This is a genomic window from Rhodococcus sp. IC4_135, from assembly GCF_011602025.1.
GTDB lineage: Bacteria > Actinomycetota > Actinomycetes > Mycobacteriales > Mycobacteriaceae > Rhodococcus_F > Rhodococcus_F baikonurensis.
This window is the reverse complement of record NZ_JAAOLG010000019.1, coordinates 1-115,343: the sequence shown is the minus strand read 5'-3', so window position 1 is coordinate 115,343 and position 115,343 is coordinate 1. Positions and strand designations below refer to the sequence as shown.

103 protein-coding genes and 2 riboswitches (1 of these 105 running past the window's edge) are annotated in these 115,343 nt (G+C 61.7%); of the genes, 58 read left to right on the top strand and 45 right to left on the bottom strand.

Features of this window, described 5'->3' with window-relative positions:
* Positions 1–1,133: the 5' portion of a flotillin family protein gene (locus G8767_RS26040; protein ID WP_166812654.1), read on the bottom strand. Its footprint begins 439 nt before the window's first position; the window shows 1,133 of its 1,572 coding nt (coding positions 1–1,133); it begins with the start codon at positions 1,131–1,133; the stop codon falls past the left edge of the window.
* Positions 1,134–1,144: 11 nt separating this feature from the next.
* Positions 1,145–1,660 carry a DUF1449 family protein gene (locus tag G8767_RS26035; protein ID WP_095973435.1) on the bottom strand — a complete coding sequence of 172 codons (516 nt, stop codon included), beginning with the start codon at positions 1,658–1,660 and terminating at the stop codon, positions 1,145–1,147.
* A gap of 123 nt (positions 1,661–1,783) precedes the next feature.
* Here G8767_RS26035 and G8767_RS26030 point away from each other — a divergent pair, with 123 nt between their 5' ends.
* Entirely contained in the window at positions 1,784–2,104 is a 321-nt protein-coding gene (locus G8767_RS26030; protein WP_166812652.1) for a hypothetical protein, read from the top strand.
* Here G8767_RS26030 and G8767_RS26025 read toward each other — a convergent pair.
* The 5 genes from G8767_RS26025 to G8767_RS26005 all read right to left on the bottom strand — a co-directional run bounded on the left by G8767_RS26025 (position 2,080) and on the right by G8767_RS26005 (position 10,095).
* Positions 2,080–3,381, bottom strand: coding sequence for a M1 family metallopeptidase (locus G8767_RS26025; RefSeq protein WP_206029807.1), 1,302 nt, complete (start codon positions 3,379–3,381; stop codon positions 2,080–2,082). The two genes, G8767_RS26030 and G8767_RS26025, sit on opposite strands and share 25 nt — an antisense overlap.
* Positions 3,382–3,392: 11 nt before the next feature.
* Positions 3,393–7,286 carry a Pls/PosA family non-ribosomal peptide synthetase gene (locus tag G8767_RS26020; RefSeq protein ID WP_095973432.1) on the bottom strand — a complete coding sequence of 1,298 codons (3,894 nt, stop codon included), beginning with the start codon at positions 7,284–7,286 and terminating at the stop codon, positions 3,393–3,395.
* Positions 7,287–7,408: 122 nt separating this feature from the next.
* Positions 7,409–9,262: a BCCT family transporter gene (locus tag G8767_RS26015; RefSeq protein ID WP_166812648.1), complete on the bottom strand. Its 1,854-nt coding sequence runs from the start codon at positions 9,260–9,262 to the stop codon at positions 7,409–7,411.
* A gap of 75 nt (positions 9,263–9,337) precedes the next feature.
* The gene (locus tag G8767_RS26010; RefSeq protein ID WP_166812646.1) at positions 9,338–9,565 is read right to left on the bottom strand and encodes a hypothetical protein; all 228 of its coding nucleotides are present in this window, start codon (positions 9,563–9,565) and stop codon (positions 9,338–9,340) included.
* A gap of 125 nt (positions 9,566–9,690) precedes the next feature.
* Positions 9,691–10,095: a ribosomal protein L7/L12 gene (locus G8767_RS26005; protein WP_166812644.1), complete on the bottom strand. Its 405-nt coding sequence runs from the start codon at positions 10,093–10,095 to the stop codon at positions 9,691–9,693.
* A gap of 39 nt (positions 10,096–10,134) precedes the next feature.
* Between G8767_RS26005 and G8767_RS26000 the strand changes: the two genes are divergently transcribed.
* Positions 10,135–10,461, top strand: a complete 327-nt coding sequence (locus G8767_RS26000; RefSeq protein ID WP_095973429.1) for a hypothetical protein — start codon at positions 10,135–10,137, stop codon at positions 10,459–10,461.
* Here the strand turns inward: G8767_RS26000 and G8767_RS25995 are convergent.
* Entirely contained in the window at positions 10,449–10,589 is a 141-nt protein-coding gene (locus G8767_RS25995) for a hypothetical protein (RefSeq protein WP_003941170.1), read from the bottom strand. The genes G8767_RS26000 and G8767_RS25995 overlap by 13 nt on opposite strands.
* Positions 10,590–10,886: 297 nt before the next feature.
* Between G8767_RS25995 and G8767_RS25990 the strand changes: the two genes are divergently transcribed.
* The 9 genes from G8767_RS25990 (at position 10,887) to G8767_RS25955 (ending at position 20,842) form a co-directional block, all read left to right on the top strand.
* On the top strand, positions 10,887–11,618 hold the full coding sequence (locus tag G8767_RS25990; protein WP_095973428.1) for an SDR family oxidoreductase: 732 nt from the start codon (positions 10,887–10,889) through the stop codon (positions 11,616–11,618).
* 165 nt (positions 11,619–11,783) lie between these two features.
* Positions 11,784–13,151 (top strand): cytosine permease, encoded by a 1,368-nt coding sequence (locus tag G8767_RS25985; protein ID WP_166812642.1) that lies wholly within the window; start codon positions 11,784–11,786, stop codon positions 13,149–13,151.
* Positions 13,152–13,178: 27 nt separating this feature from the next.
* The gene (locus G8767_RS25980) at positions 13,179–14,759 is read left to right on the top strand and encodes a hydantoinase/oxoprolinase family protein (RefSeq protein WP_166812640.1); all 1,581 of its coding nucleotides are present in this window, start codon (positions 13,179–13,181) and stop codon (positions 14,757–14,759) included.
* The gene (locus G8767_RS35950) at positions 14,756–15,424 is read left to right on the top strand and encodes a DUF917 domain-containing protein (protein ID WP_240952800.1); all 669 of its coding nucleotides are present in this window, start codon (positions 14,756–14,758) and stop codon (positions 15,422–15,424) included. Before G8767_RS25980 ends, G8767_RS35950 begins: the two co-directional genes overlap by 4 nt.
* Positions 15,351–15,866 carry a DUF917 domain-containing protein gene (locus G8767_RS35945; protein WP_346843041.1) on the top strand — a complete coding sequence of 172 codons (516 nt, stop codon included), beginning with the start codon at positions 15,351–15,353 and terminating at the stop codon, positions 15,864–15,866. Before G8767_RS35950 ends, G8767_RS35945 begins: the two co-directional genes overlap by 74 nt.
* A gap of 6 nt (positions 15,867–15,872) precedes the next feature.
* On the top strand, positions 15,873–16,931 hold the full coding sequence (locus G8767_RS25970) for a DUF917 domain-containing protein (RefSeq protein ID WP_166812639.1): 1,059 nt from the start codon (positions 15,873–15,875) through the stop codon (positions 16,929–16,931).
* Positions 16,928–18,463: a helix-turn-helix domain-containing protein gene (locus G8767_RS25965; RefSeq protein WP_124569018.1), complete on the top strand. Its 1,536-nt coding sequence runs from the start codon at positions 16,928–16,930 to the stop codon at positions 18,461–18,463. The genes G8767_RS25970 and G8767_RS25965 overlap by 4 nt, the downstream gene beginning before the upstream one ends.
* Before the next feature lie 60 nt (positions 18,464–18,523).
* Positions 18,524–18,638, top strand: a riboswitch (SAM riboswitch).
* Between the two features lie 53 nt (positions 18,639–18,691).
* Positions 18,692–20,017, top strand: a complete 1,326-nt coding sequence (locus G8767_RS25960) for an aminotransferase class V-fold PLP-dependent enzyme (RefSeq protein ID WP_095973422.1) — start codon at positions 18,692–18,694, stop codon at positions 20,015–20,017.
* A gap of 210 nt (positions 20,018–20,227) precedes the next feature.
* Positions 20,228–20,842 carry a hypothetical protein gene (locus G8767_RS25955; protein ID WP_124569017.1) on the top strand — a complete coding sequence of 205 codons (615 nt, stop codon included), beginning with the start codon at positions 20,228–20,230 and terminating at the stop codon, positions 20,840–20,842.
* Here the strand turns inward: G8767_RS25955 and G8767_RS25950 are convergent.
* Positions 20,821–21,729: a PaaX family transcriptional regulator C-terminal domain-containing protein gene (locus G8767_RS25950; RefSeq protein ID WP_166812638.1), complete on the bottom strand. Its 909-nt coding sequence runs from the start codon at positions 21,727–21,729 to the stop codon at positions 20,821–20,823. The genes G8767_RS25955 and G8767_RS25950 overlap by 22 nt on opposite strands.
* Positions 21,730–21,838: 109 nt before the next feature.
* On the opposite strand from G8767_RS25950, the gene G8767_RS25945 reads away from it, so the two are divergent.
* Positions 21,839–22,837 (top strand): alpha/beta hydrolase, encoded by a 999-nt coding sequence (locus G8767_RS25945; protein WP_206029793.1) that lies wholly within the window; start codon positions 21,839–21,841, stop codon positions 22,835–22,837.
* The gene (locus G8767_RS25940) at positions 22,830–24,041 is read left to right on the top strand and encodes a saccharopine dehydrogenase NADP-binding domain-containing protein (protein WP_166812634.1); all 1,212 of its coding nucleotides are present in this window, start codon (positions 22,830–22,832) and stop codon (positions 24,039–24,041) included. The genes G8767_RS25945 and G8767_RS25940 overlap by 8 nt, the downstream gene beginning before the upstream one ends.
* Here G8767_RS25940 and G8767_RS25935 read toward each other — a convergent pair whose 3' ends face one another.
* Together G8767_RS25935 and G8767_RS25930 are read right to left on the bottom strand one after the other, a co-directional pair.
* Positions 24,042–24,386, bottom strand: a complete 345-nt coding sequence (locus G8767_RS25935) for a hypothetical protein (protein WP_124569013.1) — start codon at positions 24,384–24,386, stop codon at positions 24,042–24,044.
* 94 nt (positions 24,387–24,480) lie between these two features.
* The gene (locus tag G8767_RS25930) at positions 24,481–24,858 is read right to left on the bottom strand and encodes a hypothetical protein (protein ID WP_166812632.1); all 378 of its coding nucleotides are present in this window, start codon (positions 24,856–24,858) and stop codon (positions 24,481–24,483) included.
* Between the two features lie 63 nt (positions 24,859–24,921).
* Between G8767_RS25930 and G8767_RS25925 the strand changes: the two genes are divergently transcribed.
* Positions 24,922–25,500, top strand: a complete 579-nt coding sequence (locus G8767_RS25925) for a CGNR zinc finger domain-containing protein (RefSeq protein ID WP_166812630.1) — start codon at positions 24,922–24,924, stop codon at positions 25,498–25,500.
* A gap of 184 nt (positions 25,501–25,684) precedes the next feature.
* Positions 25,685–27,292, top strand: coding sequence for an ABC transporter substrate-binding protein (locus G8767_RS25920; RefSeq protein WP_166812628.1), 1,608 nt, complete (start codon positions 25,685–25,687; stop codon positions 27,290–27,292).
* Between the two features lie 339 nt (positions 27,293–27,631).
* Here the strand turns inward: G8767_RS25920 and G8767_RS25915 are convergent, their stop codons facing one another.
* Positions 27,632–29,134 (bottom strand): MFS transporter, encoded by a 1,503-nt coding sequence (locus G8767_RS25915; RefSeq protein ID WP_095973415.1) that lies wholly within the window; start codon positions 29,132–29,134, stop codon positions 27,632–27,634.
* Positions 29,135–29,292: 158 nt separating this feature from the next.
* On the opposite strand from G8767_RS25915, the gene G8767_RS25910 reads away from it, so the two are divergent.
* Positions 29,293–29,967 carry a TetR/AcrR family transcriptional regulator gene (locus G8767_RS25910; RefSeq protein WP_166812626.1) on the top strand — a complete coding sequence of 225 codons (675 nt, stop codon included), beginning with the start codon at positions 29,293–29,295 and terminating at the stop codon, positions 29,965–29,967.
* Here the strand turns inward: G8767_RS25910 and G8767_RS25905 are convergent.
* Positions 29,957–30,916 carry a DMT family transporter gene (locus tag G8767_RS25905; protein WP_166812624.1) on the bottom strand — a complete coding sequence of 320 codons (960 nt, stop codon included), beginning with the start codon at positions 30,914–30,916 and terminating at the stop codon, positions 29,957–29,959. The genes G8767_RS25910 and G8767_RS25905 overlap by 11 nt on opposite strands.
* Positions 30,917–31,193: 277 nt before the next feature.
* Between G8767_RS25905 and G8767_RS25900 the strand changes: the two genes are divergently transcribed.
* The 7 genes from G8767_RS25900 to G8767_RS25870 all read left to right on the top strand — a co-directional run bounded on the left by G8767_RS25900 (position 31,194) and on the right by G8767_RS25870 (position 40,884).
* Positions 31,194–31,472, top strand: coding sequence for a YHS domain-containing protein (locus tag G8767_RS25900; RefSeq protein ID WP_124569008.1), 279 nt, complete (start codon positions 31,194–31,196; stop codon positions 31,470–31,472).
* A 1,134-nt stretch (positions 31,473–32,606) separates the two neighbouring features.
* Positions 32,607–33,602 carry an ABC transporter permease gene (locus G8767_RS25895; protein WP_095973412.1) on the top strand — a complete coding sequence of 332 codons (996 nt, stop codon included), beginning with the start codon at positions 32,607–32,609 and terminating at the stop codon, positions 33,600–33,602.
* Between the two features lie 122 nt (positions 33,603–33,724).
* Complete coding sequence (locus tag G8767_RS25890; RefSeq protein WP_206029791.1) at positions 33,725–34,456, top strand: ABC transporter permease; 732 nt, start codon at positions 33,725–33,727, stop codon at positions 34,454–34,456.
* On the top strand, positions 34,456–36,201 hold the full coding sequence (locus G8767_RS36600) for an ABC transporter ATP-binding protein (RefSeq protein WP_166812622.1): 1,746 nt from the start codon (positions 34,456–34,458) through the stop codon (positions 36,199–36,201). Before G8767_RS25890 ends, G8767_RS36600 begins: the two co-directional genes overlap by 1 nt.
* 27 nt (positions 36,202–36,228) lie before the next feature.
* Entirely contained in the window at positions 36,229–37,908 is a 1,680-nt protein-coding gene (locus G8767_RS25880; RefSeq protein WP_095973409.1) for an ABC transporter substrate-binding protein, read from the top strand.
* 36 nt (positions 37,909–37,944) lie between these two features.
* Positions 37,945–39,699, top strand: a complete 1,755-nt coding sequence (locus tag G8767_RS25875; protein WP_346843040.1) for a DUF885 domain-containing protein — start codon at positions 37,945–37,947, stop codon at positions 39,697–39,699.
* A 24-nt stretch (positions 39,700–39,723) separates the two neighbouring features.
* Positions 39,724–40,884, top strand: a complete 1,161-nt coding sequence (locus tag G8767_RS25870) for a GNAT family N-acetyltransferase (RefSeq protein WP_166812620.1) — start codon at positions 39,724–39,726, stop codon at positions 40,882–40,884.
* A gap of 1,010 nt (positions 40,885–41,894) precedes the next feature.
* Here G8767_RS25870 and pdxS read toward each other — a convergent pair.
* The 7 genes from pdxS to G8767_RS25835 all read right to left on the bottom strand — a co-directional run bounded on the left by pdxS (position 41,895) and on the right by G8767_RS25835 (position 49,920).
* Complete coding sequence (gene pdxS, locus G8767_RS25865) at positions 41,895–42,812, bottom strand: pyridoxal 5'-phosphate synthase lyase subunit PdxS (protein WP_166812618.1); 918 nt, start codon at positions 42,810–42,812, stop codon at positions 41,895–41,897.
* 13 nt (positions 42,813–42,825) lie between these two features.
* Positions 42,826–44,418, bottom strand: coding sequence for a N,N-dimethylformamidase beta subunit family domain-containing protein (locus tag G8767_RS25860; protein WP_095970764.1), 1,593 nt, complete (start codon positions 44,416–44,418; stop codon positions 42,826–42,828).
* 1 nt (position 44,419) lies between these two features.
* Positions 44,420–45,358: a carbon-nitrogen hydrolase family protein gene (locus tag G8767_RS25855; protein WP_166812616.1), complete on the bottom strand. Its 939-nt coding sequence runs from the start codon at positions 45,356–45,358 to the stop codon at positions 44,420–44,422.
* 35 nt (positions 45,359–45,393) lie between these two features.
* Positions 45,394–46,557: an acyl-CoA dehydrogenase family protein gene (locus tag G8767_RS25850; RefSeq protein ID WP_095970766.1), complete on the bottom strand. Its 1,164-nt coding sequence runs from the start codon at positions 46,555–46,557 to the stop codon at positions 45,394–45,396.
* The gene (locus G8767_RS25845; protein WP_095970767.1) at positions 46,554–47,063 is read right to left on the bottom strand and encodes a MaoC family dehydratase; all 510 of its coding nucleotides are present in this window, start codon (positions 47,061–47,063) and stop codon (positions 46,554–46,556) included. The genes G8767_RS25850 and G8767_RS25845 overlap by 4 nt, the downstream gene beginning before the upstream one ends.
* A gap of 73 nt (positions 47,064–47,136) precedes the next feature.
* Positions 47,137–48,618 (bottom strand): aldehyde dehydrogenase, encoded by a 1,482-nt coding sequence (locus tag G8767_RS25840; RefSeq protein WP_095970768.1) that lies wholly within the window; start codon positions 48,616–48,618, stop codon positions 47,137–47,139.
* A 30-nt stretch (positions 48,619–48,648) separates the two neighbouring features.
* The gene (locus G8767_RS25835; protein WP_166812614.1) at positions 48,649–49,920 is read right to left on the bottom strand and encodes an aminotransferase class V-fold PLP-dependent enzyme; all 1,272 of its coding nucleotides are present in this window, start codon (positions 49,918–49,920) and stop codon (positions 48,649–48,651) included.
* Positions 49,921–50,203: 283 nt separating this feature from the next.
* Between G8767_RS25835 and G8767_RS25830 the strand changes: the two genes are divergently transcribed.
* From G8767_RS25830 to G8767_RS25820, 3 genes are read left to right on the top strand one after another with little or no spacing between them, the layout of a single operon-like run.
* The gene (locus tag G8767_RS25830; RefSeq protein ID WP_095970770.1) at positions 50,204–50,728 is read left to right on the top strand and encodes an Lrp/AsnC family transcriptional regulator; all 525 of its coding nucleotides are present in this window, start codon (positions 50,204–50,206) and stop codon (positions 50,726–50,728) included.
* Between the two features lie 29 nt (positions 50,729–50,757).
* Positions 50,758–51,624: a CoA ester lyase gene (locus tag G8767_RS25825; protein ID WP_166812612.1), complete on the top strand. Its 867-nt coding sequence runs from the start codon at positions 50,758–50,760 to the stop codon at positions 51,622–51,624.
* Positions 51,621–52,847 (top strand): CaiB/BaiF CoA-transferase family protein, encoded by a 1,227-nt coding sequence (locus G8767_RS25820; protein ID WP_143538645.1) that lies wholly within the window; start codon positions 51,621–51,623, stop codon positions 52,845–52,847. Before G8767_RS25825 ends, G8767_RS25820 begins: the two co-directional genes overlap by 4 nt.
* 312 nt (positions 52,848–53,159) lie before the next feature.
* Here G8767_RS25820 and G8767_RS25815 read toward each other — a convergent pair whose 3' ends face one another.
* The 3 genes from G8767_RS25815 to G8767_RS25805 all read right to left on the bottom strand — a co-directional run bounded on the left by G8767_RS25815 (position 53,160) and on the right by G8767_RS25805 (position 56,509).
* The gene (locus G8767_RS25815; protein WP_206029790.1) at positions 53,160–54,494 is read right to left on the bottom strand and encodes an MFS transporter; all 1,335 of its coding nucleotides are present in this window, start codon (positions 54,492–54,494) and stop codon (positions 53,160–53,162) included.
* Positions 54,478–55,005 carry a carboxymuconolactone decarboxylase family protein gene (locus G8767_RS25810; protein WP_166812608.1) on the bottom strand — a complete coding sequence of 176 codons (528 nt, stop codon included), beginning with the start codon at positions 55,003–55,005 and terminating at the stop codon, positions 54,478–54,480. The genes G8767_RS25815 and G8767_RS25810 overlap by 17 nt, the downstream gene beginning before the upstream one ends.
* Positions 55,006–55,078: 73 nt before the next feature.
* A complete protein-coding gene (locus tag G8767_RS25805) occupies positions 55,079–56,509 on the bottom strand; it encodes an MFS transporter (RefSeq protein WP_166812606.1) in 1,431 nt (476 codons plus the stop codon).
* 310 nt (positions 56,510–56,819) lie between these two features.
* Here G8767_RS25805 and G8767_RS25800 point away from each other — a divergent pair, with 310 nt between their 5' ends.
* The 3 genes from G8767_RS25800 (at position 56,820) to G8767_RS25790 (ending at position 58,546) form a co-directional block, all read left to right on the top strand.
* Positions 56,820–57,566 carry a hypothetical protein gene (locus G8767_RS25800; RefSeq protein WP_166812604.1) on the top strand — a complete coding sequence of 249 codons (747 nt, stop codon included), beginning with the start codon at positions 56,820–56,822 and terminating at the stop codon, positions 57,564–57,566.
* Between the two features lie 198 nt (positions 57,567–57,764).
* Positions 57,765–58,130 carry a metal-sensitive transcriptional regulator gene (locus G8767_RS25795; protein ID WP_206029789.1) on the top strand — a complete coding sequence of 122 codons (366 nt, stop codon included), beginning with the start codon at positions 57,765–57,767 and terminating at the stop codon, positions 58,128–58,130.
* 11 nt (positions 58,131–58,141) lie between these two features.
* Positions 58,142–58,546 carry a 6-carboxytetrahydropterin synthase gene (locus G8767_RS25790; protein WP_166812602.1) on the top strand — a complete coding sequence of 135 codons (405 nt, stop codon included), beginning with the start codon at positions 58,142–58,144 and terminating at the stop codon, positions 58,544–58,546.
* Positions 58,547–58,587: 41 nt separating this feature from the next.
* Here the strand turns inward: G8767_RS25790 and G8767_RS25785 are convergent, their stop codons facing one another.
* Together G8767_RS25785 and G8767_RS25780 are read right to left on the bottom strand one after the other, a co-directional pair.
* Complete coding sequence (locus tag G8767_RS25785; protein WP_166812600.1) at positions 58,588–60,189, bottom strand: ABC transporter substrate-binding protein; 1,602 nt, start codon at positions 60,187–60,189, stop codon at positions 58,588–58,590.
* Between the two features lie 163 nt (positions 60,190–60,352).
* Positions 60,353–60,808: a hypothetical protein gene (locus tag G8767_RS25780; RefSeq protein WP_260395723.1), complete on the bottom strand. Its 456-nt coding sequence runs from the start codon at positions 60,806–60,808 to the stop codon at positions 60,353–60,355.
* 92 nt (positions 60,809–60,900) lie between these two features.
* Here G8767_RS25780 and G8767_RS25775 point away from each other — a divergent pair, with 92 nt between their 5' ends.
* Entirely contained in the window at positions 60,901–61,575 is a 675-nt protein-coding gene (locus G8767_RS25775) for a class I SAM-dependent methyltransferase (RefSeq protein WP_124568999.1), read from the top strand.
* Here G8767_RS25775 and speB read toward each other — a convergent pair.
* Positions 61,539–62,495, bottom strand: coding sequence for an agmatinase (gene speB / locus G8767_RS25770; RefSeq protein ID WP_166812598.1), 957 nt, complete (start codon positions 62,493–62,495; stop codon positions 61,539–61,541). The genes G8767_RS25775 and speB overlap by 37 nt on opposite strands.
* 146 nt (positions 62,496–62,641) lie before the next feature.
* On the opposite strand from speB, the gene G8767_RS25765 reads away from it, so the two are divergent.
* The 4 genes from G8767_RS25765 to G8767_RS25750 all read left to right on the top strand — a co-directional run bounded on the left by G8767_RS25765 (position 62,642) and on the right by G8767_RS25750 (position 69,260).
* Positions 62,642–63,277: a helix-turn-helix domain-containing protein gene (locus G8767_RS25765; protein ID WP_020968310.1), complete on the top strand. Its 636-nt coding sequence runs from the start codon at positions 62,642–62,644 to the stop codon at positions 63,275–63,277.
* A 133-nt stretch (positions 63,278–63,410) separates the two neighbouring features.
* Positions 63,411–64,256 (top strand): carbon-nitrogen hydrolase family protein, encoded by an 846-nt coding sequence (locus G8767_RS25760; RefSeq protein ID WP_166812596.1) that lies wholly within the window; start codon positions 63,411–63,413, stop codon positions 64,254–64,256.
* Positions 64,253–65,941, top strand: a complete 1,689-nt coding sequence (locus G8767_RS25755) for an NAD(P)/FAD-dependent oxidoreductase (RefSeq protein WP_166812594.1) — start codon at positions 64,253–64,255, stop codon at positions 65,939–65,941. Before G8767_RS25760 ends, G8767_RS25755 begins: the two co-directional genes overlap by 4 nt.
* 127 nt (positions 65,942–66,068) lie before the next feature.
* The gene (locus G8767_RS25750; RefSeq protein ID WP_124568995.1) at positions 66,069–69,260 is read left to right on the top strand and encodes an NAD-glutamate dehydrogenase domain-containing protein; all 3,192 of its coding nucleotides are present in this window, start codon (positions 66,069–66,071) and stop codon (positions 69,258–69,260) included.
* On the opposite strand, the gene G8767_RS25745 is transcribed toward G8767_RS25750, so the two are convergent.
* On the bottom strand, positions 69,237–70,754 hold the full coding sequence (locus G8767_RS25745) for a PucR family transcriptional regulator (RefSeq protein WP_124568994.1): 1,518 nt from the start codon (positions 70,752–70,754) through the stop codon (positions 69,237–69,239). The two genes, G8767_RS25750 and G8767_RS25745, sit on opposite strands and share 24 nt — an antisense overlap.
* Positions 70,755–70,882: 128 nt before the next feature.
* Here G8767_RS25745 and gabT point away from each other — a divergent pair, with 128 nt between their 5' ends.
* The gene (gene gabT, locus G8767_RS25740) at positions 70,883–72,247 is read left to right on the top strand and encodes a 4-aminobutyrate--2-oxoglutarate transaminase (protein WP_007727077.1); all 1,365 of its coding nucleotides are present in this window, start codon (positions 70,883–70,885) and stop codon (positions 72,245–72,247) included.
* 1 nt (position 72,248) lies between these two features.
* Positions 72,249–73,694 (top strand): NAD-dependent succinate-semialdehyde dehydrogenase, encoded by a 1,446-nt coding sequence (locus tag G8767_RS25735; protein WP_095970785.1) that lies wholly within the window; start codon positions 72,249–72,251, stop codon positions 73,692–73,694.
* A 52-nt stretch (positions 73,695–73,746) separates the two neighbouring features.
* Here the strand turns inward: G8767_RS25735 and dszD are convergent, their stop codons facing one another.
* The 3 genes from dszD to G8767_RS25720 form a co-directional block, all read right to left on the bottom strand.
* On the bottom strand, positions 73,747–74,325 hold the full coding sequence (gene dszD / locus G8767_RS25730; protein ID WP_003941189.1) for an NADH:FMN oxidoreductase DszD: 579 nt from the start codon (positions 74,323–74,325) through the stop codon (positions 73,747–73,749).
* 208 nt (positions 74,326–74,533) lie between these two features.
* Positions 74,534–75,007, bottom strand: a complete 474-nt coding sequence (locus tag G8767_RS25725) for a YbaK/EbsC family protein (RefSeq protein WP_019746727.1) — start codon at positions 75,005–75,007, stop codon at positions 74,534–74,536.
* A gap of 15 nt (positions 75,008–75,022) precedes the next feature.
* Complete coding sequence (locus tag G8767_RS25720; RefSeq protein WP_166812592.1) at positions 75,023–76,126, bottom strand: hypothetical protein; 1,104 nt, start codon at positions 76,124–76,126, stop codon at positions 75,023–75,025.
* Positions 76,127–76,252: 126 nt separating this feature from the next.
* Between G8767_RS25720 and G8767_RS25715 the strand changes: the two genes are divergently transcribed.
* The 3 genes from G8767_RS25715 to G8767_RS25705 all read left to right on the top strand — a co-directional run bounded on the left by G8767_RS25715 (position 76,253) and on the right by G8767_RS25705 (position 80,807).
* A complete protein-coding gene (locus G8767_RS25715) occupies positions 76,253–76,837 on the top strand; it encodes a TetR/AcrR family transcriptional regulator (RefSeq protein WP_029254386.1) in 585 nt (194 codons plus the stop codon).
* A gap of 45 nt (positions 76,838–76,882) precedes the next feature.
* A riboswitch (M-box (ykoK) riboswitch) is annotated at positions 76,883–77,056 on the top strand.
* 343 nt (positions 77,057–77,399) lie between these two features.
* Positions 77,400–80,093 (top strand): magnesium-translocating P-type ATPase, encoded by a 2,694-nt coding sequence (gene mgtA / locus G8767_RS25710; protein WP_166812590.1) that lies wholly within the window; start codon positions 77,400–77,402, stop codon positions 80,091–80,093.
* Between the two features lie 9 nt (positions 80,094–80,102).
* On the top strand, positions 80,103–80,807 hold the full coding sequence (locus G8767_RS25705; protein WP_095970789.1) for an MgtC/SapB family protein: 705 nt from the start codon (positions 80,103–80,105) through the stop codon (positions 80,805–80,807).
* Between the two features lie 18 nt (positions 80,808–80,825).
* Here the strand turns inward: G8767_RS25705 and G8767_RS25700 are convergent, their stop codons facing one another.
* The 5 genes from G8767_RS25700 to G8767_RS25680 form a co-directional block, all read right to left on the bottom strand.
* Positions 80,826–82,187 carry a lipase family protein gene (locus G8767_RS25700; protein WP_124568992.1) on the bottom strand — a complete coding sequence of 454 codons (1,362 nt, stop codon included), beginning with the start codon at positions 82,185–82,187 and terminating at the stop codon, positions 80,826–80,828.
* A gap of 64 nt (positions 82,188–82,251) precedes the next feature.
* Positions 82,252–82,707, bottom strand: coding sequence for a GNAT family N-acetyltransferase (locus G8767_RS25695; RefSeq protein WP_206029788.1), 456 nt, complete (start codon positions 82,705–82,707; stop codon positions 82,252–82,254).
* A gap of 12 nt (positions 82,708–82,719) precedes the next feature.
* Positions 82,720–83,196 (bottom strand): GNAT family N-acetyltransferase, encoded by a 477-nt coding sequence (locus G8767_RS25690; RefSeq protein WP_166812586.1) that lies wholly within the window; start codon positions 83,194–83,196, stop codon positions 82,720–82,722.
* Between the two features lie 175 nt (positions 83,197–83,371).
* Positions 83,372–84,493, bottom strand: a complete 1,122-nt coding sequence (locus G8767_RS25685) for a DUF475 domain-containing protein (protein WP_095970793.1) — start codon at positions 84,491–84,493, stop codon at positions 83,372–83,374.
* Between the two features lie 137 nt (positions 84,494–84,630).
* On the bottom strand, positions 84,631–85,206 hold the full coding sequence (locus G8767_RS25680) for a TerD family protein (protein ID WP_003941199.1): 576 nt from the start codon (positions 85,204–85,206) through the stop codon (positions 84,631–84,633).
* A gap of 243 nt (positions 85,207–85,449) precedes the next feature.
* On the opposite strand from G8767_RS25680, the gene G8767_RS25675 reads away from it, so the two are divergent.
* The 9 genes from G8767_RS25675 to G8767_RS25635 all read left to right on the top strand — a co-directional run bounded on the left by G8767_RS25675 (position 85,450) and on the right by G8767_RS25635 (position 95,721).
* Complete coding sequence (locus G8767_RS25675; protein ID WP_166812584.1) at positions 85,450–86,595, top strand: hypothetical protein; 1,146 nt, start codon at positions 85,450–85,452, stop codon at positions 86,593–86,595.
* Positions 86,596–86,688: 93 nt separating this feature from the next.
* Positions 86,689–87,846, top strand: coding sequence for an HpcH/HpaI aldolase/citrate lyase family protein (locus tag G8767_RS25670; protein WP_021342746.1), 1,158 nt, complete (start codon positions 86,689–86,691; stop codon positions 87,844–87,846).
* Complete coding sequence (locus G8767_RS25665; protein ID WP_166812582.1) at positions 87,843–89,132, top strand: phosphoribosyltransferase family protein; 1,290 nt, start codon at positions 87,843–87,845, stop codon at positions 89,130–89,132. The genes G8767_RS25670 and G8767_RS25665 overlap by 4 nt, the downstream gene beginning before the upstream one ends.
* On the top strand, positions 89,129–90,238 hold the full coding sequence (locus G8767_RS25660) for a cysteine protease StiP family protein (protein ID WP_166812580.1): 1,110 nt from the start codon (positions 89,129–89,131) through the stop codon (positions 90,236–90,238). The genes G8767_RS25665 and G8767_RS25660 overlap by 4 nt, the downstream gene beginning before the upstream one ends.
* Complete coding sequence (locus G8767_RS25655; protein ID WP_166812578.1) at positions 90,235–91,092, top strand: HAD family hydrolase; 858 nt, start codon at positions 90,235–90,237, stop codon at positions 91,090–91,092. The genes G8767_RS25660 and G8767_RS25655 overlap by 4 nt, the downstream gene beginning before the upstream one ends.
* 27 nt (positions 91,093–91,119) lie before the next feature.
* Positions 91,120–92,532: a TerD family protein gene (locus G8767_RS25650; protein ID WP_124568984.1), complete on the top strand. Its 1,413-nt coding sequence runs from the start codon at positions 91,120–91,122 to the stop codon at positions 92,530–92,532.
* A 158-nt stretch (positions 92,533–92,690) separates the two neighbouring features.
* The gene (locus G8767_RS25645) at positions 92,691–93,584 is read left to right on the top strand and encodes an SGNH/GDSL hydrolase family protein (protein ID WP_124568983.1); all 894 of its coding nucleotides are present in this window, start codon (positions 92,691–92,693) and stop codon (positions 93,582–93,584) included.
* Between the two features lie 40 nt (positions 93,585–93,624).
* Complete coding sequence (locus tag G8767_RS25640; RefSeq protein ID WP_124568982.1) at positions 93,625–95,181, top strand: TerD family protein; 1,557 nt, start codon at positions 93,625–93,627, stop codon at positions 95,179–95,181.
* An 84-nt stretch (positions 95,182–95,265) separates the two neighbouring features.
* Positions 95,266–95,721 carry a TerB family tellurite resistance protein gene (locus G8767_RS25635; protein ID WP_003941110.1) on the top strand — a complete coding sequence of 152 codons (456 nt, stop codon included), beginning with the start codon at positions 95,266–95,268 and terminating at the stop codon, positions 95,719–95,721.
* A 54-nt stretch (positions 95,722–95,775) separates the two neighbouring features.
* On the opposite strand, the gene G8767_RS25630 is transcribed toward G8767_RS25635, so the two are convergent.
* From G8767_RS25630 to G8767_RS25615, 5 genes are all read right to left on the bottom strand, one after another.
* On the bottom strand, positions 95,776–96,297 hold the full coding sequence (locus G8767_RS25630) for a 2-oxo-4-hydroxy-4-carboxy-5-ureidoimidazoline decarboxylase (protein ID WP_095970800.1): 522 nt from the start codon (positions 96,295–96,297) through the stop codon (positions 95,776–95,778).
* Positions 96,298–96,730: 433 nt separating this feature from the next.
* A complete protein-coding gene (locus tag G8767_RS36390) occupies positions 96,731–96,856 on the bottom strand; it encodes a hypothetical protein (protein WP_260395720.1) in 126 nt (41 codons plus the stop codon).
* A gap of 87 nt (positions 96,857–96,943) precedes the next feature.
* On the bottom strand, positions 96,944–98,374 hold the full coding sequence (locus tag G8767_RS25625) for an amidase (RefSeq protein WP_124568981.1): 1,431 nt from the start codon (positions 98,372–98,374) through the stop codon (positions 96,944–96,946).
* Positions 98,375–98,403: 29 nt separating this feature from the next.
* A complete protein-coding gene (locus G8767_RS25620) occupies positions 98,404–99,618 on the bottom strand; it encodes a CoA transferase (RefSeq protein WP_124568980.1) in 1,215 nt (404 codons plus the stop codon).
* A 35-nt stretch (positions 99,619–99,653) separates the two neighbouring features.
* Positions 99,654–101,075 (bottom strand): MFS transporter, encoded by a 1,422-nt coding sequence (locus G8767_RS25615; RefSeq protein WP_166812576.1) that lies wholly within the window; start codon positions 101,073–101,075, stop codon positions 99,654–99,656.
* A gap of 255 nt (positions 101,076–101,330) precedes the next feature.
* Here G8767_RS25615 and G8767_RS25610 point away from each other — a divergent pair, with 255 nt between their 5' ends.
* From G8767_RS25610 to G8767_RS25600, 3 genes are all read left to right on the top strand, one after another.
* Positions 101,331–101,996, top strand: a complete 666-nt coding sequence (locus tag G8767_RS25610) for a TetR/AcrR family transcriptional regulator (protein ID WP_166812574.1) — start codon at positions 101,331–101,333, stop codon at positions 101,994–101,996.
* Positions 101,993–102,133, top strand: coding sequence for a hypothetical protein (locus tag G8767_RS25605; protein WP_166812572.1), 141 nt, complete (start codon positions 101,993–101,995; stop codon positions 102,131–102,133). The genes G8767_RS25610 and G8767_RS25605 overlap by 4 nt, the downstream gene beginning before the upstream one ends.
* 426 nt (positions 102,134–102,559) lie before the next feature.
* Complete coding sequence (locus G8767_RS25600; protein ID WP_260395719.1) at positions 102,560–103,402, top strand: CPBP family intramembrane glutamic endopeptidase; 843 nt, start codon at positions 102,560–102,562, stop codon at positions 103,400–103,402.
* Here the strand turns inward: G8767_RS25600 and G8767_RS25595 are convergent.
* From G8767_RS25595 to G8767_RS25580, 4 genes are all read right to left on the bottom strand, one after another.
* The gene (locus G8767_RS25595) at positions 103,364–103,576 is read right to left on the bottom strand and encodes a hypothetical protein (protein WP_166812570.1); all 213 of its coding nucleotides are present in this window, start codon (positions 103,574–103,576) and stop codon (positions 103,364–103,366) included. The two genes, G8767_RS25600 and G8767_RS25595, sit on opposite strands and share 39 nt — an antisense overlap.
* Positions 103,577–104,378: 802 nt before the next feature.
* Positions 104,379–104,558: a hypothetical protein gene (locus G8767_RS35575; RefSeq protein ID WP_206029787.1), complete on the bottom strand. Its 180-nt coding sequence runs from the start codon at positions 104,556–104,558 to the stop codon at positions 104,379–104,381.
* A 271-nt stretch (positions 104,559–104,829) separates the two neighbouring features.
* On the bottom strand, positions 104,830–106,809 hold the full coding sequence (locus G8767_RS25585; RefSeq protein ID WP_346843039.1) for an amino acid permease: 1,980 nt from the start codon (positions 106,807–106,809) through the stop codon (positions 104,830–104,832).
* Between the two features lie 4 nt (positions 106,810–106,813).
* Complete coding sequence (locus tag G8767_RS25580; RefSeq protein ID WP_166812566.1) at positions 106,814–107,632, bottom strand: polysaccharide deacetylase family protein; 819 nt, start codon at positions 107,630–107,632, stop codon at positions 106,814–106,816.
* 122 nt (positions 107,633–107,754) lie between these two features.
* Between G8767_RS25580 and G8767_RS25575 the strand changes: the two genes are divergently transcribed.
* From G8767_RS25575 to G8767_RS25565, 3 genes are all read left to right on the top strand, one after another.
* Positions 107,755–109,284: an LCP family protein gene (locus G8767_RS25575; RefSeq protein WP_346843038.1), complete on the top strand. Its 1,530-nt coding sequence runs from the start codon at positions 107,755–107,757 to the stop codon at positions 109,282–109,284.
* Between the two features lie 133 nt (positions 109,285–109,417).
* On the top strand, positions 109,418–109,624 hold the full coding sequence (locus G8767_RS25570) for a hypothetical protein (RefSeq protein ID WP_124568973.1): 207 nt from the start codon (positions 109,418–109,420) through the stop codon (positions 109,622–109,624).
* A 46-nt stretch (positions 109,625–109,670) separates the two neighbouring features.
* On the top strand, positions 109,671–110,501 hold the full coding sequence (locus G8767_RS25565; RefSeq protein ID WP_007727023.1) for a crotonase/enoyl-CoA hydratase family protein: 831 nt from the start codon (positions 109,671–109,673) through the stop codon (positions 110,499–110,501).
* A gap of 126 nt (positions 110,502–110,627) precedes the next feature.
* Here G8767_RS25565 and G8767_RS25560 read toward each other — a convergent pair whose 3' ends face one another.
* Positions 110,628–111,119: an inorganic diphosphatase gene (locus G8767_RS25560; RefSeq protein WP_003941181.1), complete on the bottom strand. Its 492-nt coding sequence runs from the start codon at positions 111,117–111,119 to the stop codon at positions 110,628–110,630.
* A gap of 103 nt (positions 111,120–111,222) precedes the next feature.
* Here G8767_RS25560 and dacB point away from each other — a divergent pair, with 103 nt between their 5' ends.
* The 4 genes from dacB to hpt are packed head-to-tail and all read left to right on the top strand — an operon-like array spanning position 111,223 to position 115,241.
* The gene (dacB, locus tag G8767_RS25555) at positions 111,223–112,632 is read left to right on the top strand and encodes a D-alanyl-D-alanine carboxypeptidase/D-alanyl-D-alanine-endopeptidase (RefSeq protein ID WP_166812564.1); all 1,410 of its coding nucleotides are present in this window, start codon (positions 111,223–111,225) and stop codon (positions 112,630–112,632) included.
* Complete coding sequence (locus G8767_RS25550; protein ID WP_095970821.1) at positions 112,632–113,705, top strand: zinc-dependent metalloprotease; 1,074 nt, start codon at positions 112,632–112,634, stop codon at positions 113,703–113,705. The genes dacB and G8767_RS25550 overlap by 1 nt, the downstream gene beginning before the upstream one ends.
* Positions 113,706–114,683 carry a tRNA lysidine(34) synthetase TilS gene (gene tilS, locus G8767_RS25545; RefSeq protein ID WP_166812562.1) on the top strand — a complete coding sequence of 326 codons (978 nt, stop codon included), beginning with the start codon at positions 113,706–113,708 and terminating at the stop codon, positions 114,681–114,683.
* A gap of 3 nt (positions 114,684–114,686) precedes the next feature.
* Positions 114,687–115,241 carry a hypoxanthine phosphoribosyltransferase gene (hpt, locus tag G8767_RS25540; protein WP_020906068.1) on the top strand — a complete coding sequence of 185 codons (555 nt, stop codon included), beginning with the start codon at positions 114,687–114,689 and terminating at the stop codon, positions 115,239–115,241.
* Positions 115,242–115,343 lie beyond the last annotated feature (102 nt).

The window sequence follows — 115,343 nt, the reverse complement described above, 5'->3', positions numbered from 1 at the left end:
CGGCCGTCAGCTTCGGCTTCCAGACGTGCTCGCAGACCGTCTGCGTCAGCCTGCTGCTCGGAGCGAACGGCGTCGGCGACGAGCTTTCGTGCATCGGCCTGAGCGCCACCGGCCTGCCTCGCGGACTCGGCCTGTGCCTGTGCGCGGAGGATCGCAGCCTGTCGCTCGCCCTCTGCGCGTGCGATGGAAGCTTGCCGTTCGGCCTCGGCCGGTGCGATGACGTCTGCCTGCAATGCGGCTTCCGATTGCTGGGCGCGTCGACGCTCGACCTCGGTGCGAGCTTCGACGCGGGCCGCCTCGGCCTGCTCACGTGCGATGCCGACGGCCTTCTCCGCCGTTGCCTGCGCGAGAGGTCCGGCCTGGTCGGCTTCGGCGTTCTCGGCTTCGGTCTGTGCTCGCAGACGAGCGAGTTCGACGTCGCGCTTCTGATTCGCGCTCGCGATCGCGGTGTCGGCTTCGGCCTGGGCGACGGACCCTGCCTGGCGCGCCTTTGCCGACTGGATCTGCGAATCACGTTCGGCTTCAGCGGTTCCGATCGCGGCGTCACGCTTGACCTCGGCGATTCGACGCTGACCGAGCGATTCGAGATACCCGTTGAAGTCGGAGATTCCCGCGATCTTGATGACATCGACTTCCATGCCGATGCGGGCGAGGTCGCCGCCGGCCTCCTCGACCACACTGCGGGCGAGGGAGTCGCGGTTGGAGTTCAGGTCCTCGACGGTCATGGTTGCGGTGATTCCGCGCAGGCTACCGGCGAGGATTTCGTTGATCTGCTGCTGGAGTTCGTCGAGGTCGGAGGTCAGGAATCGTTGCACGGCAGTCTGAACCGCTTCGTCAGCGGAGCCGATCCGTACCAATCCGACTGCTTCGACGTTGACCGGAACACCGTCGTTGGAGAGCGCGTTCTTGAGGTTGATGCTGACGTTGAACGGCTCGAGCGACATGATGTCGACGCGTTCGATGCCGGGAATCTTGAACCGGGCACCGCCGCGTACCACTTTCGGCTTGCCTCGACCGGTGAAGACCGCCACTTCGTTCGGCGGGACCTTGACGTAGTTCTTCACGTAGATCGCGGGGAGAACGATGAAGATGATTACCGCGACTACAACCGCAATGATGATGATTGGCAGCATGTATCGAGTCCTTAGATCGCGTCGTCAACCGTGACGACGTGAAGGTATTGATCGTCTACATCGGCGATGTAGACGGTGGTGCCGGTGGTGAGCGCGATCGGCTGTGCACTGACGGCCTTGGCCTGCACGCGATTGCCTTCGGCGTCGACGAACGAGACTTCTCCCCAACCTTCGGCTGCGATGGTGAGGGTGACCGTGCCCAACAGCCCGGAGTATGAAGCTCGCCCGATGTGCGAATTATCTTGTTGTTCAAGTAGATAGGGAAGGAGAAGGCCGCGCGTGACGACAACGAGAACGGCGGCGAGTGCGAGTGCTGCAGTCACTGTTGCCAACGTCGGAGCATCCGCGAGAGTGGCAGCAACGCCGCCGGCACCGAAACCGAAAAGTGCTGTGGCCAACGTTGTCAGGCTCAGAAATGGCAGCCCGTCTGCGTGGCCGCCGCCCAGATCCGCAACCTCGCCGACGGCAAAGGCTCCGATCAGAGCGACAACTCCGATCACGAAACATATTGTGAATACAACGAACATCGATCCCCCGATCTACCTGTCGAGGAAGCGTGCCCTGAAGTTTTTGTTGTCGGGGTCGTCCCTCGGCCCATCTATATAGTAAAGGTAAGACAAAGCTAATCGGCGCATTCGGAATGTTTCGGCGTGGTGTGCAGCGACTCGTTGCGGAACGGAAATCAGGTCACCCCGGTCGACTGTTGCCCGGCGATGCTCGACATTGCGTCAGGTCGTGCCGATGCCGCGGGGGTGAGTGCATCGATGGACTTCGTGAACAGCGAAGTGCTGGATCTTCTGAAAGGGATCGGCGCACTGCCTGCCGTGATGGCGCCGGTAGTCGACGGCGCACTGGCCGTAGATGCACACCGCCCGACTGTTTCAGATCATCGGGCGGCGTGCGTCGAGGTCCGTTCGTCGAAGCCTGTTCGTCAAAATCCAGTACGTCACATCCGCGGTAACAGGCGTTGATTCAGCCAAGCGTCCCACAGAGGCCGCAGTGGAGTATCGGTGAAACGTGAAGCGAGATCGGTGAATTGCTCGGTACTGACCGTGCTGTGTCGATGCTTCGTGGTCCACTGGCGGATCAGTTCGAAGAACTTCTCGTCTCCGAGAACGCCGCGCAGGGCGTGCAGAGTCAACGCGCCCCGCTTGTAGATTCGATCATCGAACATGTGGGCGGGCCCGGGATTGCCGATGATCAAGAACTGGGGTTTCCGCCGGAGTCCCTGATAGGCGTTGGCGGCCAGTTGGTCAGAGGACGGGCCACCGGAATTCTCGGACCAGATCCACTCCGCGTAACAGGCAAAGCCTTCGTGTAGCCAGATGTCGCACCATTGTCCGAGAGTGAGACTGTTACCGAACCACTGGTGGGCAAGCTCGTGCGCGACAAGACGTTCGGAGCCGCGCCTACCTGTGCAATGGTTGGCTCCGAAGATCGAGAGCCCCTGCGCTTCGATGGGGATTTCGAGCTCGTCGTCGGTGACGACAGCCGTGTAGTCGGCAAAAGGATACGGGCCGAACAGTTTTCCGAAGACTTCCAACATTTGTGGCTGACGTCCGAAATCGATGTCGAACGCTGCGCGTAGCCGCGGCGGGTGAACGGCGAAGACCGGCACCGGGCCGGCGCTCACCTGCCGATGCTCGTACTGGCCGATCTGAATGGTGGCCAGGTAGGTTGCCATCGGTTCGGTCTGCTCGTAGACCCACGTCGTCTGACTCGCGCGGGTCTGCTTGCGGATCAGCTTGCCGTTGGCGAGAGCGTAGAACGGTGAATCGGTGGTGATCGAAATGCGGTACGACGCTTTGGAAATCGGGTGGTCGTCGCAGGGGAACCAGGACGCCGCGCCGTTGGGCTGACTTGCGACCAGGATTCCTTCGTCGAGTTCCTCCCAGCCGACTTCGCCCCACAGACTCCTGATCGGCTCGGGATTGCCGTTGTAGGCGATGGTGACCGACAATGCACCGCCGGCGGGGATCTTGGCGGACGGCGTGACGGTCAGCTTGTTGTTCTGGTGCGCGTACTTCGTGCCGCGGGCACCGTTGACCGACACCTTCGACACCTGCAGGTTCTGTGCGAGGTCGAAGCTGAACTTGGATCTGCTCTCGGTGGTGACTGCGGTGATGACAGCTTTGCCGGCGAGCCGGTTGCTGAAGACCTTGTAGGTCAGTTCCAGTTCGTACCGAGACACGCGGTAACCGCGGTTGCCGTTGAGTGGCAGGTACGGATCGATCGGCTCCTCGAGCATTCTGTTCGGCTTCACGACGCCACCCACGGCGCAATCGGATTGCCCTGCCAGCGGGTGGAGGGCGGAACGGTGTCACCTCGCATCACCAGAGATGCAGGCCCTACCGTCGCTCCCGCGCCGATGCCGGCTGCGGGTAGCGCGACACAGTGCGGTCCCAGCGTTGCTCCTGCTCCCAGGGTGACGGTATCCATGGACATGATCCGATCATGGAAGAGGTGAGTTTGCACGACGCACCCCCGTTCCACCGTTGCTCCGTCGCCCAAAGTCACAAGATCTGCCTCGGGTAGCCAGTACGACTCACACCAAACGCCCTTGCCGATCTTTGCCCCGAGCCCACGTAGGAAGATGTTCAGTACGGCGGTACCAGTCGCCGCCCGGGCGAACCACGGCGCTGCGACGGTCTCGACGAATGCGTCGGCTACCTCGTTGCGCCAGACGAACGAACTCCACAGCGGATGCTCGACCTTGGCGATGCGTCCGACGACGATCCACTTGGCGGCGATGGTGATCGCGCCCGCCACTGCTCCGGCGACGAGCAGAACTACCCCGCTCAGCAGCGCAGCGAACCAGAATCCGACTGCACCGACCAGTGCTTCGAGGGCGAACAGAACACCGAGACCGATGCCGAACGTGACCATCACGGGGAGCAGTCGGCAGGTTTCGACCACTCCGCGGGCGATCTTGAGGCGCATCGGCGGATTGAACGTACGGGCGGCGTCGGTGTCCCCGGCAGCCCTTCTCAGTCGTACCGGTGGACTACCCAGCCACGATGACCCGGACTTCGCCTTGGACGGGGTAGCCGACAGAACCGCCACCAGACCGTTCTTGGGGACGCGTCGACCGGGAGCGGTCATACCGGAGTTGCCGAGGAACGCACGCTTGCCGATCTTCGCCTGTTCGATGTGCATCCAGCCGCCGCCGAGGCCGTAGCTCGCAACCATGGTGTCGTCGGCGAGGAATGCGCCGTCGGCGACCGTCGTGAACTTGGGAAGGAGGAGCACGGTGGATGCTTCGACGTTCTTGCCGATCTTGGCGCCGAGGAGGCGGAGCCATCCCGGCGTCAGCAGGCTCGCGTAGAGCGGGAAGAGGAAGGTTCTGGCCGAGTCGAGCAGGCGTTCGGTCGCCCACACCTGCCAGCCGATGCGGCTGCGGACAGGGTGGTAACCGGGGGTCAGCCCGATCGAGAGAAGACGAACGGCCACCAGTGTGATGACTGCGAAGACGAGCAAACTCAAGATGGTCGCGACCGGAAGCATGATCAGCGATTGGAGCACGGCACTCGCGAGCGTGTCGGTGTCGCGAATCCACCAACCGATCAACGCGATCCCGGCCATCAGAGCGAAGATCGGCATACCGGCCAGGAAGACCGAGGTGACGCCGTATACCGGTACCCAGCCGGGTGCGCGCTTCGGATGTTCGGCAGGCCACGGATGATTCGCTTTCCCGATCTTGGTGGCGGGGGATCCGGCCCATTGCTGGTTGGCCTTCACCCGACCGAACACCGCAGATCCGGGTTCGACGACGGCGTCCCGACCGATACGCGCGCCGGGCAGAAGCGTCGAGCGTGAACCGACGGAGGCGCCGTCGCCGATCTTGATCTCGCCGATGTGAATGACGTCGCCGTCGATCCAGTGGCCGGAGAGGTCGACTTCGGGTTCGACGGAGCAGCCGTCACCGAGTTCGAGCATTCCGGTGATCGGGGGAAGCGTGTGGAGATCGACGCCGCTGCCGATGTCGGCGCCGAGGGCACGTGCGTAGTAGAGCATCCACGGAGCACCCGAAAGATTGGCTGCGCCACTGGCTTCGGTGAGCCGCAGCGCGATCCACAGACGCAGATGCTCGCTACCTCCTCGCGGGTACGTACCCGGTTCGAGTTTGCGCAGGAGCAGGCGCGCTCCGACGACGGCGATGGTCATGCGCCCGATCGGCGTGATGAACACGATGAACGCCAACAGGATCCACCACCACGAGACGGTGGGAGCCCAGCTGACATCGACGAACCAACCGAGGACGTTGTTCGCGATCGCCAGCCACGTCACCCACTGCAGTCCGGTGAGCGTCGTGAGCGGAACGGTGACGGCGATCTGCGCCAGCTGAGTCTTCAACGGTGTGGGAGCGACGATGCGGGGCTCCACAGTTGCGGTGGGCGCCAATTCGTCCAGATATTCGGCGAGCGACCCCAACCGTGGATGGTCGTAGAGCTGTGCGACGGTCACTTCGGGGAACCGCTCGCGTAGGGCGGTCACCAACTGAGCAGCGGAGAGGGATCCGCCGCCCACTTCGAAGAAGTCGTCGTCGAGTCCGGTGATCTGCGCGCCCAGGATCGAACCCCACAGACCGGCAACCCAGGCAGCGGTGCCGTCGAGCCCCAACGCGGCCCCGGCGTCCTCACCGGCACCGGGCAACGGCCAGGGCAACGCGTTGCGGTCGACTTTGCCCGACGTGCGCGTCGGAAGTTCGTCCATCAACGCCAGACGCGGCACGAGGGCCGCGGGTAGCTGCTCGCTGAGCAGAGCGTGAGCTGCCTTGAGGTCGAAGTCGGGATCCGTGCTCGCGATGTACCCGACGAGGAGTTGATTGCCGGCAGCCGTCTTCTTCACGGCGGCGGCAGCGCCGCTGACGCCCGGCAGGTTCTGCAAGGCGTTGTCGACCTCACCGAGTTCGATGCGCCGGCCGCCGAGCTTGACCTGATCGTCCGCGCGGCCCTGGAACATCAGGCCGGTGGTCTCGAGACGGACCAGGTCGCCGCTTCGGTAGGCGCGTTCCCACCCGAGCGAGGGCATCGACGCGTACTTCTCGGCGTCCTTCGCGGGATCCAGGTAACGGGCCAGGCCGACGCCACCGATCACCAGCTCGCCCACCTCACCGACTGCGACGGGATTGCTCTGCGCGTCGACGACGGCAAGGTCCCAACCGTCGAGGGGGAGTCCGATGCTGACGGGGCTCTTGCCGTCCATCAGCGCGCCGCAGGCCACGACGGTCGCCTCGGTGGGCCCGTATGTGTTCCAGACCTCGCGGCCCTCGACGGCGAGGCGCTCGGCCAGCTCGGGTGGGCAGGCTTCGCCACCGAAGATCAGGAGCCGAACGGCTTCGAGAGCTTCGGCCGGCCACAGCGAGGCAAGGGTCGGCACGGTGGAGACGATGCTGACGTCACGCGAGACCAGCCACGGGCCGAGGTCCATGCCGCTGCGGACCAGGGAACGAGGCGCCGGAACGAGGCAGGCGCCGTGACGCCACGCGAGCCACATCTCCTCGCAGGACGCGTCGAATGCCACGGACAGTCCCGCGAGGACGCGATCACCAGGTCCGATGGGCTCGTCCTGGAGGAACATGCGCGCCTCGGCGTCGACGAACGCCGCGGCATTGAGATGCGTGACCGCGACGCCCTTGGGGGTGCCGGTAGACCCGGAGGTGAAGATGATCCAGGCGTCGTCGTCGGGTTCGGGTTCGCGAACCGGAGGATGCTCGAGCCGCTTTGGCGCCGTCCCCGGCTGGATACCGTCGCCGGTGATGATCGCTGCTACCTGCGCTTCACCGAAGACCAACTCGGCGCGCTCTTCCGGATCGTCGGCGTCGACGGGCACGTACGCTGCGCCCGCTGCGAGGATCGACAGGATCGCCACGTACAGAGACCGTGAACCTGATGGCATCCTGATTCCGACGCGGTCACCTGCGCCGACGCCGGCATCACCGAGCCAGCGTGCGCCGAGCTCGATCTCGTCGAGCAACTCCGAGTACGACAGTGTGGTGTCGCCGTCGTCGATGGCAGGTGCTTCCGGGTTGGCCTCGGCTGAGGCCCGCACGATGTCGATGAGCGTGCGCGGCGCAGGTGCATGCGCCGACCGTAGGAATACGGACGGAATCCCGAAAGACTGTTCCGTCTCCGACTGCGACTGGAGTGGCAAACCCGTTGGTCCTGTTCTACTCACGAAACTTAGAGTCCTGCGAACTGTCGAGTTGAAAGTCTCATGACAAGTTTGCGAGTTGGTGAACAGATATGCCTAATGCAACATGCCGAACGTGCCGGTCAGTCCGTACTGGCAGCTTGCGCGTGGCCTTCTGCCGAGTCGGCGAACTCGGGTGTGTCGAACACCTCTCCGCCCAGCGGATCGACGACCTTCGAATCCTCGGAGAAGTCGACGGCGCCGGTGTCCGGGTCGATGTTGACCGCGCGGGCGGGAACTTCGTGCACCGCGACGAGCATGTGGGCGTCGGAGGGTTCCGTCGTGATCCCGTTTTGCGACGGGGTCAGACCGGCGAAGGTCGACGAGATCTTCAGATCGCGGAGCCGCTTCTCGGTGGGTTGTGGAACGTCGGTCGACGCCGGGGTATTGGTCGAAACTCGCAGGTAGCGCGGTGCCGAAGCGACCTCGTACCGGAACGCCTTCAGCATCGACAGGCACGCGAGCACCATGATGACCGAGAACGGCACAGCGGTGGCGATGGCAACGGTCTGCAGCGCGGTCAGCGATCCACTGCCACCCACGATGAGGAGAACCGCGGCGGCGGCGCCCGACAGGAACGTCCAGTAGACGCGCGTGATCTTGGACGTCTCCAGGCTGCCACCCGTCGCGAGGATGTCGATGACGATCGAGCCGGAATCCGCGGACGTGACGAAGAAGAACACAATCACGACGATCGCGAGGACACTCGAAATCGTTCCGAGCGGAAGTCCGTCGAGAAGCGTGAACAGAGACGTGTTGGTGTCCACGGCGCCGGATGCGTCGAGCATCGTGCCCTCGTTGCGCTGACGCAGGATGCCGGAGTTACCGAAGATCGTGAACCACAGCGAACCGACCAGCGTGGGGGCGAGCAGCACGCCGAAGACGAATTCGCGGATGGTGCGGCCGCGTGAGATGCGCGCGATGAACATGCCGACGAACGGTGCCCAGCTCATCCACCAACCCCAGTAGAAGATGGTCCATGCGCCCTGCCAGCCGTCCTCGGCGAACGGGGACGTGCGCAGCATCAGCTCGGGCAAGGCTTGGACGTATCCGCCGAGGTTCTGCACCCACGACTGCATGAGGAACAGTGTCGGTCCCAGAATCAGGACGAACAGGGCCAGCGCTGCAGCGAGCATCATGTTGATGTTCGAGAGCCACTTGAGGCCCTTGGTGACGCCGGAGACCACCGAGAAGGTGGCCATGCCCGTCACGATGACGATGATGGTGATGACCAACCAGTTGTCGGTCTCCACCCAGCCGAGGTAGTCGAGGCCGGCCGAGATCTGCTGGACACCGAATCCCAGCGACGTAGCGACGCCGAACAACGTGCCGACGATGGCGACGACGTCGATGGCATGGCCGATCTTTCCTTCGATGCGAGCGCGTCCGAGGAGTGGCTCGAGCAGCCAACGGATCGACAGTGGACGACCCTTGCGGTAGGTCATGTACGCCAGACCAAGACCGACGACGACGTAGATCGCCCATGCATGCAGGCCCCAGTGGAACAGCGTCAGTTCCATTGCTTGATTGGCCGCGGCATCCGTGGATCCGGCGATCTGCCCGGCGACGGGAGGAGTCACGTAGTGCGAAAGCGGTTCTGCTACTCCGTAGAACACGAGCCCGATACCCATGCCTGCGCTGAAGAGCATCGCGAACCACGAGAGCATTCCGAACTCGGGCTGCTCGTCGTCGCGTCCCAATCGGATGTTGCCGATACGGCTGATTCCGCAGTAGAGAGCAAATATCACGAACCCGGTCGCGGAGAGGATGTACCACCAGCCGACGCCGTCGCTGATCACGTTGTTGAGTGTTTCGAAAGCATCCGCGGCGGTTCCCGCGTAGATCACGGCAAAGGCGATCAGGGCAAAGATCACTATCGACGCGGGAATGAACACGGGTTTCCGTAGTTCACGCCACGCAGTTTTGACCGCAGTCATTCCACTCCTCGAACGTTCAGGCATTCACAGCGCCCGTCAGGGCGGCCACGTGTCACGCGTAGGTGGGCGTTTCGCTCACACCATCGCAGTCAAGACCGGGCTATTGCTTTGAAATTCAACGTAACGCCAAGGTTCGGTCAAACTCAACTGAGCGAATGATGCTGCACTGTCGCGAAAATTGTCGTGGGTAGACGCTGATCTTGTTGTAAATCGTTGAACAATAGCCGAATTGAGCTGTTCGTGGAACGCCGAAAGACGAATTCGATTGGTACGGTGAGCTGCATCGGTCAGGTCGACGCTCACTGATCGATCGTATCTGTCAAACTCGGTGAAACAGCCTGTCTGTCAGGTGGTTAACTCCTGGCGTGCTCGCTCGATCCCGGCAGCGAGACGCCGATACCTAACTGTGATTGTGATGGTCGCAACTATCAGTGCTTCGGGCCCTGTTCGCCTCGCTGGGCGTCGATCAGATCCATCGCATCCTTCAGGCCCAAGCCCGGATGTAGTTCGCGTAGTGCCTTGATTGCCGGAATGCGGTCGTCAGTCGACGCGAGTGCATTGCGGACGTCGTCGGCGGGTACTTCGGAGGGGGCAGTTGTCCCGTCCTGCCACGCCGGCTGCGGATTGTTCCTGGTTCGCCAGGCTTGGACGGTGTAGTAAGCAGATCCGACCGTCGCGAAAAGCCAGATCGCGAACCATACCCAATTCCAAGCTGTGGGTTCCGTGATGACCTTGTCGATGGCGCTTGGGCCGAAGAAAACGAGCAGCCAAGCCAGCGTGATCGTCTGCCACCATCGCTCGACGCGCCTGCTCGGATTCCACCACTCGGCCATCGATCGATACTCGCACAGGGGTGCTGTTTCGGTGCGACGATGGAGATCATGGAGATTCGTGATGCGGTGGAGCGATTTCGAGGGGAATCAGGGGCCTCGACGATTTTCGGAGAACCGCACCAGACCAGCGACGGAACGACGATCATCACGGTTTCGCGTCTGCATCGGCGGTGGCGCGGAGACCCCATACCGGTGCCAGTGGGAGTGTTCTCGATCCACGAGGGTGAGCCGTCGTGGTCACCGGCTGTCGATCACACCCGGGCGGCTCTGATGGGGGAGTTCATCGGGTTGGCGGCCGCCGTGATCGCGACTCTGGCCGTTCTACGTCGACCGCCCTGGCCTGATGTGACGATTCAGAAGGGGTGACCCAGAATTACGCCGATCAGCTGGAACGGCATTGCCAGGAACATCGATCCGACATAGAGCGGATAGCGAATCGGATCGCCGGCGAGGTAACCCTCGGCGAGCCAGGCCATTACGTCTGCTGATCCCATATTCGTTACTTCCCTTCGCTGTTGCGGTTCACCGATGTTTTCGGCTGTGGGAGTTGTTTTGTTACAAGCGAACTCGAACGGGAGCAGATGCGATGGCAACGTCGACGCAGCAAACGTCGTCGAGGCCTGTTGGAGGCATTTCTCGGCGACCAACCGCTTCCGCTCGCTGACGACACATCTGCGGAACCTCCGCCAGGACGCTGGACCACATGAGTCTGGGCACTTTGCCCCGTGTGGTCGTGAAATCGGTGCATTCTGCACATATCGGGTCGTTTTAGCGGCTTCTACAGTCACTGCATGACAACTACACTTTCTCTTCTTTCAGGCAAGACCGTCGTCCTGATCGGCGGCGGAACGGGCATCGGGCTGCGAGTGGCGCAGCTTGCCGTCGACGCCGGCGCGCAGGTTGTGCTCGGTGGCCGAACCGCATCCAAACTCGAAGCAGCGGCCTCGCAGCTGGGTGAAGCCGCACACTGGTTCACCGTCGACACCTCGGACGACGACTCGGTGAAAGCGTTCTTCACCAACATCCCCAGCGTCGACGCGCTCTTCACCACGGCTGCCGATTACCAGGTCGGCTCATTTCGTGAACAGAGTGTCGAGGATGCGGCGTCGCCGTTCACATCGAAGTTCTGGGGGCAGTACCGCGTCGTGCACGCTGCACTCGACAAGCTGACACCCACCGCGTCGGTGGTCCTCATGTCCGGCGCTGCCAGTGTGCGGCCGCCAGCGGCCGCTGCGGCATATGTGGCAGCCAATGCGGCAATCGAGGGGCTCGGACGCGGGTTGGCGGTCGAGTTGTCGCCGATTCGCGTCAACACCGTCGCGCCCGGAACCATCGACGGGCATCTCTGGGCTCAGCGCCCGGCAGAGGTTCGCGAGGCGGCCTTCACGTGGAGTGCAGAGAACAACGTCCTCGGCCGCGTCGGGAACGAAGACGAGATCGCACAAGCAGTGTTCTATCTCTTCACCAACACGTACACAACGGGCTCCACCCTCTACCCCGACGGCGGGTACGCGCTGCGCTAGACCCGTGCCACATGACGACTGTGGAATCGCGACTGCGTGAAATTGAGACTGTGCGAAATGCATTGTCGTAACACGAAGAAACGTCGATTCGCCCATAGGCGTGACCCCGGACACATTCGTACCGTCTTCTCCGAGAACACTTCCCAACTATTCGAGGAGTCCGTCATGAACAAAGCATCGACAACCGCCGGCGGCGGCGAGAGTTCCGACGGTGACGACTACGCGCTCACCCGCGTACCCGACGAAGCACGGTATTCGTGGTTTTCGGTGGCAGTACAGCGATTCGGTCAGGTGTCGGCACTCGCGCAGTTCCTGCTCGGTGCGACGCTCGGTTACGGTATGACGTTCTGGAATGCCTTCTGGGCATTGACAGTCGGCGCGGTGATACTCGAAGTCGTCTGTATCTTCATCGGAATCATCGGAGTTCGTGAGGGGCTCAACACGTCGGTGGTCGCGCGCTGGTGCGGGTTCGGTCATGCCGGCTCGGCGGTGATCGGACTGGTGATCGGGGTCAGCCTGATCGGCTGGTTCGGCATCCAATCGGCCGTCTCTGCATCAGGGTTGCACGGGATCATGCCGTTCCTGCCGCAATGGGCGTGGGCTTTGGCTTTCGGTCTCCTGATCACTGCAATAGTCCTGCGCGGGTTCGGCTCCATGCAGCTGATCGCCAACATCACCGTTCCGCTGTTCCTGATCCTGGTGGGATGGGCCGTCATATCCGAACTACGTAATCACTCGCTGTCGGATCTGATGACATCTGCTCCGGCCGGGCCGGAGCTCAGCTTTCTTGCGGGAACCACCATCGTCGCAGGCGGTTTCATAGCCGGCGCGGTGATCACACCCGACATGACGCGCTTCAATCGCACGGCAGGCGACGTCGTGAAGCAGACGCTCGTCGGAATCACGTTGGGTGAATACGTGATCGGGCTGACCGGTGTACTTCTCGCGCATGCCGTTCGCAGCTCCGACATCGCCACGATCATTCTCTCGTCGGTCGGCTGGGTCGGCGTTCTGATCATCGTTCTCGGCACCTTCAAGATCAACGACTGGAACCTCTACAGTTCGGGCCTCGGCATCGTGAACTTCATCGACGTCGTGTTCGGTCGAAGGATCAACCGCGCCGTTGTCACGGCAGTTGTCGGCGTCACGGGTTCGGTCCTCGCCGCCGCCGGAATCCTGAACTCGTTCACCGACTTCCTGATCCTGTTGGGCGTAGGCTTCCCGCCCATTGCCGGGATCATGGTGGCGGAATACTTCATCGTCAAGACCTGGCGCAAGGATCTGGACGAGAGTCGCGCCGCCGGCACCCTACCGAGTTCGGCACCCACCTGGGTGCCGGCCACGCTGGTGATCTGGATCGTCTCGGCGCTGATCGGTCATTACAGCACCTTCGGACTGCCATCCATCAACGCGGTGACCTCGGCATTTGTTCTCTATGTCGTCGCGGGCCGACTCGGCCTGATTCGCGGAGTCGGACGCACCGCAACCGAAGCGCCGCAAGAGCCTTCGGGCTCGTCTGCACTCACGCACTAGCACTACAACTGTAGAAAGGAGTTCGCGATGCGAATCGGAATCGACGTCGGCGGCACCAACACCGACGCAGTCCTGATGGACGGGACCACCGTCATCGGGCATGTCAAACACTCGACCAGCAAGGACATCACCGGCGGAATCGGCGGAGCGCTGACGGCGCTGCAGCAGCAGTACTCGTTCTCTCCCAATGCTGTTCAAGCAGTGATGATCGGTACGACGCACTTTCTCAATGCTCTCATCGAGCAGCGCGGGCTTGCTCCCACCGCGGCGCTGCGGCTGGGACTTCCGGCGACTGCCGCGCTGCCCCCGATGGTGGGGTGGCCGCGAAACCTGGTCTCCGCTGTGCAGGGAAGGCACTACCTCGCTCACGGTGGGCACGAGTTCGACGGTCGTCGTATCTCGCCGCTGGATCCAAACGAGATTCGTCGCCATGCTGCCGATATGGCTCGCAGTGGTACTCGTTCGGTCGCAATATCTTCGGTGTTCTCTCCGGTCAATCTCGAATGCGAGGTTGCTGCCGCTGAAATCATCCGAGAGGAACTCGGACCGGACGTCGCAATTTCGCTCTCGCACGAGATCGGTCGAGTGGGTCTGCTTCAACGCGAGAACGCGACCATCATCAATGCTGCTCTGCGCGAGCTCGCCGATCACATCGTCGACGGACTCGCCCGTTCATTGGTCGAGCACGGCATCGTCGCACCGCTGTATCTGAGCCAGAACGACGGCACCTTGATGGACATCGAGTACGCAAGGCGTTATCCGGTAGCAACTTTCGCGTCGGGACCGACCAACTCCATGCGCGGTGCCGCTGTGCTGTCCGGTCTGGCGAGCTGTGCGGTGATCGACATCGGCGGAACCACCACGGATGTCGGTGTACTGACCAACGGTTTTCCGCGAGAAGCAACCACCGAGGTGACCGTTGCCGGGGTGCGGACCAATTTCCGTATGCCGGATGTGTTCTCGATCGGCATCGGCGGTGGTTCGTTGGTGGATGCAGACGGACTCACGGTGGGGCCCGGATCGGTGGGATATGAATTGGGTTCACGGGCACTCGTCTTCGGTGGAGACACGTTGACGGCTACCGACATCGCCGTCGCGGCAGGCTTGGCCGACGTCGGCGATCGCCATGCGGTGGCGCACCTCGACCGCAGCCTGGTGTCGACGGCGCTCGAACGGATCTCGCGGAGAGTCGCCGACGCCGTGGAGCAGATGCGAACCACGTCGGATCCGCTACCGGTAGTGGCGGTCGGGGGCGGATCGGTATTGCTGGAGCGTGAACTTCCCGGCCTGGGCACGGTGATTCGCCCTGAGCGTTTCGACGTCGCCAACGCGATCGGCGCCGCCATCGCGCAGGTCAGTGGTGAAGTCGACCGTGTCGAAGCGGTGCGGGACGGCCACCGTCACGTTCTTGCCGACGACGCCCGCCAAGAGGCGATCGATCGGGCGGTGGCCGCGGGCGCACGACCCGAGTCCGTGCAGATCGTGGAGTTCGACGAGGTCCCGATTCCGTACCTGCCGGGCAACGCAACACGTATTCGAGTGAAGGCAGTCGGTGACCTGGCACTGCACAGTGGTCTGGTCTCCACCGGTCAGGAGGGCTCACGATGAGTTGGACACTACGAACGGCAGACCTCGACGACCTCGCCAGGGGCGCAGCTCTGTTGGGCACCGGCGGCGGTGGAGATCCGTTTGTCGGCAAGATGCTGGTCGCGCAGGCGCTCGGTGAAGCCGGTGAGATCACGATTCTGGATCCGGAGGAACTCGACGACGACGCGTGGGTGATCCCCGTCGCGCAGATGGGTGCACCGACCGTTGTGGTCGAGAAAATGCCACGCGGAACGGAACCCGAGCTGGCACTGATCACATTGGAGCGGCACTCGGGGCGAACCGCGGATGCGACGATGCCGATGGAGTGCGGGGGAATCAATTCGATGATCCCGTTGCTGGTGGCCGCACGGCGCGGACTTCCGGTTGTCGATGCCGACGGGATGGGACGGGCATTTCCTCAGCTCGAAATGGAAACCTTTTCGGTGTACGGGATTTCGGCCAGCCCGCTCGCCATGGCGAACGAGCACGACGAGGTGGCGATCTTCGACACCGGCAGCGACAACAGCAGATTGGAAGGTCTCGCCCGCGGGGTGACGTCGAGGTTCGGGGGGGATGGCGCACATCGCTCAGTACTCGATGACGGGTGCAGATGTGAAGCGCACGGCTATCCCACGAACTCTGTCGTTGGCCCTGACCATCGGTCGGTCCATCAGGGCTTCGCGTGAGCAGCGGGTGGACCCCGTCCAGGCACTGGTGGACAGTCTGTCCGACACGCTCTACGGATACGGGCGAGTTCTCTTTCACGGCAAGGTGATCGATGTCGACCGGCGAACCGATGAGGGGTTCGCTCGGGGTTCGGTGCGGATCGCCGGCGTCGGAGACGAAGAGCTGGAAGTCCAGTTCCAGAACGAGAATCTGATCGCCGTGCAATCCGGAGTCATGGTGGCCATCGTGCCTGACTTGATCTGCATCGTCGAGGCCGACACTGCCGAACCCATCACCACCGAGGGCTTGCGGTACGGGCAGCGCGTCGCGGTCATCGGGATCGCGACTCCACCCATCATGAGAACACCCGAGGCACTGGCGGTCTTCGGTCCGGCGAGTTTCGGACTCGATCGGCCGTTCCGGCCGGTGGAGACGCTCGAGCAACCCGTGCTGGCAGAATAACGAGCCGTGAGCAGCCTGCACGCGGTCCGGGAGGCCGACCTCGACGCGATCGCAGCGGGGGCGGTGGTCTTGGGCTGCGGCGGGGGCGGCGATCCACGCCTGTTCGTGGAGATGCTTCGTCCACTCATTGCGTCCACTTCGGTAGAGGTCATCGCGCCGGAGAAGTTGCCCGGCGGGGCACTGGTCATGCCGGTGGGAATCGTCGGATCGGCTCTGGCTTTGGAGGAGCAATTGCCATCCGGGCGTGAGTTTTCCGATACTGCAGCAGCTTTGACTCGGTGGACCGGGAAGCGTCCGACCGCAGTGATGACGTTCGAAGGCGGTGGACTCAACGCTCTTTCCGGCATTGCGGCGGCGCTGGCGTTGGGAGTTCCCGTCGTCGACGCGGACCTGCTCGGTCGGGCGATGCCGCGGCTCGATCACTTCTCTCTCGCCGCAGCCGGATTGGAATTGTGCCCGGTCACCCTCGCCCAGCCAGGCGGCCTGATCACCGTTATTGACGGAGTGGATGTGCTGGGCGCCGAGGTAGCAGTGCGCTCTCTGATCGGGCGAACCAGCGGTTGGGGCGCTCTGGCGATCGCGTCGATCGATGCGCGGACCGTGCGGGAGGCCTGCATTCCGGGAACTCTCTCCCGAGCGCACGAACTGGGGCAGCATATCGGTGCGCCCGGCAGTTGGCAGGAGATCGCCGGAAGCGCCGGAGCGCGGGCGCTGGGGACAGGCCGAGTGCGTGCGGTGCGTCGTAGCCGCCCGGGCGCAGACGATCGTCGAGGCAACGTGATTCTCGAACACGATTCTGCGGTGATGCGAGTCGAATTCGAGAGTGAATTCCTGACCGTCGCGTTGGATGGCGAGATGATCGCAACATGCCCGGACATCGTGACGCTGCTCGACGTCCGGACCGGTGCCTTCGTCTCGTGTGAATCCGTGCACCAGGGTCAGGATGTAGCTGTCTTGGTCCTGCCCGGCCCACCGTGGTGGGCGGACGAGGTGGGCAGATTGAAGGTTGTCGGCCCGCGGGCGTTCGGAATCGACCATGACGCTGTGCTGATGGAGGCGCGATGAGCGCGAGTGTTTCGGCGTTGCTGAACAACCCGGTCTTTGTCGGGTTGTATCGACTCGCGGGCGAGGGCGACCCCGTCGTCACGACAGTGGGGGCACTCACCGGCGAATCGGCACAGTCGGCGGAGGCAGTGTCGGGTGCGGCGGGTTCGGGATCGGTTCTGGTGATTCTCGATCGAATCGATGTGGGGGAGTGGAGATTCGATGCGCTCCTTCGACGCACGGCAGCGACCGGGTGCCAGGTAGTCGCTGTTCACAGCACTGCGGCCGGGGATGTGAGTCTCTCGTTGCTCGCGGATCGGCTCGGGCTGGTGGTGCTCGGGGTCTCCGACCCTTGGCAGTTCAGCGTGGATCTTCGTGATCTTCTCTCGAATTCGCGTGCGGTGATGGCTGACGCAGTACTGCGGGCGACACACGCGGGCCAACGAGCCGGCGGAAGCGTCGAGAATCTTCTGTCGGTGTTACTGAACACCTTTCAGCGTTCGTTCATTCTCCTGGACTCGTCCGGACGTCCGCTGACGGGCGCTGAGCTCTTGTCAGAGGCTGATCGAGCAGGCGCGGGTACTTTGTCGGGTCGTGGGGCACCGACCACCGTCGAGTTGGACTCCGGTGGGGTCCTGATCGCGTGCCCGGTGATGTCCGGCGCGGCCAGAGAGCCCTGGCTGGCTGTACTGCTTCCGGTGCGACAGAGCGTCGAAGAGGCCTCTCTCTCAGTGGTTCTCGACGTTGCCTCGTTGGCTGTCGGGCACCGCCTGGCCGTTGCACGCATGGTCGACGAGCGTGAAGCGCGCCGGCGCAGCGCGTTGCTCGGTGAACTGATCGACACGTCCGCAGACGCCACACCCGGACTGCTCCGGCGCGCACTCGACGCGGGTTGGGTGCTGGACGGATGGCACATCGGCATCAAAGTCCTGGCGGTGGGTGAGGTCGACCTGGTCGCCAGGCGCAGTGAAGTTGCAGACGCCCTCGCCGCCGAGGGGATCGACGCCACTGTCGTCGAACAGGCTGACGGCTGGGCGGCGTGGACGACTCTGCCCGGTGAGCCGCGTCCGGAGGCGATCACCAGGATTGCCGAGAGTATTCGTGCAGGTCAAGCCCGATTGGGGCCCACCATGGAGACATGGGTGGGAGTGGGACGCGCGCACGATGGGCCAGCCGGAATCGGAGCGTCTCTGTCGGAGGCGGGGGATGCCGCTCGGCTCGCCGGTTCCCGGTCGCAAACGGGCCGATTCCTGCACGTGGACCGCCTGGGGTTGGCGCAGTTGCTACTGGCGTGGACGCGAACCGACACGTTTCAGCCCGCGGCCGCGGCACTGCTCGCGCCGCTACGAGATGCGAGTGGGGAGTTGCTGGAGACGCTCTCGACGTACCTCGACGAAGAATCGTCTCTGGCTCATACCGCCACTCGAATGGGCTTGCACCGCAACACCGTATCGAGTCGCATCGATCGAATTCAGCGACTTCTCTCGGTGGATCTGGCCGATCCGGAAACCAGGCTTGCGCTCCACCTCGCCTGTCGGACGATCGCGCCGTGACGACGGTCTTCCCAGCTTCGTCTTGACAAGCACGGGAGGTTCCTGCCATCCTCGTTGCCAGGTCACGAGTACCAGTGTTCAGCCCCGGCTTGCTGGTCGGCAACCCTCCTCCGCGGTGGGGTGCTCCGGGTGACGACCCGGCTGCGTTCGAAAACGAATGCGGCAAGCGCGGACTCTTCCGGGGCCATCTCCCGACGAACGAGTCCTTGAACGTGAGGATTGTCTTCGATGACTGCTGTATTGAGTGCCGACACCTGCTGCACCGCTCCGATCGCCAAGGTTTCGGGTGCCGACCTGCAGGTTCCGCTGGTTCAGGGCGGCGAATGCTCCTACGCCAACTTCGACTACGCCGCGAGCGCGCCGGCATTGGCCCAGGTCACCGACCGTATCGCCGAGTTGTTGCCGACGTACGCCAGTGTTCACCGCGGTGCCGGCTACGCGTCCCGGATCTCCACGCTCACCTACGAGAACGCTCGTGAATCCGTTGCCCGTTTCGTGAACTGTGCCGACGATCAGGTCGTTGTCTTCACGCGGAACACCACCGATTCGCTGAACTTGCTGGCCCAGTGCGTCCCCGGCAGCACCGTTGTCCTCGACGTCGAGCATCACGCAAACCTGTTGCCGTGGAACGACGCTCGTATCGTCACCGCTGCAGACACCATCGAAGAGACGATCGAGCGTCTGATCGGTGAACTGTGCACCAAGCCTGCTGCGCTGCTCGCAATCACCGGCGCCTCCAACGTGACCGGCGAGATCCTGCCGATTGCACGCTTGGCCGACATCGCGCACCGTTGCGGCGCACGTATTCTCGTCGACGCTGCTCAGTTGGCTCCCCACCGTCGCATCGACCTGCAGGAATGCGGCGTCGACTACGTGGCGTTCTCGGGCCACAAGCTCTACGCGCCGTTCGGCGCCGGCGTACTGGTCGGACGCCGTGACTGGCTGGACGAAGCTCAGCCGTACCTCGCCGGCGGAGGCGCCGTGCGTGAGGTGACCGTCGAGTCCACCGAATGGGCTTGCGCGCCTGCACGTCATGAGGCCGGTTCCCCCAACGTGCTCGGTGCGGCAGCAATCGCGACCGCATGCGAAACTCTGCACGCCCTGGACTTCGACGTCATCGCCGAGCACGAGAAGGCACTCACCGCGCAGCTCACCGACGGATTGTCCGCCATCGAGGGAGTCTCGTTGGTGCGACTGTGGAACGACGCACCGGACGCCGTCGGAATCGTCACCTTCACCGTCGACGGATTCGAAGCCGGCGAGATCGCCGCATTCCTGTCCGCAGAACACGGCATCGGAGTTCGCGACGGTCGCTTCTGCGCACACCCGGTTCTCGCGCGCCTCGGTCTCTCCGGCGGCGCCGTCCGCGCCAGCCTCGGGCTCGGTAGCAGCTCGGACGACGTGACGCGCTTGGTCGACGCCGTGAACATCCTGGTTTCGAATCAGCGTGATTGGAAGTACGCGAAGACGGCCGGAGCGTGGAACCCCGTGCCCGAGACCCGCCCCTTCCTCGGAGCTGCCGACGACAACGCCGGCGCAGCCGAGTGCGTCTGAGCTGAGCTCGGTCCCCGAAAACTCGAATGGACAACTAGCATGGCAGCCATGGCACCAGCGGATTTTCCCGCCACCCCTTCGAGAGTGAGCATCACTCTCGGTCAGTGGTACCGTCGTCATGTCGATCTGTGCCGTACCTCGTCAGGAATGTGTTCGAGCTGACGATTCGTCTCGCTCATCCCACACTTTTCTGATTTTCGGAGGTCACACATGTCTTCACTCGCTTCGCATTCTCTGCACGTGGCGGTCGAGTTGACCGGATCCGGTCACCATCCGGCCGCTGAGGGCGCACCAGGAAACCTGCCGATCATCGGCGGCGACTACTGGGTGGACCTCACCGAGAGCGACAGGGCTCTCGATTTGGCTTCATTCCCTACCAATGTGGTTCGGATTCGCGCTGCGGATCTGCGTGAGGCGCAGCTCGAACGCGCCCGGATCCGTGCTGCTGTCGCCGAAGAAGGCCGCGATCCCGACAGTGTCGCAGTGCTGGTCGATCTCGAGATTCTGATCGCACCGGAAGCTCGCTCCGCCCGAAAAGAGCTTGCACAGTTGGACAGTGCGTTGACTGCTCCGCGGGTCCCGGTTTCGCTTCACTACGTCGGAACACCCTCCGGGCTCGGCAGTTTGATCGCTGATATCCGAGCTGCCGAGGTCGCCGACGGCGTTACGTTGCTCCCCCTCGCCTTGCCCCGCACACTCGAACATCTGGTGGACAGCACCATTCCGTGGCTCCAGGATCGCGGGCTTGTCACACCGTCCACCGCAGTCGACGAAGTGCTCGGTCGTTTCGGGCTGCCGCCCCGTCAGCGCACGCTCGCGTCCTGATCACCGATCGCATCTGCGTACAGGTGGAACAGCGACGGTAATTCGTCTGCACCGTCCACCTGTGCCAGAAGCGCCCAGCACTGTGCCGTGACGAAGCGCGCCCGCGTGCCGATCCAGTTGGTGGGCAGCAGTTCCGGCGGCAGCAGAGGGTCCGGCTCCATAGCTCGCGTGAATTCCGCCGCGAGTTCGATGGTCATCGTGACAGCATCGGTGCCCGGAGTGTTCTGCAGTTTCTCCAGGCGCACAGTCGCTACGTCGAGCAGCCGTTCGTATCCGGCTGCGATCTCGTCCAGCGGCCACAACTGTGCGGCAATTTTCACGGGATCTTCGAGCCTGCCCACTTTCAGATCCCGAGTGGTGAGAGAAGACAGGTGCTGTTCGACGTCGAGTTCGGCGGCCGCATCGAGAACGTACGGTTCCCAGGCGTGCGGCGAGACGTACAGACCGCCCTGGACGAGCGCGCCGCCGAGGTATACGACCCTGGTGCGCAGCGCATCTCGTGCTTTCCGTGACGACTCCGGAATTGCGAATCCGACCAGATGCCAATACCCGTCCCACGGTGTCGCAGTGTTGCGATCTTGTTGATAGGCCAGTCGAACGAATTCGACGTCGGGTTCCATCTCGCGCACGGCTTTCGGCGTTGCTCGTAGCGTGGCCTGCCGCCCGCGACCTTCCTGAGTGAACTTCCCCTCGGTGACCAACCGCTTGATGCACAGCCGAACCTGTTGATCTGTTTTGTCGAGGGCGTCGGCGGTGGCATAGAGGGTGCGCCCGTCGACAGTTCCGTCCGTGCGCAGTAGAGCCTCGATCAAGATCCTCGTGGGCACATCGACGTCCCTGTCCGTCATTGCCGTGTCCTTTCCTTGCCTCTCGACATCTTCGCCCATAACTGTACTATCGAATGCAATACGATCGTTTCAAATTCGTACGTTAGGCGGGAAGATGGCAGTGGGATCGGTGAGTGAGAGGAAGAGTAACCATCGTTTACGCAGGTGGATGGTTACTTCCCTGGCAGTGGTCGTCGTTCTGATCGTGGGTCTGGTGGGCTGGACGCTGTACCAGAACACCTATGACATCCGTGAGGAAAAAGTGACGATCTCCGGGGGATCGGTGCCGCTCCAGGGAGTCCTTGCACTGCCCGAACACGGTGACGGTCCCTTCGGGCTCGTGGTTTTCGTCCACGGAGACGGGCCGGTCGATGCAACACACGAGACCTTTTACAGGCCGGTCTGGGAGGCGTTCGCCAAGGCCGGGTACGCGTCACTCTCCTGGGACAAGCCGGGGGTGAATGGGGCACCGGGCAATTGGCTCGATCAGAGCATGGACGATCGGGCGGCGGAAACGGAAGCGGCAATCGAGTGGGCACGGGGCCGTTCGGACGTCGATCCGTCTCGTATCGGTCTGTGGGGTGCGAGCCAGGCAGGGTGGGTGATGCCCAAGGTGGTGAACCTCGACCCGGACGTAGCGTTCGTCATTGCCGTGGGTCCGGCGATCAACTGGCTCCAACAAGGCGAATTCAATACTCTTGCCGAACTTTCCGAGAGAAATGCGTCGGCCGACGAATTCGAGAAAGCGCGGGTCGATCGTGCGAAGAACTTGGATCAGTTGGCCCGTGATGCAACGTTCGGCGATCTCGTGGCCTCCGGCGAGGCCGACGGTCTCACCGAAGACCGATGGAACTTCATCCGAAAGAACTACCGATCGGATGCGCGAGCCGATCTCGAAACCGTGAAGGTTCCGGTGCTCTTGATCATCGGCGGACAAGACGTCAACGTCGACGTGGCAGACACCGAAAGGGTGTATCGCGAAGTGCTCGACGCTCCAGGGCAATTGGTGGTCGAGAAGTATCCCGACGCAACCCATTCGATTGTGGACAAGAACCTCGAAGACTCGGAAGTGATGTCGGCTCTGGTAGCCGTTCTTGCTCCCCGTTCGATCTTCGTTCCTGGTTATCTAGCGGATCAGACTGCATTCTTGGAGGGAATTCATGGCTGACGGAATTACGGTTGTCGCACTGGGCGGCGCCGGTGCGATGGGCTCGGCAGCAGTTCGACTGGCTGCAACATTGCCGGGAATCGGCAGCGTAGTAGTCGCGGATCGTGATATCGATGCTGCGAATCGTCTTTCAGTTGAACTGGCTCAGGCATCAGCGCAAGTCGAGGCGCGCAGCATCGACGTCACAGACGGTCGCACGCTACGTGAATTGTTGGACGACGCAGACGTGATCATCAATACCGTCGGCCCGTTCTTCCGTTTCGGTGTCGGCATTCTCCAGGCAGCGATCGAGACCGGGACTCACTATCTCGACATCTGCGACGACTGGGAACCGGCCGTCGACATGCTGGAATTGAATTGCGCTGCCAGGGAAGCCGGAATCTGTGCGGTAGTGGGCATGGGCGCAAGTCCCGGGATGAGTAATCTCCTGGCCGCGATGGCAGTCTCGCGATTGGACGTGGTCGACGACCTGTACACAGCCTGGCCGGTTGATGTCGAAGGCGAGGACGAGTCGGTAGACACATTGAGTGCAGCCGCCGTTCACTGGATGCAGCAGATCAGCGGCAAGGTGCCGGTCGTTCGTGCGGGACGAATCGTCAAAGAAGCACCGTTGCGTTCCATCTCACTGGAACTGCCCGGCGGACGCCGCGGAAACGCTTACGTGGTCGGGCATCCGGAGCCGGTGATGTTTCATCGAACCTTCCGCCCCTCAGGTCATTCGGCAAATCTGATGGTGATCACACCGGAAACCGTTTCGTTTCTCGACGTTCTACGTTCGGATATCGACAAGGGCAGAATCGATCTCGACTCGGCCGCTGAAGAATTGGGCAAGCCCTCGCTCAGCCGGATGATCCGTGCTGCGCCTCGCATGCTCACGCGCGCCGACCACGGATCCTTGCCGTCGTTCTTCGCCTCGGCCACAGGGGTGCTCGATGGACGAAAGACGCGCGTCGTGGCACGGATCGCTGATGATTCACCGGTATCGGAGTTGCTGTCGGACATGGCCGGTGCAACCGGAATCCCCTTGGCGCTCGGCCTTGCTCAGGTGGTGTCGCGGCTGGCCGACGGAACGATTTCTGATCGGGTCGGTGTGCACTCAGCTGAGAGCGCCATCGACCCGGAAGTTCTGTTCACTGCACTGGCGCGGTTGTTCGATCGAACCGACTGGAGTGAGATCGTCACCGTCGAATCCGAGTTCAGCTAGTCAGTTCGCGGCGTGTGATCCGATGCGACTTCGGATTTCGGTCTCGACACGATCCGGGTCTTTGGGGCTGAACGAAGGCGCTCCGCGACCGGCGAGGGTGAGTACCACCGCGGTCTCCTTCCACGGGCGTGAAAGGTCCAGGCTGTACCACGAGCTGAAATCTGTTGTTCCCCAGATTCGTAGGCGTCCACTCAGCCATGACATGACGCCGAGGTCGACGGTTTCGATCTGCGAGTACGGAACGAACTTGCTGACAAACGGAAAGTAGTAGTGGCGGATCGTGACGCCCTGATCGTCGATCCGGACCGTCCTGTCCTCGTAGATTGTCGATGTCCCTGCACTCACAGTGATAACCCGGTTCCTGCTGTTCGATGTACTTGGAGGTTTCCCGAAAACCAACCATACAGTCTCTACTGAGTCGGGACGCTTGCAGCGTGTGTCAGGTTCTGATGTGCCTTGTGGCGACGAGATCGCTGACCGCGATCTGCGCATTGCCGATTGCCGTCTGCACTGGTTCGCAACTGCTCGACGCTCTGGCGAGGGCGAGAATCGCGGTGAGTAGGGCGGCGTCGGGTTCGCCTTCGAACGGCCCGCTCTCGACGTCGAACTTTCCGCTTCGCAACTGCTTTCGGGCGTTGGTGCCAAGTTGTGAAATGACCTCGTCCATTGCGGCCAGGCATTGGGCGAGTGCGCCGATCGACCAGTAGAGATCGGCGGCGACGATGGGTGTCTCCGATGCCACGGTGCCGGCGCGGCGCAATCGGTGATGGGTGTCGAGGAGTATCTCCGGCAGTCTGTGGTCTACGCAGTGTTCCATCCCGCCGCCTTCGTAAGGTGTAAAGTTGGGTTATTCAATTACGGTAAAGCAGGGCGGTAAGGGATGCAAGTAGTTTTAGACGATTACGTCGCCGGTGCGTCGTTCGCGACCGACCTGGTCAATACCTCACCCCGAGTGTGGGTGGAGGCAGGGGACGCGTTGCCTGACCCTCAGGCGCTTCACGATCTACTCGGTGAACACGGACTCTCGCCGGATGCGCTCCCCAACGGGCGTCGGCCTACCCGCGGTGAACTTGCCGACGTGCAGGCGCTCAGAGAGGAGGTTCGTTCGATTCTCGATGCTCCGACCTGCGACGAGCTCGTTGATCGCACTCATCGACTCCTGCAAACCGTCCCGCATCACGTTCGGCTCGTGCCTGATTCCCAGGACGACTATCGGTGGAATGCACTACCGGACGGCACAATCGATCTCGCGGGTGAACTCACGTTGTCGATCGGATACTCGTTGCTGGGAACTCTGCGCACGTTGGGGTACGAACGATTCCGCCCATGCGCGTCGCCGACATGCAACGGGGTGTTCGTCGATACGAGTCGGGGAGGGCGACGCCGCTACTGCATGCCTGCGTTGTGCGGCAATCGAATCAACGTCGCGAATCACCGTCAACGACAGCGTTCTACTTAGTCGTCAACGACAGCGTCGTACTTAGCCGTCAACGACAGCGTCGTACTTAGCCTCTGCGCTCGCTCGGTCGATAGTGGCAATCGAACAGAGTACGACCGACTGTATGGGGCACTTCAACGAGATACAGACCACGTCAGTCCCGCACGATTGTCGCCATGGCAACTTCTAGTAGATGGCGGCTCGTATGAAAGCCCGTTCTGTCTCCGCGACAGCAGTTATCAGCGTTGGCGTATTCACCCTGGCCGGGTGTGGCGGCGCATCCAGTCCCGAAGGTTCGGTCGGTGAGTATGCACAGGACGGCAGTTTCACGACCGTCATCAACGCCGATCCCGGAAATCTGCACCCTCTGATCACCAACCTTACGTCGACTCAGATCGTGAACGCGTACTCGTACGATTCGTTGATCGACATAGACGCGCAAACACGCACTGTGCGTCCGTATCTGGCAGAAAGCTGGAGTGAAGAAGGGAACACACTCAAGTTCGTGCTCAAGAAGGGTATTACGTGCGCCGACGGCACTTCCTTCACCGCACAGACCGCGGCCGATGACATCAACTGGGTCATGGACCCTGAAAACGCTTCACCGCTACGCGGATCCACCGTACCGTTGTCGACGGTCGCGTCCGCGGACGGTGACGAACTGACGGTCACTACAGCCGAACCGGCACCCTTCTTGCTCTCTCGAATCGGCGCGTTGCGGCTGCCGTGCGCTGCGACGCTCGACGACCCGGCCAGTATCCGTTCGAGTAGTAACGGAACGGGTCTGTTCAAGGTCACCGAAGTTGTTCCCAACGATCACATCACGATGGAACGCCGCGACGGCTACACCTGGAGTCCGAACGGGGAGACCACTTCCGACACTCTCGGGGTACCGAAGACGGTGACGATCAAGATTGTCACCGATCCGAGTACGACCGCGAATCTTGTTCTCACCGGCGGAGTGAATGCCGCGGCAGTGACAGGTTCGGACGAGGAACGAGTCTTGGCCGCAGGTCTGGATTCGAAGACCTACACCACGTTGTCCGGCGAGTTCATCTTCAATCATTTCGCGTCTCTACCCACGTCGGACCGCGCTGTGCGGCAGGCGCTCGTTCAAGCAGTCGATCTGGACGACTACACCGAGATCACCACCGGCGGAAAAGGAACCCGCGCACGCGCCCTTGCGGTTTCGGAACCCCTTGCCTGCGACTACAACAGTGTCGAAGGAGCGATCCCCGAATTCGACGTCGACGCGGCAAAGAAGACGTTGTCCGACGCAGGCTGGAAGGCAGGGGCCGACGGCGTCCTGACGAAGGACGGGCGACCGCTAGCACTCAACGTGATTTTCAACAACTCGCGCGATACGAACTCTGCCGCCGCGGAATACGTGGCAACCCAGTGGGAAGGACTGGGTGCGAAGGTGAAACTGACCGGCGGCGACTACAGTTTCGTCATCGCCAACACGTTCAGCACCACCGACCTGTCGTCGTGGGACGTTTCCATCGGTTTGACGCTGGGGAGTGATACGCCGAGTATCTTTGCCAAGTACTTCACCGGCCCGCCGAAGCCCGAAGGAGTGAACTTCGCTTCCCTCGACAACAAGAAGTACATCGAATTGTCCACTGAGGCTTCGCTTCTTCCCGGCGACGAGTCCTGCAAGATCTGGGAGGAAAGTGAGCGGGCATTGTTCAACGACATCGACCTGCTTCCGGTGTCGACGACACCTGCTCACATGTTCTTCAACGGAGCAACGTCGATCTACCCACCTTCGAGCGGAATCCTCCCGGGCTCGGCGATCCGGGTCTTGAAGTAGACCACCCGCTAACGCTCACTTTCGGGTATTGATCATCCGAAGTGCAAACCGAAATACCACCGCGGCGCCTGCACCTGCAGCCAGGCCGGCGACGACATCGGCAAGTAGAACACCGACGCCTATGCCGAGGACGGCAGCAGCGGCGACGGCAAGGGCGACGTCAGCACGAGGAGCGGCGATCGCGGCATCCTTTCCCCGAGTATCGAACGAGCACTCATCTCAACGGAGCATGTCACGAAACTGTCGTCCGCAGGTGTATCAACCGCAAAACGCCTCGAACGCGTCGGCCCCGGCGGAGTTGAACTCCGCCGGGGCCGACAATGCGTCTTGCTCGCTGGCTCAGTGCGTCGGGACGGATTCCTTCGACGTGGTCGGGGAGGTATCGGAGTGATCGCTACCAATCTCCTTGCGGGAGTTGGAGCTGTTGAACCGAGGGAGGAAGCCGGCCAGGACGAGCGCGATGACGGCGGATCCGGCAGCGAGAGCCATGACGACGCGGAAAGCGTTCTCCGACGGCAGCGTTGCCCCGCCGATGGACATGGTCATCTGGGCGATGACGACACCCGCGATGGCGCTGGCGAATGATGTACCGAGGGAGCGCATCAGGGTGTTGAAGCTGTTGGCTGCGCCGGTCTCGGACGGAGGAACAGCGCCCATGATGAGAGCGGGCATTGCGCCGTAAGCCATACCGGTGCCTGCACCGATGATCACGGCGATCACAACCAGTTCCCAAATCGAGTGCATGGCGAAAATACCGATGCCGTAACCGATTGCGACCACAACGGCGCCGAGCATGAGCGTCACCTTGGGGCCGTGCGAATTGGTGATGCGTGAGGACAGCGGAGAGATGAGCATCATGATGATGCCGGAGGGAGCCATGACCAGACCTGCGGTGAGCATCGAACCGCCGAGGCCGTAACCGGTGACTTCAGGCAACTGGACGACCTGGGGAAAGACCATGCTGGCGGCGAACATCGCGAATCCGAACACGATGGATGCGAGGTTGGTGAAGAGCACCTGGCGGCGGATGGATACGCGTAGATCGACAAGGGGCTTGGGGGTACGTAGTTCCCACCAGGCCCAGAATCCGAATATCACGATCGAGGCGCCGAACAGGGAAAGCGTGAGCGTGCTCGTCCAACCCCAGTCGCCACCCTTGGAAATAGCAAGGAGTAGAGCGATGAGGGCTGCCGAAAGCGAGATTGCCCCGCCGAAGTCGAACGTGCCACCCGTGCGAACCGTCGATTCGGGGACCAGGACGACAACGAGACAGGCAGCGAGTGCGCCGAGAACTGCAGAAGCCCAGAACAAAACGTGCCAGTCTGCGTATTCCGCGATCAGAGCCGCGATCGGAAGTCCCAGAGCACCACCGACTCCCAGCGAAGCGCTCATCATGGCAACGGCGCCGGCAAGCTTCTTCGGCGGAAGCACGTCGCGCATCACGCTGATACCCAGCGGGATGACGCCGGCGGCGAGGCCCTGCAGGATTCGGCCCGCAACGAGCGGGATCACACTCGAGCTGAGTGCGCCGACCACCGAACCGGTCACCAACAGCGCCATGCTGATCAGGAGCAGACGGCGTTTGCCGAACATGTCGCCCAAGCGGCCCATGGTCGGGACGGCGACGGCGGCGGCGAGCAGCGTGGCCGTCACAGCCCACGCGGTATCGGACGCCGGCGCATTCAGGTATTCGGGCAGGTGCGGGATGATCGGGATGACCAGCGTCTGCATGAGCGAGACGACGATGCCGGAAAACGCCAGTACAGCCACCACTGCCGTGGTGGCTGGTGACTTCGTTGTCTGTGGCGGCGTTGTCGGTGGTGGAGAAGTGGTTGACGACATTGCGGTAACTCCATCGGAGGAAGAACGAATAATGGTTTAAGTCAGTTGCTTGAACTAAAGTTAAATCAAGTGACTGACTCAACGGAAGGGTGTGTCGTCGATCGTGACGAACGTCTCCGGTACCGAGCAATTTCGGACGGTCGAGGATGATGGTGGACATGACTACGAGGACTGAGGATGCGACGGCCGACGCCGGCGGCGCGGCAAACTCCGCGCGTTCTGCCGCAACCCGAGACCGCATCCTCGCCGTCGCCGAGCAGTTGTTCGCCGAACACGGAGTCTTCGCGGTGTCGAACCGTCAGGTGAGTGAGGCGGCGGGCCAGGGCAACAACGCCGCCGTCGGTTATCACTTCGGGACCAAGACCGATCTGGTCCGGGCGATCGTGAACAAACATTCTCGGCAGGTGGAGAAGAAGCGTGGTGATCTGCTGCGTGAGATCGAAGGGTCCGAGGATGTTCGTGACTGGATTTCGTGTCTGGTTCGGGCGTCGACCGATCACTACGCCGAAATGGGTGGCCCGACGTGGTACGCGCGGTTCAGTGCGCAGATTCTCACCGATCCGGTCCTGCGGAAGATCGTCTACGACGAGGTGCTGGCCTCGCCCACTCTTCAGGAGACCCTTCGTGGACTTTCGGCCTGTCTGACTGACATGCCGATGAGTGTTCGACGTGCCCGCGCAGACATCGGACGAAACGCGATCGTGCACATGTTCGCCGAACGTGAGCGCGCGCTTGCAGAATCGGGGCCGGACGAGTTCACGTCGTGGGAGGACTTCACCACCGACCTCGTGGACGCGCTGGTGGGTCTTTGGACTGCCCCGATCACCCGCTGACCGACCGTTCTCCGGCGCTGTCCACCTGCTCCGGAGGAACACTGCGCAACGGACCCCGTGTCGGTGGAAGATCCAGGAGCAGGCCGACTCCGGCAAGAATGATGACAAGCCCGCTGACGAGCGCGAAGGTGACAGGCTCGTTCAACCACAGCACTCCGATGGCCGACGCCGAAATCGGAACCAGAAGAGTGACGGCTGAAGCCGCGACAGGACCCGCCTGGCGAATTATCCAGAAGTACACCAGGTAGCCACCGGCGGTAGCCCCCAGTCCCAGGGCGGTCACTGCGATCAGTGGACCGACGGTCACGGGCCCCGGCGGGGGAGCGATGGCGGACACAGGTACCAGTAGGACAACCGCGGCAAGCTGCTGGCCGAGGGCAAGTGTCATCGGTGGGGTGCCCTGGAACGATTTTCGTGTGTAGACACCACCGACTGCGTACAGCAGTGCCGCAGTCAAAGATGCGCCGATGGCCAGCATTGCGCGACTGTCGAGCGCTGACGGAATCCCGCCGACGAGCACCGAGACGCCGGCAATGCCGATCGCGACACCCGAGACTTTTCGCCAGGTGATCTTTTGCCTAAGCCAGAACGCGGCAACGAACACGGTGAACATCGGCGTCGTGGCATTCAGGATCGACGCCGTCGACGAGTTGAGGCCGACGATCGCAGTTGCAACGAGGGTGAGGGGGCCGGCGACGTTGAGGGCTGCCAGCAGTAGGAATGCGGGAAACCGGGAACCGACCGCACGCCAGGTCGATCTGCTGGAAGCCGTTATCAGCGCGAGAACCAACGCTGCAACAATGAAGCGGCCGTGCGTCGTGCCGACGGCGCCGAGAGTTGGTGCCGCCACAGCAACCAGGGGGAACGAGCTTCCCCAGAGCGCGCCGACCAACAGCAAAGCTCCAACTACGGCGAATCGGCTGCCACCGATTGCTTTCCAGTTCTTCATTGAGCCTCTTCGTCGAAGACCTCGTGGGTATGGTCTGTGTACTGACCTAACTTATACCCCCTATAGGTATCAATGTCGCATCCTTGTGGCGTGGGAGGCGAGTGAGGGCTGGGTGATCGATTCTTCGTTCTCCTGCAGTGGCTTACATGATCGAGGGGAGTGAAATGTCGACAGGACTCTCCTATAGTTTCTGGCTCACATACCTATAGGGGGTATGCTCGGAATGTGTGAGCTCGCTTCCCGGGTCACGTCCGTCCGTTAGAGAACAGGAATCGCAATGAGTAGCTGTGGCTGTGGCAATACCCCGACGACAGACGACAACGGTGCTGTAGGCGCTGTCGGTACGGCGATGCCACCCGGTGGAGAAGACCTACTCAACTCGGGGAGTAGCGAACTCGTCGAATGTCGAGTCATGCCCGGTAGCGTGATCGAAAAGACGCGTGCCGAGGCCGAGGGCCTGTTTCGTGACTACGAAGGCAACCGGTACTGGTTCTGCTGCAAGGGTTGTGGACCACGGTTCGACGCAAATCCCAGGAAGTATGCCAACGCGAGCTGAGTAAAAAGTGGTGGTGCAGGCGATGCCTGCACCACCACTTTCTTTCGTAGATGTAGTGAATGAGAATGTCTTACTGTCGAGTTCGGCAATGTATCCCGGCTGGTTCAGGCGAGGTCGCGAGCAGGCAGGTTGACCTGTCGGCGTGGGGAGCGATGATCGTGATGGCCGCCGGCTGGCATGTTCAGCGGTCGACGTCGCTTCTGCTATTCCGGTCCTGCGGAAAAGTCGTCTACGACGAGGTTTTGGGCTCGCCCCGGCAGAAGACGCGTCGCGGACTTTCGGCCTGTATGACTGACATGCCGGCGAGTGTTCGGCGTGCCCGGGCAGACATCGGACGAATTCGATCGTGTCTGTGTTCGCCGAACGCAAACGCGAACGCGAGTGCGTGTTTGCCGAAAAGGGCCGGACGAGGTCACGTCGTGGGAGAGGTGCGCTCGCCGGAAGGGCGGTGGAGGCAGCCTAGTCATCGGCTTGCCATCGCACGCACTTGCAATTGGTCCGCCTGATCACGGCGCCTGTATTTCATTGCAAGGCGTGAAATATCAAACAGACGAGCAACTTTCACTCCGCTCGGTGCCGCCCAAACTGATGCGAGTGGTCGGAATCGAAGCCTCTCGGCTGCTCGGGTGGATCATCGGTCAGGCTGCCGACCGACCAGTTCGCATTTGCATCAACACTTTCAGTCCTGATGCATAGTGAAATTCGATCACCGAATCGGAATCGGCGCAGGATTCTACGAGCTCTGAACCCTTCGGTTTCTGGATCTACCCCGAACTAGGCTGGGCACTTGCGGAATTGGACGAGGTCTTTCGAAGGGGCCGTCATTAGGATGCGCGTCGTGGTACCGCGATCGCACGGATTATCCGCGCCCTCGATAGAGACGTATCGGTTCGATGGTGGGCCCGGACCTGTGGACCCAGAACGGATGTGTCAGATTCTGCTCATCCTGGCGAGTGTGTCTGTTCCTTACGGTTCTGGTATCCCTGCCGGCGAACCGACGCGCAATCAGTGAACCCTAAGTCGATTGCCGGTTTAAGGCGTATCGGAGGGTTCAAACAGCTCAATCAAAACATCTCAAGTGTTTTGTTAGCGAATATCGGCGACATTGCGCTATTTGGGTGATAGATTCGCCACATGCCTATCAAGACTGGACGGGAGGGACACCGCAGTCCCCATGTCCTCCTTACCCTGGCGCTCGCTAAGCGGACAGTGGCGCTCTTCACTCTTCTATTGGCCATGTCATTCGGTGTTTTCGCTCTCCAGTTCGTGGCACCCGGTGGCGTTGTCGGCGCACTGACAGGCGGACGCCCCGTGAGTCAAGCCGTCCTCGATGACTTGCGCCGACAGCATCACCTCGACGATCCGATCCTCGTTCAGTACTGGGCTTGGCTGCGGCGTGCACTAAACGGCGATTTCGGCACTTCCTACGTACAGAATGTGCAGGTCGACAAATTGATCGTTGATCAGGGCCTTCTATCACTACAACTGGCGATCTTTGCCTTTGTTATCGCCATGATCGTGGCGATCCCCATGGCGACAGTCGCTGCGATCCACAAGGGGCGCATCGTGGACCGTCTTGCATCCAGTACTGCGATCTTGGCGATTTCGGTGCCGTCGTTTGCCGTGGCGCTATTGCTTTTGTACCTTTTCGGACTGAAGTGGGACATTCTCCCCGTATTCGGGCCTGGGGCAGGATTTTTCGGAAGACTTCACCATCTTCTGTTGCCGGCGATAGCACTGGCGCTTGGACAGATCGGTCTGGTCGTCAAAGTCACGAGGTCCGCGCTCAGTAACGCGCTTTCGCAGGATTATGTGACGTTCGCTCGATCTAGGGGAGTGAGCGGGGGCCGCGTTCTGCTGAGTTACGGTTTCCGTAACAGCATGACGTCGATAACAACGGCGGCCGGGTTGACGCTGACCACGCTCATCGTCGGTACGGTCCTCGTGGAGAAGATCTTCGCTCTTCCTGGAGCGGGCAGTTTGCTGATTGCATCCGTTTCGGCTGGAGATCTACCGGTTGTCCAGGCACTGACCATTGTGTTGGCTGCCTTCATTCTAGTGCTCAATCTCCTCGTCGATGTTGCGAGTACCGCGTTCGATCCGCGAGTCGATCTGAGTGAGGCGGTTTAGTTATGACTACGATTCCGAGGACGGCTCGTCGACGACGCCGGCACCGTTCGAGCAAGACAATCTATTTTCTATCGTGCTTGGTCGCAATAGTGTTGCTACTTGCGCTGATTGGCCCTTGGCTCATGCTGCGCCAGGCTGAAGTCCAAGATCTGTTGATCGGAGTTCAAGGCCCAACGCGAGAACATCTACTTGGCACTGACGATCTGGGGCGAGATGTCCTCGCGCAGCTCGTCGCTGGCGGACGCGCGCCGGTAGTCGGAGCGTTTCTCATTGCTGCAGGTGCCTTGGTGATCGGAAGTGCGGTCGGGCTGATGTCCGCCCTTGCCGGTGGCTGGGTAGGTGCGGGATTGATGCGATTCGTCGATGCGATCTATGCGCTCCCCGCGCTATTGGTGGCGCTCGTGCTCGCAGGGATAAGCGGTGGTGGGTACCTGATGGCCGTCGGGCTGATGATGGTGTTGTTCTCGCCATACGACGCTCGACTCGTCCGCAACGCGGCCCTCGTAGAACTCGAGCAGCCCTATATGGATGCGGCCAGATTGATGGGAACGCCGCGATGGCGAATTCTGGTTTTCGAGCTGTGGCCGAACATCAGGTCGGTCGAACTCGCTAATGCATGTGTGAATTTTGCTTACGCACTGGTGACATTGTCTGCGCTTACTTTTCTGGGAATCGGGGTTCCCGCCAACTCAATTGACTGGGGTCTGATGCTTGCGAACTCAATCGACTACCTCGGCGCGAATCCGTGGATTGCGCTAGCTCCCGGACTGGCCATCGTCGTTGTTGCGACGTCAGTGGCCCTGCTATCCGACGCAGTTCAGGATTACGGACACGAAAAGGGCAGGACTGCGTAATGACTCGAGACTGGGCCTTGGATGTGCAGCACTTGACTATCGAGACTGACGCAGGCGCGGTGATCGTCGACGACGTCGGACTGCGGGTCCGCGCCGGCGAGACCATCGCAATCGTCGGCGAGTCGGGAAGCGGGAAATCTGTGACAGCTCGCGCAATCACCGGTTTGCTTCCAGCCGGACTGTCTGCCACGGGGCATATTCAAATCGATGGAAGGTCGTTCGAGAACGCTGACGAGAAGACCTGGCGGTCGGCACGAGGATCGGCCATAACCTGGCTGCCTCAGGATCCGTTCACCATGCTCAGCCCATTGCGAAACGTCAAAAGTGCTATCTCTGACGGAATCGGCACCCGTATACCCCGTGATGAGCTTGTCAAGCGGCTGAACGAAGTAGGAATCAACGACGAGTCCGTAGCGCGCAAGTATCCGTTCCAGCTCTCAGGCGGTATTCGGCAGCGAGTTGGAATAGCGTGTGCGCTGTCGTCTGATCCACGAATTCTTGTTGCCGACGAACCGACGACAGCCCTCGACGTCACATCGCAACGCAAGGTGCTTAGCCTGATGCGTGAAGTTCAGCGCGCGCGGGGATTAGCACTCGTACTGATCACACATGATTTACCTGTGGCATTGTCCATCGCTGACCGCATCTATGTGATGTATGCCGGAACCGTGGTTGAAGAGTTCGCGCCAGGTGAACTCGCGAACCGGCCTCTGCATCCTTACACACAATCACTCTTGATGGCCGATCCGCCCGTCGACAGAAAGGTTGCGCGTCTCGCGTCAGTCGCGGGAGGTGTTCCGACCCCCGGGGATCGACGAGCAGAATGCGTTTTCAAACCGCGATGTGACTACGCAATCGAGGACTGCGCAAAGGGGCGACCCCTGTTGGTCGAGGTCGGCAACCGCCGAACGGCGTGTGTCCGCAGCCTTGATCTCACCCTTCCCGCTCACAGAGCATCGGAGTGTGCACGGGATAGGAATAGTGGGCCAATTGTGTTGTCCGCCTCGCGCATCAAAAAGCGATTCGGCGAGCACGAAGCGCTACGTGGCGTCACTATCGAAGCCCGACGAGGGCAGATCGTCGGAATCGTTGGAGGATCTGGTAGCGGCAAAACCACGCTCGCGAGAATTATCGCGGGCCTGGAGGTCGCGGACGAAGGTGTAGTCGAGACACCGATGGAGACGAGGGAACGCTGTCGAGCGAAGCCTGTCCAAATGGTTTTCCAGGACCCGTCCGGAACCCTGAATCCCTCCCAGACTGTCGGAAAGATTCTGCGGAACGCTCTTGCTGCCGGAAGTATGGATTCCAGGCCCAGCGACGCCGTCGCGCTACTAAGCCTTGTTGGTTTGCCGGGATCCTTCGCGGATAGAAAAGCATCAAGTCTGTCCGGTGGACAGAGACAACGAGTTGCGATCGCCAGAGCATTGGGACCAAGATCGCAAGTGCTGTTGTGTGACGAGCCTACATCCGCCCTTGACGTAATGGTCCAAGCGCAAGTCTTGAATCTACTTCGAGATCTTCGTGACGAGCTTGACGTCGCGATGGTGTTCGTTACCCATGACTTGGGTGTTGCTCGTCAAATGACGGACTATCTCTATGTGCTCGAGCGCGGCCACTGTGTCGAGCACGGTCCAACCGAGCGGGTATTCGACGACCCTCAGCACGAGTACACGAGAGAACTCCTTCGAGGAGGTCCGACGTATGTCGACGGCCCCATGGCCGGAGTGGCAGCGATGAACCACTAACTGTTGCAGAGAGTTTCAACTATCTCAGTGGCGGATACCAAAGGAGAAATTGTGCAAACAGCACTGCAATACCAAATCAATCGGCGCACACTCTTGAAGAGGTTGGGCCAGGCGAGCCTGCTAGCGGCAGGGGGGTCGATCTTGGCGGGGTGCGGTGGAGAGTTGACCAGCGCTGGGGTGATCAGCGAAAACCTGAGTGGGCCTGTGACTTCCACGTCGATCCCTAGCCTCAACTGGTCGATTACCAAGAGCGCGGACAGTCTGGATATCGCTCAAAGTTTTACTTCGCAAACTGGCGTGCTGAGTTCGTTGGGCTACGACACTCTGGTGATTCTCGATCACGAGTTGCAGATCGCGCCCTGGATAGCCACCATGGTCGAGGCTTCCCTCGTTGAGTACCGTTTCGACTTGCGTGAGGACGTGAAGTTCTGGGATGGGACGCGACTCACTGCAGAAGACGTCGTATGGTCCTACGCGCGCCACCTCGATCCTGAATTGTCCTCTGCCGTAATATCATTGTTGGCAAATGTTGAGTCCGTAGAGGCTGTGAGTGACAGCCAAGTCATGATCACCCTGTCGTCGCCGGATCCCACATTCAAGTACGCGGCGTCCATTATTCAGATCTTTGGAAAGACACAAGGTATCGAAGCGGGGTCTGCATTTGGATCGCCAACTGCCATTCCTATGGGCACCGGTCAGTACCGGCTCGCGGAGTACACAACCGGTGGCGGTATTACCGGAGAGTTGAACCCGTACTACTGGGGTGTGGCTCCAAGTATTCAGAAGATTTCTGTGAAGGTGGTTGAGAACCCGGAAACGATTCGAGTGGCTACCCAGCAAGGAGCCAACGATGGCATGTTCGACGTACCAGGTGCGCAACTGTCACAATGGAACAAGACCCCCGACGTGCGCGTCGGAACCGCAACAGGCCTTAGCCCACTTTTGCTGCGTTTCCCAATGACAGTGAAGCCCTTTGACGATCTCAAGGTCCGCCAGGCGATTGCTCACTGTATTGATCGGGAAGGCATCGTCAAGTCCGTCCTGGCCGGGGCAGGAGAGCCCGCAGTCGGGCTACCCACTAGAGGGCACTGGCAAGGAGTCCTCTCGAATGGCGAGATTGACCTCTTCCTGAATTCATTGCCGGCGTACAGTTTTGACCTCGATCGGGCCAGGAGTGCGCTCGCAGCCTCAACGGTATCTGGTGGATTCAGCGCGGATATCTATGTCTCGACTGACGCAGACATATCGATAAAGTCGGCCTCTTCGCTGGCAGCAAATGCTGCCATGATCGGAATCAAACTCAACCTCAAGGTAATCTCGCTGAACGAACTCCAACAGGATTACCTCATCGCGCCGGGCAAGAAACAAGGCCTTGTGTTGAGTTCCACGGCACCGACCTATCCTGATCCTACCGATATGCTCAGTCCGTTCTTCAGTTCTGATCCTGATGTTGGCTATCTAAACGCCTCTGGATTCGCAGATCCGGCGGTTCAGTTGCTTCTGCAGCAACAACGTGGTGTAAGAGGCACGGAACGCGTCGACCTTTTGCAGCAGATTACGAGGATCGGCCAAGAACAACTGCCAGTCGCGCCAATCGCGTGGATCAATGCGACAGCTGGCATCCGAGGTAACTACAACCTGAACGACTTCGATGCGTTCACCTACTACCGCCCATGGGCGCAGACCATCGGAGTGGCCAACAGCTGATCGCGAAGTCGATCCGCACGGTTCCACGCGCGCTCGGTGATTCCGCTGGTGGCGCTCAAGAGCTTCGTGACAAGAAGCCGTTTTGACTACCACTATGTCCATCAAACCTTGAGAGGTGAACAGAACTTGCGAACGCAGACCGTCGTAGACGCCATCGCGGACGACTATTTTGACCGATACTTGCTCCTGAATCCACTTGCTGCGACGTATCTTGGCGTCGAAGGTACCCACAACAGTTTTCCCGATCTCTCACCGGATGGGCTTGCAGAGATGTCAGCGTTGCGCCGGCGAACTCTTGCTTCTCTCGAAGGAGCGGAAGGTGCCGATAGTGTGGATCGAGTCACGATCGCTGCTCTCAGGGAATCACTGTCTGTCGCAGAGGAGTTGCGCTCCGCGGGCCGCGAGGATTCATTGCTTCGCAACATCGCGTCGCCCGTACAAGAGGTGCGCGAAATCTTCGACCTCATGCCCAAGCAGTCCGCCGATGACTGGTCGGCCATCGCAACACGAATGTCCCGAGTGCCGGAAGTCCTTCATGGCTACGCCAGGTCCCTCCATGAAGCTTCCGATCGCGGCGATATCAGTCCGCGGAGGCAAATAATTGCAGTAGTGCAACAGCTTTCACGCAATGGCGGACAGGGTGGAGTTTTTGCCACCCTTGTCGAATCTGCCCCACAGTCCCTCGCACAATCGTTGCGCACCGACCTTTTGAAGGCTGCTGCGTCCGCGCGTGAGGCGTGCTATGACCTAGCTGAATTTCTGTCGGACAATTTGCTCCCAACTGCGTCTGATCGCGACGCTGTCGGGATTGACGTATACAAGTTGCATTCGCGTGCCTCTCTGGGGACGGTTATTGACCTTGCAGAGACTTACGAATGGGGGCAGGCCGAACTCGCCCGAATCACGGCAGAGATGATTCAACTTGGCGACAAAATCTTGCCGGGGACCTCACTACGAGAAGTGCACAGCTTCCTCGATGCCGACGAGACCAGACTGATCCGGGGGAGAGGCGCCCTGGTCGAATGGATGCAGTCGAAGACGGACATTGCCGTCGAAGCATGTGCAGGAACGCACTTCGATATTCCGCATGCGCTTCGTGTCATTGAATGTGGAATAAGTCCCGGAGGTACTGGCGCCATCACGTACACCCCGCCGACTGAGGATTTCGAGCGGCCCGGACGAATGTGGTGGGACTTGCCAGACGGGGTGGATGAATTCTCCACCTGGCGGCAGTTGACCACTGTCTATCATGAAGGTGTCCCAGGTCACCATTTGCAGGCCGCTCACGCCTTGTCGCGGGTTGACGAACTTAACCGTTGGCGCAGAATTGGATCGTGGGTCAGCGGGCATGGGGAAGGCTGGGCGCTCTACGGTGAACAGCTCATGGCTGAGCTCGGATTTCTAGGGGATCCAGCCGAAAAGCTAGGAATGCTCGACGGACAGTCCATGCGGGCAGCGCGGGTCGTTCTCGATATCGGAATCCACTGCAACTTTGAAGCACCGGCCGAAATGGGCGGTGGCAGTTGGACCTACGCTAAGGCGCACCGATTCCTAGCTGCGCACTGTTCACGAGACTCGAAGACGCTTCAGTTCGAAATCGAGCGATATTTGGGATGGCCAGGACAAGCTCCCGCCTATTACGTGGGGAAACGCTTGTGGATGGAGCTGCGCAAAGAATCTGCATTAATGCATGGATCGAAATTTGAACTCCGAAAGTTCCACAAGACTGCGCTCGATGTCGGGTCGGTTGGCCTGGATGTAATGCGTCAGGCTGTGCTGGGGACGCTCTGAAGACGAAAGTGCGAAATATATATCATGAGTACCTCAATTCGACCGCTGTCGATCTCTGACGCCGAGGAGTGGCGCGGCTTGTGCCGAGAGGCCTTCGGTAGTTCTACGCTCCAAGGCGACATTGAGGCATCATTTGGTCGACCTGGACAAACAGTGTGGGGTGTGTTCAATCGGTCGGGAATGATAGCAACGGCCTCGGAACTTGATTTCCAATCTTGGTTCGGCGGATCGGCGCTGGCAACTTCTGGCATCGCAGCCGTTACTGTTCGTGCTGAGCACAGAGGCCAGGGATTACTCCGTCAACTGATGCGCGAGATTTCCGAAGTTGCGCGCATACGTGGCGCGCTCCTTACGAGTCTCTTCCCTACCTCGACGACCGTTTACCGGAGATATGGATACGAGGTGATTGCCGAGCTGCTGACGGTTCGATTTCCGACTCACGAATTGGCAAGCGCGGGTGCCTATTCAAACGCGCGACGTGCACACCACAGCGATGCAGCCCAAATCGCTGCCGTCTACGATCGCTGGGCGCGGCAGCAGAACGGCCCGCTGACGCGCGTGGGCGCAGCATTCCCTGCTGGCTCAAATATACTCAATCGTCCAGGTTTTCAGGTCACGGTAGTTGATCGCGCCGATGGTTCGATCGGCGGCTATGCGATCTGGCGTTGCCCGAGCAATTTCGGCATAGACAGTGTGCTCGAAATAGATGAATTCGTCGCCGATGATCGCGAGTCCGTCGTCACACTAGCTGCGGCACTAGGTTCATTCAGCGCGGTTGCACCGATCGCTCAACTGCGAACGTCGGGTATGGACGTTGTGCGCCTTATTCTGCAGTCGTCGCAGTGGGAGGTATCACAATCTGTACCCTACATGCTTGCGGTTCTCGACCCGCAGGTTCTGGGGCACCTGACATTTCCTTCAGATATGTCTCTGGCACTGAGCTATTCGGTTGCAGGTGTGCAGAATTGCCTGGAGATCAACAGCGGGACCGGAGTTTGCACACAAGCGGAGGCCTCCAGCGGTCGTGTTCTCACGCACGGTGGTCTAGCTCTTACATTGGCAGGTGCGCAATCCAGCGCCAACTTGCGAAGTTTGGATTTCCTGAGCGGTGGAGACGTGAATTCCGACTTGCAGTGGGACGCGCTGTTCTGCCGTAGGCAGGTCCATATTCGTGATCACTTCTGACCGTGCAAGAGCGCCAGTTCGGTAGGTGCGGAGATCCCTTACCGATGCACCAGAAGTCCTGAACCAGAATTGATCTGGTGAGTAAGATAAGATTGCGGGCCCTGCTCATCGTTGTTTACGGGAACAGTCAAATCAAGATGCAGTCATTGCGGTAGGTCGCACAATTGCGGAGCGATTCTTGTTGATGCACTGATCTATGTGCAAGAATTCCGTTGGTGCGCTTAATTTCTCAGTTCCTGCTCCAAAGATGAGGTTGCGCATCCCCACTGCATTCTCTCCGCAGAACTGGAGGGCGACACCTCAGATGCTGGTGTCGGGTTGTTCACCGGCGGCTGAGGTTCCACGCTGATTCTTTGGAACAGTGTCTGCGATGACTCGATGCCGTGTCCCTGGCAACGTGTGTTTGTCTCGGAGTGCGAGCTGCTGGTCCTCGCCAGGTTCAAGTTGGGCGCCGCCTTGTCCGTGCAAGTCAAGCATCGAATTGGTTGCAAGCGAGACAAATTCGACCATTCTTGAGAAACCGAAACGGTCTCGTATCGACCTGTTCTCGCCGGAGTATGTCGCCGTGTAGCGACGGTGGTGGGGCGTCGTACACGGCGGCATTGGAATAGTCCGTTGCGTTCCACGTGAGCTGTAGCGACCTTGGCGGAGTGTATCTGTGTGCTCTTGACGGCACTCTCCGATTGTTACCGATCTCCGGCGAGACCTCTCGCCGCAGCCTTTTGTGTCGGCATTGCCTGTGGATCGGGAGATGATGTGAATTTCAAGTCTGCTGTGAATCTCGAACAAGTACATGAAGAAGTGGGGAGCGGACTTTCGGCGATCGGTGGTACCCGACTCTTGCCGTGTAACACCATCAGTGTCGGGAGTAGCCGAAATGGCCGCCACATCGGTTGCGGGACAGTCGAATTACTCGTCAACAGACTAGTTTCCGATTTTCCAGACTCGATGATGGCAGCCATTGTTCGGTTCTCAGCGTCTCAGCTGCATATCCTCGTATCGATTGTGGGCTACCAGCCGCGCTCTGCGAGGCGATGCCCGACGGGCAGGTCGTCGACGTTGATTCCGACCATTGCCTCACCGAGTCCGCGTGAGACCTTGGCGAGCATGTCCGGGTCGTCGTAGAACGTGGTGGCCTTGACGATGGCCTCGGCGCGCTGCTTCGGGTTGCCGGACTTGAAGATGCCCGATCCGACGAACACGCCTTCGGCGCCGAGCTGCATCATCATCGCAGCGTCTGCCGGGGTGGCGATGCCGCCGGCGGTGAACATGGTGACAGGCAGCTTGCCGGCCTTGGCGACCTCGACGACCAGTTCGTACGGGGCCTGCAGTTCCTTGGCGGCCACGTACAGTTCGTCCTCGCTGAGCGAGGTCAACCGGCGGATCTCGCCGCGGATAGTGCGCATATGGGTGGTGGCGTTGGAGACGTCGCCGGTGCCGGCTTCACCCTTCGAGCGGATCATGGCCGCGCCTTCGTTGATGCGACGCAGCGCTTCGCCGAGGTTGGTGGCGCCACAGACGAAGGGAGCGGTGAACTTCCACTTGTCGATGTGATTGGCGTAGTCAGCCGGGGTCAGGACCTCGGACTCGTCGATGTAGTCCACGCCGAGGCTCTGCAGGATCTGCGCTTCGACGAAGTGACCGATGCGTGCCTTCGCCATGACGGGGATGCTGACGGTGGAGATGATGCTGTCGATCATGTCCGGGTCGCTCATGCGCGAGACGCCGCCCTGTGCGCGAATGTCCGCGGGGACCCGCTCGAGTGCCATGACGGCGACGGCGCCTGCGTCTTCGGCGATCTTGGCCTGCTCAGCGGTGACCACATCCATGATCACACCGCCCTTGAGCATTTCAGCCATGCCGCGCTTGACGCGGGCGGTCCCGAGTGCAGCTGAGGTGGACGGGATATCTGCCAATGAATGCGTCATGTGTTCCCTTTCCTTACATTCCCGTGTAGTGGTGATCGGTCGCTTTGTGCCTATCAACAGGAGTCGCGGCGCAAAGTCGTTCGATCACGTTCAGTGTTATGCGCTCGATCAGTGGGTCGTGGCCGCGAAGGCCGAATGCCCAGTCCGTACATCCGGTGGTGAACACGACGCCGCCCTTGGTGTACATCCCGAGCACTGCGTTTCCGTGGCCCAACCGACGCGCTGCCGACGAGTCGGTGTTCCCGAACAGTCGGTCGGCAAAAAACTCGAGATCGCCTGGTTCGTCCTCCGCCAGGGCTGCGTTGGCAGGAAAATCAGTGAATGATGGTGTGTTAGACCATTGTCGGGCAGGTGAAGTCGCAAGAATCGTGAACGTTTCCGGTGTTCCGTCCTTCGACGTCGGCCTAGGTAACCCATCCTCTCCGAGAACGAACTCGCAGCCGTCTGCCTCGTATCCGACTACGACATTCTCAGAGCCGACGAGATCACCGTAGCGAAGTCCCGTACCCTCGAAGACCCAGTGATCAGGTCGCCAGACAGAGTAGCCCCCGGTTCCACGCGGAGCTCCGTAGCCGACACGTGCGTACCCCCCACGAGTAAAGCTCACTCCGGTCAGTAGATTCTCCGGACGTCCGATGACAGGGTCAGACCAGCAGCCGGTTAGGAATCTGCGGTTGTCGGTATCTCTCACAGGATCCTTCGTCAGAGCGTCATACTTATAGGACGTCATGGTGCGGCCATCGTCATCCAGGCGCACCTGCCAGCCCACGCTGTTGCCTGAGAAGAACGCAACATTTCCGCCTTCGGCAATAAATTGTTCGAGCGTGTCACGCATTCCCCACGACCAGTACTCGTCGTGCCCGACGCTCAGGACCAAGTTCTTGCCGTCAAGAACTTCCGGGTGTAACTCCAAGTCGGAACTCACTGCATAGTCGAGTTCGATCGCGTTTTCCTCTGCCCACACAACGAACGGCTCTTCCCAGTTGAACCAGCCTGCGGCGGCGCTCCACCCTGAAACTCGGTGTCGATCAATGTAATCGCGCTGTCGAGCTAACTCGGGATCATAGGTTCCATGCGGTGTGGCGGCTCGTAACAGCTCGCCAGGGGGACGGCGAAGCAGTCCAGGCGCGATGGGACGCTCAAATGACACTTGGACTCCACCTGTATACAGGTTGTTCCCACCCCAGTCGTTGTAAGCGCTGTAGGTATTGGTTGTTAGAACAAGGAGAATCTTCGGACTCGTGACGGATTGGGCCGAGCGAAGTACGAAGAATGCAGGTGTCTCGAGGACCTCGTCTCCGTTGGCGCGAAAGAGCACCTCGTAGTATCCCGGTGCCCATTCAGCGGGCAGCGTGAACGAGAGCGTCACCGACCAATCGCACCCGCGGGCGTAGGCATCTTCTGGAGTCGACTGGTGGATGACTGTCACTTCGTTCTGTGACCAGACCACCTCACGGTTTCGCCCGATGCGGGCGATCTCGACGGTGCAGACGTCAGTTTCGCTTCGAGAACTGAGGTGGAGAGTGAGTTCTTCGCCCGGTTCGTAGCTCAGCTTTCCCGCGTAGCCCTCGATCCGGCCTTGGATCATGTTCGGAGGTGACTGCATTTCACGACACCTCCGGGGCGAGACGACGGGAATCGGCACGTCCGAAAACGGGCGCGATTTCTCCATTGACGAGAGCGTCGTATGTGTAGGGCTTTCGATACGCGTCGCCCCACACTTCACTGGCCCTGAACTTCCTCAGAGCGTTCAGGTCGATATCGGCGTAGTAAATACCGGGACTATCCTCGGCGAGTTGGAGAGTCGGGTCGAGAGGAGTTCGGTCCGGTTCGAAGCAAACTCCGCTGTACACCACCGAGCGCCCGTTAAGGTTCAGCGGATACTCGCGAAGGGCGACCTCGGATGTACTGGTGTAATTCGCCATCGCCACCGACATCATGTTCTCGAAAGCGCGGGTTCGGAACTGAGCGATCCGATCGTCCGTGAGGTGACAAGCATTCGGCACCAAGACAAGTTCTGCGCCCTTTGTCATGAGTATCCGCGCAGTCTCGGGGAACTCACGATCGAAGCAAATCATCATCCCGACGGCGACGGGGCCGGCGGCTGTATCCAATTGAACTACCGGCAAATCTTGGCCGGGTGTGAGGGCAGCCTCCATCCAGTAATCGCAGGTGTGAATCTTGGCGTAGGTCGTGAGGATCTGGCCATGACGGTCGATGAGTGTGGCAGCGTTGCGGGGGAGTGGATCCCACTTCTGTAGGTAGGTTGCCACGATAGCGACACCTAGTTCGCGGGCCAAGGTTGCGAAGTGCTGGACGAATTCACCCTGGTCATCGGTCGCCATGGAAATCCATTCCTGGCGTCCGGCATCGTCATCCGGGCAGGCGGTGTATCCGATCTGCCACATTTCTGGGAAGAGGACGATGTCTGCTGCCGCGGCGGCAGCTTGACGGACAGCGATCTCTCCCTCTTGGAGAGCGCGTTTCGGGTCCTGTCCTGGTGTGGGCTGTTGAACCAAGGCAATTTTCAGGTGTCGGGAAGCCACAGGTATTGGTGTAGCGGACGTCATCATGTATCTCCTCAGAATGAGCGGGGGAGGCCGAGAACCCGCTCGGCGATATGAGAGAGGATCAGGTTTGTCGATACTGGTGCAACTTGGTACAGGCGTGCCTCCCGGAACTTGCGCTCGATGTCGTACTCACGAGCCATGCCGTAGCCTCCGTGAGTTTGCATAGCTACGTTGGCTGCTTGCCAAGACGCGTCTGCCGCCAAGAGTTTCGCCATATTTGCTTCCGGCCCGCATGACAGTCCAGCGTCGAAAAGATCGGCCGCTTTCCATCTCATTAGGTCGGCCGCTTCGATATCTATATGGGCTCTCGCAATCGGGAACTGAATACCCTGATTCATTCCGATGGGTCGATCGAAGACGACACGTTCGTTGGCATAGTTGCGTGACTTCTCGATGAACCATCGACCGTCACCGACACACTCAGCCGCAACGAGAATCCGTTCGGCATTCAGTCCATCGAGAAGATAGCGGAAACCGGCGCCCTCATCGCCAATCAACGAATCTGCAGGGATCACCATGTTGTCGAAGTGGAGTTCGTTCGTATCGTGGTTGACCATGGTCTCGATGGGCGTGACCGAAAGCCCTTCAACTTCGCGCATATCGATCAGAAACAGCGAGAGTCCATCGGTCTTTTTGGTGACCTGGTCGCGTGGCGTCGTTCTGGCGAGAAGCAGAATCAGGTCGCTGTGATTGACCCGTGAAGTCCAGACCTTCTGTCCTGACACCACGTAGTGGTCGCCGTTGCGGACAGCCTTCGTTTTGATGCGCGTCGTTTCGGACCCAGCGTCGGGTTCGGTTACAGCGAATGACTGTAGCCGGACCGTCCCATCTGCGATCGATGGTAGGTACTTGTCCTTCTGTTCGGGGTTGCCGTACTTCAATAGCGGACTCATCGTGTAAAGCTGAGCGTGTACTGGAGTCGCCACGCCGCCACGAAAACTGATTTCCTCCAGGAGAACCGACGCGTCTCCCAAGTCGAGTCCGAGTCCACCGTACTCGGCCGGAATCAGTGCGCTGAGCGCACCTGTCTTGGTGAGATCGTCTACGAATTCTGTTGGGTATTCACTTTTTTCGTCTACTCGTCGCCAATAGTCCGGCGAATAGCGACTTAATACGTGGGCGACGACACTTCGGAAGTCTTCCCGGATTGAATTGTCCTTCCGCCTATTGGTCATACGGTCACCGCCGTATGGCGATCGCTACCGCGCTGCGGTCCCTGCCCGCGCTTGTAGATCATGACGGTGCGTACGTAGGTGACGACCTCGTCGCCCCGCTGGTTGTATCCAGTCGTACTCACCGTGACGATTCCCAGGTTCGGTCGTGATGTGGACTCGCGCACAGCGAGGACCTTGCTCAAAGATGAGATGGTGTCGCCCTCGAACACTGGGTTCGGCAGTTGAACCGCATCCCACCCCAAATTCGCGAAAACGTTCTGTGAGATCTCGGCCACGCTCTGGCCTGAAACCAATGCGAGAGTGAAGGCCGAGTTCATGAGTGGCCGGCCGAACTCTGTCTGTGCGGCGTACTCATGATCGAAATGGAGCGGCGCAGTGTTCTGAGTAAGTAGCGTGAACCAGATGTTGTCGGTGGTGGTGACTGTCCGTCGCGCAGCGTGCTCGATGAGGTCACCGACGACGAAGTCTTCATAGAATCTTCCAGCTGGTGCTTTGTGCAAAGTCATTGTCTCTCCTTGCAATTGGCCGAGTCTGCTCGGCGGCTTGTGACGGCCTGGATCGGATGGCGAGTCAGTGGTGTCAGCCGATGGTGAACGGATCACGACTGGCGCCCTCGAGTTCCACCCAGATCGACTTGTTTTCGGTGTACTCGCGTAGCCCTTCAAGTCCACTTTCGCGCCCCCATCCGCTCTTCTTGAATCCGCCGAACGGAACACCCGGTGCGGACAGCCGATAGCAGTTGACGTAGATGCTTCCTGCGCGCAGCTTCGCTGCGACGCGGTGCGCGCGATGAACGTCCTTGGTCCATACGGCCGCCGCCAGTCCGTATTCGCTGTTGTTGGCTTCGGAAACCGCTTCTTCCTCGGTTTCGAACCGCATGACACTCAACACAGGGCCGAAGGCTTCTTCTCGGGCGATGCGCATAGTGGGTTTGACATCGGTAAGCACGGTCGGCTGGACAAAGAGCCCGCCCAACTTTGGATCCGGACCTCCGCCATAGGCGACGGTTGCGCCCTCGTCCTTCGCGGACTGCAATAGACCGAGCACTGTAGCTAGTTGGTTGGCGTTGGCGACCGGCCCCATCTCAGTTGCCGGCATCTTGGGGTCACCCAACTTGATCGTGCTGGCTCTGTCTACGATGCGTTTGACCAAATCGTCATGAATGCTGCTGTGCACGAGCAACCTTGAACCTGCCATGCAGGTCTGTCCGGTAGCGGCGAACACTCCGGCGATGATGCCACTGGCCGCTGCATCGAGGTCAGCGTCCGGAAAGACTACCTGTGCCGACTTGCCGCCCAGCTCGAGTGACATACGTGTGAGATTCTCGATGGCGCTGTGTCCGACCTGAATTCCGGTAGCAGTGGATCCGGTGAATGCGATCTTGTCGATTCCGGGATGCGATGCAAGGGCTTTGCCGGTCTCGGGACCGAGTCCGGTCACAATGTTGACCACTCCGGGTGGAATGCCGGCTTCAGCAAAACATTTGCCCATCTCCAATGCCGACACGGGAGTGTGTTCCGACGGCTTCAGGACAAACGTGCAACCTGCAGCCAGTGCTGGCGCGAGTTTCCAGGTGGCGAGGAGAAGTGGCGAGTTCCACGGGATGATTGCGCCCACTACGCCGACTGGCTCTGGGCGCGTGTAGACGAAGTAGTTGGGCTTCGCTGATGGGATCGTCGCACCCTCGATCTTGTCTGCCAGGCCAGCGAAGTAGTAGAACCATTGGGGCAGATAAGCTGTCTGCGCTGACATCTCGCGTAGAAGTTTGCCGTTGTCTCGGGTCTCGATCTCGCCGAGTCGGGGCGCTTCTCGCTCGAGGATCGCAGCGAGCTTACGCAACCTTGCCCCACGCTCGGTGGGCCCTATTCGATGCCATTCGCCTTCGAACGCGGCGCGTGCTGAGGTGACAGCTCGGTCGACGTCGGCTGCGCCTCCATCCGGCACGATCGCCCAGGGTTTACCCGTCCACGGATCGAGGCTTTCGTACGTCTCTCCCGAAATCGACTGTGTCTCATGGCCGTCGATCAACATGCCGTACTTGTTCATTGCGGTTCCGCTCATCTCGTCTTGCCGTTTCCTCGAAGGTTTCGTTCAGGCGCCGTATGTGGTGAGTTCGGCACCGTCGATTGCAACCCCGGTCCGTACTTCGTTCGCGGCTACTCGAATCGCTTCGACGAATTGCTCGTAGTAGTGCGGTGGCAGTGGGCTCAGGAGAAACTGAAGGCGAGGGGGGCTGACTGCGAGCATTGCCGGCCAGCCGTTGCGCTCGAGCACGTTTGCGACGCGTTCGATCTGGCACTGCGGATCAGTAGAGGTGAACACGATGATTCCGCTTTCATGCGGAGCGACGAGTTCGAATCCATCGATAGTAGATAGCCCTTTCGCGAAAATGTCTGCCCCGGAAACGATCTCCTGGGCGATCTGCTCGTACCCGTCCTGACCAAGGGCGACCAAGGTTGCCCATGCTCCTGCGAGTACGGCACCGGATCGGCTTCCTGTGAAGCCCGTTCGGCGGTAGGGCCTGAAGGGCCAACTCGACGCGACGTCGATGCTGAATGAGTGATGGCGAATGAGTTCGCTCGAATTCACCGAGAGCGTCGAGATTCCTGTGGGAGTGAATCCAAATTTGTGCAGATCTGCTGACACGGATGTCACGCCTGGATAGTCGAATGGTGTCGTTGACGACTCGCCCGCGACTCGCTTCAACGCAGGCAGAAGGCAACCACCCACGCAGGCGTCGATGTGGAACCACAAGTCGTGTGTCTGTGCGAGTGCAGCGAGGTCTTCGACGGGATCCAGGGTTCCATGCGTGTAGTTCGGTGTTGAAGCCACGAGAAGGACGGTGTTCTCGTCGATCTGGTTAGCCATGGCTTCGGGGTCTGCGCGGAATTCTTTTCCTACGGGAATCCGTCGGACGTCGATTCCGAGTTCTTCCGATGCCTTGTCGAAACTCGGGTGCGCTGTCTCCGGGATCACCATGTTGGGTTGCCCAGTGACTCCACCGTTTTCGCGGGCCTTGAACAGTGCGCCTTTGACTGCCAAGAAATTGCTTTCCGTTCCGCCGACAGTGAGCGTGGTCGCCCCATCTTCGGGGACGCCCAGGTGGTCGCGCACCATCGCCAGCAGTTCGGCTTCGATCACGTTCAGGCTCGACGGTTTTACAAAGCCGTTGAGATGCGCGAATTGGCTCATCGCCGCACGGGAGGCGGACAGGGCCTTGTCGGGAAGTACTGGCCACAAGGTGTCCGGCCAGCCCGTGTGTAGCGGTGGATCGGACGCAAGTAGCTCGTGCAGGCGCTGTTCGATCTCGTACTGCCGCCAGCCGGAAGCAGGCATTCCTGTCAGAGATGGTTCGGGTGTCATGGCTCTCCACTTTCGATTGCGAAGGATTGCTGTGAATGCGGATATGGGCTCGATCAGACGTAGATTCGGCGAATATCGGCTTTGCTCACCATAGTACTGGCGTCAATAGCTTGACAAGTGGTCTCTACGAGCCTAAATTCGCTTTCAGTAGAAAACGGCTTCTCGATTGCCTGGGCAGAGATCGAAACAACCGCCGAGCCACCTCGCGTGACAGGACCTCATCGGTCCAGGATTGGATGGGGATCGATCGAATGTGAACAGCAGTCAGAGAAAGAAGGAAAGAATGTTCGAGCTTGAGCACGGGGAAGGCGAGATTGCCCTCGACGAGCAGGATCTGGCCATCATTTCTGGCTTGCAGGAGGACGGGCGTCGCTCGTACGGCCAATTAGCCAAGACTGTAGGACTGTCCGAGACTGCAGTGCGTCGGCGCACTCAACGCCTGATCGACTCGGGAGTCATACGCATCGTTGCGGTATCGGACACGGCGTACCTGCGTAAGACGGTCGGAGCAACGGTCGGAGTGTTCTGCGACGACGATGCGACCGCGGTTATCGAAGCCCTCGATGCGATGCCGGAGGTTGACTACATCGTCTCTACGGCTGGCAAATATCGACTTCTTTTCGAGGCGCAGTGCAAAAGTAACGACGAGTTGTTTCAGCTCACGAACAGAGTCCTCAGCGTTCCTGGAGTGAGCGGTCTCGAGACGCATTACTACATCAAGTATCACAAGCAGACGTACACGTGGCCCCCCGGCGTGGAACGCAGAAACGTACAGGATCAAGTTAATGAGCCAGAGGCGACCATATGAATACCGAACCTGCGTTGAGGTGCTGACCGATGGAACCCGCTGAAGCGTCCGTGTGGAGGAGCGCGACGCCCAACTGGTTGTCCGGACTGACGACCTTTCTCTTCACGCCCGGATCGAGTGAGAAGCTTCTCGCGAAGGCACTACGGTCACCCGCAGACGCTGTGGTCATTGATTGGGAAGATGCTGTCCGCTCCGGCGAGAAAGCCAAAGCGCGTGAACTGACGAGCCGAGTCTTGAGCGAACCGCAATCATTTCAAGGACCTTGCCTTGTTCGAGTGAATGCAGTCGACACGCCGGATCATGACGCTGACATTGCCGCGCTTGCCGACGTCGAACCTGACGCCATTGTTTTGCCGAAGGCCTCAGTGTGCGCGTTGGATTCTTTGCACGACAACGGACTTCCAGTGATTGCCATTGTCGAAACTGCGATTGGGCTTCAGGACGTTGAAAGGATTGCCAACCATCGACTGGTCCAGGCGGTGGCCTTCGGGGCTGTCGATTTCGCCGCTGAACTGGGAATCGTCCCATCCGCAAACGGGCTCGAATTCTTGTATGCGCGATCTCGAATCGTGGTCGCGTCTGTGGCGGCTGGACTGCGCTCACCCATCGACACCGCATATGTCGATCTGGTTGGTTTCGAGGGCCTCGAACGTGAGGCCAAGTTTGCCAAATCGCAAGGCTTTGGCGCGAAATTCTGCATCCATCCGGGACAGCTCGACATTGTCGCACGAGCATTTCGGCCGTCCGAGAAGGACCTTGAATGGGCACTACAAGTTTTGGAACACCTTCCGCCCCAACATAATGGCGGGGTTTTTAGAGCAGGAGACACTATGGTGGACGGGCCTGTGTTAACGAGGGCACAGCGCATCCTGCAGCAATGCGAGGAGCAGCAGTGACCGTGGTTAGCAACGACGAAGCAGAAGCGAAAGACCGGCCACTTAACGGGATGAGGGTCGTAGACATCACCGGCTCCATTGCTGGGCCGTTTTGCTCACAGACTCTGTCCGCGCTAGGCGCAGACGTGATCAAGATCGAACACCCCACGCGTGGTGATGACACTCGATCCTGGTCTCCGCCGGACTGGGGAAGTGAGAGTGCAGCCTTCCTTGCCAACAACGCAGGCAAAAGGTCGATCGGAGTAGACCTCAAATCGACTGAGGGCCGCCAAGTGGTGTTGGACCTTGCTTCGCAGTCACACGTCTTCCTCCAAAACCTGAGACCTGGGCTGGTCGACAAGCTTGGTATCGGATTCGGCGACCTTAGCTCCGTCAACGATCGAATCATCTACTGCACGATCAGCGCATTCGGAAACGCAGGAGAGCGATCGTCCGAGCCCGGCTACGATCCATTGATGCAGGCAGCCGCCGGAATAATGAGCGTCACCGGTGAAGCTGGACGTTCACCGGTCCGTGCTGGTGTGTCACTCATCGACCAGGGTTCCGCGTTATGGGCGGTTATTGCGATTTTGTCCGCTTGGTGTACGCGGGAGTCTCGAGACGAGCCACATCTCATCGAAACGTCCCTCTATGAAACTGCCCTCAACTGGATGCCTGTCCACGTCGCGAGCTATCTGGCAAATGGAACGCTGCCGCAACCGATGGGAAGCGGAATGGCAGTAATCGCTCCGTATGAAGCCTACGAAACCGCGAACGGTTCGTGGCTCATGCTTGCTGCCGGAAATGATCGACTTTTCGCCCGAGCCTGTTCGGTTTTGGGCCTCGAAAACCTGCCGACCGACGAGCGATTTCAGACCAATCGTGAACGCGTGCGACACAGGGAAGAACTGGCCGCGATACTTGGTGCCTGTCTATTGGCTCGCCCAGCCAGCGAATGGGTCGCGGAATTCAGGGCCGCTGGAGTCCCGGTATCAATCGTTCAAACGGTTGATCAAGTCGTCAACGATCAACAGACAGAGGCGCTCGAACTTCTGCAGCCGATGGTGCACAAGAGCATTCGAGATTTCCGATCAGTGAGACCACCTCTGACCATCAACGGCACGCGTGTGACCCATCGCTTTGCGCCGCCATTGCTTGGCGAAAACTCCTGCGAGGTACTCCGTGAGATTGGATATAGCGACCAGAAGATATCCGATCTGGAACGCGGTGGAATCATTGCGTAGCGGCCAAACATTTTGATAGTGACGTGTGAGTCATCGGTGACTTGCAATGCGACAGGTCGAGTTGTCTGTCGCGAAAGGTGGTTGTTGTCGGGAATTTTTGACTCGATCTGGTTCATCAGTCACGCTTTACGCGCAGGTCCTCGCGCTTGATTCGGGCCGATCGAGTATCCTCAAAGAACGTGCCTATGCTGCCAGGTTGGGCAGAATATCGATAGATCGCGATCGAAAGTTCTTGGACTCTTGTCATATTCGGTCGGGCACTCATCGGCCACCCACGCGAAGTCGGTGAGTTGTCTTCCAGATTGTGGTACGTCAGACGGTGCGAGCGCAGGCGCACTGGGTCGCGGCCAGGGTGCATTCTCCTTGCGTCGTTTCGTAAGTCGCAACAGCGCTCGATGATGCCGGCGTCTCGGTGCCCGTCTCCCGGGGCCAAAGTGCGAACCCTGCAACGGCTCCCACTGTGGCCAGGGCGGCGAGGATGGTCCAGGTGACCGCAAATCCCGCGCTCGAACCAACCCACCCGGCGATCGGGTAGGTGACGAGCCAGGCGAGGTGGGACAGGGAGAACTGGGCTGCGAACACCTCCGGTATACCTGCGGGTTCGACGGAGCGCCGAAGCACCTTTCCGGTCGGTGTGACGATCATGGCCATCCCGGCGCCGACGAGTGCCCACACTGCGGCAGTCAGTATCCAGGTGAATATTCCTGCCACGGCGAGGGAGGCTGCGGCGCCGGCACTGAAGACCAGCACAATGGAACCTGCTGTCATCACTGTTCGTTCGGCGGTTCTGTCGAGGACGCGCGGTAGAAGCAGCGCGGTTACCAACGTGCCGGTGCCTGACGCGGCAAGCATCCACGCCACGTCGGATTGGGTTCCACCGAGCTCGTCGCGGACGTAGTTGACGGTGTTGACGACGACGATCGAGCCGGCCGCTGCCACCACGAGATTGAGGGCCATGATGCCGCGCAGTCGCGGCGTGGTCACGAAGATTCGCACTCCCGACGCGATCCGATCCCACGCCTTTCCGTGAGCGCTGGGACGAGCGTTGGGGATTCGAGTGGCCAGCACGAGTAGTGCCGAGACGGCAAAGCCCACGGAGGTGGCGACGAACAACAGGTTGAATGTCATGAAGGAAAGCGCGATCGCGGCGAGAACGGGGCTGAGCAGGCTCTCCATCGTGTAGGCGACCTGCGACGCCGACAGCGCACGGGTGAAATCGGCCTCGTCGGTGACGATGTCGGGAATCACCGCCTGGAACGTGGGAGTGAACGCTGCCGACGCAGCTTGCAGAACGCCTACCAGCACGTAGATGTGCCAGATCTCGCTGACGAAGGGCAAGGCGAGCACAACAGCTGCGCGTATGGCGTCGAGCGCGACGAGGAAAGCCCCTCTCGGCAACCGGTCTACGTACGCCGCCGCGAGCGGAGCGATCACGACGTACAGCGACATCTTGATCGTCAGTGCGGTGGCGAGCACCGCTCCGGCGCTGGGTCCGGCCAGTTCGTAGGCGAGTAGACCCAGGGCAACCGTCGCCAATCCGGTGCCGAACAGCGCGATGATCTGGGCGCTGAAGAGCAGGCGATAGTCGCGAATCAAGAACAGACGCATGCTGTTCCGCTCCGGTGCAGTCCTAGCGGTCCGGTTCATCTGGTTTCACTCCCGCAACAAGATTGAAAGCTCCGGTCAGGATATTGAGGGCCACGATTCCGACTACGTCGGCGATCTCGCGATCACCGTAGCCGTACGCTCGAAGGCCCGCGATGTGTTCGTCCGAAATCGAGGCAGGTTCCCGATAGACGCGAAGTCCGAGGTCGATCATCGCCGCGATGGTGGGATCGGCCGATGTGCCCGCGCGGGCGCGCTCGATCTCGTCCAACTCGACGCCGTTGGCGTGCGCGGCGGCAACGTGGGCTTCGAGGCACACGGCGCAACCTTGCTGGACCTGCACAGCGATCGAGATTCGCTCGGTGATCTTGCGGCTGAGTTTCGCGCGCTTCATTGCGCGGCTGAGTTCCAGATAGCCGCCCAGCACTGCGGGCGAGTGAGCCATCGCCGCGACCATGTCGCCGACCTGTCCGTGACGGTTGACGAGCTCGGCGAGAAGGTCTTTGGATGTGCCGACAGCGGTGGCCGGTGTGAGAGGTGCAAGGCGAGGCATGACAAGTCCTAAGTGGTTCCGACGGTGGTGGGTTCGGCCGGTGATCGCCGGCCGAACCCACCACCGGAGTTGGTCAAGAATTGACGCTGGATCTAGCGGTTTCAGGCTCGTCGACCTTGGGCGAGCGCATGACTACCGCGGTGATACCTGCGCCCGCTACGGCGATGGCGGCTGCACCGAGGAATACCGCGGAGAACCCGTTCGTCAACTCCGTCAGGTCACCGAGTTGATCGGCGCCGAACACCGCTGCGATCGCGGTCATCACCGCGAGACCGACAGCCGAGCCGACCTGGTAACTGACGTTGACGATGCCGGAGGCCAATCCGCCCTCTTCCGGGCGTGCGGCCGAAATCGCCGTACCCAGTGAGGGAATGAACGCCAGCGTCATACCTGCAGCAGCCACCAGCGACGCCGGCAGTACGTCGACCCAGAAGTTGCCGGTGGGCCGGATCAACGACATCCAACCCAATCCGATTCCCAGTACCAGCAATCCGGCCACGATCATTGCTTTCGCGCCGAATCGCGCCATGGCCCGTGGTGCCACCACGATCATGCCGAGCATGACGAAGATGGTCATGGGCAGCAGCGCCGCACCGGCCGGGAAGGCGCTGTATCCGAGCACTTGCTGCAGGTACAGGTTCAGGAAGAACCACATCGGTATCCAGGCGGCGCCGAGCACGAGCTGAGCGATGTTCGCGGCACCGAGGTTGGGCGCCTTGAAGATTCCCAGACGCACGAGAGGTTCACGACGCTTGGACTGGATCAGTACGAATGCGCCCAACAGAGCGGCCGAAACGGCGAGCGCCAGCCAGGTCTGCCCGGATCCCCACCCGACGTCAGGTGCTCTGACGATGCCGAAGACTCCGACAGCGAGGCCTGCGGTGACGGCCAGTGCGCCGAGGAAGTCGATCGAACCGGTACGTGCCGGTGCGTTCGGCATCAGGAAGGGGGTAGCGATCAGCGCGACGACGGCGATGGGAATGTTGAGATAGAACACCCAAGGCCAGCTGGTGTATTCGGTGATGACGCCGCCGAGGAACACACCGGCCGTACCGCCCGCCGGAGCGGCAGCGCCGTAGATGGACAGCGCCTTGGTCATTTCCTTCTGCGTGCTGCCGAACAGCATCATCAGCAGGGTGAGCGCCGAGGGGGCGATGAGTGCTGCGCCTGCGCCCTGAACTGCGCGGCCCGCAAGTTCGACGGCCACGTTACCGGCGGCACCGGCGACAACGGAACCGATCAGCAGGATCAGCCAACCAGCGGAGAACACTCTGCGAGCGCCGAACAGGTCGGACAGGCGGCCGCCGAGGAGGAGTAGTCCGCCGAACGCGATGACGTATGCATTGAAGACCCAGGTCAGGCCTTCCTGGGAAAAGCCGAGGTCGCTCTGCATCTGGGGGAGAGCAACACCGATGATCGACGTGTCCATGATGACCATGAACTGAGCGGCGGCGATCAACGCCAACGCCCACCACTTACGTGTGGATTTCGGTTGTGTGGACATTCTGAATTCCTTACCTGTACGGGGTATAGGTGATGCTTGCGTGGTCAGGGGGCGTCATGAGCGAGTCGCTGCGACATCGGCGCAGTGCTGCGAGGAAATGCATGGGAAAGGGCGCTTTTCGAACACGGTCGGCCGACGCTCGGCGTGGGTGCGCATCGGATCTCCTTCGAGTGAATTCACGGTGTTCGAGTAGTTCGTTGCATACCCTAGGGGGGTATGGTACAAATTGCAACAGCTTCGATTTCGAAGAACGCAGAACCCAACGCAAACGGCAACGAAAGTGCTGCCGACCTAGGCTCGGGAGGGCAAGATGTCCAGCAATAACGGCTACACATTGGAATTGGCAACGTCGGAGGCATCAGTCGGCAGCAATGTGCCTCTACAGTTTCGGATCCTGGATTCGGCGGGAACTCCGTTGACTCGGTACACCGATACCCACGACAAGCAGCTGCATCTGATCGTGGTCGGCCTGGACCTGACCGGATTCCAGCACGTGCATCCTGAATTGGATGAGAACGGAAACTGGCATGTGTCAGTAGATTTCGATCACCCAGGCGACTATCGAGTCTTCGCGGACTTCACGCCGGACGGTGGTGACGGAATCACACTGAGCGCAGATGCGCGCGTCGCCGGCTCCTACGAACCTCGGCCGTTGCCTGCCGCCGCTAGTGTCACGACGGTCGACGGGTACACCGTCTCTGTCGAAGGTGAAGCCCATGCGGGCCAGACATCGAAGCTCACACTCTCGGTCAGTCGAGACGGAATCCCCGTCACGGACTTGCAGCCCTACCTTGCCGCCTACGGGCATCTGGTCGCGTTGCGTGCCTCCGACCTCGCGTATCTCCACGTCCATCCGGACGGCTACCCCGGTGACGGCGTCACACCGGCCGGACCGGCAATCACCTTCTACGCCAACATGCCGAGCGCCGAGGATTACCGATTGTTCTTGGACTTCAAACATGGCGATGTGGTGCGTACCGCGGAATTCACACTGACTGCCGACAATGCGACCACGCCTGAGTCCGAACACGCGCATCACGCCCACCACGGGCACTGAGACCGTATGCGTTTCGCAGCAGCGGGAAAACGGGCATCGCTAATCGCCATGCACCCATCTGTTCGTGCAGTAGCGAAGTGCGTGGCGATGTGCGCAGTGATTGCTCTGCAGGACAACGGAAGCCGAAGAGTATCCGCACATCGCCCCGGGAATGAGAATTGTTGCGACGTCACGCGTTGACGAACAGGAGGACACCGAATGTCGGAAGCGACAGAAGTTGGCAGCACTCCAGGTAGTGCCCCAGGCAGTGATACGACCGGCGATGCGTGCTGCACAAGTGATTCGCACGGCTACATCTCCGCCAAGGGCGACTACCTGGCGCGTCTGCGTCGTATCGAGGGTCAAGCGCGCGGTCTACAGCGCATGGTCGACGAGGACAAGTACTGCATCGACATTCTCACGCAGGTCTCGGCGATGACCAAGGCTCTCCAGGCGGTGGCCATGGGCCTGCTCGAGGACCACATCGGCCACTGCGTCGTCAAAGCTGCGGTTGCCGGCGGCCCCGAGGCGGACGCGAAGATCAAGGAAGCGAACGACGCGATTGCGCGGTTGGTCCGCTCGTAGAGCTGTGTTCGATGAACGTTGATACCGTGGTGGGCATGTTCAGTGTCGAGATCCGTCGTACATTCGCTGTGAGACAAGGGCTTCCGGCGCCGGTGCGGGACGCGAAAAACTTACCGCCGCTGATGCCCGCCGAGGGTTTTCGCGTGACGATGCGAGCGGGGTTCTCGTTCGAGGACGACCAACTCGGAGAACGTGGATGGTTCGTAGACACGGACGCTCTGGACGAGTCCGTCGATCGATGTGCAGAGCGGTTGGCGGGCGGTGCCTGGCCGGAGATTTTCGATTTCCGCCCGTCTTTCGAGAACGTTGCGAAGTGGGCTTTCACTGAACTGGCGCCCAGCATTCCTCAGCTGGACTACGTCGAGCTCGACAACGAGACAATCGGTGTAACAACGAGATACGTCAGATCGCACTGACCTGACGTATCTCGCTGACGCACAGCGTTCGATCGACCGGACTACTGGTAGAGACGCAGTGCAGACCCGATGAAGGTCTTACCGAATGCGAGTCCGGCCTTGTTGAAGTAGAAGCTCAAGACCGTATCTGCAAACGGGACTGCGGACACCGTTTTGGTGATCTGCGACTCGGCATCCGCCCACTCCGCGCATGCTGCGTCGCCGGTCAAGCCGGATGCCTTGGCAACGGCAGCTTCGTAGGCGGGGTTGTTGATCGAAGAGAAATTCTTACCGGCTGCCGGGGCAGGACCGGAGAAGAACGGGACGAACCCGCTGGGAACCGAGTTGTTGATCTGGATCCACGCGATGTCCCACTGGTTGTTGTCCTTGCCACTGAGCATGACGTCGACAACCTTGGTCTGGTCGGCTCCCGTCACCTCGACGGTCGCACCGAGGTCGGACCATGCCGACTGAGTGAGCTCGGCTGCCGCGCTGCGTGCATCTTCGCCGGCAGCGTAGAAGAGGCGGAGGGCCAGCGGCTTTCCGTCCTTGCTTCGTTTGCCGTCAGAGCCGGCGGTCCAACCGGCCGCATCCAAGGTTGCCTTCGCTGCGCTGAGGTCGTAGTCCGGAATATTGCCGGTGACGGAGTCGTACACGCAGGCGCGGGGTTCGACGGAGACAAGACTTGTTGCACGGGTGCCCTGGCCGCCAGTGATCACTTCAGCGAGATCGTCGAGATTGACAGCCTGGACGAGAGCTTTTCGAACGGCGGGATCACTGGTCGGATTGTCCGCAATCTGATTGAAGTACATCTGACCGGCGGGAAGTGGGCGCTGGACCGAGTCGAAATTGGCGGCATCGATGCGATCCTTGTCCGGACCGGCGATCGGAGATGCGCTCAGTTCGCCGGAGAGGAGCTGGTTTGCTGCGGTGCTGACATTGGGTGCCATGACAGCAATGACTGTCTTGGGGACACCCGGTGTGTCGGAGGTGGTGTCGTCGGGCCCCCAGCTGTAACCGTCACGACGCTCGAACGTGTAGTGGTCATTGGCCGAGACCTCGGTGACTTCGAACATTCCGGAGCCCAGCGATTTGTTGTTCGAGGCGGTCGGATCCTCGAGTCCGGCGTCGCACATGATCGGGAGGCGACTGATGGTGAGGAGGAGGAACGGGGTCGGGGCCGGAGTGGTGACCGTGATGGTGCGGGTGGCGAGATCGGCAGTGGCTGAAGCGCCGATGGGAACCGTGGTGCCGCGTTGTTGTGAACCTTTGGCCGGGTCGGCAACGAAGTTGATGTTGTTCGCGACGGTCTGTGCGGTCAGCGTCGACCCGTCGGTACAGGTCACGCCTTCACGAATGGTGAAGGACGCGGAGGTCGGCGTTTCTTCCCACTTCTCGGCCAACCATGGTTTGAATTCACTGGTTTCGGGATCCTGGTAGACGAGGGAGTCGTACGCCAGCTTCGAGATTTCCGCGGTTGCCGCAGAGCCGGACATGATCGGGTTGAGTGCACCCGGATCGCCCTGCAACGCGTACCGGAAGGTTCCGTCTGTAAGAGGCTCACCGCCGCCAGAGCCCGAGGACGTGCCTCCCGAGCTGCAAGCCGACAACACGAGCGCGAGCCCCGCGGTCGCGGCAAGCGTCGAATAGGAGCGGTGTTTCATTGTGCCTCCGTGAAGGAGCCGGGGCCCCGGGACGAATCGTGAGGGCGCAGTCGAGTGTGACCGCTAAATCTTGGCGTAGGACGTGACGGGCATCTCGGTCGATCTTCACGAAAATTGGGCGGATTTTTGTTCGATTTCACGAAGGTTGAAGGTTTGGTTCAGTTCACGGGGAGTCGAGGTCACTTCGTCGTGGCCACTCGGTCTCCGTGAGCACGGTTGCTGGAACTGACCTCAACGGGGAGGTGGGGCCGAGACCGTGGAGGTCTTCGTCGTCGTCGATCTCGGACCAGAATTCGTCCACCGAAACATCAAGGCCGAGAACGATCCACGGCGGTCCGGCTTCTTGAAACGCGTACGAGACGGTCCCGGTGCGCGGAACTGTCGCATCGAACAGTCGGTCTCCGACGGGATAACCCTGCTGCTCGCCGACCAAAGTCAGGGTCGTCGGATCGAAGGATGCCTCGCGCAGCATCTTCTCGACGGTGCGGTCGAAACTCCGCTGGGTGCTGAACTCTTCGTCCGGGCTCGAACCGCTGAACTCGGGAAAATGCGCGCAACACAATACGTGTGAGCTCTCTGAGTTGCAGTACAGGCGAAACACGGGAAATCCACCGGCCACGAAGCGTGACGTTAGCAGAGCGTCGAGGTGGAGAAGTTGCTATTTCAGCAAAGATCGTTGCGTGAATTGTGAGAGGTGTTCATCCTGGATGAATGAGCCACGAACACGACAATCACCACGAGAACTCCGACACGACCGAGAACCCGTACGCCAAGGCGGACGCACAATTCTGGAACTCGCTGTACGAGGAACGCCCAGCGCGCTGGAGCGGAAATCCCAACCCACAGTTGATTGCGGAAGCCTCCGACCTCGAACCGGGCACTGCACTCGACGTCGGTTGCGGCGAAGGCGCCGACGCTTTGTGGTTGGCGCGTCGCGGGTGGAAGGTCACCGGCACCGACATCTCGTCGGTGGCGCTCGGTCGCGCCCAGGCGCACGTCGAGGGCGAGGGCGTCGACATCGAATGGCTGGAAGCCGACCTGACGAAGTGGGATCCGCAGGGTCGCTCGTTCGATCTGGTGTCCGCCCAGTTCTTCCACATGCTCGAACCCGCGCGCGGGGAATTGTTCCGTGCTCTCGGAGATCTGGTTGCGCCGGGCGGACATCTGCTGATCGTGGGTCATTCACCCCACGAGTCGCCGACCGAGCACCATCGGGCAATGCTGCATACCCCGGAATATGTGGAGTCGTTGTTCACGGATGGGTGGAAGGTGTTGGTCTCGGAGTCGCGAGAACGAGATCTTCCCGCGAACCCCGAGATGCATCACACCACGGATACCGTTGCGCTGCTTCAGCGATTGAGCGCGAGTACCGACAGCAGCTCGTAAGCGACGTGAGCCGCTGCGATACCGGTGATCTCGGCGTGGTCGTACGCCGGCGCTACCTCGACGATGTCGGCGCCGACCACGTTGAGTCCGACCAATCCGCGCAGTGTGTTCAACAATTCGCGAGAGGTCATGCCGCCCGCTTCGGGTGTTCCGGTACCCGGAGCGTGGGCGGGATCGAGTACGTCGATGTCGACGGAGACGTATACCGGGCCACCGTCGAGGCGCTTACGCATGCGCTCGACGATGCTGGCGACGCCGTCGACCTCGTAGTCGTCACTGCGGATCACCTGGAAGCCGAGAACGCGGTCGTCTTCGAGGTCCTTCTCGCTGTAGAGCGGTCCTCGGATACCGATGTGCTGCGAACGCTCCATGTCGATCAGGCCCTCTTCGCTGGCGCGGCGGAAGGGCGTGCCGTGGGTGAAGGGCTGGCCGAAGTACGTGTCCCACGTGTCGAGGTGAGCGTCGAAGTGCAGGACGGCGATCGGGCCGTGATCGCGGGCCAGTGAGCGCAGGATCGGCAGTGCGATGGTGTGGTCGCCGCCGAGCGTGAGCACGGATGAACCGTCGGCACGCAGGTCGGTGACGGCGGACTGCACCGTCGTGAGAGCTTCCTGGATGTCGAAGGGGTTGACGCCGATGTCGCCGAAATCGGCTACCTGCTGGTTGGCGAAGGGCGAGACCTTGAGCGCCGGGTTGTACGGACGCAGCAGCTTCGACGCAGCGCGGATGTGCCCCGGACCGAACCGAGCGCCGGGGCGGTAGCTGACACCCGAATCGAAGGGAATGCCGAGGATCGTCACGTCGGCGCGCGAGACCTCGTCCAGGCGCGGGAGACGCGCAAAGGTGGTCGGCTCGGCGTAGCGGGGGACGCGCGTGGCGTCGACGGGTCCGATGAACGATCGGGGGTTGTTGGTAGCCATGTGCAGAGGTCCCTGCTCTCGATTCGGCGCACACCGGGCGCCCTTCAGTGATGTAGCTCTCTGAGCAAGTATGGTTTCTTCAAGAGGCTCGGTTGTCAACCCCTGTTTCCTGAAAGGGACACGGCGGTCGTGAAGGAGTGGGTTCAGTGGCCAAGGCGAAGGAAGCGGTCGAGCCGGTCGGTCCGCGCATCGGGGCGAGGCTCAAGGCGGCACGTCAATCGAAGCGGTTGACCCTCGACGACCTGGCCGAGGCCTGCGGTGTGACCAAGGGGTATCTCTCGAAACTCGAGCGCGATCACGTCAATGCGTCGGTGGCAACCCTGATCAAGGTGTGTGCGGTACTCGAGATCCCTGTCGGATCCCTGTTCGAGAACGCATCTGCCGGTGAAGTGGTTCGTGCCGATGCCATGCCGCAAATCAGCTTCGGCGGCGAAAAGATGACGGAATACCTGCTCACGCCTACCAACGAGCGTCGAATTCAGGTGCTGCTCGGCGAGCTGGAACCAGGCGGCGGAAGTGGTCAGGAGTTCTACAGTCTGCCGATCGACGTGAACTTCGTGCACGTGCTCGAGGGCGGCTTGCGGGTCTCGTTCGAGGGCGGTCGGACGGATCCGAACGGTGAGGCCGTCGACGCCGAGGACGTCGTGCTTGCGGCGGGCGATTCCTTCACGTTCACGCCGACGCACAACCATAGTTTTCAGGCCGAAGGCTCGGTTCTGGCGAAGGTTCTGTGGGTCTTGAATCCGGCATTGCCGGAAGGGCCACGCGCGTCGCCTTCGTGAGGCTCGAATCCGTGAATGTTGATTCTTAGGAAACAAGAGTTGACATGATTGGCGGCACCCGTCACGCTGGTAGTTGTCCCCGTCACACACACCGTCGAAAATTGGCGTCACGGAACTCCTGAAGGAGCGCACCATGCATGTCGATTCAGTTCGAGTTGGCCTGTTCCAAGGTCCGCTCACTACACCGGACACCTTTGCGTCGGTGGAGTTCAACCTCGCTGCGATCGACACCGCTGCCCGTGAGGCTGCTGAGTCCGGCGCGAGGATCCTTCTGACCCCGGAGATGTCTGCAACCGGCTACGACATCGGCGAACTGGTGTCGCTGCGTGCGGAACCGGCCGACGGCCCGATCTTCGATTCCGTCGCCGAGATTGCTCGCAGTGCGGGCATCGCAATCGTCTACGGCTACCCCGAACTCGACGGGGGAGATGTCTACAACAGTGTGCAGGTGGTGGGCCGCGACGGCACCTCGCTTGCGCACTACCGCAAGACGCATCTGTTCGGCACGCTCGACCGTGAGCACTTTCGGCCAGGTGAGACCTTGGTGGTCGGGTTCGATTTCGAGGGTATCCGCTGCGGATTGTTGATCTGCTACGACGTGGAGTTTCCCGAAGCGGTTCGGGCGCACGCCGACGCCGGTACCGAATGGCTCATCGTGCCGACAGGCTTGATGGCTCCTTACGAACACATTGCGCAGCAAGTGGTTCCGGCCCGCGCCTACGAGAGTCAGATGTTTGTCACCTACGTCAATCGCTGCGGTGCCGAAACAGAGCTGACCTACTGCGGTCTCTCGTGCGCCATCGCACCCGACGGTGCCGAGTTGGCGAGGGCCGGCGGCGACCAGGAATTGCTCTTCGCGGACATCGCCGCCGCCACCGTCGCGCAATCGCGCACTCTCAATACACATCTCGACGATCGACGCCTCGATCTGTATCCAGACCTTCCTGTCACGACTGTCTCCAAGGAGAACCGTAGATGACCATCCCAGTAGCTCCGGACAGTTCCTCGGAACCCGGCAAGCAGCCGCCCCTCACGATGTTCGGACCGGATTTTCCGTTCCCGTACGACGACTACGTTTCCAGTCCGGCGGGACTCGGCTCGGTGCCCGACCTGGCACTGGGTACCGAGGTTGCCGTGATCGGTGGCGGACTCTCCGGCATGATCGCGGCCTACGAGTTGCTCAAGATCGGTCTCAAACCGATTGTCTACGAAGCCGATCAGATCGGCGGCCGGATGCGGTCGGTCGAGTTCGACGGGCACCCCGGGGTTGTCGCCGAGATGGGCGCAATGCGTTTCCCACCGTCGTCGACGACGTTGTTCCATTACCTGAACGAACTGGGTCTGCAGACCGAAGAGTTCCCCAATCCCCTTGCCGAGGTCACACCGAGCACGGTCATCGATCTCAAGGGTGAGAGCCACTACGCGCACACTCTCGAGGATCTGCCGCCGATCTACACCGAGGTGGCGCAGGCCTGGCAGCGCACTCTCGAAGAGCATGCAGATCTGATTCCGTTGCAGCAGGCCATTCGTGACCGCGACACCGCAGAAATCAAGCGGATCTGGAACGACCTCGTGGTGCGCTACGACGACCAGACGTTCTACGGATTCCTCGCCGCGTCGAAGCACTTCAAGTCCTTCCACATGCGGGAAGTGTTCGGGCAGGTCGGATTCGGTACGGGCGGTTGGGATACCGATTACCCCAACTCGATCCTCGAAATCCTTCGTGTGGTCATCACGGCCGCCGACGACGACCATCGCGGCATCGTGGGTGGATCGCAGCAGTTGCCGATGCGGTTGTGGAACCGCGCCCCGGCGCAGATGGCGCATTGGCCTGCCGGTACGACGGTCGCTTCGCTCAACGACGGCAAGACCCGTCCCCGCGTCACCGAACTCCGCCGTACCGAGCCCGGCAACATCACGGTCACCGACTCCGACGGGTTCATTCGTACCTATGCGAGTGCCGTTGTGACAGTGCAGAGTTGGATGCTGCTCAACAACATCAGGTGTGACGACGACCTGTTCCCGATCGACCACTGGACTGCGATCGAGCGGACTCACTACATGGGTTCGACCAAGGTGTTCGTGCTCGTCGACCGCCCGTTCTGGAAGGACAAGGATCCCGAGACCGGGCGTGATTCGGTGTCGATGACATTGACCGACCGCATGAGTCGCGGCACATACCTGCTCGATCAAGGTGAGGGCAAGCCCGGCCTGATCTGCTTGTCGTACACCTGGTCGGACGACTCGCTCAAGCTGCTGGCGCTCGACGCCACCGAGCGCATGAACATCATGCTGCGCTCTCTCGAAGAGATCTACCCGGGCGTGGACTTCCGCAGCCACATCATCTCGAGCCCGGTGACGCTGTCGTGGGAGACCGAGCGCGACTTCATGGGTGCGTTCAAGGCGAATCTTCCGGGCCACTACCGCTACCAGGAACGCCTGTTCTCGCACTTCGTGCAGAATGATCTCGAACCGCGTCATCGGGGAATCTTCCTCGCCGGTGACGACGTGTCGTGGACCGCCGGCTGGGCCGAGGGCGCGATCCAGACCGCGATCAACGCGGTGTGGGGTGTCGTCAACCATCTCGGCGGCGCTGCGCCTACCGAGAACCCCGGACCCGGCGACGTGTTCGAGGAGCTCGCTCCGATCAGGTTGGGCGACTGAGCTCACCGCAACTGCCGAAATGTCGTGCCCGATGGGGGTTGGTACTCCTATCGGGCACGACCTCTTTCCGGTGATCCACGCAACACTGGAAAGTGTTCGGATCCAATAATTTCCAGGAGGGTGTTCAATGGCGAGCACATCATCGGCGACCAAGACCGCAGCTGCAGAATCGAGATCGGCAGGCGGTGATCGATCCGGTGACCCGGCGCTCGAACTGGTCGCCGAATTGGCCGCAGCGGGCCAGCGACTCGTCTTCCGTCAGGGTGACAACCAGAACAGTGACGATCTGACTTGCGTGGTGCTGTGGCCGTCCGGAGAGCCCTCCCTCTCCGATCTGTGCGAGAACTTCGAGTCTCTCGGACTCCGAGTTTCGACGCACCGCCCGCTTCCGACCGTTCTGGGTTCGGCGCATTACTTCACCTTCGAGCCGAGCACCTTCGACGGCAGTGCGCTGGAGAAGATGGCGGACGCCTTCGAAGCCGTCATCGCCGGACAGACCCGGATGGACGCGTTCTCCAGTCTGATCGGACGAGCAGACATCACCTGGCGCGATGCAGAGTTGCTGCGGGCTGCGTGCCGTTTCCTCGCTCAGGCTCGTATCGGTTTGTCCGAGAGCTACATCGTCGGAGTGTTGGCAGCGAAGCCACTCTTCGTACGGCAGGCGATCGAACTTTTCACCGCGCGTTTCGACCCCGCCGTGGCGGGTGTGCGTGAGACAGCTGTGGCTACCGCAACGGCAGCCATCGACGAATCAGTCGACGGTGCAGACACTCTCGACGAGGACCGTGTTCTGCGCGGCGTGCGTTCGTTCCTGCAGGCGACTCTGCGCACCAACTGGTACCTGCGCGGTGAGAGTGGCGAACCGCTGCCGTACGCGTCGTTCAAGATCGACTCGCAGTTGCTCTCCACTCCGCAGAAGACCGTTCCCTTCCGCGAGATCTACGTCAGCGCACCCAATGTCGAAGGCGTGCATCTGCGTAGTTCCTCCGTCGCCCGTGGTGGCCTGCGTTGGTCGGATCGATACGAGGACTTCCGCACCGAGGCTCTGAGTCTCATGAAGACCCAGAGCGTGAAGAATTCGCCGATCGTTCCTTCGGGAGCCAAGGGCGCGTTCGTGGTTCGAGGCACGTCGTCACCGACTCCGGCGCAGGTGCAGGAGTCGTACAGCACCTTCATTCGCGGCCTGCTGGACGTGGTGGACAACATCGTCGACGGCGCAGCAGTACATCCGGCCGAAGTGATCGAGTACGACGGTGAGGACTCCTACCTCGTCGTGGCTGCCGACAAGGGGACAGCACGGTTCTCCGACGTCGCGAACGGCATCGCCGTCGAGCGTGGTTTCTGGCTCGGCGACGCTTTCGCTTCCGGCGGTTCGGCCGGCTACGACCACAAGGCGATGGGCATCACCGCTCGCGGCGCCTGGGTAGCGGTACGACGCCACTTCGCCGAGCGCGACCTCGACGTCGACACCGATCCCTTCACTGTCGCGGGCATCGGTGACATGTCCGGCGACGTGTTCGGTAACGGAATGCTGCTCTCGCGCAAGATCCGTCTGGTCGCGGCATTCGATCACCGCCACATCTTCATCGACCCGACCCCCGACACCGAGACGACGTTCGCCGAACGCGCTCGACTCTTCACCGTGCCGCGCTCGTCCTGGGACGACTTCGACCGCACCGTGATGTCGCCGGGTGGTGGCGTCTGGCCGCGCAGCGCGAAGTCGATCCGCCTTCCGCTCGAGGCGCGTGCGGCCCTCGGAATCACCGAGGAGAAGCTGACCCCGCAGGAACTCATCCGAGCGATCCTGTGCGCTCCGGTGGACCTGTTGTGGAACGGCGGCGTCGGTACCTACGTGAAGGCGTCGACCGAAAGCAACGTCGACGCGGCCGATCCGTCCAACGACGCAGTTCGCGTCAGCGCGGACGAGTTGCGTGCGACGGTGGTGGGTGAGGGCGGCAACCTCGGTTTCACCCAGCGTGCTCGCATCGAATATGCCGCTGGCGGTGGCCGAATCAACGCCGACTTCATCGACAACGCCGCCGGCGTTGCTACCTCGGACCGTGAAGTCAACATCAAGATCGCACTCGCAGAGTTGGACGCGACTGCGCGCAACGAGCTGCTCGCGGCGGCGCAGGACGAGGTGGCCGCATCAGTACTCGAGGCCAGTGAAGATCAGACCCTCGCGATCAGCCTGGCCGAGCACCGAGCTCCCGCACTGCTCGATCAGCACGAGCGGTTGATCGAGAACCTGGTCTCGGCGGGTGCCATGAAGCGACTGGAAGAATCTCTGCCCGACGCCAAGGCGCTGGCGGTCAGGGCGCGTGCCGGTCAGGGTCTGCTTCGACCGGAACTTGCTGTGCTGGTGGCGCAGTCGAAGAACGTGCTGACAGCGGAATTGGGGGCCTCGACCGTCCCGGACAATCAGATTTTCGCCGGTCGCCTTGCCGAATACTTCCCGCTCTCCGTCGTCGAGGCCGCACCGGACGCAGTTCGTGCACACCGGTTGGGTCGCGACATCATCATCACCTCGGTGGTCGACGAACTGGTCAACCGCGTCGGCCCCGGCGTGCTGTTCCGGCTCGAGGAACATCTCGGAGTTCGCAGTCCGGAAGCGGCTCTCGCTTACGCGGTGGTCAGCGAAGTGCTTGGTACCGAGGACCTTCGACGCGAAATCCTGAACTCGGATCGCAGTGCCACCGAGCAGTTGAAGGCTCTCGATCGGTTGCAGCAGTTGTTGGAGTCCGAGATGAGCTGGGTGTTGCGCCGCCCGGGCGCTGCCGGACGCTTCACCGTGAACCCGCGCGCCGACATCGATCGATGGGCAGCTCCGGTGCGAGCTCTCACCGAAGGTTTGTCGGCCGGCGACCGTATCGAGGCGTCCTTCGGAGCGCTCGCCCTGGCGGACATTGCCTTGCAGGAGAATACGACGGTCGCGGCCGCTGCCGCGATCTACCGGGAACTCTCCGACGCTCTCGACCTGGGTGATGTTCTCGGAGGCGTCGACGTTGCCGTCGGTGCCTCGCATTGGGAGGTCATGGGAAGCGCCGCCGTGCATGCCAGGTTGACGGCGCGTTTCGCGGATCTCGTGTCCGGAGCGCTCGGTGAAGGTGTTCCGGACGTAGTCGAGTTGTGGACCGCCGCCAATCCGCAGGCGGTGCGCCGGTTCACGGCTTTGATGTCGAGCGTGAGTCGCAGCGGAGCGCTGGACACGGCACGACTGTGCACGGTCGACGCCGAACTCGAACTGCTCGTTCGCGGTGCGTCCAGCTTCGCTTCGGTGCACGCTGCGGAGCGCTCAGCGGCCCTCCCAGGCGAGTAGTGAGAGCAGCAGTTCAGCTCTGACCCTGGCCTGACCGAGGTCGCATTGCAGCAGTTCTTCTATGCGCGCGATGCGACCTCGGAGGGTGTGCCGGTGAACACCGAGTTCGGCTGCCGCCGACTCCCATTGGCCGTTCGCCTCGAGATAGGCGCGCAACGACGCGACCAGGGCCGTCCCGTGTGTCTGGTCGTGTTCGGTCAACATCGGGATGGTGTCCGCAGCCATTGCGATCAGTGCCTCGCGGGCAGGCTCGGACGCCAGAATTGTCGACCCGCTCAGAGCGTCGAACTCGAGAATGCGCGCCGTGGCCGTCGTGAGGTTGGCCGCGGCGCGGGCCTGGACGAGTGCGCGGGGTGCGTCGAGAAGGCGGTGAGGGGTGCTGATTCCGGCACGCACAGCTTTCGCTTCGGTGGGGGAGAGCTGCGCCAGTAGCGTTTTGGCCGTGTCGATGGTGTCGGTTCCGCGAAGGAGTACGGTCAGCGCGCCGTCCTCGGATTGTGCGAACAGTGGCCGACCTGCCCGGGCGAGAGCGTTGTCGAGTTCGCGAAGGACGGGGCCGAGTCCGGATCCGCGAACGTGGACGAGGCGAACGTTGCCGTGTGTGTCGCTCGCTTCGTCCAGGTACGACGGCACACCGTCCTCGGGGATTCGGCCGTCGAGCAGAAGCCCGAAAGCCATGGCATTGAGTCGGGTTCGCTCGGCCCGCAGGCGAACCGGCTTCTCGAGTTCGAGGGTGAGCAACGAGACGGCATGTCCGAGCAGCACCCTGTCGATGTTGCTCAGGGGCCCGGCTCCCGCCATGGCGAGGTAGCCGTGCCAACTGTCGGTCACTCCGACCGGTGACAGCGTCAGCGTCCGCTCGGGTGTGCTCTGCGAGATCGACGCCGGAGAGTTGGGATCGCGGGTGGTGGCCGCGACCGCACGAACCTCGGTGATCAACGACTTCTGGTTTGCCGGATGCACCGCGGTGATCCGATCACCGACAAACGCCACCGAAGTTTTTGTGGCCGTGGCCAGTTCACGCACGATCGCCGACACGCCACCACGCAGTGCAACGCGGGTGATGCGTGTCTGTACTTCTGCGGCGCGCAGGACCGATTCGTATTCCTGCTGGCTCAGGCGAGTCATCACCGCGCGCGTGACCGCCGCGAACGGGGTCGTGAACGGCACTTCCAGCAGGGGGAGTCCGCGACCGCGGGCTGCGGCAATCAGGTCTGCGGGCACACTCTCGTGGGAAAGGCCGGTCCCGAAACCCAGAGCCGATACTTCTGCGGCGGCCAGACGGTCGATGTACTCGCTGTAGTCGGTGGCGTCGGCGCCCACCAGTGCCAGCCCGGTGGTGAGCACCAACTCACCGCCGGAAAGCCACGGTGTGGGGTCCGTCAGCTCTGTGGCCTGCGCAAACGTAACGGGATGGGTGGCAGCTGCTCGGTCGGTGAGCAGGGCCAGCGAGAGGTGTTTCTGGCGCAAGAGCCACGAGATCGGAACCGTCACCTGATCAAGGCTAGCTGTCGTTGCCGATATGGAGTAGCCCGGAAGCTCCGGGTATCCATTTCGGCAGTGCTGGCCGTGCTTCGCGCGTCGCATACTCGAATGCAATACACAACCGAGAGGGTGGTCACATGAGTGCAATCGAATACCGGCTTCCGCAGGAGCGTCGCATCGTCACGGAGTTCCCGGGCCCGCGCTCGGCTGCGCTCGCCGAACGCCGTAAGAAGGTCGTCGGCGCCGGCGTCGCATCCACCCTTCCGGTCTACGTCGCCGACGCAGACGGTGGAGTCATCGTCGACGTCGACGGCAATTCGCTGATCGACCTCGGTGCCGGTATCGCGGTGACCAGCGTCGGTGCTTCCAACCCTGCCGTCGTGTCCGCAGTTCAGGATCAGGTCGCACACTTCACCCACACCTGTTTCATGGTTGCTCCGTACGAGGGCTACGTCGAGGTCGCCGAGCGTCTCGCCGAACTCACCCCCGGTGACCACGAGAAGCGTTCCGTGCTGTTCAACTCCGGCGCAGAAGCTGTCGAGAACGCAGTCAAGATCGCCCGTCACGCAACCGGTCGCGACGCAGTCGTCGTCTTCGACCACGCGTACCACGGCCGCACCAACCTCACGATGGCACTGACCTCGAAGTCCATGCCGTACAAGAGCGGCTTCGGTCCGTTCGCCCCCGAGGTCTACCGCGTCCCGATGTCCTACCCGTACCGCGAGGGCCTCAATGTCGACGGCTCCAAGATCACCGGTGAGCAGGCCGCACAGCGCGCTATCACGATGATCGAGAAGCAGGTCGGCGCTGCCAACACGGCCGCCATCCTCATCGAGCCCATTCAGGGCGAGGGCGGATTCATCGTTCCCGCAGAAGGATTCCTCCCGACGCTCGTCGCGTGGGCCAAGGAGAACGGCGTCGTCTTCATCGCCGACGAGGTTCAGGCAGGCTTCGCTCGTACCGGCGCCTGGTTCGCCAGCGATCACGAGGGCATCGTGCCCGACCTGGTCACGCTCGCCAAGGGCATCGCAGGCGGCATGCCGCTCGCCGCTGTCACGGGCCGCGCCGAGCTCATCGACGCCGTCCACCCCGGCGGCCTCGGTGGCACCTACGGCGGTAACCCCGTCGCCTGCGCCGCTGCATTGGCGTCCATCGACCAGATGCGTGAGCTCGACCTCTGTGGCCGCGCACGCACCATCGAGTCGACCGTCGTCGGCCGAATGAACGCACTGGCAAAGGAACTCGACGTCATCGGTGACGTTCGCGGCCGCGGCGCCATGCTCGCCATCGAGCTGGTCAAGCCCGGTGGGCAGGAGCCGGACGCAGACATCACCAAGAAGATCGCCGCCGAATGCCTCGCTGCCGGCGTCGTGATCCTCACCTGCGGTACCTACGGCAACGTCATCCGTCTGCTCCCGCCGCTGGTCATCTCCGAAGAGCTGCTCGACGACGCGTTGACCGTCCTCGAGACCGCCATCCGCACTGCAGCACAGGGGAACTGACATGTCCAACGTCTCGGATCTTCTCGACTCGGTCCCCAAGGGTCTCTGGCTCGGCGGAAAGCTCGTCCCGGCCGAGAAGACCTTTGCGGTCTACAACCCGGCAACGGGTGAGGAGCTCGCCCAGGTAGCCGACGCCACCGCTGCCGACGGTATCCGCGCGCTCGACCTCGCCGCTGCGGCGCAGGAAGACTGGGCGGCTACTCCGGCACGTGTACGCGGCGAGATCCTGCGCACCGCCTTCGAATTGCTGCATGCCCGCGCCGAGGACTTCGCGTTGATGATGACCCTGGAAATGGGTAAGTCGTTGGCAGAGAGCCGTGGTGAGGTCAACTACGGTGGCGAATTCCTGCGCTGGTTCAGCGAGGAAGCAGTTCGCATCGGTGGACGTTTCACGCAGGCTCCTGCCGGTAACGGTCGCATCCTGGTCACCAAGGAAGCGGTCGGACCGGTTCTCGCGATCACGCCGTGGAACTTCCCGCTCGCGATGGGCACGCGCAAGATCGGGCCGGCGCTGGCTGCCGGTTGCACCATCATCGTCAAGCCCGCCGAGGACACGCCGCTGACCATGCAGCTCCTCGGTCAGGTGTTCGCCGACGCCGGTCTGCCCGACGGTGTGCTCTCGATCCTCCCGACGTCCGATGCGGCCTCCATCAGCGGACCGCTCATGGAGGATTCGCGTCTGCGCAAGGTCACCTTCACCGGCTCCACCGGCGTCGGAAAGCTGTTGGTGCGCAACGCCGCTGACAAGCTGCTCCGCACGTCGATGGAACTCGGTGGCAATGCGCCGTTCATCGTCTTCGACGACGCCGACATCGACGCAGCTGTCGACGGCGCCATGCTGGCGAAGATGCGCAACGGCGGCGAGGCCTGCACCGCGGCCAACCGCATCTACGTCGCCAACTCCGTCCGCGAGGAGTTCACCGACAAGTTCACCGCCAAGGTTGCGGCCTTGAAGGTGGGCGCCGGTGACGCCGAGGGCACCAACATCGGCCCGCTGATCAACACCAAGCAGCTCGCAACCGTCACCGGACTCGTCGACGACGCCGTGTCCAAGGGTGCTCGCGTTCGCACCGGTGGATCGGCACCCGAAGGCCCCGGCTTCTTCTTCACCCCGACCGTTCTGGACCAGGTGCCCGCCGATGCGCGCCTGCTGAAGGAAGAGATCTTCGGACCCGTTGCGGCAGTAGTCGGTTTCGACACCGAAGACGAAGCGATCGCGGCGGCGAACAACACCGAGTACGGCCTCGTGGCGTACTTCTACACCCGCGACATCGACCGTGCGATGCGCGTTTCGGCCAAGCTGGACACCGGCATGGTCGGCGTCAACCGCGGCGCGATCTCCGATGCTGCGGCGCCGTTCGGTGGCGTCAAGGAGTCGGGCTTCGGCCGTGAAGGCGGAACCGAGGGTATCGACGAGTATCTCGATACCAAGTATGTAGCGCTCTAACTTGCTGTGCGCCTTTATTAACCGCGGGCGGTTAATAAAGGCGCACAGTTGTCTACTGACCTAACGGAGTGGGGCGGTAGTACTTGCCCTCGTGGTAGAGCAGGGGAGCGGCAGCGGATTCGTCATCCTCTTCGGCGTGAACCCGCGTGACGAGTCCGATGACCAGAGTGTGATCTCCGACGGGGATCAGCTGGTCGACCTTGACGCGCATCCAACTGGGGGTGCCGTGCAGAACCGGCTCCCCGGTGTCCAGTACCGCCCACAGCGACTCGTCTGCAAAACGTTGATCTGCACTCCGCGCAAAGCGCTGGGCCAGATGTTGCTGATGCTCGCCGAGAAGATGGATCACCAAGGACTCGGCGGCCTTGAGTGCATTGATGCTCGACGACGTCTCCGCGATGTTGAACGAAACGAGCGGCGGCTCGAGGGAGACGGACGAGAACGAGGTGGCGGTGAAACCCACCGGGCCGGTACCCGAATCGAGGGTCACGACGGTGACACCTGCGGGGTGGCGGCGAAGCGCTGCGCGGTAGTCGCCGGCGCAGATGCCGGTGGACAACTCGGGCGTCGCCGCTACTTCGGGGACGTCGGGGGTGGTGTGGCTGGAAACGGCATTCGGCTTGTCAGACAACGGGAACTCTCCGGCTGGAACTCGAGGTGTGCGGTGTGGTCGAGGTGACTGCGCTCGGCATACACAGACATGCGTCGGTGCGGCACAGATCTACGTGTCGTCGACGCCAGTGGTTACCGGCCGGGGTCCTCGTTGCAGTGCACATGGTGCGTCCAACTATAGGTGGACGCACGTCTGAGTGGGTTCGGACCGGGTTGGCTGAAGCGCGTCAGTCCATGTCGACGGCGAGGCCGGCGGTGATTCGGAGGAGCTCGGAGTACGTCGTGCGAAAGACTGTGTTCGGGTGCCCGGCGGCCGCCCACAACTCGGGGTACTGCTCGAGGGCGGTATCGATGTAGGTGGGCAGGTTGGTGGGATGCCCGAGTGGCGCGACCCCACCGATCGGCTGACCTGTCGCCGACTTCGCCATTTCCAGCGGCGCCCGCGTGAGCTTGCCTTCGAGGCGTTCTCCGGTTGCTTTCAGGTTGACCTGATGTGCGCCCGACACCAGCAGCAGGACCGGGTCGTCGTCGAGAAGGAACACGAGCGACTTGGTGATCGCGCCTACCTCCACCCCGACAGCCGCCGCTGCCTCGGCCGCGGTGTGCGTGGCTTCGGGCTGCGTGACGATGACGCCGTGGTGACCCCGCGAGATCAGTGTTTCGGCGACGTGCGAGGCGTTGGGGTGGAGGAGGCTCGTCATGAGTTCAGACTAGGACTAGTCGGCGTTCGCCACAGCTGGAGTCGGCGTCGTGTCGGTGGACTTTCGGTTACGACGGATCGTGAAGCCGAACAGCATGACCGCACCGATCAGCGCGTACAGGAAGAGCGTCAGAGCAGGCTGGCCGACGCCGACGTTGTTGAAGTAGACGATGCTTCGCACGCCTTCGGTACCGGCGCCGGGTGTGATCCATCGGCCGATGGCGGCATAGAACGACGGAATCACGTTGGAGCCGAATGCGCCTCCCGCACTGGGATTGCCGAGGATCACGAAGACGGCGATGGCCAGCGGGACTGCCAGAACGCCGATGGCGGCGCGCAATCCGAGCGTGAACATGGCGGTGCCGAACACCACGGCTGTTCCCAGGATCCAGAGCGGGAACCAGTGGCCGGCGAAAGTTCCGAGCACGTGTGAGGTGATGAGGGCGCCGAGGGCTCCCGAGATGATCGAGTAGATCGCGATCACGCCCGTGTGTGCACTGGCCTGGCGGAGGGTCTTCGGCGCACCGATGAACAGTCCGATGGCTGCCGCGAGGAGATAGCCGCCGACGACCCAGCCGACCGAGAGGTAGAAGCCGGAGAGGCCGCGGTTGTCGTGCGCTCCGACGGGGATCTCGTCGCGGACGACGAACTGTCGGTCCTGCGTCGCCTCGACCTTCGTGAACACCGCTTCGAGTGACGACGCGATGGAGCTGCCGCCCGCGCTCGCGGTGATCAGGGTGTCCGGTCCAGCCGGATTGATGACAAATGCGCCCTGGATCTCGCGGTCGTTGATCATGCGTCGAGCGGTCGCCGTGCTGTCGACCACCTGAGCGTCGAGCGGGCTGCCGTCGATGGCGTTGAGTTTGTCGGCGATCTGCTGGTCCATACCGTGGGGTGTGCCCTGATCGGCGATGACCGCGATTTCGATGTCTCGCGGAGTCGGCTGATGGAAGGCGGCGACGTAGCTGAGGATGAAGCCCATCTGCAGCAGGAGCACGCCGACGAACAGCGCGGCCATCACCTTGGGTGCGCCGTACTTCACGAGCAGATTGTCGTGGTGGTGTTCGTCGTGGGTGGAGCTGTTGTCTGGTGCGGCGTGTGCCGGATGCGTAGTGGTCACGAAAGAGTCCTGATCTTGTCGAAAGTAAAGAGCTTGTCAATACCCGAGGTATTGAATACTCTAGGTATCGTGACTGAATCTCGTCAACCGGACTGGACGCCGGTAACCCGCCCCGGACGCGACGTGGTGCGGCAAAGACTGCTCGACGCTGCGGCGGAAGAGTTTGCGGAGCGCGGATTCAGTGCTGCACGTCTCACTGAAGTTGCTCGCCGAGCGGGCTTCACCAAGGGGGCTGTCTACTCCAACTTCGAGTCGAAACAGGATCTGTTCGCAGAACTGTTCGCGCAACGGTCTCTGGAACTGGCCGGCCGTGTGCTTGCCGAGATCGCCGGGATGAACCCGGCCGATGCGGCGGGCAAAGGTGGCGAGGCCATTGCGACGTGGATGGTCGACGACCCGGGGTGGTCACTGCTCGTCCTCGAATTCGGAGTGCTCGCCGGGCGTGATCCGCAGATCGCTCAGGCGTACTTACGTGAGCGTCGCCACTTGCGCAGCCAACTCGTGGAGTTGATCGGCGAACGTGCCCGTGAATGGGGAGTGGACGATTCCTTCGATGTGCGGACCACCGCAATCTCGTTGATGGCCTTGATATCCGGGCTCGTTCTCGAACACTCGGTGGATCCGGAAGAAGTTGATCAGAGCGTCATGGGTGCCGCCGTGACGGCACTCTTCGCCGGTGCCGTCGCACGGGCAGGATTGCCCGCAGTCTGAGTTGCTCGGTTGACAGGCAACAGATTTGAGAACTACCCTCTGGGTGCAGTACCTCGTTAGGTGAGGCTTCTGCACGAACACAGGCCACTGATCTCACGACGTCGAGAGACGCCCAAGGTTAGGACAGATCTCCCCGGCTTAAGGGGTGATCCAAAGTGGCTTCCCGGTTCCGATCGGGACACGTCGTGCAGTGCCAAAACTCGGACGTGGAGGTGTTTTCGCAGCTTGATGCCGGTTTCTTCCGGCGAAAGCGAGAGTACGTCGATATTCGGTTCTCCTGACGTGTGCTGTGCGCACACAATTGTGGCGTCATCGGACGCCCTAACTTTCAGGAGGTGACCATCGTGGACGACCCGCCGAGTCGATATTCGACCCATCCTTCTGTTCTTGCCGACGATGCTCATCCCGGTCTTTTGCTCTTCAGCCACTGACTCTGTGCATCCTCGGTTTCATCTGCGCGGCTCGCCGCGTCCGCTGACGACTTCCATTGTCGCTCAGCGTATTCTGCTGCCCTCATGTACTGGCATGGTCAGGCGTGTTCGGGCAGCCGAGGAGATTCGTCATGTCATTTTCCGTTCTCGCATTGCGGCCACGGCCCACGAGAAACAGCGCACAACAAGCACATTCAACGGTCCTGGCCAAGGAAAGCGCACAGGAATTGGTCGACTACTCGGCCTCGGACACGCGCACCGTTCTCGCAGATCTGACCACGACGGCCAACGGCCTTCGCGACGATCAGATCGACGATCTTCGTCGGCAATACGGGCGCAACGATGTCCGCCACGACCGCCCGGCACCGGCGATCGTGCAGTTCGCGCAAGCCTTCAAGAATCCGTTCATCCTGATCCTGGTGTTCCTGGCCCTGATCATGGTGGGGACCGACGTGGTCTGGGCGGACCCCGAGGACGGTCCCTCCTACGAGGGCATCATCACTCTCGGGTTGATGATCTTTGTCAGTGTCTCACTGAGGTTCTGGCAGGAATACCGTTCGAGTCGCGCCGCCGAGGCGCTCAAGGCGATGGTCACGACGACCGTCGCGGCCACCCGCAAGATCAACAACACCGTGGTCACGGCGGAGATTCCGATCGAGCAACTACTGCCAGGTGATGTGGTCCAGCTTGCCGCCGGCGACATGATCCCGGCCGATGTCCGCATCATTCGGGCCAAGGATCTACAGGTCAATCAGTCCATGCTCAGCGGTGAATCGATGCCGGCCGAGAAGTCGGCGGAACCGTCGTCGGGAATCGACGTCGATCGGCTGCTCGAAGCCGAGAACATCGGGTTCATGGGTACTTCCGTCGTGTCGGGCAGCGGCACCGCCGTCGCGGTGCACACGGGCAAGCGCACCTACTTCGGTGCCATGACAGCACAATTGGCCTCCAAGCGACCCGAAACCAGCTTCGACGTCGGGGTGCGCAGCGTCAGCTACCTGCTGATCAAATTCATGCTGATCATGGTTCCCGCGGTGTTCATCATCAACGGACTGACCAAGGACTGGAGCCAAGCACTACTCTTCGGCGTCGCCACCGCAGTGGGGTTGACTCCGGAAATGTTGCCGCTCATCGTGACTGCGAACCTGGCCAAGGGTGCGCTTCACATGTCGCGCAAGAAGGTGATCGTCAAGCAGATCAACGCGATTCAGAACTTCGGCGCCATGGACGTTCTGTGCACGGACAAGACCGGAACTCTCACCGAGGACCGCATCGTTCTCGGTGAACATCTCGATACTGCCGGCCGCAAGTCCGAGGACGTGTTGCGGCTCGCGGCAGTCAATTCCGTGAATCAGACCGGATTGCGTAGTCTTCTCGACGACGCGGTGATCGAGGCCGCCGGTCCCGAAGTGATCGAGGAGATCTCGCGTCTGCACGGGTTGGTGGACGAGATTCCCTTCGACTTCAAGCGTCGTCGGCTCTCGGTGGTGGTCGATCACGGTGACGCCGATCTGATCGTCACCAAAGGTGCAGTGGAAGAGCTTCTTTCGGTCTGTGAATCGGTTGAACTGGACGGGGTGACCCACCAGCTGACGCCGGGATGGCTGGCCCGAGTCGACCGACTGGTCGCCGAACTGAACGGTCAGGGTAAGCGAGTGCTTGCGGTGGCGACCAGGGTCGTTGTCGACGAACAGCGACGCGAGTACTCAACTGCCGATGAAGAGGGCATGACCCTGGTCGGGTTGCTGGCCTTCCTCGACCCGCCGAAGGAATCTGCGGCCGGGGCGATCGAAGCTCTCGCGAGTCACGGTGTCGCCGTGAAGGTGGTGACGGGTGACAACGAACTGGTCGCCGAAACCGTCTGCGGCAAAGTCGGTATCGACGTGGGAACTGTTGTGTCCGGCGCCGAGATCGAAGCGTTGAGCGACGACGCCCTCGACGAGTTGGTGCAACGGACAACCGTCTTCGCGAAGACGGATCCGATGCAGAAGGCACGCATTGTCGAATCGCTGCGCCGGGTCGGCCACACGGTTGGTTTCCTCGGTGACGGTGTCAACGACGCACCCGCACTTCGGGCCGCGGACGTCGGCATCTCCGTCGACACAGCGGCGGACATCGCCCGCGAATCCGCGGACATCATCTTGCTGGAGAAGGACCTCGGCGTACTCGAACAAGGAGTCATCGAAGGGCGTCGCACCTTCGGAAACATCCAGAAGTACATCAAGATGACTGCGTCGTCGAACTTCGGGAACGTCTTCTCGGTGCTCGTCGCCAGTGCGTTGCTGCCGTTCATCCCCATGATTCCCGTAGTTCTGTTGTTGCAGAACCTGATCTACGATCTCTCGATGCTCACGATCCCGTGGGACCGTGTCGACGACGACTTCCTCGCGAAGCCACGCAAGTGGGAGACCAAGAGCCTTCGTCGGTTCATGGTGTTCATCGGCCCGATCAGTTCGATCTTCGACATCTCGACCTTCGCGCTGATGTGGTTCGTGTTCGCCGCCAACTCTCCCGAGCATGCGGCGTTGTTCCAATCGGGTTGGTTCATCGAGTCGTTGATCTCACAGACGCTGATCGTTCACATGATCCGCACCCGCAAGATCCCGTTCATCCAGTCGCGTGCTTCGCTGCCGGTACTGCTCAGCACGGGCGCTGCCTGCGTCTTCGCGCTGGTGTTCCCGTTCACGTCCTGGGGCCATTCCCTCGGGTTGGTTTCACTGCCGTGGAACTACTTCCCGTGGCTGGTCCTCACTCTCGCGGCATACTGCGTCGTCACGCAGGTGGCCAAGGGAATGTTCATCCGTCGATTCGCGACCTGGCTCTAGGAGTTCACCGTGGAAATCCACGTCATCCTTGTGCGGATAGCGCTCGGGCTCGTCCTCGGCGCTGCCGTCGGGATCGAAAGGCAATGGCGCGCAAGGATGGCGGGTCTGCGAACCAACGCGTTGGTGAGCTTGGGTGCGACGCTCTTCGTGATCATGGGCGCGTACGGGTTCGAGGGGCCGGACGCTGATCCGACGCGCGTCGCAGCGCAGATCGTCTCGGGGATCGGCTTCCTCGGTGCCGGGGTGATCATGAAGCAGGGAGCCTCGGTCACGGGCCTGAACACCGCCGCAACCTTGTGGGCCACGGCCGCCGTCGGCGCGCTGGCAGGCGGCGGAATGTACTGGGTGGCGGTGTTCGGAGCCGGTGCGATCATGTTGGCGAACACATTGTTGAGGCCGTTGGGCCGGATGATGGATCACCAGCCTGCCCGCACCGGGCGCGAGGAACCGCCGGCCGATTACACCTTCGAGGTGACCTGCCACGGTGACGCCGAAGCCCACATCAGAGGGCTTACCGTACAGTCCATTTCGAGGCCGGAGTTCCAACTGCGGTCAGTGCAGTCCTTCGACATCCCGGACAGCGACCGCGTGCGGGTGGTGGCCGAACTGGCTGCGGCGGAGCGTGACGACGGACTTCTGGAATCCGCCGTCAGCCGGCTTAGCCTGGAACCGTTGGTAACTCACGTTCGGTGGGAGGTGGAGCCGTCGAAGTAGATTCGAGGTCCCGGTCAGCTAGCGTGCATGTTCCTGCGGCGCAAGAGAGTTCCCCGGTGCGATGTCCGCGCAGTTCGACGGCGCAGGCTTGCCGTTCAATCGGTCGTCGACCCAAGCGAGCGCACCGGGGAGCCAGAGCATGGCGCCGAGGAAGTGGCTGATGGTGTCGTACTGGTCGTACTGAATCGCCAGGCCGGCGTCGCAGTACTTGCGTGCGAGGCTGCGGACGTCGCCCGTGATCATCACGCCGTCACCTGCTCCGACACCGGGGCCGCCGGGTTGGGTGCCCTCGATGGTTCCGTTCGCTGCCTGCGCGATGAACATCGGTATCGTCGGTGTCGCAGCAGTGCCCATGTTGATCTTGTTCACGACATCGACGTACTCGGGAACCGTATTGGGATCTGCGTACTCGGGTTTGACCAAGTCCTGCCAGGTCAAACCGGGATATTGCGCCAGCACATTGCCGATGGACGCGTCTTCGAGTCGAGCCATGACGTCGCGTCCACGGTCGCTGAGATACTTCCCGAAATCGATGTCGTACGAACGCGCAACGCCGACGACTGCCATGCCGACCACGCCGCCCCACCCGATGCTTCCGCTCGCGTAGCGAAGGTTGTTGGCCGGATTGACCAGCACGCCTCCCTGCGCGGCACCGATCAAGTTGTCGTTGATCTCCGGTGCATATGCGGGAGCGAGTATCGAAGCCCAGTTGGTGGCGATCGCTCCGCCGGAGTAACCCATCAGCGCGATCTCTGCGTCGTCGGTGATTCCGGTTTCCGGGACATCACGGGCGGCACGCAGAGCGTCGAGCGTCATCATCCCGTATTCGGGTCCGGCAGCGAAGTTTGCATCCGGGCCCTCGGTGTCCGGGACGACGATCGTGTAGCCCAATGCGAAGAGCGGCCCGAACAAGGCTGCCTCGATGGACGTGAAGGTGCCGCCGATGTTGAAGTTGCGTCCGCTGGGCGTCCAGTCACCGATCGGGGTGTTGCCCGCGATTGCGCGAGACGGACTGTCGTCGGGGTTCAGGGAATCGTAAAAGGACTGGTACGAAACAACTTTGTTCGGTTGAGCGTTGGCGGGGCGCAGGATCGAGGTGACGTTGGCGGACGGTTGTCCCAGGGCGTCGGTTGATCGATAGAGAACCTGCACTGCCTGTATCGGGGTCGGGACGTTGAGCACCGTGTACGGCACGGTGCGAGTCTCGAGGACTGCGCCGGGAGCGTACGACGAGAGGGGCGTCGCGCCGTCGTAGCTGTAGAAACCGTCATCAGGGGACTGGGCAAGAGCCGGCTGTGCGAGCGCTACCGGTGCGCCGACGCCTGTCAGTGCGACAGCGAGTACTCCGACAACTGTGCGAGATAAGACCCTTGACGACATACTCGTCCTCCACATTGGTGTGCCACGCCCCACCCTGAGATCGCGGTGTGACGACCACCATATATTACTCGCGGGTAATGTGGGGATCGGTCATCTCGGGCGCCGTGTCGAGTTCTCGGCGTAGAAAGATCTCGGAGGACTCGCCGGGAAGTAGCAAAACTCCGGCATCGACGTATCCCATTGCGCGATAGAAGTTCTGGGCTGATTCGTCGGCGAGTGTGGAGGTGAGGACCGTCGAATATCCCGCACGGCGCATCTGTGTTTCCCAATATCTGACCAACGCGCTCCCGATGTCTTGGCCGCGGTTTAGAGACTGGACGGTCAGCATGTTCATGAACGGAATCTCGTCCCAGAACAGGCCCCAAGGGAGCCATCCGATTGGATTATCGCTGTCCTCGGCGACGAGTATCCGGCCGCGTTGGACCACCGACACGAGTTCCTCGTCTGCGATGTGCGAGTCGTTCTCACGTAAGAACGGCAAGTCTGTCTGTGCTGCGACGCGAATGTTCACCACACACATCAGTATTGCCGTTCAAGCTGAGGCGGTTACGTTCGGCTTGGACAGGTAGACAACTCCGGGAATGTGACTGGGGTCGGGCGGCAATTGAGCGTAGCCGGCTCGGGTGTAGAGGCGAATGTTCCGCGCGCTCTTGCTGCCGGTGAACAACTCGAAACTGGTGATGTGCTCGGGAGCATTCTGTTCCACGTGCTGCAGGAGGCGTCGGCCGAGGCCATTGCCCGCCAAGTCCGGCGCCACCATGAGGCGACCTATCTGCCATGCGGTTCCGTCGGCTGTGCCGCGGACGGCCCCGACGAGCCGGCGGCCGCGTCGTGCGGTCCAGACTGTCGACTCCTGAACCCAGGCTCGGACCGTGGGTAGGTCCTCGTGGAGCGGGGGTATGTCCATGCTGTTGTTCGAGATTGCTTCCGAGACCCAGCAACAGCGTTGTAGAACAAGGATTTCCGCGGCGTCCCCGTCCGTTGCGCCCTCTATGACTATTTCGTCCATGGTTTTCCCTTACGAATCGGTTCTTCGTACCCGCAGGGCAATTGTTCACCCGCAGGCTGAATTTGGCGCGCGGCTGAACAATTGGCGCGCGGCTGTGTATTCGGAAAGTTTCAATTAGGTCATAACAAACAAAACGCCCGCGACCAATTGGTCGCGGGCGTTTCGAAAAAGAACGTCAGACAGTTGCCGGAGTGTTCTCGTCCAACTTCGGATCGTCGTTCGCAATTCGCTTGTTGCGAATGAGGCTGCTGATGAAAGCAGCGCCGATCAAGAAGACACCGACCAGGCCGGTGATGATCTCGTTGATGTGAACGCCGATGGACACCATCAAGATGACGGCCAGAGCGCCGATGGCCCAGTGGGCACCGTGCTCGAGGTAGACGTAATCGGAGAGCGTGCCCTTGCGGACCAGGAAGACCGTGATGGAACGGACGAACATCGCGCCGACGAAGCCGAGGCCCAGAGCGATGATGATCGGGTCTGCCGTGATGGCGAATGCGCCGATGACGCCGTCGAACGAGAAGGACGCGTCGAGGACCTCGAGGTAGAGGAACAGGAAGAAGCCGGCCTTGCCGGTTGCCTTCGCGAGCTGCGTGGGGCCGCCGGATTTGGAGGTTTCTTCCTCTTCGCCTTCTTCCGGCAGGTTGAACAGTTCACCCAGTCCGTTGACCGCGATGTAGGTGATCATGCCCAGAACACCGGAGATCATGACGGTGGAAACCTTGTCGTCGGCAGCGAGGAAAGAACCACTGAGAACCAGGACGATGCCGGCCACGACGACGGAGAGCTGATCGAGCTTGCCGATGCGAGCGAGCGGCTTCTCCAGCCAGGACAACCACGTGATCTCACGCTCTTCGAAGATGAATCCGAGGAAGAGCATCAGTAGGAACATGCCACCGAAGGCAGCGATCTGTGGGTGAGCGTCGGTGAGGATGGTTTCGTAGCTCGGCTCGCCGTTGGCGAAGTACGCGGCGTCGTCCGCAGGCGGGTTCAGTGCGAGGTCGAGTGCAGCTACGGGTCCGAGACCGGATGCAGCCCAGACGATCACGAGCGGGAACACCAGACGCATACCGAAGACGGCGATGATGACGCCGATGGTGAGGAAGATCTTCTGCCAGAATTCACTCATTCTTTGCAGAACAGTGGCGTTGATGACGGCGTTGTCGAAGGAAAGCGAGATTTCCAGAATCGACAGGATGATGACGAGGAACAGTGCCTCGGGTCCGCCGTAGATGAACGCAACGATCATCGCGAGGATGGAAATTGCGATGGATAAACCGAATATTCGCAGTACCACGGAGCGTGGCCCTTTCTAGTTGGTCAATGCAGAGTGGTTACTGCAAGCGGTCTCTCACCGCATCCGAACGTGAAAACGGGGAGGGTTCCACAGACTACTGCGGAACCTTCCCCGAGTCAGCTCGTCGAGAGCGAAGATCAGACGTTGACGCCGTAATCGCGCGCGATGCCCGCGAGGCCGGACGCGTAGCCCTGGCCGATTGCGCGGAACTTCCACTCTGCACCGTTGCGGTACAGCTCACCGAAGACCATGGCGGTCTCGGTGGAAGCGTCCTCGGAGAGGTCGTAACGAGCGAGCTCGTTGCCGTTCGACTTGTCGACGACGCGGATGTACGCGTTGCGGACCTGGCCGAAGGACTGCGAGCGAGCTTCTGCGTCGTAGATCGAGACGGGGAAGACAACGCTCTCGACCTCGGCGGGAACCGCTGCGAGGTTCACGTCGATCTGCTCGTCGTCGCCTTCGCCTTCGCCGTCCGTGTTGTCACCCTTGTGCTCGATCGAGCCGTCGGGCGAACGGAGGTTGTTGAAGAAGATGAAGTGCTGGTCGGAGAGGACCTTCTTGTTCGAGCCTGCGCCGATCGCGCTGGCGTCGAGGTCGAAAGCAGCTCCGGTGGTGGAACGCGCGTCCCAGCCCAGGCCGACGACCACTGCAGTCAGGTTCGGGGCCTCCTTCGTGAGAGAGACATTGCCGCCTTTGGTCAAGCTGACGCCCATTCAGGGGTCCTTTCAAGAGGAGAGACAAGGCCCACTACGACGCGAAGTCGTCTTGGGAGTGTGTTTACCTCCACCACCCTAACCGCAGTTCCGGTGTGTTCGCCGTAACAGCAGAATTACGAACCGAGAAGCGAAGTGCTGGACCCGTAGGATTCAATCGTGGTGGGAAGATGGTCGGAGCGCTTCAATCGGGGGGCAAGAGTGGGGGAGTCGGTCAGTCGTGCGCGGGAGGCGCAGACGGCCATGGTTTCGGCGTTCCTCGACATGGACAAGCGGCAGACCATCGCGTCGGCGGCAGTCGACGCTTCCGCCGAGCTGTACCCCGAGCGCGGGCTGCGCGCCGCGTGGGAACCCGTTCGAGATCGGTGCTTCCAGGCTGCGTCGGACTACCTCGACACATCCGAGCGCTACGGCAACGATCAGGTACTTCACCAGAACCCGAACGGTGCTCGGGCGGCGTTCGAGAAGTCGGTAGCTGCACTTGTCGAGGCAGCGCAGGGCGTCGACGCCTTCTACAACGGACATCGAGCGCATCTCGAGCAGGCGACGGTCACGATGTCCGCCATTCCCGTTCTCGGCCAACAGGCACGAACCCTGGCGAATGCCGCCCGGGAGAAACTTGCTGCCACTGATCAGCGCTATCGCGAGTACCCGTCGGTGGTGACGGCCTCCGAACACCTCGACGACGCGGTTGCAGCGCTCGACAATGCGCGATCCTCCGGTCGCGCCGACGCAGTCCGCACGCGGGCCGAGAGTGTCCGCGAAGCGGTATCGGCGCTCGAGGAAGCATTGGCAGACGCCCCGTCGACCCAGCACCGTGCCGAGATGACGATCTCCTCGGTCTCGACCAGGTTGTCGGCAGTGCGCACTCGAGTGGACCGGCTGGATCCGGCGTACTCCGCATTGCTGCGGGAGTTCAACGCCGCGAGTTCAGCTGACCTCGTCGACAACAGCAGTCGCAGCCGAGCGCACATCGATCAGGCTGACATCGATCTCAAGGAAGCGAAGCAGTCGTTGGCTGCGGGAAACCCCGAACACGCACTGGCTTTGATGGCCGAAGCACGTGTTCACCTCGCCGACGCCGAAGCGTGCGCCGATGCCGTGACGGACCGTCTCGCTACTCTGCGTGCAGTTCGGGCAGATCCGAGCGAAAAGGAACGTGAGGTTCGTTTCCGGCTGAAAGACGCCCAGATGTTCGCTGTTAACCAAGGGTTGGTGGCGGAGTGGGGCTCCGTACTCGATGCTCAACTAGCAAGGATCGAGCGAGCGAGTGCGTCACTGTCGGGAACTCATCCGGACTACTGGTCGTATGTATTACAGCTGGACTCGGTATCGACGTTCATCACCGAAGTTGTCGAGAAGATGCGGGCGCGAGCCGGCAAAAACTGAATGGTCGGGCCGATCGGGGGATCGGAGTAGCTCGACGCGTTGTCACAGGGGGGTCGTTTCATGGACTTGATTGCGGTTACAGAGAGAAGAGAAATGCAGCACTTTCAACATCTCGAGGACGACGTGCGGGAGCAACTGTTCCTGCATGCGCCTCGGTCGTTCGCGGATTCCGACGAGAGGGATCTGCTCGCGATTGCTCTGGGTGCAACTCTCTACGTTCCGGCCACCCGGGCCGGGTTGGCCGACATCGTGGTCAAGCGAGCGTCCGAGGGCGTCAGCTCGATGGTGCTCGATCTCGAAGACGCCGTCGCTGATCACGAGGTCGAATCGGCGCGAGCTAACGCGGTTGACGCTCTCGACAAGATCGCGTCGACCGACGCCGTCGGCATGCTGCTGTTCGTGAGGGTCCGTGAGGTCGCGGACATCCACAAGGTCGCCGCGTCGTTGACCGAGGGGCGCGCCGCGCTCACCGGGTTCGTCATCCCCAAGTTCGGCAGCGAGTCCGGCCCCGTGTTTCTCGACGCCGTCGCGGACGCGTCCGAGCTGCTCGGTAAGCATCTCTACGCGATGCCGGTACTCGAATCACCCGCGCTGGTTCACCGCGATACACGTGATCTCGAATTGCGCACCATCAGTGGAATTCTCGCGCAACACCGCGAGCGCATCCTTGCCGTCCGCATCGGCGCCACCGACATGTGCAGCACCTTCGGCATCCGTCGTGACCGCGATCTGACCATCTACGACGTGCGCGTGGTGGTCGACGTCATCGCCGACATCGTCAACTACCTCGGCCGCGCCGACGGTTCGGGTTTTGTCATCACCGGGCCGGTGTGGGAGTACTTCGCCGATCACGAACGCATGTTCCGGCCGATGCTGCGCGCCACCCCGTTCGAGGAACACGACGCCGTCCGGTTCCGTCAGCACCTCGTCAGCCGCGACCTCGACGGCCTGCTCCGTGAGATCGCGCTGGACCGAGCCAACGGAATCCAAGGCAAGACGGTCATCCACCCGTCGCACGTCGCGGCGGTCAATGCTCTCTCCGCGGTCACGCACGAGGAGTACCACGATGCCCTCGACATTCTCGGTGCCGACGCTGGGGGAGTGCAGGCCTCCGGCTACCGGAACAAGATGAACGAGATGAAGCCGCACCGCAATTGGGCCCATCAGACTGCGCTCCGCGCTCACGTGTTCGGTGTGACCAACAAGGGCATCACGTTCGTCGAGTTGCTGACGGCGTTGGTCGATCGATGACAGAGGTCGTCCAGTCCAGGGACGTCCCCTGGGCTACCGCAGAATTCGGCTTGGACCTCGTTCACGGCGATTCGTCACTCGGGCATTCGGTGCCCGATCTGGTGATCCCGGGACTTCGGCGGAATCCGCGTCGCGCTCACCTGCTGGTCTCCACGGTGCTGGGAAAGCACGTACCTACCGAGCCGTCCGTTGTCATCGGCGCTGCCGACGACCTCGGTGACTTGGTGCGGACCGCTCTCGGTGACGGCGTCGACGTCGTCGTGCTCGGGTTTGCCGAAACTGCAACAGGTTTGGGCCACTGCGTCGCGGCTCGTCTGCACGCTCACTGCTACCTGCACTCGACTCGTCGCGACGTACCCGGTGCCACGACGCTCGCCGGATTCGAGGAGGGACACTCGCACGCCACGAGTCATCTGATGCAGCCGACGTCCGCCGAACTGTTCGAGAACGACCTGCCGCTGGTCCTCGTCGACGACGAGATCTCCACCGGCGCAACCGCGATCGACGCCATCCGGGCGCTGCACGGGCAATGCCCGCGAAGCCGTTACGTCGTGGCCTCGCTGGTGGACATGAGGACCGAGGAACACCGAGCCGCCAGCGAAGCCGCGGCGGCAGAGCTGGGCGTGCGGATCGACTACGTCTCTCTCGCTTCGGGTTCGACGGTCCTGCCCGACGGGCTGACCGAGCGCGTCACGGCCCTGGATGCTCCGGATCTCAATCCGATCGGCGATCGTCGAGGCTCCTTGGCTCGAGTGGATCTGCCATGGCCCGCACACGTCCCCGACGGTGGCCGGCACGGTTTTCTCGATGGCGACACCGAGGCATTCGAGTCCGCCGTCGAGGCGGCGGTGTCCATCCTCGGAACATCGATCGACCCGTCGCGTGCTGTGATCGTGATCGGTCACGAAGAGTTGATGTACCTGCCATTGCGGATCGCAGCGGGCTTGGAAAGCGCTTGGCGAGCAGTTCGGTACCAGACCACAACTCGCTCACCCGCCTACGTCGTCGACCTGCCGGGATACCCGCTGCGTCGTGGGTTCACCTTTCCGGCACCGGAACTGGGTGAAAACGAGCCTCGATACGTGTACAACGCGCAGTGGCCTGATGCGGCGGTCGAAGCCCTTGCATTGCTGGTCGTCGACGAGCCCGCCGACACCGATCGGTTGACGGCGATGGACGGAGTGGTCGAGGTGTTGCGGAACTCGGGCACCGACGTCCTGGTCGCCACCGTTCGCGGGGCCGATCCGTCGGCGCTGCGAGATTCCAGAGCAGGAGGCTCGTCATGAACGAACCATTGGTCGGACCCGATTTCGGTTCGTACGCGCCGGGTGAAGTGAAGTGGCTGCTCAAGGATCTTTCGCACGTGGATCTCGAAGCGGATGTATCCGTGCGCGAGAAGCGTATTCAGTCGGGTGAGGCGCACTATGCCGAGTCTCTTCCCATCGAGTACCAACCCGATCAGGCATATCGGGATCTGTTCGAGACGGTGCTCGCCGAGAGCGCCCCACGGTTGGCGCGCGCTGTCGGGACCGTCATGGACCTGGTGCTGGCCGAGCGCGGAAGTGACATCACGCTGGTCTCACTCGCTCGGGCCGGAACACCGATCGGGATTCTGATGCGGCGCTGGGCCCAGCAGACTCGCGGGTTGACGCTGCCGCACTACGCGGTGTCCATCGTCCGCGGCAAGGGCATCGATTCCGTCGCACTCGATTATCTTGCGCACCATCATGACTCGGAGAACGTCGTCTTCGTCGACGGCTGGACGGGTAAGGGTGCGATCGCCCGCGAACTCGACGCGGCGTTGACTGAGTACCACGAGGCGGGCGGCGCAAAGTTCGACTCCGATCTGGCTGTTCTCGCGGACCCAGGCCACTGCGTGCGAACGTACGGAACCCGCGACGACTTCCTGATCGCGTCGGCGTGCCTCAATTCGACGGTGTCCGGGTTGGTCTCACGAACAGTCCTCAACGACACCCTCATCGGGCCGGGCGATTTCCACGGCGCCAAGTTCTACGCAGATCTGGCCGACGTCGACGTCTCCAACAGGTTGCTCGACGTGGTCTCGGCCGAGTTCGATTCGGTTCGCGGCGACGCAGCGGATTCTCTTGCTGCAGTGCTAGATTCCGATCGGACGCCGACCTGGGCCGGCTGGGAGTCGGTGGAGAAGGCGCAAGCCGAGTACGGGATCTCGACGGTCAACTTCGTCAAACCCGGTGTCGGAGAAACAACCAGGGTGCTGCTGCGCCGGCTCCCGTGGAAGGTTCTGGTGCGCGAACTCGAAGCCCCGGAGCATGCACATATCCGGTTGTTGGCGCAGGCCCGTGGGGTTCCGGTCGAGGAAGTACCCGACCTCGCCTACTCGTGTGTCGGCCTGATCAAGGACATCACGTGAGCCGTGCGGACACCGCTGCGTCTCAGGTCCTGATCGCCACGGATCTGGACCGAACGATGATTTATTCACAGGCCGCGATCGGCGGCGATCCCAGTGGCTCCGATCTGGATTCGGCACCGAGTCCCTTGTGCGTCGAGTACTACAACGGCGGTCCGCTCTCACACATGAGCGTCGAATCGATCGAACTGCTGACTGCGCTCAGCTCGCGGGTTCCGGTGATTCCGACAACGACCCGGACCATCGCACAGTTTCAGCGGATCGATCTCCCCGGCGGACCGTGGAATTACGCGATCACGAGCAACGGCGGAAACATCCTGGTGGACGGCGAAGCCGATCGCGAGTGGCGAAACGAGATCGACCGTTCGACCCGCAAGGCCGGCGCCGAGTTGCCGCAGGTTCAGACGGAACTGGAATCGCGCATCGACTCGAGTTGGGTCAGCTCCATTCGTGTTGCCGACGATCTGTTTCCGTACCTGGTCGTCGATCTGGCCGTGATGCCGAGTGAATTCGAGACCGAATGGAATCACTGGTGTGTGGCGCGGGGCTGGAACGTCTCTCGTCAAGGCCGGAAGATCTACACGATGCCCGACGCGGTCTCGAAGTCACGCGCACTGGCAGAGGTGCGCCGCAGATTGGTCGAGTCGGGTGATCTGGATCAGTCCGCCGTGGTGATCTCGGCTGGTGACGGTGCGTTGGATGCGGACATGCTCGAATACTCCGATTTCGCGATCCGGCCGAGGCACGGTGAGCTGGAAGAACTGAATTGGCAACGGCCGACCGTTACTGTGACAGAAAGGTCCGGTATCGCAGCGAGCGCGGAGATATTGCGGTGGTTCTCTTCCGCGCTCGGGTAATACACGCTCTCTATGAAGGGGATTTAGTTGTCTGTATCGCTTGCCAAAGGGCAGAACGGCCCGCTGGACGTCTCGGATGTGGTTGTGTCGGTTCAGTTGGCTGCAGCCGCTGACCTGTCTGCACTCCTCGTGACGAGCAACGGAAAAGTTCGTTCCGACGCCGACTTCGTCTTCTTCAACCAGCCGACCGGACCCGGCGTGCAATTGGTGCCCAACCCGGGTGGCATTGCCTCACTCCGAGTCTCGCTCGCCGGCGTCCCGGCAGACATCGAGCAAGTCCGCGCCGTCATCACGCTCGACGACGCGTCGTCGAACTTCGGGCGCACTGCTGCACCGACCGCTCGGGTCTCCGACGCGGCCGGGAACGTGTTGTACGAGTACGTGATCGACGGCCTCACCTCCGAGTCCATCGTCATCGCGCTCGAGGTGTACCGACGCCAGGGTGCGTGGAAGGTGCGCGCCGTCGGCCAGGGTTACGCCGGTGGATTTGCCGCGCTGGTCACCGATCACGGTGTGTCCGTCGACGATGCTCCCGCGCCGCCGCCGCCCACTCCGGTCGCGGCTCCGGCTCCGATCACCCCGCCGTCGTCTGTCGCTCCTACACCGCCGGCATACAACCAGCCGCCGCAGCAGCAGCCTTCGTACAACGCTCCGCCGGTTCCGCCGGCCCCGCCCGCGTACAACCAACCGCCCGCCTACAACCAGGGCCCGACGCCGCCGGCCTACCCGCCGGCGCAGCAGCCTGCCTACAACCAACAGCCTGCGTACAACCAGCAGCCGACGTACAACCAGGCGCCCCCGGCACCTCCCGTGCAGAACCAGCCGCCGGCGCAGCAGCCCGAGGTCAGCCTGGTCAAGGGACGCCCCGTCAGCCTGACCAAGGGCCAGAAGGTCACCCTCCGCAAGGAAGGTGGCGTCGCGCTCACCATGATCCAGATGGGGCTCGGCTGGGACCCGATCAAGAAGAGCGGCCTGTTCGGCAGCCGTACCGCCGACGTCGACCTCGACGCTTCGGCTCTCCTGTACGCCGACGGCAACCTCGTCGACGTCTGTTACTACGGTCAGCTGACGTCCAAGGACGGCTCGGTCCGTCACATGGGTGACAACCTGACGGGCGACGGAGATGGTGACGACGAGGTCATGCTCGTCGATCTGCAGCGCGTCCCGGCTCACGTGACCACCGTGATCTTCACCGTGACCTCGTACCGCGGACACACGTTCGAGCAGGTCTCCAACGCTTTCTGCCGCCTCGTGGACAGCACCACCAACTCCGAGCTCGCTCGATACACGCTCCAGGGCGGCATGGCCTTCACCGGAATGGTGATGGCAAAGGTGTATCGCGTGAACGGTGAATGGAAGCTGCAGGCCATCGGTGAAGGTATTCAGGCCAAGCATGCGGGAGAAGCTGCGCCGCAGCTGGGCCGTTTCCTCACTGTGTGAGTCGAGACTGCACAGTCGAGATGAATCCGGTTCGGCGGTAGGTGGTTTCGATCGCCGTCCGCCGAACCGGACATCGTTGTCCACTCCGTGCGTTAACCTCATGCGGCATGTCGAGCCGTCAGTCGAGCGGCCGTGCGCGAGAGGACTTGGCACAGTAGATGATCATTCGAGGGAAACTTCTCGGTCGTGCGGCGGCTGTCGCAGGCGTTGTGCTGGCGCTCGTGAGCACCGGAATCGCGCAGGCTTCGGTGCCCCAGTCGGCACCGCCGTCAGGATTTTCCGAGACCGGGATCAAGTACGTCGCCCTCGGTGACTCCCGTGCCTCCGGCCCACGGCTGGAACCGATGTACCCCGACGCCTGCTCGCGCTCGTACGAGAACTTCGCGGGCAAGATCTCTCGGGCACTCGAGGTCGCCGAGTTCGCCGACGTCTCTTGCAGCGCGGCCCGCGCCGAGAACATCATCGACACCCCACAGTTGATTCCGAACTACTGGCCGGTCCAACTCGACGCCGTGCACCCGGACACCGACCTGATCACCATCTCGATCGGCGGCAACGACTCCAACAGCATTTTCCTCGGGCCCCTGTGCGTCGCTCCGGGACCAGGAACTGATCGTGGATGTCGGTACGACCCGCTCGCGAATTCCGTCGCCCAGTCCGGAATCGACCGGGCTGCCGGAGAATTGGATCGCATCCTGACCGCGGTCACGCAGCGCGCGCCCAACGCTCGCATCTACCTGATCGGTGAGGGCGGCATGATCTCCTCTCGGGGTTGCTGGCCGAACATCCCGTTCTCCGACGCCGACGCGGCCTGGTTCATGGACTACTTCGCGCGCTACAACACGAAGTTCGACGAGGTCGCTCACGCCCACGGTGTGCGCACTGTCGACATTGCGGCGGCGAGCATCGCCGGCGGGCACGACGCGTGCGCAAGTGCAGATCAGCGTTGGTTCGAAGGCCTGTTCTCGGAGTCGACGGCGCAGCGCTTGCACTTCACGGATGCCGGGATGACCGCGGTGGCCGATCTAGTCGTGGCGGACCTGCAAGGCTGACCGAGAGTGCCCGGTCATGGCATAGTTCGCTGCTGTGGGTATGACTTTTGTTCCCGGACAGAACGCGCCGCTGCAGGCGCCCGTGGTGACGTTTCGAGCCGAGAGCCAGACGCCGTTCGACGTGTCGGCGCTGGTAGCGGACGCGAACCTGAGGGCATTGACGTCCGCGGACTTCGTGTTCTACAACCAACCGTCCACCGCTGGAGTGCAACTCGATCAGAGCGGCATCCGGGTGGAACTCGATCGACTTCATCCCGATGCCGCTGCCGTGTTGTGCATCGTGAGCGTGGATCCGGCCGCGACGGCGGCGGGCGCCTTTCGCACGGCCGGGCTCTCCGCCACCCTGAGCGATCAATCCGGTTCGGTCCTGGCCGAATTCGCGATCCCCACCGCAGGTACCGAGACAGCGGTCATCTGCTGGGAGCTGTACCGAAAGTCCGGTGTGTGGAAGATCCGGGCCGTAGGGCAGGGCTACGCGGGTGGTCTGGCGGAACTGATCTCGGTGCACGGCGTCGAGGTGGACGACGAGCCGGCCCAACCAGCCCCGACAGCTGCGCCCGCGTCGGACTCCGCGGTGGAGCCGTTGGAGGTGGGCCGCGGTCTCGAACGTGCATGGATGATCTTCGAGGACGCCTCACGATCTGCCGCTTCCTTCGTCTCCAGCAGTGAGTACGCGCTGGCTCGGCTGGACGAAGATCTGACAGCAGCCGTCGCAGATCCGTCGTTGCGGAACTCGGCAGCCGGAGTGGCAGCGCGTGATGCTGCACAGAAGCGTCACGACGATCTCGTCTCACTCGCACGGGACAATCACGCCCGCGACAGCGCCCAGCTTGCGCACGAACTCGGCGTGATCGACGGTGTGCTCCCACGGTCGATGGCGTCGTGGAAGTCGGTGTCGTGGGCGGGAACAACCGATCCGGCCCAGATCACGGCCGTCAGCGACGGAATGCGTCTGGGCGAGCTGTCGGCTCCGGACCGCGGCACACTCACCGTTCCCTACTGCGTCCCGCTCCCACTGCGTCGGCCCATCTGGGTGGACAGTACGTCGAGCAAAGCAGCGCTCGGTCTGATCAGTGCCGTCACCGTGCGCGTCATGGCCGCAGGCCCGATGCCGCTACTCGACGTCGTCGACCTGACCGGCTCGCTCACGCCACTGACCGACCGACTGGCACCGATGCTCGCGGGGCCGGTCATCACCGCTCACACCGAGATCTCAGCGCGTCTGCGGGCACTCGCCGAAGCCGTCGACATGGGCGAACTCGCGCGAATGAGTGGCGTCGCAGATGGCCCGAGTTCCCTACGACTGTTGATCCTCAGCGATTTCCCGCACGGATACTCCGCCGAAGACGCACAGACCGTCATGTTCCTCGCCGAACGTGGACCGGCAATCGGTTTGTCGATACTGATTGTCGGAGAGGACGAGTCGAACTTCGCGGAAGAGTCCGTCGCCGCGCTGTCGGAGGGGTGCCAACATCTTTCGGCAGCAGGGCAGACGGAGGTTCACGATCCGTGGACCCGCACGCAATGGCACTTCACCCCGGACGTGCTCGACCCGATCTCCGAGTCGCGAATTCTGGCAGTGTTCGACCGCACCTAGCGGCCGATGGCGGATTGCCGAGCGCACAGGCAGAGTGGTGGTACGACCACGCGCGGTGTGTGGCGGCAATACTCGAGGAGACTCATGGCATTCTGGGATCAGTTGAAGGCTAAGGCTCAGGAGATGAACGGCCAGCTCAAGACAAAGACCAGCCAGTTCCAGAACAAGGAATTCAAGAACGCGAGCATGGCAATGTGCGCGTTGATCGCCGCCGCAGACGGTTCGATCGATCCGTCGGAGCGTCAGAAGACCGCCGCGCTGATCATGAGCAACGAGTCGCTCGCGGTCTTCCCACCGGACGAGCTTCGTGAGCAGTTCGACTGGTACTGCAGCAAGCTGTCCTCGGACTACGAGTTCGGCAAGGTCGAGGCGACGGCAACCATCGCGAAGCTCAAGTCGAAGCAGGATCAGGCCCGGGCGGTCATCCAGATCGGCATCATCATCGGCGGCGCAGACGGCAACTTCGACGAGCACGAGCGCGGCGTCGTACGCGACATGTGTTTTGCAGTCGGAATCTCTCCGGCCGAGTTCGATCTCTGATCTTCAGAGCACGAAAGTGGGTGCAGCGCGAAAGCGCTGCACCCGCTTTTCTTTTCAGTACTCGGGATAACCGTCCTCGGGTCCCAGCATGCGCTCGATCCTCGTCCGCGTGATCTTGGCGAGCTCGTCGACGCAGACCTTGCGCTCGACGGACCGCTCGTTGGACATACGCTGGCCGATGTTCGCGAGCAGGTCGTCGGCATCGTGGCCGTGCGAACACCACAGATAACGGAAGCCGAAGTTCCGCTCGTACTCCTCGCCGGCGCGATAGATGGTAGCCATGACGGCGTCGTCGGGAACCCAGATCGAGCATTGCTCGAGGTGGGACGGCACGCTGTTCTTGCGCACGCCTACGGGTGGATGGCACTGCAATGCTCGCTCGACGTCCTCGTCCGAGAGGTTGAGAATCGCGTCCTCGGCTCGCGAGAGGATCTCTGCGTGATCGGCGAACGGACGTCCGTCGCTGACCCACCCGGCCCACGTCAGAGAGCAGCAGCACTCGAACAATGCGTGAACCGCCTTCTGTCGCGGTAGTTCGTTGAAGCGCTCCAACCCGATCGATTGATGTAGCAGCATGTGACCTCCCGGCCCGTTGTGCCTTCAGGCGCGCTCGACATGCCGCGCGGTAACCAGATGCGCGGACAATTCGATAATCCGCTGCTTTACCTGGGAAAGGAAGGTTTGCTCACCGAGTTTTCAGGTTCTTAACGCGGCGTAACGAGCTGACCCACACAACGCAGGAGCCGGAAGTTCAGCGCCAGTGGTGGAGATCTCGGGTTCATTCCCCTCACCGGGCATCGCAGCTGCCCTCGCAATCATCCCGGTCCTGGTCCCTGCCTTCACATGGCATCGCACTCCTCGTGAAGGCAGCCGGGATCGCCGTCGCCGAACGAATCGAAGACCCGAGGTGAACGCAGCAGTATTTCGCATCCGCGAACTCGGCACCCACGCCGGCGCGCGAGCCCGTCGACTCGGCTGTGCCGCACTGGGTGCCCCCCGACTTCGACTTCTACCTCGGCGACCACGTGTCGAACACGAACAAGCGACGATCGAGCGCCACCACACCATCTCCCAACACGTTGAACAAGAACAACATCGGCGGCGCCCGGGCATGTGATTTCCGTCCTTCGGCCATCGCGGAATTCCTCGCTTTCCCCAGCGAGGACGGCTCTCCCTCATCAGAGAATCGTCCTCGGCGCCGAGTCGGTTCACTCTTGCTTGTCTATCCGAAATTTGCGAGATCGGGATGTGTGAAGAGGTGGCCCGCTGCGCGTTCGTATTGTGCTGCCACCTGCAGAAGCATGTCTTCCCTCAGGTGAGGGCCAACGAACTGGGCGCTGATCGGGAGCCCTTCTGTGTCGTGCCCTGCGGGTAGCGCGATGGCAGGGTTTCCTGTGTCATTGAAGATGGCGGTGAATGCAGTGGGAATGGTGCGATCGCGGACTGCGCGGGCGATGTCTGGGCCCGTGGCGGGCCAGGCTGTCGTGGGAGTCGTCGGAGTCAGGTACAGGTCGCAGTCGGCAAAGAGTGTCGATGCCCACAGGTCAAGTGTTCCGCGGTAGCGCCAGTACGACTGAAGTTGATCGAGTGTCACTTCCCTTCCGCGTTCGAGTATCTCGGCGAACCAGGCTTCGAAATTTTCCGGCCGGGAGTTGAATTCGTCTTTCACCTTGGTGAATCGGTGATAGCCGAGGATGCGTTGCCGAAGTTGCATGTGTTCAGGGAATGAATCGGAGAAGGGGAGGACGCGTTCGTCGTCGATAATGGTGTGACCGAGTGCGGTCAGCACGTCGACGACTGTGTCGAGCCCTCCAAGTACCTCCGGGGTCGGGGTCGCAACGCCCCAACTCCGATTGACGCGGATGCGCAGTGTTGGTGGGGAAATGTCGATGGCATCGCTGTAGGACCGGTCGGGCCGCGGAAGTGAGTAGGGGTCGCTCGGGTGGAAGCCGGCGGTGAGGTCGAGTTGGAGTGCTGTGTCCGTGACGGTTCGAGCCATCGGAGTCGACACGCTGTGTCGGGGCCAGTCGGGGGTGGGGTGTGGTCCTGTGGGAATCCGGCCTCGGGTCGGCTTGAGGCCTACGATTCCGCACAGTCCGCCGGGGATACGTGTCGAACCTCCGCCGTCTCCGGCTGTGGCCAGGGCTGCCAATCCCGCGGCGACGGCGGCTGCTGATCCGCCGCTGGACCCTCCCGGTGAGTTGCGGGTGTTCCAGGGGTTTCGGGTGATTCCGAAGGCGCCGTTGTCGGTATGGACGGCCGCTCCCATCGGGGGCGTGTTCGCTTTGCCGATGACGAGTGCGCCGGCGCGCCGCAGTCGTTCGACGTGGATACTGTCGACTTTCTTCAGGCCCTCGCCGAGGAACGCGCTTGTTCCGCGGCTGGTTGGAAATCCGGCCGCGTTCTCGAGATCCTTGACCACGATGGGCAGCCCGGCCAGCGGGCCGGGGTGATCGCCTCGTGCGAACTGGTCGTCGATAGCGGATGCATCGCGAAGTGCGCGCTCCGGATCGAGTGAGACTATGGCGTTCAGTCCCGGGTTCACGCGGTCGATACGAGCGAGGGTATACGTCATCAGCTCTGTGGCGCTGATAGTGCGCGAGTGGACCATTGCTGCCAGGTCCACTGCACTGGTGTACGCGAGTTCGGTCATGGGACAGTCACTTTCGTTCGGGCATGTGGTCAAATCACGTCGTTGTGGCGTAAGTTTTCGAGTTCGGAATCTGTCAGCCCGAGAAGGCCGCGCAGCACGGAGTCGGTGTCGGCTCCGAGTCGAGGTCCGAGACTTCGGATCGTTCCCGGTGTCCTGCTCATGTGGGGTAGCGGTGCAGCCATGGAAATGGCTCCGTAATCGGGGTCCTCTACATCGACAATTGTTCCGCGTGCTCGATAGTGCGGGTCGGCGGAGATGTCGGCGACGTTCATCAGGGGTGCCGCCGGCACGTCGGCGTCACTGAGGAGCTTGACGACGTGGTCCGCGGTGTGGGTGGCGATCCAGTCGCTCACCACCGGATACAGTTCACTCTGATTCTCGATGCGTGCGCTTGTCGTCGAATAGCGTGGGTCGGTGCCCATTTCGGATTTTCCCATCACGTCACACAACCGCCGAAACAGTGGGTCTGTGCCTGCGTGCACCGATACGCGGCGCGCATCTGCTGTGGTGAAGTCGCTGGCGGGGACGATGAAAGGGTTGTGGTTGCCCATTCTTTCGCGGACGACTCCGAACGCGGAGTAGTTCAACAGGGCATTCTCGCTTGCTCGGAAGGCTGGTTCGTAGAGTGCGAGATCAATGACTTGGCCATCACCGCCGCGGGTGTCGCGGTGGTACAGAGCAGTCATGGCGGCGAAGGCGGCCATGTAGGCGCTCATGAAGTCGATGACCGAGTATCCGGCTCGGACGGGTTCTTGATCGGGGTAGCCGCTGACGTAGGTCAAGCCGGAGTACGCGCTGGCGATTCGATCGAACGCTCCTCGGTCTCGATACGGGCCGGTCAATCCGTAACCGGTGAGATAGACGAAAACTGCTCGGGGGTTGATGTTCTGGAGAGTGTCGGGATCCATCCCCCAGGCATCGAGAGTTGCGGGGCGATAGTTCGTGATGACGATGTCGAAGTGCGGAATCATCGCTCGGAGAATTTCGCGGCCTCGCTCGGTACGCAGGTTGATGGTGACAGAGCTTTTGTTTCGACCTTCCTGCGACCATTGCAAGGACCGTCCGCCGGTGTCGGGTGCTGCGCCGCCTCGTGTGAAGTCGCCCCGGCCGGGTTCTTCGACTTTGACGACTTCGGCACCGAAATCACCGAGGATGGTGGCAGCGACGGGTGCGGCCAGGACGGTTGACACGTCGAGCACTCGTACTCCGGACAAGGCCTGTTCGGTAGTGGACTGTTCATTCATGGTGGATTCCTCGGTGGGTTTTTCGATCGGTGCAGTCACGAAGTGGCCGTTGATTCGGACTCGGTGGCTGTTGCGGGATCTGTGGTGTCGGCGTCGTCGCGTGAGCACTTGTGAGTGGGTAGGAACCACAACAGGATCGGACACAGGAACAGCAGCAGGGTGCAGACGATCCACACCGTTTCGTATCCTCCGAGGCTCGCGCGTTTCGCTCCGAACTCGGTGAACGAGGCGAGGACCATGGCAAATCCGGCACCAGCTGCCGCACCACCGAGCGTCTTCAATGTGCTCGACAGTCCGGTCGCGATCCCGGTCTGATCGTCAGGAGCGGCCTCTGCGACGATCGTGGGCAACGCGCTCATCACGAACCCGGCGCCGGCGCCGGCGAGCATCACGGACGTGATCGACAGTGGCAGACTGTGATTCCAGAACACCATGATGATGTCGCTGACAGCGATCAGACTAACGCCTGAGATCAGGACGCCTTTGAGTCCGATCGACTTCGCGAAGTACGCGAATCCCGCTGCCGTCATCGTGGCGAGGACGGCGTAGGACGCAGCAACGAGTCCGATTGCAGCAGGAGACATCGAGAATCCGAAGCCGCTGACTTCCGGGCGGGCAGCGAGGAAGGTGGTGCGAATGGTTTGCGTTCCTGCCACGCAGATTCCGAAGATGAACGAGAAGAGGTACACCGGCCACAGTGATCGTGAACTCATCACCCGCAGGTCTACCGCAGGGGCTCGCGTCGTCAGTTCCCATCGAGCCCACACGAGAGCAGTGAGGACGGCGCTGACGAGAGGAATCCACGCGGCAGGCGAACCGAAACCCGATCGTTGAGCTTGACTGAGTCCGAAGAAGACTCCGGCCACGACCAGTCCGAGGCCGGCGAACCCGACACCGTCGATATGTGGATTGGTGCGAGTCGTCGATTCGGGAACGACGGTGAAGACCACCACGACACACAACGCGATGATCAGGCATGGAATCAAGAGCATCAGCGTGACACTGTCGGTCAGTTTCGAAAACGCTCCGGCCGAGAGAGTTCCGGCGACGATCCCGATAGTCAACGCCGAGACCAACATTCCGATTGCCTTGCGTGCCGAGTCGCGCGTCAACCGATTGTGCACGAGCGCGATTTCAAGAGGTAGCCACACCAGAAGTGGCCCCACCAGCAACCGCCCGACGAGCACCGCCGGATAGAACGAAGTCAACGCGGTGATCAATGTTCCGACCAACACACTGACGATTGCGATCCGCAAGACTCGCCGGTGCCCGAAGATGTCTCCGAGCTTCGCCAGGACCGGGACACAGATGCATGCCGCCAGATCCTGAACGGAGTTGAACCACGTGATATCTGCATCGGAGATGCCCCAATGCTCGGCCATGACCGAGAACATCGGGACGTAGAAGCCTTGAACGAAACCGCTGGTGAACTCGACGAAGATCAAGAAACCGACCACAGCGGCAGTCTTGATCGCAAGTCCCCCTGAAGGTGGAGCGGTGATACCGGTTGATCGGGATAAGTCCACTACTGATCTCCGTCATGTGTAGGAAGCGGCTCGCAACTGTTTGCCGCACAGAAGATTTGGAGCGTGGTTCACGCCACGAACCGTTACTATCAAAACGCTAGTAACAGAATGCTAAGATGATGTGATCCAAATCGCAAGTACCAATCGCAAGGTGCAGCACCGACTCGCAGCATGAAGGGACATCCGGTGACCAAACAGACCGCCGCAGTGGAATCTGCCCACACATCCAAGCGAAAGCCGCGCGACCGCAAAGGCACCGAGCGGGACATTCTGGCCACAGCCCTCCGGCTACTCGAACGCGACGGCGTCTTGGCCGGCCTGAATCTGAGGGAAGTCGCCGACGAAGCCGGAGTAAACCGCGGACTGATCTACCAGTACTACGGATCCCGACAAGAAGTTCTCCGCGCGGCGATCGCCGAAACCGGATGGGCCGATCAACCCGTCTTCCACGAAGGGCGCGCCCTCGGATTCAGTGAACGTCGACAAGCCGTCTTTGACGCATCGCTGGGAGGGAACGACGCAGTGCGCCTGATCGCACTCCTCTTGCTCGACGGTAGCAACGACATCACGGCATTCCCACTTCTGGACGAAACCAGAAAAACCTTGACGCGCGATCACGAAAACGGCAACCTCGCGGCAGACGTAGACCCGATCATGGCACATATGCTTTCTGTTGCAACTTATTTCGGATACGCGGTCATTCGCGACCAGTTCGCGCGCGAATCTGGCATCTCGACCGACGACCTCGACGCGCGAGCCTCGGCAACCTTCGCGCACATGCTTCGAGGACTGACCAACTGCGAACTCAGCGGCGAAGACCCCACCAGTGACGGAGAATCCGAATCTGCATGAACTTCGGGGAGGTCAACGGCTCGAGCAACGGCGCACATGCGCTGACCACGTCGTCGGAGAAGTTGGACTTCGAGTCCTGGCGAGTTCGGCGTGCCAGTCCGGCAGATCCGTTTTCAGGACGTCGCGCACCAGTGTGACGTTGCGGGGGACGCCCAGATCCGCAGATCCATCAAGTCCTTGTCCTTGACGGCCGCGGTGTAAAGGTAGCCCCGCGCATGAGCATCGCGGCTTTGCCGTTCCAGTAACGGGCCTTGCTGGGTCATCCACCGGCATGGCCTGGACCAACCCTCAGCTCGTCGTTTGGCGCGTCAACCGACGTGGAGATCTCCGACGATCCGGTGAGACACAAGGTGCGGATTCCGGTCTTTCGCTGCGGCCACGGTTTCGGCTTGCTCGCGCCGGTCAACTCTTCCCGCGCCCGACCGCGTAAAACGCTCGACCCCTGATCCGGTATGAGCGGGATTTGGCTGAAAATAATGCGCTCGCAGGCAAGGACGAATTTTGGGTGGCCTACCGAGGAGACCCGGCCCGCATCAAGCCGATCTGGACATTAATATTGTGCGGTGGACATACAAAAGCGCACGGGTCAGGCTCGCATCTCCGGGCGTCAGCTCTCTTACGCCGCCTTCGCTGTCGTCGTCGTGGTGTACCTGGCAATAATTCAGTTCGGTGGCAGCCTCATCGAAGGTTGGGGCAACGAGGACGAAACCCTGACCACGCGCGGGGTTGTCTTCACGATGCTGATCCCATTGGGAATCGCCCTGGTCTTCACCTATGGCGTTGTCGCAGCCCTAGGTTGGTGGCGTCCGGTGATCAAGGACGATCGGCCGGTGAATCGCTGGGTTTGGGTCGTGCCTGTCGTACTTCTCGCCGCAATCTTATTGGGCATCGACTACAGCGCGCTCGCGGAGAAAGGTTGGCTGTTCGTCGTCGTCCTCCTGATCGCCACACAGTTCGTAGGCTGGGGCGAAGAGGGAATGTTCCGTGGCATCGGAGTGACCATGCTACGCAACCACGGTCTGCGCGAAGGTCAGGTTGCCCTCTGGTCCAGTCTTATCTTCGGCGCCGTACACCTGTCGAACATCTTCGGACACGGCGCTTCCGCTGTCCCGCAAGCGATTGTGGTCAGCCTCGCCGGATACTTCTTCTATCTCACGCGCCGGGTCTCCGGGAGCAACGCACTCAACTCCGTCCTCCACGGACTCTTCGACTTCGCATTGCTCAGCGGCAGTGCCATCCTGCTGGACCAACAGGCGTATGCGGGTGCTCTCGCGCCAATCCTGGCCTACCCAATCATCGCCATCGTCCTCATCGTCAAACGGCACAAAATCGAACCTCCACAACAACCACACCACCACACCTGCTACCTAGAGCGCGGAGATTCCGCTCCTCACGGATCGTTCTAAAGATGGACCGCCGAAACCACCGGCGAGTGGAACGTGGGTAGCCAGTTCGCCACACTCGACCTCGCCGGCGATCGCGACCATCATGATGGCCAAGGGCTGGCCGGAGTAACCATGCGCGTTACCGATGTCGGCGGAACCAACCTCGTCGAATCGAGATGCTGTGCGCTCACGCACCACAACCTATCCCTATCTCGACGGCTGAAGCCCCCGATTTTCCCGGCGTATGTCCAGTATTCTCACCGAACGACGCAGCGACGTCGTGCGTAGCTTCGCCGCCGTCGTGATCGCGGTTTGGCCGCGAACATTACGGTCCCGAAGTCGCACCCCGCGCTGGCAGTGCGCCGCCATGCACCCGGATCGTGCGTTCTCGTGCGGGTAGTGCAATGCACGGCTGGGCGGAGAGTTTCGTGGTTGTCGACGCCGTCGATGGCGGCGTCGAAGTCCCCGATGGCATCTCCGATGGAGATACATCCAACCCCGGGTCAGCTTCGCCGGAAAGTCGAGTATGGTCCGGTCATGGGCCGACTCACAGAACTACTCAAGTCCGTAAGATCACTCGGATCACGCAAAGACACCGCCGCCAAGCAGGAAAAACGCGCACTGGATCGGTGGGAAAACGAAGGCGGCCCTGTCGCAGAGGATCCACGACAACGCTGACCCCGGACGAGCGCCAGCGCGCCTGGACCGATCAACCCAGCCAGAATTGGCCGCAACTACCAGATCGGCGCCAGCAACGCAGACCTCGACGCACACGGAAGTGCAACAGACGTTTTCGACGGCTGAGGTCGGTCGCACTACGTCGTGGGCAGTGACGAATCCCCGTGGTGACCAGTGGCTATGACGACCACCTGAACAACAGCGTCTTCAGGCATCTCGGGGTAGTAGTTGACCCGGAGTTGTCTTGCGAAATTCGTCATGTCGGTGCCGGGTGGCTGGCGAGCTGCTAGCGGCGACAGATGAGCGAGATCGTACGTTTCTACAGCGGTGACCTGTCCTGCAGGGGGCGGGCCGTCGGGTGATTATCGAAGATGAAAATTGCCGGTCCTTCGTGTATGTCTTCGCGCCAGCGGACGGTGGAAACTTTCGCGCCAGAAACCACTGCCGTGTAATGCTTCTGATCAAAGTGCACGGTTTGAGCAGGCGCGCCGGTCGTCATGTTCGTATTGTCCACTAAGCGTCTGCTCCGGACCATAGATCGAACGAAGAATCGCGTTCAACCACTCCCCGCCCCGGTAAGCCCGTCCTGCTCCCAGCTGCTTGTCACTGATATTCGCCGACTTCCGAGGCTGCAGATGTTCACGGATGCGTTCTCGCAGGATGCTCGAACCTCGTGGCCGAGGTCGGTTGTGCCCGAAGCAATCAACAATGCTGGCCGTGCGATCAACTCCGCATCTGTACCCGCGTGAGCGGTCAAGGGGAGTGCCGTGTCAACCGACGTGGACGTGGGGCCGTCGGGACTGATCGGGTTCGGCGCGGCGGAGAACCTCACGGGTCACCGGAGCGGTCTCGCCCTCGCCGATGAAGAGGAATCGGAGTAGGTACATGATCGGATTTCCCTCCGTCCACTCGAAGTAGACGTCGGGAATCACGCCGGTGATGTCCCTCGTCCGCAGGAGAACCGCCGCAATGGTGTTGGGGACGGCAGGACTGTCGACCCAGAGAATCCGGTGCTCACCGCGCTGTCGTCCGTGGACGAGGAGATCGGTGCTGAATTCGGAGGAGTCCGTGACGTTGACTTCGATGAAGATGATCGACTCCGCCTCCGGGATGTTGCTTTCGGCGCGCTGCTGCGATTCCTTCTGCCGATACTCGTCCTCGTCGAGACGGTCGACGTCGTGCGCCACCATCGCGAGGTAACCCTTCTCGGCTGCCTCGGCGATGAATTGCAGCGCCGTCTCGTCGAATTCGACGGAGGTTGCCCGTAGTTCGAAGGCTCGCGAGATCCGGGAAAGAAAGGACACCACCATGATCGCGGCGATGAAGAACGACGCCACTTTCACACCGTCCGGGCGTTCGAAGATGTTCGCGATCGTCGTGTAGACGAACAGAACCGCGACAAAACTGAACCCTACGAACAGTTTTCGCTGTCCGTGCTTGCGAGCAGACAGTGCAACGGCGACGGTCGCCGACGAGATGAGCACAAGGACACCGGTTGCGTACGCGGAACTTTGTGCGTCGACGCCGGCGTCGAAGTAGATCGTGACGGTGATGGCGATGACGCTGAATACGAGGACCAGCGGACGCACGGCGCGGGCCCATGACGGCGCCATGCCGTAGCGGGGGAGATACCTCGGAACAAGATTGAGCAGCCCTGCCATTGCCGACGCACCGGCAAACCAGAGGATCAGGATCGTGCTGAGATCGTAGACAGTTCCGAAGATCTCACCCAGATAGTCGTGCGCGAGGAAGGCAAGCGCGCGACCGTTGGCAGCGCCTCCGGGCTGGAACTCGTTCTCCGGGATCAGGATGGTGGTGACCAGGCTCGACGTCAGCAGGAATCCACTCATGATCAGCGCCGCCGTGGTGAGCAGGCGCCGTGCGCCTTTGACGCGGCCGCGTGGATTCTGTTCGGTGTCGTGCGGCTCGCCCTTGATCTGCGGCATGACCGCGACGCCGGTTTCGAAGCCGGACAGGCCGAGCGCCAACTTCGGGAAGACGATCAGCGCTATCAGGATCATCATCGCCGGGTTTCCGTGCTCGGTGGTCATGGCGCGCGTCCAGTCGGTGACCAACGACGGCGCAGTCGCGATGTGCCACAAACCCACGGAGATGACCACCACGTTCAAGGCGAGGTAGACGGCGACCAATCCGACCGCGATACCGATGGCTTCGGTGAAGCCGCGGAGGAATACCGCAGCGAGGAGCGCAAGCAAAACCAGGGTGACGGCGACGGTGTGACCGGAGAGAAAGGTTGGTGCAAAAGGATTCTCGACGAGGTGCGCCGTGGCGTCGGCAGCCGAGAGCGTCATGGTGATGAGGAAATCGGTGGCCGCGAAGCCGAGAAGCACGAGAACGAAGATCTTGCCGCGCCACTTGGGGAGCAGCTTCTCGAGCATGGCGATCGAACCCTCGCCGTGCGGACTCTCGCGGGCCACTCGCCGGTAGACCGGGAGCGCACCGAACAGCGTCAGCAGGATCAATACGACTGTCGCGACGGGAGCCAACGTGCCGGCCGCCAGCGCCGCGATACCGGGTTGGTAGCCGAGAGTGGAGAAGTAATCGACACCGGTCAGGCACATCACCTTCCACCACGGGTGGCGCTTCTCCTTCTTCGGCGCCATCCGGTGTGGCCCCAGATGTCCGGCGGGTTCCTCGGTGATGTCCGCGAGCAGCCAGGCCTCGGTGCGTTGTTTCACAGACGGAACCGGGTTTTCAGCCGGGACCTCGTTGTCGGCTGCGGTCACCACGGCGTCACGGCTTCAGATACACATCGTTGAGTGTGACTGTCCGCAGGTTCCGGCTCCGGATGATGTCCACCAGTTGCGGATACACGTGGGTCACGGGCAGATAGTTGAGGTGTCCGATCACTATGGCCCCCGGATTGAAGTACTGGTTCGCCATTTGGAGGATGTACTCCTCGGTGATCAACGAAGAATCCGACAGTGACCCGAACCAGAGGGTGGGCACGGTGTAGCCGACGCTTGCGGCCACGGAATCGACTGTCGCGTTGTGCCTTCCGTACGGCGGTCGAAAGTACGGCGCCGCGTCCATGCCGTAGGTGTTGCGCAGGAACGTTCCGTTCTTCGTCAGCTCGTCGGCGATCTGCTGCTTCGACACGGACGTCAGATCCGGGTGCGAGTAGGTGTGATTGCCGAGCTGAATTTGTCCGCTCTCGACCAGCGGTCTCAGAAGTCCGGCGTTTTCGGTCCACGAGTTGTATTGCCCGTTGACGAAGTACGTCAAACGGATACCGGTGTCTTTTGCGAACTGTGTGTAGAGGCGCACGACTTCGGAGCTGGCCCCGTCGTCAACCGTCAGGGCGAGCAGATCTCCGCCACCTGGCAGGGTGGTCAACGATCCGCCACCGGGCAGTGGCACCCGGGCAGACGGCGGTGGAGGCGGCAACAAGGCGGGCGGCAGATCGGGGACAGGCGCGGGGTCCGCTGGTTCGTCGGCTGCGGCGACCGCCGTCCCGACCGAACGTGACGAACAAGCGGTTCCCATGGTCACCGCGGCGGTTCCGGTCAGGGTTGCTGCTGCGAGGGCACTGAGGAAGCGTCGGCGGTCCACAGGGCGGAGCCTAGAGCAGATTTGCCCAATTCGGACTTCATTCTCAGCGTTCTTTCAGCGAATGACCAGCTGTGTCCGGTATCGACAGGTTCTACTCAGGAACGGTGGATAGCGTGTCGGCCGTGGAACCGCGACCTCGACACTCGGCAAGCAGGCACAGACGTAGGCGTCAACCGCAGCGGTCGACGCTCTCGGTGGGGCGCAAGCTGGCGGCCGCCTCCTTGTCGACGACGATTCTGGTGGGCGTCGGAATCGGGTGGTACGTGCAGTCGGATCTCACGTCGGGGCTGTATCGATCGGACGCGCTCTCCGCTCTCGGTGACGACGCCGGCAGTTCACCAGGCGGGGATACCAACATCTTGTTGATCGGGCTCGACAGTCGTAAAGCGATGGACGGCAGCGATCTGCCGGCAGAGTTCGTCACCGACAAGTTGCACGCGGGGGACAGCGACGTGGGTGGGTACAACACGAACACGCTTATCCTGCTCCATGTTCCGGGCGACGGCGGCAAGGCCAGTGCGGTGGCAATTCCACGCGACGATTACGTCACGGTACCCGGCTACGGAATGGCCAAGATCAAGGAAGCCTACGGAATGGCGAAGGCTGACGCGGACGCCAAACTCGTAGCGGACGGCGTGACGGATCCTGCTGCGCGAGAACAGCAAGCACGGGAAGTCGGAAGGCGCTCGACATTGACCACCGTGCAGAATCTGCTCAAGGTTCCGATCGATCACTTTGCCGAAGTGAACCTGATGGGCTTCTACGACGTCGTCTCGGCTATCGGCCCCGTTCAGGTGTGCCTCAACAATCCGGTGCAGGACGACTTCTCGGGTGCCAACTTCCCGGCCGGGGTTCAGACTCTCGATGCGTCACAGGCGCTTTCGTTTGTCCGTCAACGCCACGGTCTCGACAACGGGGACTTGGATCGCACCCATCGGCAACAGGCATTCATCAGTGCGGTGATTGCCAACCTTAAGGGCTCAGGCGTCATCGGCAACATTCCGAAGATGACGGCACTCGCCGACGTGGTGAAGAAGGACGTGGTGATCGATTCCGCCATGGATCCCGTCCGATTCGCTTCTCAGGCAAGCGCTCTCGCGGGTGGGAACATCGACTTCTACACCCTGCCCATCGAGGGATACGAGACCGTCGACGGCCAGGACGTCAACACGGTCGATCCGGCGCGTCTGCGTAGTGAAGTGTCGAGGATCTTCGCGGGAGGCGACTCTGCGTCTGGCCCTGCGATGGACACCGCGATCTCGACCGGGAACGAAGTTGTGGACATCCGCAACGGAACCGCGACGGACGGGTTGGGCGCCGCGTTGGCGTCGGAGATGAAAGCGTCGGGAGTCGAAGTCGGCGAGGTGAGCACCGCACCTCCGACGGCAAAGTCGGTGGTCAGCTATGGGGTCGGCGCCAAAGCCGTCGCAGAGGCGCTGGCCGAGCAGTTGGGTGTGGTCGCGGTGTCGAACGAGCAGGCAGCGGCCGAATCAGTGTCTGTACTGATCGGTGAGGACAATGCGCAGACCGTGTTCTCGACCGCCCCGGTGCAACCCGGTCCGTCGGTATCGGCCGGGACGGTTCCCAATACGGGAGCGCAGGGATCACCCATCCGAGCCGACGCGAATGGCGGCATCCCCTGTGTGGACTAACTCTCAGGTAATTCGCACGAAACTCACGCTGACTTCTTCGGTCTGCGGGTCTACATTGGAGAAGTCGAACTCAGTCGGGTACTTCACCTTTGGGGTACCTGACTGAGATTGCGTAGTTGAAAGGATCACCGACATGGCTACAACAGCAGCGGTACAGAATCCGACACGCTCACGTGCCAGGACCATGTCCTTGTCCGAGTACGTGGCCGAGCATCCGGCGCAGCGCGTTTTCCCGCCGACCAGTGAGCGGGCGGCCAGGATGGCGATGCTCATCATGTTCGCCCTGATGGCCGTCACCCTCGTCGTACTGGTACTCGACGAGGCAGGAATTTTCGGATGAAGGCAGCGGTCTTCGGCTGAGCCCGACCTTTAGTTACTCTTGAGTAATGACTGAACAGAAGAGCTGGAATGCGTTCACCGTCGAGCGCGAAGACAACATCGCCCAGGTGACGCTGATCGGGCCGAGCAAGGGCAACGCGATGGGGCCGGATTTCTGGAGTGAACTCCCCGAAATCTTCGCCGACCTCGACGCCGATCCCGAGGTGCGTGCAATCGTCATCGCCGGTTCCGGCAAGCACTTCTCGTTCGGCCTGGACCTGCCGGCGATGAGCGGTGAATTCGGTGCCGTCCTCGCGGACAAGGCTCAGGCGGGCCCGCGCACCAAGTTCCACGACATGATCAAGCGCATGCAGTCGGGCATCAATGCCGTCGCAGACTGCCGCAAGCCCGTCGTCGCAGCTGTGCAGGGCTGGTGCATCGGCGGCGGCGTCGACCTGATCACGGCAGCGGACATCCGTTACGCGAGTGCCGACGCCAAGTTCAGCATCCGCGAGGTCAAGGTCGCGATCGTCGCAGACATGGGCAGCCTCGCGCGTCTGCCCGCGATCATCGGCGACGGACACCTGCGTGAGTTGGCTCTGACCGGCAAGGACATCGACGCAGCGCGCGCGGAGAAGATCGGTCTCGTCAACGACGTGTTCGAAGACGCCGACGCAGTACTGGCCGCGGCGCGCGCGACCGCCAAGGAGATTGCTCTCAACCCGCCGCTCGTGGTCCACGGCATCAAGGACGTGCTCGATCACACCCGCAGCGCGAGCGTGAACGACAGCCTTCGCTACGTCGCAGCCTGGAACGCGGCGTTCCTGCCTTCGCAGGATCTGACCGAGGCCATCACCGCCGTCTTCCAGAAGCGCCCGCCGGTCTTCCAGGGTGAGTAGAAACTGCAAGGGTGAGTAGGAACTTCAAGGGTGAGTAGAAACTGCAAGGGCGAGTAAAAACAGCACAAAAAATCCCCGCGCATCTTCCGATGTGCGGGGATTTCTGCAAGGCCTGAGAACTTGAGCTCAGTGACCGCCGTTGGCAGCGAGACGCTTGATCGAAGCCTCGATCTCAGCCTCGGCCTCGGCGCGGCCGACCCAGTTGGCAGCCTCGACGTGCTTGTTCGGCTCCAAGTCCTTGTAGTGGACGAAGAAGTGCTTGATCGCGTCGAGCTCGAACTGTGAGATGTCACCCAGATCCTGGATGTGATCCCAGCGGGGGTCGCCGGCCGGAACGCAGAGGACCTTGTCGTCTCCGCCGGCCTCGTCGACCATCTTGAACATCGCGACTGCGCGAGCCTCGACGATGACGCCGGGGAAGACCGACTCGGGGAGCAGGACCATGGCGTCGAGCGGATCGCCGTCCTCACCCAGGGTGTTTTCGATGAAGCCGTAGTCGGCCGGGTAGCCGAAAGCTGTGTAGAGGTAGCGATCGAGTTTGACGCGACCGGTTACGTGGTCGACCTCGTACTTGTTGCGCTGACCCTTGGGGATCTCGATGGTGACGTCGAACTCCACGCCGATTCCTCGCTGTCGTGTCGGTAATGATTCGTCGGAAGGATATCGGGTCAAGGATAAGGTTGCCTGACCACCCAGTAGGCAGAGCACAGACGGAGGGGCGTTGGCGGGCCAAGGAAAGAAGAAGATCGGCTCGTTGGAAGAGAGTCGACGGCGTAACTTCCGCATCCTTCTGGCGGTCGGTGCAGTTGTTGTACTGGCCGTCGCTGGAGTTGTCGTCGTGAAACTCGGTACGTCGAACGACACCGCGGGCAGCGCGACCGTGACTACGTCGCCGCAGCCTGCTCTCGTGACGCCGTCACCTCAGGTGGTGCCCGTCCCGACGGACGCACCGATCCCGAGCGCGTCGGGAATCGCTGCGGCGATCGGCCCGGCCGTGGCCAACCCGGATCTGGGGAAGTTCACCGGAGTCGTGGCTGACGCATTGACCGGCAACGTTCTGTGGAGCGCAGACCCGTCGACGCCGATGACGCCTGCGTCCACGACGAAGGTGCTCACCGCATCGGCGGCACTGCTGAAGTTGCCGCTCGACCGCAGGCTGTCCACGACGGTGGTGCCCGGATCGAGCCCCGGCCAGATCGTTCTGGTCGGCGGCGGGGATCCGACGCTGACGGCGACGCCGAAGGGGCAGAGCGGGTACTACGCCAACGCCGCTCACATCGCGGATCTCGTCGACCAGATCAAGGCTGCCGGTACGCCGGTGACCAGCGTCGTGGTGGACTCGAGTTTGTTCAAGGGCGACAACATGGCCACCGGCTGGTTCCCCGCTGACATTGCCGCGGGCTACATCACTCCGATCGAATCGGTGATGATCGAAGGTGGTCGGTACGACGGCACACAAGACGAGTCGCCACGTTCGGAGACTCCCGCGTTGGACGCGGGCAAGGTGCTCGCTCAGGCGCTCGGCGTCGATCCCGCCAACGTGAGTCTCGGCGCGGCGCCTGCCGGTGCCAAGCCGATCGCCACTGTGCAGTCGGCGCCGCTGAGCGACCGGCTGCTGCAGATGATGGAACATTCCGACAACGTGCTCGCCGAGACCATCGGGCGTGAGGTCGCGATTGCCTCCGGAATCGAAGCGTCGTTCACCGGAGCCGTCGACGCGACCGGTAAGACCTTGCAGGCGGCCGGGTTCGACTACACCGGAGTTTCGCTGCACGATTCCAGCGGACTGTCCGTCGACGATCTCATTCCCGCTCAGGTACTCGATCGCGTCATGACGGCTGCGGCCGGTGACGGTGATCCGAAGCTTCGTCCGCTGCTGGACTACCTTCCGGTGGCCGGCGGAACGGGAAGTTTGTCCGACCGCTACGCGTCCGGAAACCGAACCGGCGCGGGTTGGGTACGCGCCAAGACGGGAACTCTGTCGACGGCCAGCGCGTTGTCAGGATTCGTGGTCGATCAGAACGGGCGAGTGCTCACCTTCGCACTGATGTCCAATGACCGGCCGCCAGAAGTGAGCCGTCCTGCCCTGGACGCGATTGCCGGAACCTTGAGGAATTGCGGGTGCCAATAGTGGCCGAAAAGACTCCACACGATGATGAATCCTCGGCTCCGCTCGGTGGTGCCGTCGACTGGAGTCTTGCCGCCAAAGCCGGGATAAAACTGGCGCGCGGCGGCCCCGCGATGTCTCGCTACACGGCCGAAACGGCAACCGCAGAACTCGCCGAAGCGTCCAAGCGTGCAGAACTGCCGGTTCGTGAGGTGACCGGTTTGGCCGACGGCCTACCGGTCCCGGCCGCTGACGTGCTCGACCGGGCCGGGTGGATCACGGCGGCCTCGCGGTCGATGGCGCATCTCACCGGCGCCGACCCCGACGGCAGTGGCAATCTCATCGTCGGAAAGCCGGCGGGCTTGCAGGCCGGAGCAATGCTGGCGTACCTGTCTTCGGCGATCCTCGGGCAGTACGACCCGTTCACCGGCGAGCACGGCACGCTGCTCCTGGTCACACCGAACATCGTCTCCGTCGAACGGTCCCTTCGGCTGAATCCGAGTGACTTCCGGTTGTGGGTCTGCCTGCACGAGGTCACTCACCGGGTCCAGTTCTCTTCCTCGCCGTGGCTAGCGGAGTACATGAAGGAATCCGTCGAAACGCTCGGAGCGACGGTGGACGAGTCGATGACCGACGTCGTCGGGCGCCTCGCCGCAGAGCTGCGTTCGCGGAAGGAACCCGACTCCAGTGACGGTGCGACGGCGGGCGGGATCATCGGCCTGCTGCGTGCCTCGCAGGCAGAACCCCAGCGTGACGCGCTGGATCGGATGCTCGTGCTCGGCACCCTCCTCGAAGGGCATGCCGACCACGTGATGGACGCCGTCGGCCCTGCCGTGGTGCCGTCGGTGGCCACTATCCGAGCGGCCTTCGACAAGCGTCGGCAGCGCAAGTCCAACCCCGTGCAGCGCATCATCAAGATGCTGCTCGGCATGGACGCCAAGATGGCGCAGTACGTACGCGGCAAGGCCTTCGTCGACGCGGTGGTCCTCAAGGTCGGCATGGAGCAGTTCAACACCATCTGGGCCGGGCCCGAGACCTTGCCGTTGCTCGACGAGATCGACAATCCCGACGCGTGGGTAAAGCGCGTTCTCGGCTAGATGCTGCTGCCTGAGACGCCTGCCCTACTCGCGTTGCGACAGGCTGTGCGGGCGTGGACGGTCGCATACGAGCCACGACGCCGTGTGGTCGTCGCCCTGTCCGGGGGAGCCGATTCGTTGGCGCTGACCGCAGCAGCCGTGGCGGAAACCGATTCTGTCGACGCGTTGATCGTGGACCATCGACTACAAGACGGCTCCGATGCCGTCGCACGCTCGGCCGCGGATCAGGCGCTGGCGCTGGGTTGCCGGACCGCGACGGTGCTGACCGTCGACGTAGCCGATGGTGGGAGTCTCGAGGCCGCAGCGCGTGAGGCTCGGTACAACGCCCTGCGCGACGCCAGGACTGACCTCCCGGTTCTACTCGGACACACGCTCGACGATCAAGCAGAGACCGTCCTTCTCGGACTATCCCGCGGGTCCGGTGGGCGATCGATTCAGGGTATGGCGGCATTCGACGCCCCCTGGGGACGGCCGCTGCTCGGCATCCGTCGATCGGTGACCAGGGCGGCCTGCGTCGACCTGGGAATCACGCCGTGGGAGGACCCGCACAACGACAATCCCGAGTTCACTCGTGTCCGTCTGCGGCACGAGGCGTTGCCGCTACTCGAAGAAATTCTCAGTGGGGGAGTTCCCGAGGCGTTGGCCCGAACCGCGACGCAGTTACGTGAGGACGGCGAGGCGCTCGACGAGTACGCCGAGGCCCTACTCCTACGGGTTGTCGTCGACGGAGAAGTGGAAGTGGACACACTTGCCGAAGCCCCCACCGCAATCCGTCGACGCGCTCTACGGGCCTGGCTGTTGCAGGGCGGCGCAAAAGCATTGACCGACAAACAATTACGCGCGGTCGACGCCCTGGTGATCGACTGGCGGGGGCAAGGCGGCGTCGCGATCGGGGGCGGAACACCGGAGGCGAGGTTGGTGGCGGCCCGGCGACGTGGCAGGCTGATCCTCGGATTCGAAGACCGACGAAGGGTTTGACGCGTGTACGAGGGCGACATCGCATCGGTACTGATCTCCGAAGAACAGATCCGTGCTCGAACGGCGGAACTGGCTGAGGACATCGCCAAGCGTTACCCGACAGGCGCCCCCGAAGGGGATCTCCTGCTGATCGGCGTCCTCAAGGGAGCGGTCTTCTTCATGACCGACTTCGCCCGCGCCCTGCCGATCCCGTCGCAGATGGAATTCATGGCCGTCAGCTCCTACGGATCCTCGACCTCGTCGTCGGGCGTCGTCCGCATCCTCAAGGACCTCGACAAGGACATCGCTGGTCGCCACGTGCTGATCGTCGAGGACATCATCGACTCCGGTCTCACGCTGTCGTGGTTGATGCGCAACCTCAAGACTCGTAACCCCGCTTCGCTCGAGGTCGTCACCTTGCTCCGCAAGCCCGACGCGGTCAAGATCGACGTCGACGTCCGGGACGTGGGCTTCGACATCCCCAACGAGTTCGTCGTCGGTTACGGCCTCGATTACGCCGAGCGGTACCGCGATCTGCCGTACATCGGCACCCTGGACCCCGAGGTCTACGGCGGCTGAGCCTGCTCGCTGGTTAGAACTCTTCACATTTCGGCACCTCTGCATCAGTCCTGCGAACGGACGACAGACAGGTCTCCGAGGCGTCGCTAGATTCACGGAATG

Coding starts and splice junctions, on each gene's coding strand:
- G8767_RS26035 (WP_095973435.1), bottom strand. CDS start 1,660: ATGTTCGTTGTATTCACAATATGTTTCGTGATCGGAGTTGTCGCTCTG.
- G8767_RS26025 (WP_206029807.1), bottom strand. CDS start 3,381: ATGCTCGAGGAGCCGATCGATCCGTACCTGCCACTCAACGGCAACCGC.
- G8767_RS26015 (WP_166812648.1), bottom strand. CDS start 9,262: ATGACTGCGGTCAAAACTGCGTGGCGTGAACTACGGAAACCCGTGTTC.
- G8767_RS26005 (WP_166812644.1), bottom strand. CDS start 10,095: ATGGCCGAGTGGTGGAATCCGAGCAGGCGCGTCGAGCGATGGTGGCAG.
- G8767_RS26000 (WP_095973429.1), top strand. CDS start 10,135: ATGGAGATCATGGAGATTCGTGATGCGGTGGAGCGATTTCGAGGGGAA.
- G8767_RS25995 (WP_003941170.1), bottom strand. CDS start 10,589: ATGGGATCAGCAGACGTAATGGCCTGGCTCGCCGAGGGTTACCTCGCC.
- G8767_RS25990 (WP_095973428.1), top strand. CDS start 10,887: ATGACAACTACACTTTCTCTTCTTTCAGGCAAGACCGTCGTCCTGATC.
- G8767_RS25985 (WP_166812642.1), top strand. CDS start 11,784: ATGAACAAAGCATCGACAACCGCCGGCGGCGGCGAGAGTTCCGACGGT.
- G8767_RS25980 (WP_166812640.1), top strand. CDS start 13,179: ATGCGAATCGGAATCGACGTCGGCGGCACCAACACCGACGCAGTCCTG.
- G8767_RS35950 (WP_240952800.1), top strand. CDS start 14,756: ATGAGTTGGACACTACGAACGGCAGACCTCGACGACCTCGCCAGGGGC.
- G8767_RS25965 (WP_124569018.1), top strand. CDS start 16,928: ATGAGCGCGAGTGTTTCGGCGTTGCTGAACAACCCGGTCTTTGTCGGG.
- G8767_RS25960 (WP_095973422.1), top strand. CDS start 18,692: ATGACTGCTGTATTGAGTGCCGACACCTGCTGCACCGCTCCGATCGCC.
- G8767_RS25955 (WP_124569017.1), top strand. CDS start 20,228: ATGTCTTCACTCGCTTCGCATTCTCTGCACGTGGCGGTCGAGTTGACC.
- G8767_RS25950 (WP_166812638.1), bottom strand. CDS start 21,729: ATGGGCGAAGATGTCGAGAGGCAAGGAAAGGACACGGCAATGACGGAC.
- G8767_RS25945 (WP_206029793.1), top strand. CDS start 21,839: ATGGTTACTTCCCTGGCAGTGGTCGTCGTTCTGATCGTGGGTCTGGTG.
- G8767_RS25940 (WP_166812634.1), top strand. CDS start 22,830: ATGGCTGACGGAATTACGGTTGTCGCACTGGGCGGCGCCGGTGCGATG.
- G8767_RS25930 (WP_166812632.1), bottom strand. CDS start 24,858: ATGGAACACTGCGTAGACCACAGACTGCCGGAGATACTCCTCGACACC.
- G8767_RS25925 (WP_166812630.1), top strand. CDS start 24,922: ATGCAAGTAGTTTTAGACGATTACGTCGCCGGTGCGTCGTTCGCGACC.
- G8767_RS25920 (WP_166812628.1), top strand. CDS start 25,685: ATGAAAGCCCGTTCTGTCTCCGCGACAGCAGTTATCAGCGTTGGCGTA.
- G8767_RS25915 (WP_095973415.1), bottom strand. CDS start 29,134: ATGTCGTCAACCACTTCTCCACCACCGACAACGCCGCCACAGACAACG.
- G8767_RS25910 (WP_166812626.1), top strand. CDS start 29,293: ATGACTACGAGGACTGAGGATGCGACGGCCGACGCCGGCGGCGCGGCA.
- G8767_RS25905 (WP_166812624.1), bottom strand. CDS start 30,916: ATGAAGAACTGGAAAGCAATCGGTGGCAGCCGATTCGCCGTAGTTGGA.
- G8767_RS25900 (WP_124569008.1), top strand. CDS start 31,194: ATGAGTAGCTGTGGCTGTGGCAATACCCCGACGACAGACGACAACGGT.
- G8767_RS25895 (WP_095973412.1), top strand. CDS start 32,607: ATGCCTATCAAGACTGGACGGGAGGGACACCGCAGTCCCCATGTCCTC.
- G8767_RS25890 (WP_206029791.1), top strand. CDS start 33,725: ATGCTGCGCCAGGCTGAAGTCCAAGATCTGTTGATCGGAGTTCAAGGC.
- G8767_RS36600 (WP_166812622.1), top strand. CDS start 34,456: ATGACTCGAGACTGGGCCTTGGATGTGCAGCACTTGACTATCGAGACT.
- G8767_RS25870 (WP_166812620.1), top strand. CDS start 39,724: ATGAGTACCTCAATTCGACCGCTGTCGATCTCTGACGCCGAGGAGTGG.
- pdxS (WP_166812618.1), bottom strand. CDS start 42,812: ATGACGCATTCATTGGCAGATATCCCGTCCACCTCAGCTGCACTCGGG.
- G8767_RS25860 (WP_095970764.1), bottom strand. CDS start 44,418: ATGCAGTCACCTCCGAACATGATCCAAGGCCGGATCGAGGGCTACGCG.
- G8767_RS25850 (WP_095970766.1), bottom strand. CDS start 46,557: ATGACCAATAGGCGGAAGGACAATTCAATCCGGGAAGACTTCCGAAGT.
- G8767_RS25845 (WP_095970767.1), bottom strand. CDS start 47,063: ATGACTTTGCACAAAGCACCAGCTGGAAGATTCTATGAAGACTTCGTC.
- G8767_RS25840 (WP_095970768.1), bottom strand. CDS start 48,618: ATGAGCGGAACCGCAATGAACAAGTACGGCATGTTGATCGACGGCCAT.
- G8767_RS25835 (WP_166812614.1), bottom strand. CDS start 49,920: ATGACACCCGAACCATCTCTGACAGGAATGCCTGCTTCCGGCTGGCGG.
- G8767_RS25830 (WP_095970770.1), top strand. CDS start 50,204: ATGTTCGAGCTTGAGCACGGGGAAGGCGAGATTGCCCTCGACGAGCAG.
- G8767_RS25825 (WP_166812612.1), top strand. CDS start 50,758: ATGGAACCCGCTGAAGCGTCCGTGTGGAGGAGCGCGACGCCCAACTGG.
- G8767_RS25815 (WP_206029790.1), bottom strand. CDS start 54,494: ATGAACCGGACCGCTAGGACTGCACCGGAGCGGAACAGCATGCGTCTG.
- G8767_RS25810 (WP_166812608.1), bottom strand. CDS start 55,005: ATGCCTCGCCTTGCACCTCTCACACCGGCCACCGCTGTCGGCACATCC.
- G8767_RS25805 (WP_166812606.1), bottom strand. CDS start 56,509: ATGTCCACACAACCGAAATCCACACGTAAGTGGTGGGCGTTGGCGTTG.
- G8767_RS25800 (WP_166812604.1), top strand. CDS start 56,820: ATGTCCAGCAATAACGGCTACACATTGGAATTGGCAACGTCGGAGGCA.
- G8767_RS25795 (WP_206029789.1), top strand. CDS start 57,765: ATGTCGGAAGCGACAGAAGTTGGCAGCACTCCAGGTAGTGCCCCAGGC.
- G8767_RS25790 (WP_166812602.1), top strand. CDS start 58,142: ATGAACGTTGATACCGTGGTGGGCATGTTCAGTGTCGAGATCCGTCGT.
- G8767_RS25785 (WP_166812600.1), bottom strand. CDS start 60,189: ATGAAACACCGCTCCTATTCGACGCTTGCCGCGACCGCGGGGCTCGCG.
- G8767_RS25775 (WP_124568999.1), top strand. CDS start 60,901: ATGAGCCACGAACACGACAATCACCACGAGAACTCCGACACGACCGAG.
- speB (WP_166812598.1), bottom strand. CDS start 62,495: ATGGCTACCAACAACCCCCGATCGTTCATCGGACCCGTCGACGCCACG.
- G8767_RS25760 (WP_166812596.1), top strand. CDS start 63,411: ATGCATGTCGATTCAGTTCGAGTTGGCCTGTTCCAAGGTCCGCTCACT.
- G8767_RS25755 (WP_166812594.1), top strand. CDS start 64,253: ATGACCATCCCAGTAGCTCCGGACAGTTCCTCGGAACCCGGCAAGCAG.
- G8767_RS25750 (WP_124568995.1), top strand. CDS start 66,069: ATGGCGAGCACATCATCGGCGACCAAGACCGCAGCTGCAGAATCGAGA.
- gabT (WP_007727077.1), top strand. CDS start 70,883: ATGAGTGCAATCGAATACCGGCTTCCGCAGGAGCGTCGCATCGTCACG.
- G8767_RS25735 (WP_095970785.1), top strand. CDS start 72,249: ATGTCCAACGTCTCGGATCTTCTCGACTCGGTCCCCAAGGGTCTCTGG.
- G8767_RS25725 (WP_019746727.1), bottom strand. CDS start 75,007: ATGACGAGCCTCCTCCACCCCAACGCCTCGCACGTCGCCGAAACACTG.
- mgtA (WP_166812590.1), top strand. CDS start 77,400: ATGTCATTTTCCGTTCTCGCATTGCGGCCACGGCCCACGAGAAACAGC.
- G8767_RS25700 (WP_124568992.1), bottom strand. CDS start 82,187: ATGTCGTCAAGGGTCTTATCTCGCACAGTTGTCGGAGTACTCGCTGTC.
- G8767_RS25695 (WP_206029788.1), bottom strand. CDS start 82,707: ATGTGTGTGGTGAACATTCGCGTCGCAGCACAGACAGACTTGCCGTTC.
- G8767_RS25690 (WP_166812586.1), bottom strand. CDS start 83,196: ATGGACGAAATAGTCATAGAGGGCGCAACGGACGGGGACGCCGCGGAA.
- G8767_RS25680 (WP_003941199.1), bottom strand. CDS start 85,206: ATGGGCGTCAGCTTGACCAAAGGCGGCAATGTCTCTCTCACGAAGGAG.
- G8767_RS25675 (WP_166812584.1), top strand. CDS start 85,450: ATGGTTTCGGCGTTCCTCGACATGGACAAGCGGCAGACCATCGCGTCG.
- G8767_RS25670 (WP_021342746.1), top strand. CDS start 86,689: ATGCAGCACTTTCAACATCTCGAGGACGACGTGCGGGAGCAACTGTTC.
- G8767_RS25665 (WP_166812582.1), top strand. CDS start 87,843: ATGACAGAGGTCGTCCAGTCCAGGGACGTCCCCTGGGCTACCGCAGAA.
- G8767_RS25660 (WP_166812580.1), top strand. CDS start 89,129: ATGAACGAACCATTGGTCGGACCCGATTTCGGTTCGTACGCGCCGGGT.
- G8767_RS25645 (WP_124568983.1), top strand. CDS start 92,691: ATGATCATTCGAGGGAAACTTCTCGGTCGTGCGGCGGCTGTCGCAGGC.
- G8767_RS25640 (WP_124568982.1), top strand. CDS start 93,625: ATGACTTTTGTTCCCGGACAGAACGCGCCGCTGCAGGCGCCCGTGGTG.
- G8767_RS25635 (WP_003941110.1), top strand. CDS start 95,266: ATGGCATTCTGGGATCAGTTGAAGGCTAAGGCTCAGGAGATGAACGGC.
- G8767_RS25630 (WP_095970800.1), bottom strand. CDS start 96,297: ATGCTGCTACATCAATCGATCGGGTTGGAGCGCTTCAACGAACTACCG.
- G8767_RS36390 (WP_260395720.1), bottom strand. CDS start 96,856: ATGGCCGAAGGACGGAAATCACATGCCCGGGCGCCGCCGATGTTGTTC.
- G8767_RS25625 (WP_124568981.1), bottom strand. CDS start 98,374: ATGACCGAACTCGCGTACACCAGTGCAGTGGACCTGGCAGCAATGGTC.
- G8767_RS25620 (WP_124568980.1), bottom strand. CDS start 99,618: ATGAATGAACAGTCCACTACCGAACAGGCCTTGTCCGGAGTACGAGTG.
- G8767_RS25605 (WP_166812572.1), top strand. CDS start 101,993: ATGAACTTCGGGGAGGTCAACGGCTCGAGCAACGGCGCACATGCGCTG.
- G8767_RS35575 (WP_206029787.1), bottom strand. CDS start 104,558: ATGACGACCGGCGCGCCTGCTCAAACCGTGCACTTTGATCAGAAGCAT.
- G8767_RS25570 (WP_124568973.1), top strand. CDS start 109,418: ATGGCTACAACAGCAGCGGTACAGAATCCGACACGCTCACGTGCCAGG.
- G8767_RS25565 (WP_007727023.1), top strand. CDS start 109,671: ATGACTGAACAGAAGAGCTGGAATGCGTTCACCGTCGAGCGCGAAGAC.
- tilS (WP_166812562.1), top strand. CDS start 113,706: ATGCTGCTGCCTGAGACGCCTGCCCTACTCGCGTTGCGACAGGCTGTG.